Origin of the sequence: Mycobacterium hainanense (assembly GCF_041890355.1) — a bacterium.
Lineage (GTDB): Bacteria > Actinomycetota > Actinomycetes > Mycobacteriales > Mycobacteriaceae > Mycobacterium > Mycobacterium hainanense.
Genome location: NZ_CP169059.1, coordinates 57672 through 170554 on the forward strand (window position 1 = coordinate 57672; position 112883 = coordinate 170554).

At 65.4% G+C, this 112883-nt stretch carries 113 protein-coding genes and 1 pseudogene (1 of these 114 only partly in view); 62 read left to right on the forward strand and 52 right to left on the reverse strand.

The window, feature by feature from the left end; all coding sequences use genetic code 11:
* Nucleotides 1–780, reverse strand: the 5' portion of a protein-coding gene (locus tag ACEL92_RS00240; protein ID WP_374023686.1) for an MFS transporter. Its footprint begins 540 nt before the window's first position; the window shows 780 of its 1320 coding nt (coding positions 1–780); it begins with the start codon at nt 778–780; its stop codon lies off the left edge, out of view.
* A 139-nt stretch (nt 781–919) separates the two neighbouring features.
* Between ACEL92_RS00240 and ACEL92_RS00245 the strand changes: the two genes are divergently transcribed.
* The gene (locus ACEL92_RS00245) at nt 920–1525 is read left to right on the forward strand and encodes a YqgE/AlgH family protein (RefSeq protein ID WP_374023687.1); all 606 of its coding nucleotides are present in this window, start codon (nt 920–922) and stop codon (nt 1523–1525) included.
* A 37-nt stretch (nt 1526–1562) separates the two neighbouring features.
* Here the strand turns inward: ACEL92_RS00245 and ACEL92_RS00250 are convergent, their stop codons facing one another.
* Together ACEL92_RS00250 and ACEL92_RS00255 are read right to left on the reverse strand one after the other, a co-directional pair.
* Entirely contained in the window at nt 1563–1904 is a 342-nt protein-coding gene (locus ACEL92_RS00250) for a hypothetical protein (RefSeq protein WP_374023688.1), read from the reverse strand.
* A 65-nt stretch (nt 1905–1969) separates the two neighbouring features.
* The gene (locus ACEL92_RS00255) at nt 1970–3094 is read right to left on the reverse strand and encodes an LpqN/LpqT family lipoprotein (RefSeq protein ID WP_374023689.1); all 1125 of its coding nucleotides are present in this window, start codon (nt 3092–3094) and stop codon (nt 1970–1972) included.
* A 183-nt stretch (nt 3095–3277) separates the two neighbouring features.
* On the opposite strand from ACEL92_RS00255, the gene leuS reads away from it, so the two are divergent.
* Entirely contained in the window at nt 3278–6190 is a 2913-nt protein-coding gene (leuS, locus tag ACEL92_RS00260; RefSeq protein ID WP_374023690.1) for a leucine--tRNA ligase, read from the forward strand.
* A 9-nt stretch (nt 6191–6199) separates the two neighbouring features.
* On the opposite strand, the gene ACEL92_RS00265 is transcribed toward leuS, so the two are convergent.
* From ACEL92_RS00265 to ACEL92_RS00330, 14 genes are all read right to left on the reverse strand, one after another.
* Nucleotides 6200–6871 carry an SDR family oxidoreductase gene (locus tag ACEL92_RS00265; protein WP_374023691.1) on the reverse strand — a complete coding sequence of 224 codons (672 nt, stop codon included), beginning with the start codon at nt 6869–6871 and terminating at the stop codon, nt 6200–6202.
* Nucleotides 6872–6919: 48 nt separating this feature from the next.
* Nucleotides 6920–7423, reverse strand: coding sequence for a MarR family winged helix-turn-helix transcriptional regulator (locus tag ACEL92_RS00270; RefSeq protein ID WP_374023692.1), 504 nt, complete (start codon nt 7421–7423; stop codon nt 6920–6922).
* A gap of 72 nt (nt 7424–7495) precedes the next feature.
* Entirely contained in the window at nt 7496–8236 is a 741-nt protein-coding gene (locus ACEL92_RS00275) for an amino acid ABC transporter ATP-binding protein (RefSeq protein WP_374023693.1), read from the reverse strand.
* A complete protein-coding gene (locus tag ACEL92_RS00280; protein ID WP_374023694.1) occupies nt 8233–10038 on the reverse strand; it encodes an ABC transporter substrate-binding protein/permease in 1806 nt (601 codons plus the stop codon). Before ACEL92_RS00280 ends, ACEL92_RS00275 begins: the two co-directional genes overlap by 4 nt.
* Nucleotides 10039–10086: 48 nt before the next feature.
* A complete protein-coding gene (locus ACEL92_RS00285) occupies nt 10087–10827 on the reverse strand; it encodes a GntR family transcriptional regulator (RefSeq protein ID WP_374023695.1) in 741 nt (246 codons plus the stop codon).
* Between the two features lie 110 nt (nt 10828–10937).
* Complete coding sequence (locus tag ACEL92_RS00290; protein ID WP_374023696.1) at nt 10938–11723, reverse strand: LLM class F420-dependent oxidoreductase; 786 nt, start codon at nt 11721–11723, stop codon at nt 10938–10940.
* Between the two features lie 15 nt (nt 11724–11738).
* On the reverse strand, nt 11739–12653 hold the full coding sequence (locus tag ACEL92_RS00295) for an alpha/beta fold hydrolase (protein WP_374023697.1): 915 nt from the start codon (nt 12651–12653) through the stop codon (nt 11739–11741).
* Between the two features lie 30 nt (nt 12654–12683).
* Nucleotides 12684–13892, reverse strand: a complete 1209-nt coding sequence (locus ACEL92_RS00300; protein WP_374026413.1) for a DUF1214 domain-containing protein — start codon at nt 13890–13892, stop codon at nt 12684–12686.
* A gap of 2 nt (nt 13893–13894) precedes the next feature.
* A complete protein-coding gene (locus ACEL92_RS00305) occupies nt 13895–14698 on the reverse strand; it encodes a sugar phosphate isomerase/epimerase family protein (RefSeq protein WP_374023698.1) in 804 nt (267 codons plus the stop codon).
* A gap of 1 nt (nt 14699) precedes the next feature.
* Nucleotides 14700–15869: a sulfotransferase gene (locus ACEL92_RS00310; protein WP_374023699.1), complete on the reverse strand. Its 1170-nt coding sequence runs from the start codon at nt 15867–15869 to the stop codon at nt 14700–14702.
* On the reverse strand, nt 15866–16993 hold the full coding sequence (locus ACEL92_RS00315) for an LLM class flavin-dependent oxidoreductase (RefSeq protein ID WP_374023700.1): 1128 nt from the start codon (nt 16991–16993) through the stop codon (nt 15866–15868). The genes ACEL92_RS00310 and ACEL92_RS00315 overlap by 4 nt, the downstream gene beginning before the upstream one ends.
* Before the next feature lie 189 nt (nt 16994–17182).
* On the reverse strand, nt 17183–18280 hold the full coding sequence (locus ACEL92_RS00320) for an inositol-3-phosphate synthase (protein ID WP_374023701.1): 1098 nt from the start codon (nt 18278–18280) through the stop codon (nt 17183–17185).
* Nucleotides 18281–18341: 61 nt separating this feature from the next.
* Nucleotides 18342–18884 (reverse strand): PadR family transcriptional regulator, encoded by a 543-nt coding sequence (locus ACEL92_RS00325; protein WP_003874738.1) that lies wholly within the window; start codon nt 18882–18884, stop codon nt 18342–18344.
* Nucleotides 18885–19040: 156 nt separating this feature from the next.
* A complete protein-coding gene (locus ACEL92_RS00330) occupies nt 19041–19922 on the reverse strand; it encodes a DUF1707 domain-containing protein (protein WP_374023702.1) in 882 nt (293 codons plus the stop codon).
* Nucleotides 19923–20042: 120 nt separating this feature from the next.
* Between ACEL92_RS00330 and ACEL92_RS00335 the strand changes: the two genes are divergently transcribed.
* From ACEL92_RS00335 to dnaB, 9 genes are all read left to right on the forward strand, one after another.
* Complete coding sequence (locus tag ACEL92_RS00335; RefSeq protein ID WP_067761414.1) at nt 20043–20468, forward strand: DUF5318 domain-containing protein; 426 nt, start codon at nt 20043–20045, stop codon at nt 20466–20468.
* Complete coding sequence (locus ACEL92_RS00340) at nt 20461–23046, forward strand: transglycosylase domain-containing protein (RefSeq protein WP_374023703.1); 2586 nt, start codon at nt 20461–20463, stop codon at nt 23044–23046. The genes ACEL92_RS00335 and ACEL92_RS00340 overlap by 8 nt, the downstream gene beginning before the upstream one ends.
* A complete protein-coding gene (locus tag ACEL92_RS00345) occupies nt 23043–24692 on the forward strand; it encodes a glycosyltransferase family 87 protein (RefSeq protein WP_374023704.1) in 1650 nt (549 codons plus the stop codon). Before ACEL92_RS00340 ends, ACEL92_RS00345 begins: the two co-directional genes overlap by 4 nt.
* Nucleotides 24693–24744: 52 nt before the next feature.
* The gene (locus tag ACEL92_RS00350) at nt 24745–25386 is read left to right on the forward strand and encodes a DJ-1/PfpI family protein (protein ID WP_374026414.1); all 642 of its coding nucleotides are present in this window, start codon (nt 24745–24747) and stop codon (nt 25384–25386) included.
* 143 nt (nt 25387–25529) lie between these two features.
* The gene (rpsF, locus tag ACEL92_RS00355) at nt 25530–25820 is read left to right on the forward strand and encodes a 30S ribosomal protein S6 (protein ID WP_067928342.1); all 291 of its coding nucleotides are present in this window, start codon (nt 25530–25532) and stop codon (nt 25818–25820) included.
* A 112-nt stretch (nt 25821–25932) separates the two neighbouring features.
* Nucleotides 25933–26448 (forward strand): single-stranded DNA-binding protein, encoded by a 516-nt coding sequence (locus ACEL92_RS00360; protein WP_067271716.1) that lies wholly within the window; start codon nt 25933–25935, stop codon nt 26446–26448.
* A 38-nt stretch (nt 26449–26486) separates the two neighbouring features.
* Nucleotides 26487–26741 (forward strand): 30S ribosomal protein S18, encoded by a 255-nt coding sequence (gene rpsR, locus ACEL92_RS00365; RefSeq protein WP_374023705.1) that lies wholly within the window; start codon nt 26487–26489, stop codon nt 26739–26741.
* A gap of 33 nt (nt 26742–26774) precedes the next feature.
* Nucleotides 26775–27233 carry a 50S ribosomal protein L9 gene (gene rplI / locus ACEL92_RS00370; RefSeq protein WP_067761381.1) on the forward strand — a complete coding sequence of 153 codons (459 nt, stop codon included), beginning with the start codon at nt 26775–26777 and terminating at the stop codon, nt 27231–27233.
* A 529-nt stretch (nt 27234–27762) separates the two neighbouring features.
* Nucleotides 27763–29139 (forward strand): replicative DNA helicase, encoded by a 1377-nt coding sequence (dnaB, locus tag ACEL92_RS00375; RefSeq protein ID WP_374023706.1) that lies wholly within the window; start codon nt 27763–27765, stop codon nt 29137–29139.
* A 256-nt stretch (nt 29140–29395) separates the two neighbouring features.
* Here the strand turns inward: dnaB and ACEL92_RS00380 are convergent, their stop codons facing one another.
* Nucleotides 29396–30235 carry a helix-turn-helix transcriptional regulator gene (locus tag ACEL92_RS00380; protein ID WP_374023707.1) on the reverse strand — a complete coding sequence of 280 codons (840 nt, stop codon included), beginning with the start codon at nt 30233–30235 and terminating at the stop codon, nt 29396–29398.
* A 156-nt stretch (nt 30236–30391) separates the two neighbouring features.
* On the opposite strand from ACEL92_RS00380, the gene ACEL92_RS00385 reads away from it, so the two are divergent.
* From ACEL92_RS00385 to ACEL92_RS00400, 4 genes are all read left to right on the forward strand, one after another.
* Entirely contained in the window at nt 30392–30790 is a 399-nt protein-coding gene (locus ACEL92_RS00385) for a PPOX class F420-dependent oxidoreductase (protein WP_374023708.1), read from the forward strand.
* Between the two features lie 66 nt (nt 30791–30856).
* Nucleotides 30857–31765 (forward strand): SDR family oxidoreductase, encoded by a 909-nt coding sequence (locus tag ACEL92_RS00390; RefSeq protein ID WP_374023709.1) that lies wholly within the window; start codon nt 30857–30859, stop codon nt 31763–31765.
* A gap of 97 nt (nt 31766–31862) precedes the next feature.
* Nucleotides 31863–32261: a YciI family protein gene (locus tag ACEL92_RS00395; protein ID WP_374023710.1), complete on the forward strand. Its 399-nt coding sequence runs from the start codon at nt 31863–31865 to the stop codon at nt 32259–32261.
* Between the two features lie 789 nt (nt 32262–33050).
* Nucleotides 33051–33353 (forward strand): MarR family winged helix-turn-helix transcriptional regulator, encoded by a 303-nt coding sequence (locus tag ACEL92_RS00400; RefSeq protein WP_374023711.1) that lies wholly within the window; start codon nt 33051–33053, stop codon nt 33351–33353.
* Nucleotides 33354–33880: 527 nt separating this feature from the next.
* Here the strand turns inward: ACEL92_RS00400 and ACEL92_RS00405 are convergent.
* Nucleotides 33881–34708, reverse strand: coding sequence for a mycofactocin-coupled SDR family oxidoreductase (locus tag ACEL92_RS00405; RefSeq protein WP_374023712.1), 828 nt, complete (start codon nt 34706–34708; stop codon nt 33881–33883).
* Nucleotides 34709–34798: 90 nt separating this feature from the next.
* Nucleotides 34799–35710, reverse strand: coding sequence for an LLM class flavin-dependent oxidoreductase (locus ACEL92_RS00410; protein ID WP_374023713.1), 912 nt, complete (start codon nt 35708–35710; stop codon nt 34799–34801).
* A gap of 283 nt (nt 35711–35993) precedes the next feature.
* On the opposite strand from ACEL92_RS00410, the gene ACEL92_RS00415 reads away from it, so the two are divergent.
* A complete protein-coding gene (locus tag ACEL92_RS00415; protein ID WP_374023714.1) occupies nt 35994–36653 on the forward strand; it encodes a TetR/AcrR family transcriptional regulator in 660 nt (219 codons plus the stop codon).
* A gap of 64 nt (nt 36654–36717) precedes the next feature.
* On the opposite strand, the gene ACEL92_RS00420 is transcribed toward ACEL92_RS00415, so the two are convergent.
* The 8 genes from ACEL92_RS00420 to ACEL92_RS00455 all read right to left on the reverse strand — a co-directional run bounded on the left by ACEL92_RS00420 (nt 36718) and on the right by ACEL92_RS00455 (nt 43443).
* Nucleotides 36718–37566, reverse strand: a complete 849-nt coding sequence (locus ACEL92_RS00420) for an amidohydrolase (protein WP_374023715.1) — start codon at nt 37564–37566, stop codon at nt 36718–36720.
* 72 nt (nt 37567–37638) lie between these two features.
* The gene (locus ACEL92_RS00425; protein WP_374023716.1) at nt 37639–38490 is read right to left on the reverse strand and encodes an LLM class F420-dependent oxidoreductase; all 852 of its coding nucleotides are present in this window, start codon (nt 38488–38490) and stop codon (nt 37639–37641) included.
* 8 nt (nt 38491–38498) lie between these two features.
* Entirely contained in the window at nt 38499–38939 is a 441-nt protein-coding gene (locus ACEL92_RS00430) for a hypothetical protein (RefSeq protein WP_374023717.1), read from the reverse strand.
* A 15-nt stretch (nt 38940–38954) separates the two neighbouring features.
* On the reverse strand, nt 38955–39998 hold the full coding sequence (locus tag ACEL92_RS00435) for an aldo/keto reductase (RefSeq protein ID WP_374023718.1): 1044 nt from the start codon (nt 39996–39998) through the stop codon (nt 38955–38957).
* A 53-nt stretch (nt 39999–40051) separates the two neighbouring features.
* Nucleotides 40052–40927 (reverse strand): LLM class F420-dependent oxidoreductase, encoded by an 876-nt coding sequence (locus ACEL92_RS00440; protein WP_374023720.1) that lies wholly within the window; start codon nt 40925–40927, stop codon nt 40052–40054.
* Nucleotides 40928–40985: 58 nt separating this feature from the next.
* Complete coding sequence (locus ACEL92_RS00445; RefSeq protein ID WP_374023721.1) at nt 40986–41549, reverse strand: sigma-70 family RNA polymerase sigma factor; 564 nt, start codon at nt 41547–41549, stop codon at nt 40986–40988.
* The gene (locus tag ACEL92_RS00450; protein ID WP_374023722.1) at nt 41546–43006 is read right to left on the reverse strand and encodes an MFS transporter; all 1461 of its coding nucleotides are present in this window, start codon (nt 43004–43006) and stop codon (nt 41546–41548) included. Before ACEL92_RS00450 ends, ACEL92_RS00445 begins: the two co-directional genes overlap by 4 nt.
* Nucleotides 43006–43443 (reverse strand): MarR family winged helix-turn-helix transcriptional regulator, encoded by a 438-nt coding sequence (locus ACEL92_RS00455; protein ID WP_374023723.1) that lies wholly within the window; start codon nt 43441–43443, stop codon nt 43006–43008. Before ACEL92_RS00455 ends, ACEL92_RS00450 begins: the two co-directional genes overlap by 1 nt.
* 676 nt (nt 43444–44119) lie before the next feature.
* On the opposite strand from ACEL92_RS00455, the gene ACEL92_RS00460 reads away from it, so the two are divergent.
* Both ACEL92_RS00460 and ACEL92_RS00465 read left to right on the forward strand, forming a co-directional pair.
* Complete coding sequence (locus tag ACEL92_RS00460) at nt 44120–44554, forward strand: MmpS family transport accessory protein (RefSeq protein WP_374023724.1); 435 nt, start codon at nt 44120–44122, stop codon at nt 44552–44554.
* Nucleotides 44551–47463 carry an RND family transporter gene (locus ACEL92_RS00465; protein WP_374023725.1) on the forward strand — a complete coding sequence of 971 codons (2913 nt, stop codon included), beginning with the start codon at nt 44551–44553 and terminating at the stop codon, nt 47461–47463. Before ACEL92_RS00460 ends, ACEL92_RS00465 begins: the two co-directional genes overlap by 4 nt.
* Nucleotides 47464–47636: 173 nt before the next feature.
* Here ACEL92_RS00465 and ACEL92_RS00470 read toward each other — a convergent pair whose 3' ends face one another.
* Nucleotides 47637–48350 carry a TetR/AcrR family transcriptional regulator gene (locus tag ACEL92_RS00470; protein WP_374023726.1) on the reverse strand — a complete coding sequence of 238 codons (714 nt, stop codon included), beginning with the start codon at nt 48348–48350 and terminating at the stop codon, nt 47637–47639.
* A gap of 36 nt (nt 48351–48386) precedes the next feature.
* On the opposite strand from ACEL92_RS00470, the gene ACEL92_RS00475 reads away from it, so the two are divergent.
* The 3 genes from ACEL92_RS00475 to ACEL92_RS00485 all read left to right on the forward strand — a co-directional run bounded on the left by ACEL92_RS00475 (nt 48387) and on the right by ACEL92_RS00485 (nt 51432).
* Nucleotides 48387–49514, forward strand: a complete 1128-nt coding sequence (locus ACEL92_RS00475) for an FAD-dependent oxidoreductase (RefSeq protein WP_374023727.1) — start codon at nt 48387–48389, stop codon at nt 49512–49514.
* Nucleotides 49515–49525: 11 nt separating this feature from the next.
* On the forward strand, nt 49526–50743 hold the full coding sequence (locus ACEL92_RS00480; protein WP_374023728.1) for a GDSL-type esterase/lipase family protein: 1218 nt from the start codon (nt 49526–49528) through the stop codon (nt 50741–50743).
* Between the two features lie 167 nt (nt 50744–50910).
* Nucleotides 50911–51432 (forward strand): DUF4262 domain-containing protein, encoded by a 522-nt coding sequence (locus ACEL92_RS00485; RefSeq protein WP_374023729.1) that lies wholly within the window; start codon nt 50911–50913, stop codon nt 51430–51432.
* A 142-nt stretch (nt 51433–51574) separates the two neighbouring features.
* On the opposite strand, the gene ACEL92_RS00490 is transcribed toward ACEL92_RS00485, so the two are convergent.
* The 3 genes from ACEL92_RS00490 to ACEL92_RS00500 are packed head-to-tail and all read right to left on the reverse strand — an operon-like array spanning nt 51575 to nt 55401.
* Complete coding sequence (locus tag ACEL92_RS00490) at nt 51575–52039, reverse strand: hypothetical protein (protein WP_374023730.1); 465 nt, start codon at nt 52037–52039, stop codon at nt 51575–51577.
* A 9-nt stretch (nt 52040–52048) separates the two neighbouring features.
* Entirely contained in the window at nt 52049–54961 is a 2913-nt protein-coding gene (locus ACEL92_RS00495; RefSeq protein WP_374023731.1) for an RND family transporter, read from the reverse strand.
* Nucleotides 54958–55401: an MmpS family transport accessory protein gene (locus ACEL92_RS00500; RefSeq protein WP_374023732.1), complete on the reverse strand. Its 444-nt coding sequence runs from the start codon at nt 55399–55401 to the stop codon at nt 54958–54960. Before ACEL92_RS00500 ends, ACEL92_RS00495 begins: the two co-directional genes overlap by 4 nt.
* A 120-nt stretch (nt 55402–55521) precedes the next feature.
* Here ACEL92_RS00500 and ACEL92_RS00505 point away from each other — a divergent pair, with 120 nt between their 5' ends.
* The 10 genes from ACEL92_RS00505 to ACEL92_RS00550 all read left to right on the forward strand — a co-directional run bounded on the left by ACEL92_RS00505 (nt 55522) and on the right by ACEL92_RS00550 (nt 65649).
* Nucleotides 55522–56355: a TetR/AcrR family transcriptional regulator gene (locus tag ACEL92_RS00505; RefSeq protein WP_374023733.1), complete on the forward strand. Its 834-nt coding sequence runs from the start codon at nt 55522–55524 to the stop codon at nt 56353–56355.
* A 312-nt stretch (nt 56356–56667) separates the two neighbouring features.
* Entirely contained in the window at nt 56668–57153 is a 486-nt protein-coding gene (locus ACEL92_RS00510) for a hypothetical protein (RefSeq protein WP_374023734.1), read from the forward strand.
* Nucleotides 57154–57238: 85 nt separating this feature from the next.
* Nucleotides 57239–58249 (forward strand): amidohydrolase family protein, encoded by a 1011-nt coding sequence (locus ACEL92_RS00515; RefSeq protein WP_374023735.1) that lies wholly within the window; start codon nt 57239–57241, stop codon nt 58247–58249.
* A gap of 303 nt (nt 58250–58552) precedes the next feature.
* Nucleotides 58553–59182 (forward strand): TetR/AcrR family transcriptional regulator, encoded by a 630-nt coding sequence (locus tag ACEL92_RS00520; RefSeq protein WP_374023736.1) that lies wholly within the window; start codon nt 58553–58555, stop codon nt 59180–59182.
* A 130-nt stretch (nt 59183–59312) separates the two neighbouring features.
* Nucleotides 59313–60503: a lipid-transfer protein gene (locus tag ACEL92_RS00525; RefSeq protein WP_374023737.1), complete on the forward strand. Its 1191-nt coding sequence runs from the start codon at nt 59313–59315 to the stop codon at nt 60501–60503.
* A gap of 37 nt (nt 60504–60540) precedes the next feature.
* Nucleotides 60541–60981 carry an SRPBCC family protein gene (locus tag ACEL92_RS00530; protein WP_374023738.1) on the forward strand — a complete coding sequence of 147 codons (441 nt, stop codon included), beginning with the start codon at nt 60541–60543 and terminating at the stop codon, nt 60979–60981.
* Nucleotides 60978–61862 carry a MaoC/PaaZ C-terminal domain-containing protein gene (locus ACEL92_RS00535; protein WP_374023739.1) on the forward strand — a complete coding sequence of 295 codons (885 nt, stop codon included), beginning with the start codon at nt 60978–60980 and terminating at the stop codon, nt 61860–61862. The genes ACEL92_RS00530 and ACEL92_RS00535 overlap by 4 nt, the downstream gene beginning before the upstream one ends.
* 1 nt (nt 61863) lies before the next feature.
* Nucleotides 61864–62733, forward strand: coding sequence for an SDR family oxidoreductase (locus tag ACEL92_RS00540; RefSeq protein WP_374023740.1), 870 nt, complete (start codon nt 61864–61866; stop codon nt 62731–62733).
* Nucleotides 62734–62764: 31 nt separating this feature from the next.
* Nucleotides 62765–64027: an acyl-CoA dehydrogenase family protein gene (locus ACEL92_RS00545; RefSeq protein ID WP_374023741.1), complete on the forward strand. Its 1263-nt coding sequence runs from the start codon at nt 62765–62767 to the stop codon at nt 64025–64027.
* A 2-nt stretch (nt 64028–64029) separates the two neighbouring features.
* Complete coding sequence (locus ACEL92_RS00550; RefSeq protein WP_374023742.1) at nt 64030–65649, forward strand: AMP-binding protein; 1620 nt, start codon at nt 64030–64032, stop codon at nt 65647–65649.
* Nucleotides 65650–65983: 334 nt separating this feature from the next.
* Here ACEL92_RS00550 and ACEL92_RS00555 read toward each other — a convergent pair whose 3' ends face one another.
* Nucleotides 65984–66880, reverse strand: coding sequence for an aldo/keto reductase (locus tag ACEL92_RS00555; RefSeq protein ID WP_374023743.1), 897 nt, complete (start codon nt 66878–66880; stop codon nt 65984–65986).
* A 71-nt stretch (nt 66881–66951) separates the two neighbouring features.
* Complete coding sequence (locus tag ACEL92_RS00560; protein ID WP_374023744.1) at nt 66952–67650, reverse strand: TetR/AcrR family transcriptional regulator; 699 nt, start codon at nt 67648–67650, stop codon at nt 66952–66954.
* Between ACEL92_RS00560 and ACEL92_RS00565 the strand changes: the two genes are divergently transcribed.
* Nucleotides 67644–68012, forward strand: a complete 369-nt coding sequence (locus ACEL92_RS00565; protein WP_374023745.1) for a hypothetical protein — start codon at nt 67644–67646, stop codon at nt 68010–68012. The two genes, ACEL92_RS00560 and ACEL92_RS00565, sit on opposite strands and share 7 nt — an antisense overlap.
* A 24-nt stretch (nt 68013–68036) precedes the next feature.
* Here ACEL92_RS00565 and ACEL92_RS00570 read toward each other — a convergent pair whose 3' ends face one another.
* Nucleotides 68037–68681, reverse strand: a complete 645-nt coding sequence (locus tag ACEL92_RS00570; protein WP_374023746.1) for a winged helix-turn-helix transcriptional regulator — start codon at nt 68679–68681, stop codon at nt 68037–68039.
* A gap of 92 nt (nt 68682–68773) precedes the next feature.
* Here ACEL92_RS00570 and ACEL92_RS00575 point away from each other — a divergent pair, with 92 nt between their 5' ends.
* Genes ACEL92_RS00575 through ACEL92_RS00585 form a run of 3 tightly spaced genes read left to right on the forward strand, consistent with a single transcriptional unit; the run spans nt 68774 to nt 71433 of the window.
* Nucleotides 68774–69649 carry a PIG-L deacetylase family protein gene (locus ACEL92_RS00575; RefSeq protein WP_374023747.1) on the forward strand — a complete coding sequence of 292 codons (876 nt, stop codon included), beginning with the start codon at nt 68774–68776 and terminating at the stop codon, nt 69647–69649.
* Between the two features lie 32 nt (nt 69650–69681).
* Nucleotides 69682–71247: an MFS transporter gene (locus ACEL92_RS00580; protein WP_374023749.1), complete on the forward strand. Its 1566-nt coding sequence runs from the start codon at nt 69682–69684 to the stop codon at nt 71245–71247.
* 36 nt (nt 71248–71283) lie between these two features.
* Nucleotides 71284–71433 carry a hypothetical protein gene (locus ACEL92_RS00585; RefSeq protein WP_374023750.1) on the forward strand — a complete coding sequence of 50 codons (150 nt, stop codon included), beginning with the start codon at nt 71284–71286 and terminating at the stop codon, nt 71431–71433.
* A 38-nt stretch (nt 71434–71471) separates the two neighbouring features.
* Here ACEL92_RS00585 and ACEL92_RS00590 read toward each other — a convergent pair whose 3' ends face one another.
* Entirely contained in the window at nt 71472–72173 is a 702-nt protein-coding gene (locus tag ACEL92_RS00590) for an HD domain-containing protein (RefSeq protein ID WP_374023751.1), read from the reverse strand.
* A 164-nt stretch (nt 72174–72337) separates the two neighbouring features.
* Between ACEL92_RS00590 and ACEL92_RS00595 the strand changes: the two genes are divergently transcribed.
* Nucleotides 72338–72991 (forward strand): DJ-1/PfpI family protein, encoded by a 654-nt coding sequence (locus ACEL92_RS00595; RefSeq protein WP_374023752.1) that lies wholly within the window; start codon nt 72338–72340, stop codon nt 72989–72991.
* Between the two features lies 1 nt (nt 72992).
* Nucleotides 72993–73301 (forward strand): hypothetical protein, encoded by a 309-nt coding sequence (locus ACEL92_RS00600; protein WP_374023753.1) that lies wholly within the window; start codon nt 72993–72995, stop codon nt 73299–73301.
* Nucleotides 73302–73333: 32 nt separating this feature from the next.
* Here the strand turns inward: ACEL92_RS00600 and ACEL92_RS00605 are convergent, their stop codons facing one another.
* On the reverse strand, nt 73334–74335 hold the full coding sequence (locus tag ACEL92_RS00605; RefSeq protein ID WP_374023754.1) for a GlxA family transcriptional regulator: 1002 nt from the start codon (nt 74333–74335) through the stop codon (nt 73334–73336).
* A gap of 387 nt (nt 74336–74722) precedes the next feature.
* Between ACEL92_RS00605 and ACEL92_RS00610 the strand changes: the two genes are divergently transcribed.
* Nucleotides 74723–75292: a DJ-1/PfpI family protein gene (locus ACEL92_RS00610; RefSeq protein WP_374023755.1), complete on the forward strand. Its 570-nt coding sequence runs from the start codon at nt 74723–74725 to the stop codon at nt 75290–75292.
* Nucleotides 75293–75387: 95 nt separating this feature from the next.
* A complete protein-coding gene (locus ACEL92_RS00615) occupies nt 75388–76299 on the forward strand; it encodes a haloalkane dehalogenase (RefSeq protein WP_374023756.1) in 912 nt (303 codons plus the stop codon).
* 24 nt (nt 76300–76323) lie between these two features.
* On the opposite strand, the gene ACEL92_RS00620 is transcribed toward ACEL92_RS00615, so the two are convergent.
* Nucleotides 76324–76968: a TetR family transcriptional regulator gene (locus ACEL92_RS00620; protein ID WP_374023757.1), complete on the reverse strand. Its 645-nt coding sequence runs from the start codon at nt 76966–76968 to the stop codon at nt 76324–76326.
* Nucleotides 76969–77232: 264 nt separating this feature from the next.
* Between ACEL92_RS00620 and ACEL92_RS00625 the strand changes: the two genes are divergently transcribed.
* Nucleotides 77233–77703 carry a cupin domain-containing protein gene (locus ACEL92_RS00625; RefSeq protein WP_374023758.1) on the forward strand — a complete coding sequence of 157 codons (471 nt, stop codon included), beginning with the start codon at nt 77233–77235 and terminating at the stop codon, nt 77701–77703.
* 195 nt (nt 77704–77898) lie between these two features.
* The gene (locus tag ACEL92_RS00630; protein ID WP_374023759.1) at nt 77899–78843 is read left to right on the forward strand and encodes an NADP-dependent oxidoreductase; all 945 of its coding nucleotides are present in this window, start codon (nt 77899–77901) and stop codon (nt 78841–78843) included.
* Nucleotides 78844–78973: 130 nt separating this feature from the next.
* On the opposite strand, the gene ACEL92_RS00635 is transcribed toward ACEL92_RS00630, so the two are convergent.
* Complete coding sequence (locus tag ACEL92_RS00635; RefSeq protein ID WP_374023760.1) at nt 78974–79654, reverse strand: TetR/AcrR family transcriptional regulator; 681 nt, start codon at nt 79652–79654, stop codon at nt 78974–78976.
* Nucleotides 79655–79696: 42 nt separating this feature from the next.
* Here ACEL92_RS00635 and ACEL92_RS00640 point away from each other — a divergent pair, with 42 nt between their 5' ends.
* A complete protein-coding gene (locus ACEL92_RS00640) occupies nt 79697–80335 on the forward strand; it encodes an O-methyltransferase (RefSeq protein WP_374023761.1) in 639 nt (212 codons plus the stop codon).
* Nucleotides 80336–80374: 39 nt separating this feature from the next.
* Here the strand turns inward: ACEL92_RS00640 and ACEL92_RS00645 are convergent, their stop codons facing one another.
* Complete coding sequence (locus tag ACEL92_RS00645; protein ID WP_374023762.1) at nt 80375–81310, reverse strand: alpha/beta hydrolase family protein; 936 nt, start codon at nt 81308–81310, stop codon at nt 80375–80377.
* 199 nt (nt 81311–81509) lie between these two features.
* Here ACEL92_RS00645 and ACEL92_RS00650 point away from each other — a divergent pair, with 199 nt between their 5' ends.
* Nucleotides 81510–82025, forward strand: a complete 516-nt coding sequence (locus ACEL92_RS00650) for a TetR/AcrR family transcriptional regulator (protein ID WP_374023763.1) — start codon at nt 81510–81512, stop codon at nt 82023–82025.
* 236 nt (nt 82026–82261) lie between these two features.
* The gene (locus tag ACEL92_RS00655) at nt 82262–83275 is read left to right on the forward strand and encodes an NAD(P)-dependent alcohol dehydrogenase (RefSeq protein WP_374023764.1); all 1014 of its coding nucleotides are present in this window, start codon (nt 82262–82264) and stop codon (nt 83273–83275) included.
* 236 nt (nt 83276–83511) lie between these two features.
* Here ACEL92_RS00655 and ACEL92_RS00660 read toward each other — a convergent pair whose 3' ends face one another.
* A complete protein-coding gene (locus tag ACEL92_RS00660) occupies nt 83512–84156 on the reverse strand; it encodes an NUDIX hydrolase N-terminal domain-containing protein (protein WP_374023765.1) in 645 nt (214 codons plus the stop codon).
* A 283-nt stretch (nt 84157–84439) separates the two neighbouring features.
* Here ACEL92_RS00660 and ACEL92_RS00665 point away from each other — a divergent pair, with 283 nt between their 5' ends.
* A complete protein-coding gene (locus tag ACEL92_RS00665; RefSeq protein WP_374023766.1) occupies nt 84440–85027 on the forward strand; it encodes a TetR/AcrR family transcriptional regulator in 588 nt (195 codons plus the stop codon).
* A gap of 11 nt (nt 85028–85038) precedes the next feature.
* Nucleotides 85039–85533 (forward strand): nuclear transport factor 2 family protein, encoded by a 495-nt coding sequence (locus ACEL92_RS00670; protein WP_374023767.1) that lies wholly within the window; start codon nt 85039–85041, stop codon nt 85531–85533.
* 46 nt (nt 85534–85579) lie between these two features.
* On the opposite strand, the gene ACEL92_RS00675 is transcribed toward ACEL92_RS00670, so the two are convergent.
* Entirely contained in the window at nt 85580–86263 is a 684-nt protein-coding gene (locus ACEL92_RS00675; RefSeq protein WP_374023768.1) for a class I SAM-dependent methyltransferase, read from the reverse strand.
* 169 nt (nt 86264–86432) lie between these two features.
* Between ACEL92_RS00675 and ACEL92_RS00680 the strand changes: the two genes are divergently transcribed.
* The 7 genes from ACEL92_RS00680 (at nt 86433) to ACEL92_RS00710 (ending at nt 94109) form a co-directional block, all read left to right on the forward strand.
* The gene (locus tag ACEL92_RS00680) at nt 86433–87356 is read left to right on the forward strand and encodes an alpha/beta hydrolase fold domain-containing protein (RefSeq protein ID WP_374023769.1); all 924 of its coding nucleotides are present in this window, start codon (nt 86433–86435) and stop codon (nt 87354–87356) included.
* A gap of 4 nt (nt 87357–87360) precedes the next feature.
* Entirely contained in the window at nt 87361–88806 is a 1446-nt protein-coding gene (locus ACEL92_RS00685; RefSeq protein ID WP_374023770.1) for an amidase, read from the forward strand.
* Nucleotides 88807–88881: 75 nt separating this feature from the next.
* On the forward strand, nt 88882–90435 hold the full coding sequence (locus ACEL92_RS00690; RefSeq protein ID WP_374023771.1) for a GMC family oxidoreductase: 1554 nt from the start codon (nt 88882–88884) through the stop codon (nt 90433–90435).
* A 51-nt stretch (nt 90436–90486) separates the two neighbouring features.
* Nucleotides 90487–91560: an aldo/keto reductase gene (locus ACEL92_RS00695; RefSeq protein ID WP_374023772.1), complete on the forward strand. Its 1074-nt coding sequence runs from the start codon at nt 90487–90489 to the stop codon at nt 91558–91560.
* A 157-nt stretch (nt 91561–91717) separates the two neighbouring features.
* Nucleotides 91718–92014 (forward strand): hypothetical protein, encoded by a 297-nt coding sequence (locus ACEL92_RS00700; protein WP_374026415.1) that lies wholly within the window; start codon nt 91718–91720, stop codon nt 92012–92014.
* Between the two features lie 125 nt (nt 92015–92139).
* Nucleotides 92140–93141: a glycoside hydrolase family 6 protein gene (locus ACEL92_RS00705; RefSeq protein ID WP_374023773.1), complete on the forward strand. Its 1002-nt coding sequence runs from the start codon at nt 92140–92142 to the stop codon at nt 93139–93141.
* Nucleotides 93142–93254: 113 nt separating this feature from the next.
* Nucleotides 93255–94109 (forward strand): transglutaminase family protein, encoded by an 855-nt coding sequence (locus ACEL92_RS00710; protein WP_374023774.1) that lies wholly within the window; start codon nt 93255–93257, stop codon nt 94107–94109.
* A 20-nt stretch (nt 94110–94129) separates the two neighbouring features.
* On the opposite strand, the gene ACEL92_RS00715 is transcribed toward ACEL92_RS00710, so the two are convergent.
* Nucleotides 94130–95161 (reverse strand): fused (3R)-hydroxyacyl-ACP dehydratase subunits HadA/HadB, encoded by a 1032-nt coding sequence (locus ACEL92_RS00715; protein WP_374023775.1) that lies wholly within the window; start codon nt 95159–95161, stop codon nt 94130–94132.
* A gap of 159 nt (nt 95162–95320) precedes the next feature.
* On the opposite strand from ACEL92_RS00715, the gene ACEL92_RS00720 reads away from it, so the two are divergent.
* Nucleotides 95321–95641 (forward strand): DUF1330 domain-containing protein, encoded by a 321-nt coding sequence (locus ACEL92_RS00720; protein WP_374023776.1) that lies wholly within the window; start codon nt 95321–95323, stop codon nt 95639–95641.
* Nucleotides 95642–95673: 32 nt separating this feature from the next.
* Here ACEL92_RS00720 and ACEL92_RS00725 read toward each other — a convergent pair whose 3' ends face one another.
* Nucleotides 95674–96501 carry a mycofactocin-coupled SDR family oxidoreductase gene (locus ACEL92_RS00725; protein ID WP_374023777.1) on the reverse strand — a complete coding sequence of 276 codons (828 nt, stop codon included), beginning with the start codon at nt 96499–96501 and terminating at the stop codon, nt 95674–95676.
* Nucleotides 96502–96650: 149 nt separating this feature from the next.
* Between ACEL92_RS00725 and ACEL92_RS00730 the strand changes: the two genes are divergently transcribed.
* A complete protein-coding gene (locus tag ACEL92_RS00730) occupies nt 96651–98138 on the forward strand; it encodes a flavin-containing monooxygenase (protein WP_374023778.1) in 1488 nt (495 codons plus the stop codon).
* On the opposite strand, the gene ACEL92_RS00735 is transcribed toward ACEL92_RS00730, so the two are convergent.
* Nucleotides 98135–98986 carry a LysR family transcriptional regulator gene (locus tag ACEL92_RS00735; RefSeq protein ID WP_374023779.1) on the reverse strand — a complete coding sequence of 284 codons (852 nt, stop codon included), beginning with the start codon at nt 98984–98986 and terminating at the stop codon, nt 98135–98137. The two genes, ACEL92_RS00730 and ACEL92_RS00735, sit on opposite strands and share 4 nt — an antisense overlap.
* Nucleotides 98987–99157: 171 nt before the next feature.
* Between ACEL92_RS00735 and ACEL92_RS00740 the strand changes: the two genes are divergently transcribed.
* The gene (locus ACEL92_RS00740; RefSeq protein WP_374026416.1) at nt 99158–100120 is read left to right on the forward strand and encodes a DMT family transporter; all 963 of its coding nucleotides are present in this window, start codon (nt 99158–99160) and stop codon (nt 100118–100120) included.
* Nucleotides 100121–100177: 57 nt separating this feature from the next.
* Nucleotides 100178–100405, forward strand: a pseudogene (locus ACEL92_RS00745) (TetR family transcriptional regulator); the annotation flags it as partial.
* A gap of 153 nt (nt 100406–100558) precedes the next feature.
* Here the strand turns inward: ACEL92_RS00745 and ACEL92_RS00750 are convergent.
* A complete protein-coding gene (locus ACEL92_RS00750; RefSeq protein ID WP_374023780.1) occupies nt 100559–100726 on the reverse strand; it encodes a hypothetical protein in 168 nt (55 codons plus the stop codon).
* Nucleotides 100727–100811: 85 nt separating this feature from the next.
* Nucleotides 100812–101501, reverse strand: coding sequence for a class I SAM-dependent methyltransferase (locus ACEL92_RS00755; protein WP_374023781.1), 690 nt, complete (start codon nt 101499–101501; stop codon nt 100812–100814).
* A gap of 322 nt (nt 101502–101823) precedes the next feature.
* On the opposite strand from ACEL92_RS00755, the gene ACEL92_RS00760 reads away from it, so the two are divergent.
* Both ACEL92_RS00760 and ACEL92_RS00765 read left to right on the forward strand, forming a co-directional pair.
* A complete protein-coding gene (locus ACEL92_RS00760; protein WP_374026417.1) occupies nt 101824–102246 on the forward strand; it encodes a nitroreductase family deazaflavin-dependent oxidoreductase in 423 nt (140 codons plus the stop codon).
* Nucleotides 102247–102535: 289 nt separating this feature from the next.
* Nucleotides 102536–104095 (forward strand): SulP family inorganic anion transporter, encoded by a 1560-nt coding sequence (locus tag ACEL92_RS00765; protein WP_374023782.1) that lies wholly within the window; start codon nt 102536–102538, stop codon nt 104093–104095.
* A gap of 23 nt (nt 104096–104118) precedes the next feature.
* Here ACEL92_RS00765 and ACEL92_RS00770 read toward each other — a convergent pair whose 3' ends face one another.
* Nucleotides 104119–104979: an LLM class F420-dependent oxidoreductase gene (locus ACEL92_RS00770; protein WP_374023783.1), complete on the reverse strand. Its 861-nt coding sequence runs from the start codon at nt 104977–104979 to the stop codon at nt 104119–104121.
* Between the two features lie 129 nt (nt 104980–105108).
* Between ACEL92_RS00770 and ACEL92_RS00775 the strand changes: the two genes are divergently transcribed.
* Together ACEL92_RS00775 and ACEL92_RS00780 are read left to right on the forward strand one after the other, a co-directional pair.
* Nucleotides 105109–106146, forward strand: coding sequence for a 2-hydroxyacid dehydrogenase (locus ACEL92_RS00775; RefSeq protein WP_374023784.1), 1038 nt, complete (start codon nt 105109–105111; stop codon nt 106144–106146).
* A gap of 65 nt (nt 106147–106211) precedes the next feature.
* Nucleotides 106212–107030, forward strand: a complete 819-nt coding sequence (locus tag ACEL92_RS00780) for a formate/nitrite transporter family protein (protein WP_374023785.1) — start codon at nt 106212–106214, stop codon at nt 107028–107030.
* 6 nt (nt 107031–107036) lie between these two features.
* Here ACEL92_RS00780 and ACEL92_RS00785 read toward each other — a convergent pair whose 3' ends face one another.
* The gene (locus ACEL92_RS00785) at nt 107037–107969 is read right to left on the reverse strand and encodes an LLM class F420-dependent oxidoreductase (protein ID WP_374023786.1); all 933 of its coding nucleotides are present in this window, start codon (nt 107967–107969) and stop codon (nt 107037–107039) included.
* Between the two features lie 116 nt (nt 107970–108085).
* On the opposite strand from ACEL92_RS00785, the gene ACEL92_RS00790 reads away from it, so the two are divergent.
* The gene (locus ACEL92_RS00790) at nt 108086–108523 is read left to right on the forward strand and encodes an ATP-binding protein (protein WP_374023787.1); all 438 of its coding nucleotides are present in this window, start codon (nt 108086–108088) and stop codon (nt 108521–108523) included.
* A gap of 7 nt (nt 108524–108530) precedes the next feature.
* On the opposite strand, the gene ACEL92_RS00795 is transcribed toward ACEL92_RS00790, so the two are convergent.
* The 3 genes from ACEL92_RS00795 to phoU form a co-directional block, all read right to left on the reverse strand.
* The gene (locus ACEL92_RS00795) at nt 108531–109889 is read right to left on the reverse strand and encodes a wax ester/triacylglycerol synthase family O-acyltransferase (RefSeq protein ID WP_374023788.1); all 1359 of its coding nucleotides are present in this window, start codon (nt 109887–109889) and stop codon (nt 108531–108533) included.
* A 164-nt stretch (nt 109890–110053) separates the two neighbouring features.
* On the reverse strand, nt 110054–112039 hold the full coding sequence (locus ACEL92_RS00800) for a 4-alpha-glucanotransferase (RefSeq protein ID WP_374023789.1): 1986 nt from the start codon (nt 112037–112039) through the stop codon (nt 110054–110056).
* 120 nt (nt 112040–112159) lie between these two features.
* Nucleotides 112160–112795: a phosphate signaling complex protein PhoU gene (gene phoU / locus ACEL92_RS00805; RefSeq protein ID WP_374023790.1), complete on the reverse strand. Its 636-nt coding sequence runs from the start codon at nt 112793–112795 to the stop codon at nt 112160–112162.
* Nucleotides 112796–112883 lie beyond the last annotated feature (88 nt).

Below are 112883 nucleotides of genomic sequence, written 5' to 3' on the forward strand. Positions count from 1 at the left end.
CGAGTTGATGCCGATCACCATGCGATGGGCGGCCAAGCCGGACAGGGTGGCGGCAACCGTGGGGCGTTGCACCACCGTGCGCGCGCCGTGCAGCCAGCCAGTGGTCACGGCGTAGAAAACCGGTCCGTGGATTGCCCTCTTGGTGTCGTCTGGGCCCAGCGCGCGGGAGCCGAACCGCAAGGTCAGCAACAAGGCGGTGGCAACGGGTACGCCGGTGAGAAAGATGATCGCCGAGGCACCTTTGTCCCCGGCGCCGAACACGAACCTGGGCACGAGCATGAAGTTGGCGCCGATGAACGCGGCGATGGCTCCCGCCGCGTTGGCGACGGCGTTCATCGTCACGACTTGTTCGCGCGGCACGACGTGCGGCAAGGACGCCGACAGCCCTGAGGCGACGAATCGGGCCAAGCCGTTGGCGAACAGCGCGCCCAACAGCAGCGGCAGGTCGCCGGCCCTGACCGCCAGGATTGTGCCGATCGCGGCGATCAAAATGAGGCGGCCGACGTTGGCGCCGACGATCACCAGCCGCCGGTCCCAGCGGTCCATCAGCGCGCCGGCGAACGGACCCAACAGCGAGTAAGGCAGGAACAGCACGGTGAACGCCCGCGCGATGTCCATCGGATCGGCCGCACGGTCCGGATTGAACAACAACGCCCCGGCCAGACCCGCCTGGAACAGCCCGTCGCCGAACTGACTCGCCATGCGCACCTGCAGCAGCCGCCAGAAGTCCGGCAAAGCGCGCACCGACCGCCAGATTTCGACGGGTGCGCTTGAGTGCATCCGGGATTGGATCACAGAACCGACTTCCACGATGGGGGCTAGCAAGCTCGTCACGACCCGAGCCGACCTACCAACAGTACAAATATTTACGTCCCGCGCTTGATTCCCCCGGACGGCAAGTGCTGGATGCGATGATGGAGTGGTGCCGCCCGAGGATCCAGAAGACTATGTCGCGCCGGCCGCGCAGCGGGTGCGCGCGGGTACGTTGCTGCTTGCCAACACCGATCTTTTCGAGCCGACGTTCCGGCGCAGCGTCATCTACATCGTCGAGCACAACGACGGCGGCACCTTGGGGGTCGTGCTCAACCGCGCCAGCGAAACGGCGGTGTACAACGTGCTGCCGCAGTGGACCAAATTGGCGGCCAAGCCCAAGACGATGTTCATCGGCGGCCCCGTGAAGCGTGACGCGGCCCTCTGCTTGGCGACACTGCGGGTTGGCGCCGACCCACAGGGTGTGGCCGGCCTGCGGCACGTGGCCGGGCGAGTGGTGATGGTCGACCTGGACGCCGACCCCGACACGATCGCGCCCGTAGTGGAGGGGGTGCGAATCTTCGCAGGCTACTCCGGCTGGACGATCGGTCAGCTGGAAGGCGAGATCGAACGCGACGACTGGATTGTCTTGTCCGCGTTGCCATCTGACGTTCTCGTGGGTGCACGGTCCGACCTGTGGGGCCAGGTGCTGCGACGCCAGCCGCTGCCGCTGTCGTTGCTGGCGACCCATCCGATCGACCTCAGCCGCAACTAACGCCCCTCCCCCACACCCGGGGCCGCATCCCGCGAGCTCAGTGGCAGGACTGCGTGCAGCCGGCGCAGGTACCGGTGCAGGCCGGCGCCGCCGCTTCCCGCTGCAGCGCGAAGCGCGCGCTCTGCCACGACCCGGCGGCCAATGTTCCGAAGGCACCGGCGACGCAAACGATCAACACCACCAGCGCGGTGTGCGGCGGGGCTGCCAGCGCCACCACCCCACCGGCCGCCAGCATGATCGCCGCGGCCAGTTGCGCCGGGGCCACCGACCGCAGCGCCAACGCGGTGGGATCGACATTCTGGCCGCGCGCCAGCGACCACGTTCCGAACCCGGCCGAAGCCACCGCCGCGCACATGCACAGCACCCCCGCAATCAGCATGGCCTCACAATACGAGTCCGGCCATCGGTTCGCTCAGTGGGCTCCAGCGGAGCCGTGGCACTGCCCTAGTGCTGCAGAAACGAGAAATTGGGCAGCGGGGGCAGGCCGGGAACCAAACTCAGCAGGTTCGGCGTGGGCTGGCGGCTGGGCAGGGGCGCCTGTACCGGCAGGCCGGTCGGAGCCGTCGCCGAGGTCTGCCGCAGCGGAGCCGCGGCGGGCGGCTGCCCCAGCGGAGCGGGGGCCGGAACTTGCCCGACCGGAGCGGTCGCGGGAACTTGCCCGACCGGGGGAACTTGTGCGACCGGGGGCACCTGCGCGACGGGGGCTGGGGCCAGCCCGACCGGCGACGCTGCGGGGGTCTGAACCGGCGCGGGGACCGGGGCACCGGGAACGGTCACCCGGAAGCCGTTGACGATGGCGTCGGTGGCGGGGGCGTCGGCGACGGCCACCGCACGATCGGTGGTCACCGCGAGTGACACCAGGTACTTGTCGTGGCCGGAGGTGGCGATGATGTGGCGCCGCGAGGTGTTCAGCGTCATGTCGCCGTCGCGGTATGTGCCTTCCGCAATCGACGACGGGAAGCCGCCGAAGTCGGCCATCGAGGCGTTGGTGGGCTGCCAGGCCAGGAGCTTCTGGCTGTCGACGTAGCCATGGCTGATCGCCTCGCGGGGGTCGAAGTCGCCGACCAGCTTGTACACCACCACCTGGGCGTTCGAGCTGTAGATGCTGCTGCCTTGCCGGTCGGCGATCACCGCGAACGCGTCGGGCACGTTGGGGTCGGGCACCTGGGTCCAGCGGGCCGGCACCGGCAGGGTGATGTCGAGCGCCTTGAGCCCCTCGGGTTTCTGCGCCTCGAGCTTGACCCCCTTCGACTGCAAATATTCGCGGATCGTCCCGGAGGCGGCGGGTGGCACCGGCGCGGTGGGGGCGGCGGCAGCCGCAACGGGTGCGCCCGGGGCCGTCGGCGAGGCAACGGGGTTCGACGCCGGCGGCGCCGCGACGAACCGGTTGGTGGGCACCTGCCCGGGTGTGACGGCGGCGTTCTGCGGAGCAGGGACGGTGGGGCCGGGCGATGGCGGGGGAAGTACCGGGTCAGCCGACGCGTTGGCGCCCGTGGCAACCGCCACGGCGATCAGTCCGGCGACCATACCCCCGAGGAGCGCACTGCGGGCGGGGACGATCTCAATCATCTGCCTCGGTCCTTCCAATGGCGCACTGCCAGCAGGTCTGTCAGAGGCCGACTGTAACTACAGGTCAAAGCCCGTGAATAGGCTCGAAATCGACCTGGGATGAACCTCTGATCGGTGCGCAACGGAACCGAGACCGTCCTGTGGCCCGGCGGGCGGGTTGGGGTTGCCTTATACCCTGTTCAGGTGACCGAATCCCCGACCACCGCCGCCGACAGCAACCCCGGTGCCGTTCAGACGGACGCCGACGCGCCGACGTTTCGTTACACCGCGGCGCTGGCGGGCCGTATCGAGAGCACGTGGCAGGAGAACTGGGCGAAGCTGGGCACGTTCAACGTGCCCAACCCGGTCGGGTCCCTGGCCCCGCCGGATGGCAGCCCCATTCCCGCCGACAAGTTGTTTGTGCAGGACATGTTTCCCTACCCCTCCGGGGAGGGGCTGCACGTCGGCCACCCGTTGGGTTACATCGCCACCGATGTCTACGCCCGCTACTTCCGAATGACCGGCCATAACGTTTTGCACGCGTTGGGGTTCGACGCCTTCGGGCTGCCCGCCGAGCAGTACGCCGTGCAGACAGGCACCCACCCGCGCATCCGAACCGAGGCCAACGTCGTCAACTTCCGCCGGCAACTCGGCCGGCTGGGTCTCGGCCACGACAGCCGACGCAGCTTTTCGACCACCGACGTCGAGTTCTACAAGTGGACGCAGTGGATCTTCCTGCAGATCTACAACGCCTGGTTCGACACTGCCGCCAATCATGCCCGGCCGATCGCAGAGCTGGTCGCGGAATTCGACTCTGGCGCAAGGCGGCTCGAAGACGGACGCGAATGGTCTGCGTTGTCGGCAGGGGAGCGGGCCGACGTGATCGACGGCTATCGGTTGGTCTACCGCGCCGACTCGATGGTCAACTGGTGTCCAGGCCTGGGCACGGTGCTGGCCAATGAAGAGGTTACCGCCGACGGTCGCAGCGACCGGGGCAACTTCCCGGTGTTTCGGAAACGATTGCGGCAGTGGATGATGCGGATCACCGCCTATGCCGACCGGCTGCTCGACGACCTGGAACTGCTGGACTGGCCGGACCCGGTCAAGACTATGCAGCGCAATTGGATTGGGCGCTCCACCGGGACCCGGGCGCTGTTCGCGGCGCGCAACACCAGCGGCGAGACGGTCGACATCGAAGTCTTCACCACCCGGCCCGACACGATGTTCGGCGCCACCTACCTGGTGCTAGCTCCCGAGCACGACCTGGTCGACGGACTGGTTGCCGGCAGCTGGCCGGAGGGGACCGACCCGCGGTGGACCTACGGGGCCGCGACGCCGGGGGAGGCCGTCGCCGGCTACCGGCAGGCGATCGCGGTGAAGTCGGATCTCGAGCGGCAGGAGAGCAAGGAGAAAACCGGCGTCTTCGTGGGGAGCTACGCGACCAACCCGGCCAACGGCGAGCCGGTGCCGATTTTCATCGCTGACTACGTGTTGGCCGGATATGGGACGGGCGCAATCATGGCGGTTCCCGGCCACGATCAGCGCGACTGGGACTTCGCCCACCAGTTCGGGCTTCCCATCGTGGAAGTCATTGCCGGGGGCGATGTTTCGGAAGCCGCCTACCCGGGCGACGGTGTGCTGGTCAATTCCGGCTACCTCGACGGGATGGACGTGGCGACGGCGAAGGAAGCGATCACCGCTCGCCTGCAGGCGGATGGCCGCGGCTGGGCCCGAATCGAATTCAAGCTGCGGGATTGGCTTTTCGCCCGGCAGCGGTACTGGGGTGAGCCGTTCCCGATCGTCTACGACACTGACGGGCGTGCCCACGCCCTCGACGAGGCCGCGCTGCCGGTGGAGCTGCCCGACGTGCCGGACTACTCGCCGGTGCTGTTCGACCCCGACGACGCCGACAGCGAGCCGTCACCACCACTGGCCAAGGCCACCGAGTGGGTGCATGTCGAACTGGACCTCGGCGACGGTCTCAAGCCCTACACCCGCGACACCAACGTGATGCCGCAGTGGGCCGGCAGCTCCTGGTACGAACTGCGCTACACCGATCCGTACAACTCGGAGCGGTTTTGCGCCAAGGAGAACGAAGCTTATTGGATGGGCCCGCGGCCCGAGGAGCACGGGCCCCAGGACCCAGGCGGTGTCGACCTCTACGTCGGAGGCGCCGAACACGCGGTGCTGCACCTGCTGTACGCACGGTTCTGGCACAAGGTCTTGTACGACCTCGGACACGTCAGCTCCAAGGAGCCCTACCGTCGCCTGGTCAACCAAGGCTACATCCAAGCCTTCGCCTACACCGACTCGCGCGGGTCGTATGTCCCGGCCGACGAGGTGGTCGAACGCGGTGGCCGCTTCTTCTATCCGGCTCCCGGCGGCGAAATCGAGGTCTTTCAGGAATTCGGCAAAATTGGTAAGAGCCTGAAGAATTCGATATCACCCGACGAGATCTGCGACGAGTACGGCGCCGACACCTTGCGGGTGTACGAGATGTCGATGGGCCCCTTGGAAGCCTCCCGCCCGTGGGCTACCAAGGACGTCGTCGGGGCGCACCGCTTCCTGCAGCGTGTGTGGCGGCTGGTGGTGGACGAGCAGACCGGCGCCACACGGGTGGTCGATGTGGCCGGTCAGCAAGAGCTTGACACCGATACACTGCGAGTGCTGCATCGCACCATCGCAGGAGTGTCGGAAGACTATGCGGCACTACGGAATAACACCGCGGCTGCCAAGCTGATCGAGTACACGAACCACTTGACCAAGGAGCACCGCGATGCGGTGCCGCGCGCGGCGGTCGAGCCGCTGGTACTGATGCTGGCGCCGCTGGCCCCGCATATGGCCGAGGAACTGTGGTTGCGGCTGGGCCACACCACGTCGCTGGCACATGGCCCGTTCCCGCAAGCCGACCCGGCCTACCTGGTAGACGACAGTGTCGAATACCCAGTCCAGGTCAACGGCAAGGTTCGGGGGCGCGTGGTGGTTGCCGCCGACGCCGACCAAGACACGCTGAAAGCCGCGGCGTTGTCGGACGAGAAGGTCCGGGCCTTCCTGGCGGGCGCCAATCCGCGCAAGGTGATCGTCGTCCCAGGCCGGCTGGTCAACCTGGTCGTCTGAGTAACCGAGTCAGCGACCTGCGGGCCGCAGCACCACCTCGTGGACGTGGCCGTCTGGGGGAGTGGCCACCACGTTGGCTACCGTGGCCGCGACCGTTTCTGGCTTGAGGAACTTCGCGGGGTCGTACGCACCGCCCTCGAATGCGACGAGTTCGCGCTGCATTTCGGTGTCGGTGCGGCCGGGATAGACCGTTGTCACCCGCAGCTGCGGTTCGTCGGCGCGCAGCGAGTCGGCGAAGGCGCGCAACGCAAACTTGCTCGCGGAGTAAGACGCCATCCCGGGTGATACGTTGCGCCCGGCACCGGAGTTGATGAAGACCACTTGCCCGCGGGCGCTCCGCAGGGCTGGCAGCAACACCAGTGTAAGTTCCACCGGCCCAAGCACATTGACGGCGAATGTGGCGCGCCACTCGTCCACGGTGGACTCGGCCATGTGACCGGGGAAGGACACACCGGCGTTGTGTACCAGCACGTCGAGTTCGTCCACGATCTCGCAGGTGGCCTCGATTTCGGCAGGGTCGGTCAGGTCCAGCGGGAAGGTCGTCGCGTCGAGGCGCTCCGCGACAGCATCGAGCCGGTCGGAAGGCCGGCCGGCAAGCAGCAGGGTGTGGGTGGGGGCCAGCGCGGCGGCGATCGCGGCACCGATGCCGCCGCCCGCGCCGGTGATGAGTGCAGTGGGCATGTAACGCAGTCTACGGCTGCCGGGAAAACCCTTGTCGGACAGGTACTTTCAAGCCTCTTTAGCTGCAGCGGGTTCACCCGCGGGCGCCGAGGCCGGCTCGCCGGACGCCAGCCGCTCCAGCGGAGCCAGCGCCTGCATCAGCGTGTCCAGATCGGCCGGGGGGAGCTGACTGAGCATCGCCGCCAGGGAAGCGCGCCGGTTGGCCAGGGATTCGCCATGCACCGCCCGCCCGCGCGGGGTGATGTCGACCAGCACCGCCCGCAGGTCGGACGGGTCGCGAGAGCGCTTCACCAGACCGAGCTTTTCTAGCCGGCGGATCGCCACCGTGGTGGTGGGTGTCCGCACCCGCTCGTGGGCCGCCAGGTCGGTCATCCGAATCGGCCCCTGGTCCAGCAATGTCACCAGGATCGACAGTTGCGCCAGCGTCAGTTCTCCCGCGGCCGCGCCGCTCGGGTCGCCACGACGCAGAATCGAAAACAATTTGGACAGCGCACGGTGCAAACCTTCCGCAAGCTCGGTCACATCGGCCGCGGTGGATTCGCTGTCCGCCATAACCGGGGAGTCTAACGCTATATCAGGCGGGTACAAGGTAGCTAAGCCTACTAATTAGCGCCGATGGGACGGTCAAAGTACTTGGGACAAGAATCGCTGTAACCGTTCGGTCTGCGCGGCCTCGAATATTTGCTCCGGGGGACCGGATTCCACGACCTTGCCCCGATCCATGAAGACGACCGTGTCGGATGCCGAGCGCGCGAACCCCATTTCGTGCGTGACCACGATCATCGTCATGCCGTCTGCTCCGAGATCGGCGATGAGTTGCAGAATCCCTTTCACCATTTCGGGATCCAGCGCGGAAGTAGCCTCGTCGAAGAACATCACTTGCGGCGCCATGGCCAGCGCGCGTGCGATGGCGACCCGTTGCTGCTGGCCACCGGACAACATGCCGGGCCGCGCATCCGCCTTGTGCTTCAAGCCAACTCGCTCCAGTTGGGCAAGGGCCAGGTCGCGGGCTTCGTCGGCCGCCAAGCGGCGCAACTTGCGCGGCGCCATCGCAACGTTTTTCAGCACACTCAGGTGCGGGAACAGGTTGAAATGCTGAAACACCATGCCGATGCGCTGGCGGAGCTCGTTGGGATCGTCGCGCAACACCGATCGGCCGTCCAGCAGGATGTCGCCGCTGTCGGGCTCATGCAGCCGGTTCAAGGTGCGCAGCAGCGTCGACTTGCCAGATCCGGACGGGCCGATGACGGCGACGGTCGTGCCGGCGGGGGCCTCGAAATCGACGCCGCGCAGCACCTTGTTGCCACCGAGGGTCTGATGAATGTCTTTGGCGGCCAGAGAGACTGGCGCCCGCCCCGCGTTCACGTGATCTCCTGGCCGAACGTCGTGAGCGTGTCGTCCGGGTCGCGGGTGCCCCGGCCGCGGCGCAGACGCCCGTCGATGTAATTCACCAGATGCGTCAACGGAATGGTCAGTATCAAGTAGAAGAGGCCCGCTGCCACCAACGGCGACAGGCTCCCCGTCTGGGCATTCAAATCCCGGCCCACCTGGAAAAGCTCGCGCTGATCGGCGATCAGGCCGAGGAAGTACACCAAAGCCGATCCCTTCAACAGCCCGATGAATTGATTGACCAGAGCCGGCAGCACACGCCGTATTCCCTGTGGCACCACCACGAGCCGCATCGCGGTCGTATAGCTGAAGCCCAGCGCGCGGGCCGCCTCCAACTGGCCGGGGTCCACACTTTGGATTCCGGAGCGCAGGATTTCGCCGATGTAGGCGGCGGCCATCAATCCCAACGCCGCAATCCCGAGGGGATAGGGATCCTTGTTGGTCAGCCCGCCGACCAACGGCCCGACACCCATTCCGATCAGCAGGATGATCACCACTTCGGGCAGGCCGCGGAAAATATCGGTGTACACCCGTCCCGGCCAGCGCAGCCAGCGCCGGTGCGAGATGCCCGCCATGGCCAGCACCATCCCGAGCGCGAGGCCGATGACGATGGCGCTGTTGGTCAGGATCAGCGTGTTGGGCAGCCCGGTTGTGAGCAGAACCGGGATGGCGCGTCGATACATCTCCCAGTCGAAGAAGGAATCACGCAACTGCGCCAGCGTCGATTTGGGTGCGGGCGGTCCCGTCGCGGTGCGGTGCTGACTCGCGGCTATCGCGGCGAAGTCGGGCAGGTTCGGGGCGGGCGCGGCTTTCGATCCGGGCTTCCAGCCGGGCGGCAGCGTGCGCGGCACCCACTGGCAGTAGAGGCTGGCCCAGGTGCCGTCGGCGATCACCGCGTCCAGCCCGGAGTTCAGCGCATCGATCAGCGGCTTGTTCTCCTTGGCCACCGCATAGGCGACGAAATTGCCTGGGCTGAAAGTGTTTGCGACCGTGACGGCGGGATCGCCCGGGCGAATGACGGTCGAGGCGAGGGTTCCGGGCGCCACCCACGCATCGATCTGGCGCGTCTTGAGGCTCGCATACAGGGTGGCGAAGCCCGGGTACTTCACCGGTTGCAGGTGCAGGGTGTCAACCACATAGGACTCCTCTACGGTGCCCTGCACCACACCGATGCGCTGTCCGGCCGCCAGGTCGCTGAACTTGTGGATCGGCGAACCGGGCGGCACCACGAGGGAGTAGAAGCCGAAGTCGTAGCCGTTGGTGAACGCGACGGTGCGGCGGCGCTGGGCGGTCGCTTTCACCGATGCCGAGCCGACGTCGAAACGCCGCGACGCGACCTGAGCCAGCAAGGCGGAGAAGTCGGTGCTGCTGAAGCGGAGCTGCAGATGCAGCTTGTCGGCGATGGCGCGCAGCAGGAGGTTGTCGAAGCCGCTGAATTCTCCGGTCGGGTTGATGCAGATGTTGGGCGGGGCGTCCGACAGGGTGCCCACCGTCAGCACGCCCGGTGTGCTGAGCCCGAGCGCGCCGACGTCGACGGAGCTGAGCGGCTCGACGGAGTTGGTCGTGTCCCGGTCTTCCTGGGGCGTGGGCTGGCTTTCGGTCAGGTCCTTGGGCAAGGCCCTTGCGCTCTCCACGCCCGAGGGCGCGCATTGGTTCCAGTCGGCGCCCGCGGGTGCGGCCGGGCCGCCTAACGCCACGCCGCACACCAGCACCGTTGTTGCGGCTAATCCGAACAGCCTGCCGCGGCGCTGGGTACGTCGGAACGCGGGCGCATTCATCCCTGACACCGTATCGACCGGACGGCGGCGTCGTCGGGTGAGCGTGCCCTAGATCGCCAGCGACGGCTCGACGCCCACGGCTTCGGGGTCGGCGAGTACGTCGAGCGGTTCCGGCACCACCGGACCCACGTCGTCGGGTGCGGTGAACACCCCGCGCCGGGAGAGCTCGGCCAGCATGGTCTGCGCCATCAGGTAGGAGCGGCCGACGCATGCGGCCCGCGCGGCCTCGGGGTCGCGCCCGTTGATGGCGGACGTCTCCTCTTCGTAAAGCGGGAGGATCTCTTCGCGGCTGCCTTGATAGATCAGCCAGAACACCCGGGGCACCAGGTTCTGCGAGGCGCGGATCGTGGCGTGCAATCGCGGTCCGGCGTATTCGTCGTTGATCGTGCGCCGGTATTCGGCAGCGATGTCGCAGAAGGCCCGCGAGTCCTTCGCGGCGCGCAGCGATCGCATCAAGGCGTCGAGCTGACCCAGGATCCGTGGGGTCGGACTGGTCGCTGCGCGTGCGGAGGCGATGCCGTTGAGCAGGCCCTCGAGTTCGTGATGTTCGAGGACGGTCGCTTCGTCGAATCGCTCCACGAATGCCCCGCGGTGATAGCGGGTGGAGACAATGCCGTCGTGTTCGAGTTGCACCAACGCCTCTTGAATGGGAACGCGGCTTACGCCCAGCCCCAGCGCGATCTCATTGCGATCGACGCGGTCGCCGCTTCGCAGCTTTCCCGTCAGCAAAAGGTGCAGGATGTGCGAAACAACCAGGTCCTTTTCTTTGACCCCGTATTTCTTCGGCATTCGTTGTTGAGTCTCTTTCAAACCCGGTGCGGCCAACTAGCGCGAGAAGTTTCTCACGAGTTGGCTCGTATTTTCCGGGGTTTGACGGAGGAATCTTGCGGTGGAGGTCCTTAACGGCTATCGCGCCACCGGCACAGCGCTTCCGCGGCGTTCAGGTCGTAATCCGGACCGTCACACCCCACCGTCAACAGCGTCACACCGAGGCCGACGAGCCTTTCGGCGTTCTCGACCAGGCCGCCGCGGTCCTGCACGGCGGCGGAGCGTTCGATGCTCGCCGGGTCGCGGCCGACGTCGGCGCAGTGCCGGGCCAAGACCTCCGACTTCGCAGGGAACTCGTCGGCCGAGGTGAAGCTGTGCCACATGTCGGCGTATTCGGCCACCAGCCGCAGCGTCTTACGTTCCCCGCCGCCGCCGATCAGGATCGGGATGTCGCGGGTGGGCGGTGGATTCAGCTTGGCCAGGCGCGCCTGGATCCGGGGGAGCGCACCCGCGAGGTCGTCCAGGCGGCTGCCCGCGGTGCCGAAGTCATAACCGTATTCGTCGTAGTCCTTCTGTTTCCAGCCCGAGCCGATCCCCAGTATGAGCCGGCCGTCGCAGATGTGGTCGACGGTCCGGGCCATGTCTGCCAGCAGTTCAGGATTTCGGTAGGAGTTGCAGGTGACGAGCGCGCCGATTTGAATGCGCGACGTCTGCTCGGCCCAGGCCCCGAGCATGGTCCAACATTCGAAGTGCGCGCCGTCGGGATCGCCGTACAGGGGGAAGAAGTGGTCCCAGTTGAAGGCGATGTCGACGCCGATGTCTTCGCAGCGGCGCACGGCGTCACGGATTTGGTGGTACTGCGGCGCGTGCTGAGGTTGGAGTTGCACACCAATGCGGATGGGTGGGTCAGCAGTCATATGGCCACCGTAGGCTCACCGCGCGTCGAGCACCCCGCGCAGCAGCTCGATCAGAGCCTGCGGTTGGTCGCTTTGCACCGAGTGCCCGGAATTCTCCACGAGGTGCGAGGCCCGAAAATGCCTTGCGCGGCGGCTCAATTCGGCGGCATCGTCGTCGCTGACGAATCCCGAGTTGCCGCCGCGGATCAGGGTGATGGGTGCGGACAGCGTGTCCACGTCCTCCCATAGGCCGTCGAAGTCGGGAAACTTGCGAATGGCGTCGTAGCGCCATGTCCAATTGCCGTTTTCCAGCCGGCGCGAGTTGTGAAAGACGCCGCGGCGCAGCGCCTTCACCTCCCGATGCGGGGCCGCGGCGATCGTCAAATCCAGCATGGCCTGGAAGTTGGGGAACTCCCGTTCGCTGTGCATGAGCGCCACGGTGCCTTGCTGTTCCTTGGTCATCTCCGAGTGGCGCTGCAGCGCCGACGGGGTGACGTCGATCAGGACGAGTTCGTTCACCAGTTCGGGTGCCACGGCCGCCAGCCGTATCGCGGTCAACCCACCCAGCGACATGCCGACGACAAGATCGGCGCTGGGCGCGTGCTCGCGCATTGCGGGTAACAAGGCGTCGGCGTTCAGCTGCGGCGAGTAGTCGCCGTCCTCGCGCCATGCCGAATGGCCGTGCCCCGGCAGGTCCACGGCCAGCGCGGGTTCGTCGAGGCCGACGATGACGGTGTCCCAGGTGTGGGCGTTCTGGCCGCCGCCGTGCAGGAACACGATCCGCGGGGGAGTGCGACCCCACCGCAGGGCGCTGATTTTGTTCTCACCGGTGCCCGCCTCCACGCGTTGCACGTCCGGCAGTGGGCCGGTGACGCCGGCTTGCTCGGCATTCTCGGATAACAGCGAGAACTCGTCGAGCCCGTCGAGTTGGTCTTCGGAGATATCGGCCACGGTCTAGACACTAGCGTCGTAGCCGTCGAACTAGAGGACGTAACGACGGCGAATGCCGTGGAAGCGCTCCCACATCGCCGCGGTGCGCTCGGCGGGGCTCACCATGGTGGTGTCCGCCGGTAGGGCGGCGAGCAGTTCGTCGTGCTTGACGACCTGGGTGTTCAGCACGGCGGGCTCGCCCTCGAGCATGTGCCGGTAGGTCAGGTTGCCGCACGCAAAGCCCTGGGTGTCGAGCCAGTTGTGGACGCCCGGATCACGATGAGCCATGACGAGACGAATGTGGCCGTCGGCATCGGTCGTCGTGCGACTCGGCGTGTAGCTCACCGGCCGGTAGAGGTAATCCATGCTGTTGAAGAAGACACCCATATTGGTCAGCATCCACAACCCGTCGTGGGCGCCGAATTCGACGATCAGCGCCTCGTCGTCCGCGAGTTCCCAATACATGTTGGCGGCGGCCCGGCCGCGCCTGGCGTCGGCGTCGGTCGCGTCGACTTGCGGGAAGGCGTTGGGGCGGTTGGCGTCAACGCCGCCATAGGTGAAGGGGAACTCGGGCCAGTCGGCCATCAGGCCCGTGACGAAGTCGCCGGCCCAGCGCATCGCCTCGACCATCTCGGGCGGCGATGGCAACGGTTTCGGGGAGTCCATGTCGATTCGTTCGATGCGAAGCTGCGCCGGCACCTCGTCCCAGCGGTCGAAACCCTGACGGATGAACAGTTTTCGCGACCCGGTGGTGGTGGGCAGCCAGTTCGGCCCGCGCTCGGGCCCGCCGATGTAGAGCTCGAACTGCCCGTCATCGCCGGCCTGGAGCTGGTGACCGAGCAGGTTGGCCTCCGGTGTGTCACCGAACGGTTCGTGCAACACACCCGGGCCTGGTGAACGCGGTCCCTGCACCGTGACGTTGAAGAACCTTGCGGTGCCGAGGGTTCCGGCGAGGCGGTACGTCGACCTCCCGTCGATCCACGCCTGCTGGTAGGTGAAGTCGGCGCAGTCGCCGCCCAGCTTGCGGGTCGGGCCGCAGAAGGTGTGCAGCACCGGGTAGCGGGTGTCGCGGGTCTCGAGCGCCAGATCGAAGGCCTGACCGAGGTTTTGGGTGAGGAACCGGTAGGCGTCGACCCGATGGGTTCCCGACCCCGGGTTGGCCTGCTTGAAGGCCTGTTCGCCCGCTTGCTGCAGCCGGGCGCAGAAATCCGCCCAGGCCGCCCGCAGCGCCGCGTCGTCGGGCCCGTCGCCGAAGGCCATGCTCACGCACCGAGCCTGTCGAGCATCGCGCTGACGACATCACATGCGCGCTGGGCGGCCTCCAGGTGCCCCTCCCGGTCGATGCGGGGACCGATGAGTTCCAGGTCGAAACCGTGGCGGTAGCCGCCGGCCAGCGCTTGGGCGACGAAGCCTTCGAGCGGGATCGTGCCGTCGCCGGGCACCGCCCTGGCCGGCAGCCCCCGGTCGCCGAGCACATAGTCGCTCAACTGGATCAGCGCCGTCCGCGGCAGCGCCCGCTGCACCATCGCCTCCAAATCCCCTTCCGCCCAGCAGTGAAACACGTCGATGCACACACTGAGGTCACCCATCTCGGCCAGCGTGACGGTATCGCGCAGCGTATGGGCGAGGTGGATGTCGGCGTACAGACTGGACGCATTCTCGATGGCCAGCGCCACTCCGGCCGCCTCGGCCTGCGCCGCGCAGGGAGCGACCATCGTGCAGAATCGGTCCGCTGCCTGCGCCCACGTGAGGTCTCCACGCCCGCCGGTCAGCAAGTAGACGGTGCGGGCACCGACGGCGGCCGCGGCGTCGATCACGGTGGACAGCGCGTCGCGGGCGGCGTGCGGGTCGCTGGACAGCTTGCCGCCGGCGAACAGGTGGTATACAGCCTCCACGGCATATGCGTTGCCGTGCAACAGCATTGGGAAGGGCGGCTCCAGCAGCTGGGTGTCCAGGATGCTCAGCCGGGTCACGCCCAGCGCCGCCCAATGAGCTTCCAGCTCGGCCAGCGAGTCACCATGGAAGGTGACGTTGTGCACCGACAGGCGGTGGTGTGGGCCGGCCATGTCAGGCGCGGTTCTCGATGGCGACGCCGAATCGCTCTCGGAACGCCTGGAATTCCGCGTGCAACGCCTCGAGGTCTTCGCCGATGTCGGTCAGTAGTCGGGTGGAGTAGGTGAATTTGCCGTAGCGGTCGCCACGATTGTTGGCCAGGTAGGTGCGCATCGCCGATTCGGCATCGCCCGTGAGTTCGCGCCCGCAGAATTCGTAGTAGCGCCGAACGGTGCCGATGTGGTCGGCGACGAAGTCGGCGTAGCGCACGTGCAGGATGCGGGGATCGTCGACTAACGGATTGCTCATCGTGTTGGCGATGCTGGCGCGGGTCATCTCCAGGTGCTTCTTCGCTTCGGCGTGCAGGTCGACCGGACCGACGATGCCCTCGGCGATGTCGGCCATCATCATGGTGCGCGACGCGGCGACTTGGACTGGGTCGCGGTGCAGCCAGACCAGGTGCGCGTCGGGGTAGGTGTCGAAGAGCTCCTTGAGGCGGAAGCCGTGAAAGCCTTTCAGTACCCAATACTTTCGGGGCCGACCGTATTGCAGTTGTTGGAGCATGGCCTTGTGCAGCCGGTATTGCGCCGCCGGATCGGTGGCCAGGCCGCCGACCAGCGACTGCATCGGCACGCGCCACCAGGCGGTGGGCGTCATCACCCGAAAGTCGAACGCCCAGGTGCGCTCGTCCTCGGGCAGGCCGTCACCCAGCATGTCGTTGTACGGGTGGCTGTGCAGCCACTTGGGCATCTTGGCGTTGATCTCGCGCCAGTCCGCGTCGGCCCGCGCCCTGCGCCCGTCGTCGGGGCCGGCCAGGCCCGGCGGCGGTGAGGGATACATCACCTCCCAGAAGCGCAGCGCCCGAGCGCGCGGGTCGACGGACATCAGGGCGTGCATGAGCGTTGTGCCCGAACGGGGTTCGCCCGTGACGAACATCGGCCCGTCGATCGCCTCCTCGGCGATCGGGTAGCGATTGCGGTCTTCGATGAATTCCAGTCGTGACGTCAGCAGCCACCGACACACCTGCGCCGCCTGCCGGTTTCCCTCGGGGTCCATGCCCAGGCCGTTGAGATGGTCGACCGCGACGGTGAAGCGTTGCGGCAAGGTGGGATCCCCGTAGTCGCGCAGTCCGGTCTCGGCCTCCGCGTCGGCGAGGAGCCGGGCGGCATCCAGGGGCGCCGTCACGACCGCTCCCCGCACAGCCGCATCAGTTCGTCTTCGGCGGAGCGCACGTTGGCGGCCGAAGCCTCGGCGTAGCTCAGGCCGGCCATTGCGCCGTAGTCCAGGATCTTGGGTACGCGCAATCCTGCGTCGACGTATGTCTTGACGATCTTGGCCACCTCCGTCGGCGTCCCGTGCGGGACGGCGGCCAGCACCATCTCCGGCCGCGCCCTATCGAGGAAGTCCAGGATCCGGTCGCGGGTGAGCACCGCCGGGTCGATGTCTTGGAATCCGCGCCAGCGATCGCCCATCGGGTGCTCAAATCCCAAGCCGTGCAACGTTTCCGCCGAGACCTGCAGCAGGAACGCCTTGACCAGCGGTGCTTGCACAATCTCGGCGAGGGCGTCCTCGTCCTCGCCGATGAGACACACCTGGATGAAGCACGGTGTGATCGCCTGCGGATCGCGGCCGGCGCGTCCGGCGGATGCCCTTACCGCTGTGAGCATTTCGGCGTAGTGTTCCGGCGTCCAGGCGCCGGCGGGCCACCATCCGTCCGCGTGCCGGCCGGCGATGTCCAGCATCCGCGGGCCGCTGGCGCCGATCCAGATCTGCGGGGGCCGGCCCGCGTAGGGGTCGGTGTCCAGCCGGGCATGGTGCAGCGAATAGAACCGCCCGTCGAAATCGACGGGGCCGTCGCTTTCCCAGAGCAGTCGGATCACCGTGAGGGCTTCCTCGAAGCGGCTTACGGGTCGGGAGAAGTCGAAACCGTAGGGCAGGGTGTTCTCGCTCTCGCCGCTGCCCAGGCCCAGGATGAAACGTCCCTTGGCGAGGTGGTCGATCGTTAACGCCGTCTGGGCCAGCATGCTGGGATGGCGGCGCACCGTGTCGACGACGGCGCTCACGAGCGGGACGTTCTCCGTCAGGACGGCGGCCGCGGCCGCCACCGCCAGCCCGTCCAGGTGGCGGTGTGGCGACGGGGAGGCGGTGGCCAGGTCGGTGAACTCGGGGGTCCAGATGGAGTCTGGCCAGAAGCTGACCATGTGGTCGGGCAGCCAGATCGAGTGGTACCGGCCGCTGTCCAGCTCCTCCAGGCGGGTCAGGTCCAGCGGGAGGGTCGTGCGCAGGAATGCGGCGGGTTGTACGGGCATCGAAAGATGATGCTAAGCACTCGCACAGCGCCGTGGGGACGAAATGGCTCCAGCGGTCGCGGCGCCGTGCGTCACGCCAGCGTGGCTGCGGTCACCGAGCGTCACGCTGGCGTGACGCAGAGACCCTTGAGAACGAAAGTGCGGTGAGGTCACCGAAGCGACCTCACCGCACCATCGGTGGAGAAGGGTTCAGCCCTCGATGATGAACTCTTCGAGCTGCGCGCGCGCGACATCGTCGGGCAGCTGCTGCGGCGGGCTCTTCATGAGGTACGCCGACGCCGGAACAACGGGTCCGCCGATGCCGCGATCCTTGGCGATCTTGGCGGCGCGAACCGCGTCGATGATGACGCCGGCCGAGTTCGGCGAGTCCCACACCTCGAGCTTGTATTCCAGGTTCAGCGGCACGTCGCCGAACGCGCGGCCCTCGAGGCGGACGTAGGCCCACTTGCGGTCGTCGAGCCAGCCAACGTGGTCGGACGGGCCGATGTGGACGTCCTTGGTCTTGAACTCGCGCTGCACGTTCGACGTGACGGCCTGAGTCTTGGAGATCTTCTTGGACTCCAGCCGCTCGCGCTCGAGCATGTTGAGGAAGTCCATGTTGCCGCCGACGTTGAGCTGCATGGTGCGATCCAGCTGCACCCCGCGGTCCTCGAACAGCTTGGCCATCACCCGGTGCGTGATGGTGGCGCCGACCTGGCTCTTGATGTCGTCGCCGACGATCGGCACGCCCGCGTCGGCGAACTTCTTGGCCCACATGGGGTCCGAGGCGATGAATACCGGCAGCGCGTTGACGAACGCCACACCGGCGTCGATGGCGCACTGGGCGTAGAACTTGTCGGCCTCTTCCGAGCCCACGGGCAGGTAGGACACCAGCACGTCGACCTCGGCGTCCTTGAGCGCCTTGACCACGTCGACCGGCTCTACGTCCGACAGCTCGATGGTGTCCGCGTAGTACTTGCCGATGCCGTCCAGCGTCGGGCCGCGTTGCACCACGACGTTGGTGGGCGGCACGTCGGCGATCTTGATCGTGTTGTTCTCCGAAGCGAAGATCGCGTCGGAGAGGTCGAAGCCGACCTTCTTGGCGTCCACGTCGAAGGCGGCGACGAACTTGACGTCGCGCACGTGGTACTGGCCGAACTTGACGTGCATCAGACCGGGCACGGTGCTGTTCTCGTCGGCGTTCTGGTAGTACTCGACGCCCTGTACCAGCGAAGACGCGCAGTTACCGACGCCGACAATGGCGACTCGTACCTCCGTCGACGCGATCGGCGCGTTCTGGTCACTCATAAGGGCGTTCTCCTAACTCCATAACTCTGTGTCGCGGCTGATGAATTTTCGTGCTGGGGTTTTACGTCTGCTCGGAGAGACCGGGCATCGCCCGCTCCGCAGCAATGAGCTCGTTGAGCCACTTCACTTCCCGCTCGCTGGACTCGAGCCCCAGCTGGTGAAGCTGACGGGTGTAACGATCGAACGAGCTGCTGGCCCGCGCTACGGCTTCACGCAGGCCTTCGCGCCGCTCCTCAACCTGACGGCGGCGACCTTCCAGAATGCGCATGCGCGCCTCCGCCGGAGTCCGGTTGAAGAACGCCAGGTGCACCCCGAAGCCGTCGTCGGTGTAGTTGTGCGGACCGGTGTCGGCCACCAGCTCACCGAAGCGCCGACGGCCCTCGTCGGTTAGCTGGTAGACGCGCCGCGCCCGCCGGACCGGCGTGCCGGCCGGGGCGGCGTCTTCGGCGATCAGCCCTTCGGCCTGCATCCGCCGGAGGGCGGGGTACAGGGAACCGTACGAGAACGCACGGAACGCGCCGAGGAGACCGGTCAGCCTTTTGCGCAACTCGTACCCATGCATCGGTGATTCGATCAGCAGGCCCAGGATGGCGAGTTCAAGCACGAATCACCTCCTTTGCACGGCTGGTTACGACGGCTCGACGCCTCGCGTCATCGTATCGTCTCGATATATTCGCCACAACACCACCGGATGTTCGTCAGCTATTAGTCCGGGTGCGCGGAATCGAATCGCGCCGGGCGCCGGCCGGCCCGGCCGTGGTCAAGACGGCAGGCTCAGTTGCTTCACGGTGCCGTCACCTGCGAAGACGATGTAGCCACCACCGTAGTCGCTGGAGACATACAGCGACAACGACAGGGCGCCGGGCGTGGTCGGGTCGCTCGCCGGCTCGATGTTGAGGTATTCGGTCTTGACGTCCGACGGCTTCATGTGGAGGGTCTGCGGGGCGCCGCGCATGATGCCCACCGTCGCGGTGACGTCGAACTTGCTCAGGTCCACCGGAAAGGGCCCGTCCGCGGAACTCTTGGCGGAGCTGGTCGGGTCGCCCCAGCCGCCGCGGTAGGTGTAGGCCAGCACCCGGCGATCGTCGGAGGGATCCGGGCGGTCGAGCACCGCGTACGTCGGGTAGATCACCAAGCGGTAGCCCATCGCGTCGCCGAACCGCTTGCGTGTTTGCTCGACCAGGCCCGTGAGCCCGCCGACCGAATGCAGTTGGGTGGGCGGGGTCAGCACAACCGGGGCCACTCCGTCGGGCTTGGCCCCGGGGTCCGTGGTGAAGTCCAGCGGCGACTTGGTGTTGCCGTACATGCCCCATCCGATGCCGATCCCGAGCAACACCGACACCACGAACGCGGCCGCGAGAACCCCCCAGCCCCCGAGTCGCGGCGGCACCGGCCGGCGGTTGACGGCGGTCGTCGGCAGGGCGCTGCTGTCGGTCTGCAGGTCGCTTACCAGATCCTGCAGGTCGCCGAGCGTGACGGCCTTGGTGGCCGCGCTCACCCGTTCCCGATGCTCTTCCATGGAGAGTTCGCCGTCGTTGAGGGCGTTGTCGAGGATCTTGCAGGCGTCCTGCCGATTGACGTCTTTGGCGCGAGTGCTCGCCGCTGCGCCACCGCCAAGCGATGTCCCGAGCCATTTCGCCACGGGGATGATCGTAGAGTCCCACCCCAGTTCGGCACGGGAACGACCGAACGATCACCGGGCTGAGGCCGCCACAGTTTGGTTGCGTATCGGCCGTCCGGATGGAGACGTACTCTGGTGGGCGTGCGACTGCAGCGACAAGTGGTGGACTACGCGCTCCGGCGGCGAGCACTGCTGGCCGAAGTGTATTCGGGCCGCACCGGCGTGTCCGAGGTGTGTGACGCGAACCCTTATCTGCTGCGCGCCGCTAAGTTTCACGGGAAACCGAGCCAGGTCATGTGCCCGATCTGCCGTAAGGAACAGCTGACGCTGGTGTCGTGGGTGTTCGGCGAACACCTGGGTCCGGTGTCGGGGTCGGCCCGCACGGCCGAGGAGTTGGTCCTGCTGGCGACTCGCTTCGAGGAGTTCGCTGTCCACGTGGTGGAGGTGTGCCGGACCTGCAGTTGGAATCATCTGGTCAAGTCGTACGTACTCGGCGCGGCGCGCCCACCAAAGGGCACCCGGACCACGCGGACGGCGCGAAACGGCGCGCGCACGGCCATTGAGTAACGACGGACGCCACGACCAGTCGTCCAACAACGCGGATGGGCCGGCGACTGAACGCGTGGGCAAACATGGAAACGGCGAGCGCGCGCGTGGCGCGCCGCCGGCGCACGGTCAACGGCGTGGGGTTCCCCCCGACGACCGGATGACCACGATCCTGCCGCCGGTCATCGACGACCGGTCGCCCCGACGGCCCGATCCCAGCATCGAAGAAGTCAAAGCCGCGCTGGAGGGTCCGCCGTCCACGCCGTTGCAGCGGGATGCGCTCGAGGAGGTCAAGGCGGCGCTGGAAAGCCGGACGCCGCCGCGACGCGAGCGGCAGAGGCGGGAGCGGCCGAGCGCGGGAGGGCCACCGGAGGGGCCACCGCCGCCATCCGGCCCGCGGCGACCCGGGGGCCCCGACGGGTTCGGACGCCGGCCGCGCGGTGACGTCCACTGGACGCAACAGATCAATTGGCTGTGGGTGCGGCGAGCGGCCTACCTGTCGGCGGCGGTGCTGGTGCTGCTGCCGATCGTCACGTTCGCGATGGCGTACTTCATCGTCGACATCCCCAAGCCGGGCGACCTGCGCACCAACCAGGTCTCCACCATCCTGGCCAGCGACGGATCCGAGATCGCCAAGATCATTCCGCCCGAAGGCAATCGGGTCGACGTCAACATCAGCCAGGTGCCGGTGCACGTGCGGCAGGCGGTGATCGCCGCCGAGGATCGCAATTTCTATTCGAACCCGGGTTTCGACTTCACCGGTTTCGCCCGGGCGGTGAACAACAACCTCTTCGGCAACGGCGACCTGCAGGGCGGGTCGACGATCACCCAGCAATACGTGAAGAACGCGCTGGTGGGTTCGGCCCAGCACGGCCTCAGCGGTCTGATGCGTAAGGCCAAGGAACTCGTGATCGCCACCAAGATGTCGGGGGAGTGGTCGAAAGACGATGTGCTGCAGGCCTACCTGAACATCATCTACTTCGGCCGCGGCGCCTACGGCATCTCCGCCGCCGCCAAGGCTTACTTCAACAAGCCCGTCGAGCAGCTCACCGTCTCGGAGGGGGCGCTGCTGGCCGCACTGATCCGGCGGCCGTCGTCACTGGATCCGGCCGTCGACCCGCAGGGCGCCCGGGCGCGGTGGAACTGGGTCCTGGACGGCATGGTGGAGACCAAGGCGCTGTCGCCCAGTGACCGCGCGGCGCAGGAGTTTCCGCAGACGGTGCCGCCGGACCAGGCGCGCGCGGAGAACCAGACGACCGGGCCCAACGGCCTGATCGAGCGTCAGGTGACCAAAGAGTTGATGGAGCTGTTCAACATCGACGAGCGGACCCTGAACACCCAGGGCCTGCAGGTCACCACCACCATCGACCCGAAAGCCCAGCAGGCCGCGGAAAAGGCGGTGTCGAAATACCTTGACGGGCAAGACCCCGACATGCGGTCGGCCGTGGTGTCGATCGACCCGCACGACGGGGCGATACGCGCCTATTACGGCGGCACGGACGCCCAGGGTTTCGACTTCGCGCAGGCCGGGCTGCAAACCGGTTCGTCATTCAAGGTTTTCGCGCTCGTCGCCGCGCTCGAGCAGGGGATCGGGCTGGGCTACCAAGTCGACAGCTCGCCGCTGACGGTCGACGGCATCAAGATCACCAACGTCGACGGTGAGGGCTGCGGCACGTGCAACATCGCCCAGGCCCTCAAGCAATCGCTGAACACCTCCTACTACCGGCTGATGCTCAAGCTCAAGGGCGGCCCGCAGGCCGTTGCGGACGCCGCGCACCAGGCCGGCGTCGCCGCCAGCTTCCCGGGTGTGGATCACACGCTCTCCGAGGACGGCAAGGGCGGCCCGCCCAACAACGGAGTTGTCTTGGGGCAGTACCAGACTCGGGTGATCGACATGGCCTCGGCGTACGCCACGCTGGCGGCCTCGGGTGTCTACCACCGGCCGCACTTCGTGCAGAAGGTCGTCAGCTCCGACGGGCAGGTGCTCTTCGACGCGAGCAAGTCCGACAACAATGGCGAGCAGCGGATCCCCAAGGCCGTCGCCGACAACGTCACCGCGGCCATGGAGCCGATCGCCAGCTACTCGCGGGGTCATGCCCTGGCCGGCGGCAGGCCGTCGGCGGCCAAGACGGGAACCACGCAGCTCGGTGACACCACCGCCGACAAGGACGCCTGGATGGTCGGATACACGCCGTCGCTCTCGACGGCCGTGTGGGTCGGCACCGCGAAGGGCGACGTGCCCCTTGTAACCGCCTCGGGCGCACCGGTTTATGGTTCGGGGCTGCCTTCGGACATCTGGAAGTCCACGATGGACGGGGCGTTGAAGGGCACGTCGAACGAGTCGTTCCCCAAGCCGACCGAGATCGGCGGTTATGCGGGTGTTCCGGCGCCGCCGCCTCCGCCGCCGGCGCCGTCGGTGACCGTAATCCAGCCCACCATCGAGGTGGCGCCGGGCATCACGATCCCGGTCGGCCCGCCCACCACGGTCACGAACGCGCCGCCGGGCCCGGGCGGTGGCGGCCCAGGCGGGCCGGGCGGGCCCGAGCCGGGTGTCCCGCCGGGCGGTCCCCAAGCTCCCGGGCCGCAACCGCCGCCGTGACCGACGCCCAGCAGCGCAGCGCCACCATCTCTCCGGCGCGCTTGGCCGGCGACCTGCGCAGCGTCGACAACCGCGATTGCCCCAGCCGCACCGACTCGCTGGGCGCCGCACTGGCCGAAGTCGTCGGGGGGCCGGTGGGCGCGCATGCGCTGATCGGCCGGACGCGGGTGATGACGCCGCTGCGGGTGATGTTCTTGATCGGGCTGGTGTTCATGGCGCTCGGCTGGTCGACGAAGGCGGCGTGCCTGCAGAGCACCGGAACCGGGACGGGCGATCAGCGGGTCGCCAACTGGGAGAACCAACGCGCCTACTACGAGCTGTGTTACTCCGATACCGTGCCGCTCTACGGGGCGGAGTTGTTGAGCCAGGGCAAGTTTCCGTACAAGTCCAGCTGGATCGAGACCGACGGCAGCGGCACCCCGCAGACCCGCTACGACGGCCGGCCCGCCGTGCGCTACATGGAGTATCCGGTACTGACCGGGATGTATCAGTACGTGTCGATGGCGCTGGCGAAGACCTACACCGCGGTGAGCAAGCTGGCCCCGCTCCCAGTGGTGGCCGAGGTGGTGATGTTCTTCAACTTCGCGGCGTTCGGGTTGGCGCTGGCGTGGCTGGCCACCGTCTGGGCGACCGCTGGCCTGGCGGGCCGCCGAATATGGGATGCGGCTCTGGTGGCCGCGTCGCCGCTGTTGATCTTCCAGATCTTCACCAATTTCGACGCGCTGGCGACGGGATTGGCCATGGCCGGGCTGCTGGCATGGGCCCGGCGTAAGCCGGTGCTGGCGGGCGTGCTGATCGGGTTGGGCGCCGCGGCCAAGCTGTATCCGCTGCTGTTCCTCGGCCCGATGGTGGTCCTGGCGCTTCGAACCGGACGCTTCCGCGCGGTGGCGCGCACGGCGGTGACGGCGGCAATGACGTGGTTGCTGGTGAATCTCCCCATCCTCGCGCTGTTTCCCCGCGGGTGGTCGGAATTCTTCCGGCTCAACGCCCGCCGCGGTGACGACATGGATTCGCTGTACAACGTCGTCAAATCGTTTACCGGCTGGCATGGATTCGACCCCAAGCTCGGGCTGTGGCAGCCGCCCTCGGTGCTGAACGCGGTCGTCACGGTGCTGTTCGTAATCGGTTGCGCCACAATCGCATACGTGGCTCTCACTGCGCCTCAGCGGCCCCGGCTGGCGCAGCTGCTGTTCTTGGTGGTGGCGGTGTTCCTGTTGACCAATAAGGTGTGGAGCCCCCAGTTCTCGCTGTGGTTGGTGCCGCTGGCGGTGCTGGCCTTGCCGCACCGCCGGGTCCTGCTGGCGTGGATGACTATCGACGCGGTGGTGTGGGTGCCGCGGATGTACTACTTATATGGCAATCCGAACCGCTCGCTGCCCGAGCAGTTCTTCACCACGACGGTGCTGTTGCGTGATATCGCCGTCTTCGTGCTGTGCGCATTGGTGATTCGCCAGATCTACCGGCCCGGCGAGGACTTGGTGCGCTGGGGCGGCCGGGTGGACGACCCGTCGGGTGGTCCCTTCGACCGCGCCCCCGACGCCCCGCCTCGATGGCTGCCGGACTGGCTGCGGCCGGCCGGCCTGCGGCGCGCGCCGGCACCGGACCCCGAGGCCGAATCGGCGGTGCCGGCCGGGGTGGCGCCATGACTCGCGCCGACGACGATGATGCCGGCGTAGCCGGGATCGAAGGAGTGGCGCCCTGACTCTCGTCGCAATCCCGTTGTTCCCCCGGGTGACCGCGCTCGACGCGGTCGGCCCCTACGAGGTGTTGCAACGCGTCCCGTCGGTCGATGTGGTGTTCATCGGTCACCGCCGGGGCGAGGTGCGGACCGAGAACGGGATGCTCGGCCTCTGCTGCGATGCGCGGTTCGACGAGGTCGCCTCGCCGGATGTGGTGTTGGTTCCCGGCGGGATCGGCACCCGGTGGCTGATTCACGACGAGACCATTCGGGCCTGGCTGCAAGCGGTACACCCGAGCACCACGTTCACCACGTCGGTGTGCACCGGTGCGCTGCTGTTGGCCGCGGCGGGACTGCTCGACGGGCTCACCGCTACGACGCACTGGCGGGCCGGCGACCTGCTCGACGAGCTGGGCGCCCACTACGTCCCGGACCGCGTCGTCGAGCACCTTCCGCAGCGGATCATCACCGCCGCCGGGGTGTCCAGCGGCATCGACATGGCCCTGAGGCTCGTCGAGCTCCTGGTCGATCGGCGGGCCGCGCAGGCCGCACAGCTGCTCATCGAATACGACCCGCAGCCGCCCTTCGACGCGGGCTCGCTCGCCAAGGCCGATCAGGCGACAGTCGCGCGGGCCACCGAGTATTTGGACGCCCGGCAGTAATCGGATTGCTCGGCGTCCGGACCGGCAGCGATTTTGGAGGCCAGCCCGCCCATCCGGTAGCCTGGTGCGGTTGCCGACGCAGGCGACCCTCCTGCCACGGAACGACCGTGGCCGTCCAGACCAGAGGAGGTGGTGAGGTTTCCATGCGTCCATACGAAATCATGGTCATTCTTGACCCCACGCTCGACGAGCGCACTGTTGCTCCGTCCCTGGAGACGTTCCTGAACGTCGTCCGTAAAGACGGCGGAACCGTCGATAAGGTTGACATCTGGGGCCGGCGCCGGCTGGCCTACGAGATCGCCAAGCACGCCGAAGGCATCTATGTCGTGGTCGACCTGAAGGCGGAGCCGGCGACGGTCTCCGAGCTCGACCGCCAGCTGAGCCTCAATGAGTCGGTATTGCGCACCAAGGTGATGCGCACCGACAAGCACTAACACCCGTGGCTGAGTCCGGGGCCCACCGTCAGTGGACCTGCGTAGGCTCAGCGGGGATACGTGCCATCCACCGTCTAAAAAGCGAGTAGCAGGGCGGACCTAGGAGGAAATTGTGGCTGGTGACACCACCATCACCGTCGTCGGAAATTTGACCGCCGACCCCGAACTGCGGTTCACCCCGTCCGGTGCCGCCGTCGCGAATTTCACCGTGGCGTCGACACCGCGGATCTATGACCGCCAGAGCGGGGAATGGAAAGACGGCGAGGCCCTCTTCCTGCGCTGCAACATCTGGCGGGAAGCCGCCGAGAACGTCGCCGAGAGCCTCACCCGGGGCGCCCGCGTGATCGTCACCGGCCGGCTCAAGCAGCGGTCCTTCGAGACGCGCGAAGGCGAGAAGCGCACCGTCGTCGAGGTCGAGGTCGACGAGATCGGGCCCTCGCTGCGCTACGCCACCGCCAAGGTGAACAAGGCCAGTCGCAGCGGCGGCGGCGGTGGCGGCTTCGGCGGCGGGGGCGGATCCCGGCAGGGGTCGGCGCCACCGGCGAGCAGCGCACCGGCCGACGACCCGTGGGGCAGCGCCCCGGCGTCCGGGTCCTTCGGTGGCGGCGACGACGAACCGCCGTTCTAAAAAACTTCAACACCTAAGAAACAGAAAGAAAGACAGTCATGGCGAAGTCCAACAAGCGACGTCCGGCTCCGGAAAAGCCGGTCAAGACGCGGAAGTGTGTCTTCTGCGCCAAGAAGGGCCAATCAATCGATTATAAGGACACCGCGCTGCTGCGCACCTACATCAGTGAGCGCGGCAAGATCCGGGCGCGTCGGGTCACCGGCAACTGTGTGCAGCACCAGCGTGACATCGCCATCGCGGTGAAGAATGCCCGCGAGGTGGCTCTGCTGCCCTTCACCTCCTCGGCGCGATAACCGCCGAAGCTCGAGCGAAAGTTACGAACAACGATGAAGCTGATATTGACGGCTGACGTCGACCACCTCGGTACGGTCGGCGACACGGTCGAGGTCAAGGACGGCTACGGCCGCAACTTCCTGCTCCCGCGCGGCCTGGCGATCGTCGCGTCGCGCGGTGCGCAGAAGCAGGCCGATGAGATCCGTCGGTCCCGCGAGAGCAAGGCGGTGCGCGACCTCGGGCACGCCAACGAACTCAAGACGGCGATCGAGGCGCTGGGCCCGGTTCAGCTGCCGGTGCGCACCGCGGCCGATTCCGGAAAGCTGTTCGGCTCGGTGACATCCGGGGACGTGGTCGCGGCCATCAAGAAGGCCGGTGGCCCCAACCTGGACAAACGAATCGTTCGGCTGCCCAAGTCGCACATCAAGGCCGTGGGCACCCACCCGGTGTCCGTACATCTGCACCCCGAGGTCGACGTCGAGGTCGCTCTCGAGGTTGTCGCTGAGAGCTAATTCGGCAACCTTTGCCCGTACCTGGCGGCGGCCACCTTCGGCCGCCGCCAGGGTCATTTGTGCAGCCGACTCAGTCCGCGGCAATACGCGCGGTCGTCGCGGACGCGCGCACTAGCGAACGATTGCTGCGGTGTACGCCGCGGGTCCTCTTTACCCTGCCGTAACGCTGCCAAAATGTGGCTGAAAGCCAACACGCCCGGCGCAGTAACCTGCGGCGACACGCCGTAGAGATTCTTGTCCACACAAAAATCGTCGCGTTACATGGCTCTTATCAGCAGCGATGCCATAGCCCCTTGAATTCATACACAGGTTCTCCACACCCCACTCAACACAGGTGTCGACGGATATGCACACACGATGCACAGGTTCATGAACAGCGGCCCTTTCACCTATTAGCCAGCAACGTCTAACGTCGTCCCGACGCGAGGCGTGCGAGTGCTGTGGGACGAAAGTGTCGGCTCCTTGACTTACGCTGAAGAAACCGGTTTTCGAATGTACGTTCGGGCGCGTGGCAGGGGAGGAGGGGTCCATGGCGGTAGTCGATGACTTGTCGGCGGGCATGGATTCATCGGCGCCCAGCGAGGACTTCGGCCGCCAGCCACCGCAGGACCTGGCCGCGGAGCAGGCGGTTCTCGGCGGCATGCTGCTGAGCAAGGACGCCATCGCCGACGTGCTGGAGAGGCTGCGGCCCGGCGACTTCTACCGCCCCGCGCATCAGAACGTCTACGACGCGATCCTGGACTTGTATGGGCGCGGTGAGCCGGCCGACGCCGTGACGGTGGCAGCGGAGCTGGACCGCCGCGGGATGCTGCGCCGGATCGGCGGCGCCCCCTATCTGCACACGCTGATCTCGACCGTGCCCACGGCCGCCAATGCGGGCTACTACGCGACCATCGTCGCGGAGAAGGCGCTGCTGCGCCGGTTGGTGGAGGCGGGCACGCGGGTCGTGCAGTACGGCTACGCGGGGGCCGAGGGCGCCGACGTGGCCGAGGTGGTGGATCGGGCGCAGGCGGAGATCTACGAGGTTGCCGACCGGCGGACGACGGAGGATTTCGTTCCGCTGGAAGATCTGCTGCAGCCGACGATGGACGAGATCGACGCCATCGCTTCCAACGGCGGCGTGGCGCGCGGCGTGCCGACCGGCTTCACCGAACTCGACGAGGTGACCAACGGCCTGCACGCCGGGCAGATGATCATCGTGGCGGCCAGGCCTGGAGTCGGGAAATCGACGCTTGGGCTGGATTTTCTGCGGTCCTGCTCGATCAAGCACCGGCTGGCCAGCGTCATCTTCTCACTGGAGATGAGCAAGTCCGAGATCGTCATGCGACTGCTCTCCGCGGAGGCGAAGATCAAACTCGCCGACATGCGTTCCGGGCGCATGAGCGACGACGACTGGACGCGGCTGGCGCGGCGGATGAGCGAAATCAGTGAGGCGCCACTGTATATCGACGACTCGCCGAACCTGACGATGATGGAGATCCGCGCCAAGGCGCGCCGGCTCAAGCAAAAGGCCGACCTGCGTCTGGTCGTGGTCGACTATCTGCAGCTGATGTCGTCGGGAAAGAAGGTCGAGTCGCGGCAGTTGGAGGTTTCTGAATTCTCGCGCCAACTCAAACTTTTGGCCAAGGAACTCGAGGTGCCCGTGGTGGCGATCAGCCAGCTCAACCGTGGTCCTGAGCAGCGCACCGACAAGAAGCCGATGTTGTCAGACCTTCGCGAGTCGGGATCACTGGAGCAGGATGCCGACATGGTCATCCTGCTGAACCGGCCGGACGCGTTCGAGCGGGACGATCCGCGCGGGGGAGAGGCGGATTTCATTCTCGCCAAGCACCGTAACGGCCCGACCAAGACCGTTACCGTGGCGCACCAGCTGCACTTGTCGCGGTTCGCCAACATGGCGCGGTGATTGTAGGTTCTTGTGGCTTCTCGAATTTGATGCCCATCTCTCAAGTGAACTGTCCAGAAGATGTCCAAATGGACTTAAAAGTGAGAATCGGTGAAGCGGCGGTTCCTTCCGAGAGCGCAGCACCAGTTCGCGGCGTCGAAGGCTCGCGACACGTGCGAGACAAGAGATGTACCCACGAACTGGGAGAACGTGCTGCGGAATGGCGCCGGGCTGCTGTCTCGCTTCTCTACAAATGAGACGCTGAGCAGCGAGACATTCAGCTGTGTTGGAGAACCTGTCGCACCTTGGCGTCGTCCTCGGTGTCGGGCGGGGCGGTGAGGATGACTATTTTGTGCTCGGCGTCGCCGGTGGTGAGGATGTCGCAGTCGACGGAGATCTCGCCGGCTGCGGGGTGATCGATGATCTTGTGGTCCTCGACGTGTACGCCCACGATGCCTGATTCCCACAGAGCGGCGAAGCGTGGATTGCCCGCGGTGAGATGTCGGATCAGACTGGTCAATCGCGAACTGTGGGGGAAGCGTCCGGTGGCGCGCCGCAGATCGGACACGACGGCGATCTCGAGTGCTTCACGACCGGGCGTGCTGGCGGACCGGCACAGGCCTGGTCGGCTGCCATTGGTGGGAAAGGTGTCGCGGGCGAAGTTGCGCAATGGGGGCGGAGTCTCGGCCGGATCACCGACCAACGATGACCAGCTGTGGTTCCACCAAATCATCTGCCAGTCGGCGGCAAACACCCCGACCGCCACCTCGCTGAGTCGGCTCAGTACGCGCTTTACGCCGTTGGGTATCTCATCGGAGACTTCCTCGGGCCCCGGCGGGATGAGGTGGGCCAGTCGGTAGAGGTGGTCGCGTTCGGGTCCGTTGAGCTGCAACGCCCGTCCCAACGCGGCTACCACGGCTGGTGACGGGTGATCGGCGCGGCCCTGTTCGAGCCGGACGAGGTAGTCCACGGAGATGCCGGTCAGGCTGGCCAGTTCCTCGCGTCGCAGGCCCAACGCTCGGCGGGCACCGTCAGGGCTCAATCCCACCGCCGTGGGATCGAGGCGATCGCGCCATGCGCGCACGGTAGCGCCGAGTCCCAAATCGTTGCGCACCATCCCGCCATTGTGACGGGGAGCCACCCCCGACCGGGTGGTACTGCCGTTCCTACGGTCGATCCGGTCTCTGGTCAACGGCCTCGTTGGGGGGCAACGTTTCCTTCCGACGACACCGTCACTGACGATCACGACTCACCAAAAAGGGTAGGCACTGCCGTGACATTCACCCCCGACGAGGTCGCTTACATCAACTCCCAACACCTCGCGCGCATTGCCACCGTTTCCGGTGATGGGCAACCTGACGTCACCGCCGTGGTGTTCGACTTCGACGGCTTTAAATTCCACATTGGTGGGTTCAACCCGACCAACACCCGCCGGGCGCGCAATGTGCGCGACGGTAACGACAAGGTCGCCTTGATAATCGACGACCTCAAGACCGTCCAGCCGTGGACACCGCGGTACATCCGCATCTACGGCACCGCCGAACTCGTCGACCGTGATGGTCAGCAGATCCTCCAGATCACGCCCACGACCTCTTGGAGCATGAACCTGGCTGGTGAATGGTCCCCCGGCGGCACCGCTGGTCACCCCACCACCCATAAAACCGAGCACTAGGCAACTGCTGACCGTTCAACTCCTCGGGTGTTCTCACAACGTCTTCGATGAAAGGTAGATCGTCAGGTGAACAACGGAATCGCCCGTCCATCCGGACCGGTACTCGTCGTCGGCGCCACCGGACGGCTGGGCGGTCACGTGGTCACCAATCTTCTGGCACGCGGCAAGGAAGTGCGTGCCCTGGTGCGCCCCGGCAAGGACGTCACGAACCTGCAGCGGCGCGGAGTGCAGATCGCTCGCGGTGACATGCTCGATCCCGCATCGTTGCGCACGGCCATGGCCGACGTCAGCGCCGTGGTGTCCACTGCTGCGGGGTTTCCGCAGAGCGGCCGCAGCGCCCGGCGCATCGATGGCGAAGGCAACATCAACCTCGTCGACGCAGCCCGTGAGGTCGGGGTGCCGAAGTTCGTGCTCACCAGCATTCTGTCGTGCGACCGCACCCCCGGGGTCCCGCACTTCTGGGCCAAGAAACTCGCTGAAGACCGATTGGAGGAACTGGGTGTCCCGTTCGTGGCGCTGCGACCGGGTGCTCTCGTCGACAGTGTGATGACCAACGGCGGCAACGCCTTTGAATCCGGTCGCATCATGTGGCTGGGTAAGACTCATGTGCCGCTGACCTTCGTGCTGACCACCGACCTGGCGATCTACCTCGCCGAAGCTGTCGACGCCGACACGGCCGACGCCGAGCGCGTCGACATTGGCTGGGATCGGCCTGTTGACATAACAGAGATTGCGACGCTCCTCAGCAGCGCCATGACTAGGTCGATGCGCGTCATGGCCATTCCGTCACCCATCACCCGCGTCGCCGGCCGGCTCCTGGGCCCGTTCTCACCGACCATTGAGGACATGGCGGCAATGTTCGCCTGGATGGACACCGGTAACTACGTGGCCGATACCACCCGCCAACACGACCTGTTCGGCGAACCGCCCACCGCCGAAGACGCCATCCAACGTTTGGCCAGCGACAGCAGTTAATTCCAGCCGACCAAACACCCTGGGCCATATGCGCCTGAACCGACAACGGCGTCATCAGAGCGGCCTACTAAGTCCCACCCAAGTCAGGATGAACGCGATGGCATCGGACTCAACACCCCAACCGCAATCCCCAGGGCAAGAGCATTCCTCGCCACCAACACAGGACTACTGGGTTGCGGTGTGCACCCCGGAGCACACCGCCAGCGACGACGACATTGCCGAGATGCTGCCCACCCACCTGCAATGGGTTCGATCCGTGGAGGACAGTAATCAACTCTTCCTGGCCGGGCCTCTGCTGAGTGGCCCCGGAGTACGACGCGGCTCGGGAATCATGATCTTCCGCGCCGACGACGAATCCGCGGCCCTCGACATCGCCAACCAAGACCCCTTCAAGACGTCCGGGCTCCGCACCTTCGTGCTCTATCACTGGCAACCCAACGAAGGCAGCCTTTCCCTACGCCTCACGCTGAGCAACCACCGCTACGACTGGCGCTGACAACCACCGCCTTCGTGCATTTCAACTGCGCCGAAGTGTCGTGGTTCCATCACTGTGAACGCGTTCGCAATCATTTTCGGCGACCGATTCCCGGCAGCCGAAACTTACTAATGGAAACCGCCGGAAACACCGATAACGAGACGGTCCCCCTTCGCGATCGCGCCGGCGTCCAGGGAGCGTTTGGTCGCAGATTTGCTTCATGGTGGTGTCGGAGAGCGCCTGCTTGCCGGTGAACCGTTGCCCAGCGTCCGCCGCGCCACTGAGCGACTCCGCGCGATCTCGTCGGGGCATTGTTTGTAGCCGTCAGCGTAAGGAATACCTAGGCAGCTGTGCGGGAATCGCGTCGCACGTCGACTCCAGCTGCGGCTGGGCCGCCGATTTCGAGGCGTTCCCGCGGTCGGTTACCCGCGGTACTTGATGAGTTCGTCGGGCCGCCCCCTGCCATCGGTCCAGCTGATGTACTCGCTCTGGTCGTGGGTGCAGAACATCTGCATTTCTTCCGAATGTGCCAACCGCAGTTCGCGTAGTTTGCCTAGCGTGCTGACCCGTTCAGCGAAGTCGGTTTGAAACGCGATCTCCAACGGCAGTCCGGGGCGTGGGCCAGGAAGTTCATCCTGTGGTCGAAGTAGGCGTCGCCGGCGTGCAGTGACCATTTGCCATACTCGCGGTAGGCGACTCCGCAGCGTCCCGGCGGTGTGCCCGTGCAGCGGAACGAGTTTCGCGTCGAACCCCACCGCAAGGTCCAGGGTGCGGGCGGGCAGGCTGCGCCGACCACTTCTGCACGCCACCGTGAACGGTGACCTGAGTCCGGCCCAGATCACTGCGATGGCACGCATCTCAAAGCACGGACCGACCACCACTGCTGAGCTGGCCGCCGCTGAGCGTGTGCGGCCGCAGGCCATCACCTCAATCGTCACCACCTTGGTCGAGCGAGGGCTTGTCGAACGGCATGCCGACACCAGTGACGGGCGCCGAAAACTGTTGGTGTTAACACCTGCTGGGAGAGACCGGGTCGGGGGCGATGGCGCGCCGGCATGCAGTGGCTGGTCGACGGGCTGCAGCAGAGCTGCACCGAATTCGAACGCCAAATGATCATCCAGTCAACGGGCGTACTGGACAAGCTGATGGCTAACAGTGATCAACAGGACGGTTAATGATGGACCTGGCAGTTCACTGCATCAACTGCACGACCCAGGAAATGGGGCCTTCCGACCGCGACGCCGACGTGCACCGGCTGTAAGGCTCAACCAACGTGGCTTGGCGCCTTGGTTTCGCCGGGCATTCACCATCGTTGGCAGGCCGCAGGGTGACCGTCGTGGCTTGCAGAGCGGACTTACCTGTCCGTGGTTCCGCGCGCGGTAATGCACTTGCCTTGCGTGATCGCTTGCGTAGTCGCCGCAGCCTGCTTGGTGAACTTGGTCTTGTCAGTGACCGCCACCGGTGTTTGCGCGAAATGCCCTGCAGCGAACAGTATTCGCCCTTAAATTGTTTTGCGCTGCCATAGTCGTGGCAGATGCCGGCACCATGCACTCGGCTGCGACGTCAAATCGGCGCGCCGTCGGTCCGCCTGCCTGATCAAGTCCCGGCAGGCGGAACGACGGACCGGCGTTGGTCGCGTCCTAGAGCCGCTTGAGATTGGCGCCGGCGTCTACGGGCAGGGTGACGCCGGTGATGAAGCGCCCTTCGTCGGAGGCCAGAAAAATTGCTGCGTTGGCGATGTCCTCGGGTTGGACGTATGGCACGGGCAGTAGATGGACGCGCTTGGCTGCCTGCTCGAAGTCTTCGAGGGTCGGGTTTTCTAGGTCGGGCCGGAAATGTTTGAAGGCTTCGTCATTGATGAGCATTGGCGTCACCACATTGGACGGGTGGATCGTGTTGACGCGGATGTTGTGCTTGCCGTGTTCAATAGCCAGCACGCGCATGAGCCCGATCAGGCCGGTTTTGGCGGAGCAGTAGCTCGCGCCGGTCGGCATGCCGTTGAGGCCGGCGAAGGAACTGATGATGGAGATTGAGCCGCCGCCTGAGGCGATGAGATGCGGTATCGCTGCTTTGCAGGTTTTCCACTGGCCCGTCAGGTTGATGTCGATCATATCTTGCCAGTACTGCTCGCTCAATTCGGTCGCCGGGCCGCCGCTGGAAATGCCGGCATTGCAGACGACCACATCGAGACGGCCAAATCTGTCGACGCCGTCGTTCAGTGCTGCAGATATGCCTTCGTAGTCACGAATATCGACTTGACTCCAGCAGATCCGTCGGCCGAGTGTCTCGACTCTTTTCACTGTTTCGTCAAAGTCGGTGAGTGTCGCACCGACGTTGGGGCCGACGGTCGTGCACGCGTCGATCGCGATGATCTCGGCACCTTCTTGGGCCATCCGTACGGCATGGGCGCGACCTTGTCCGCGCGCTGCCCCGGTGATGAAGGCGACTTTTCCTTCGAGTCGTTGCATGGCTGTACCTCTAGTTCTTCCTTGGCGGTGCCGTGTTCGGTCGCAGACGCCGGGGATTCGGCGTCTGGGTGTTGTTATCGATTCAGGCGATCAGTGACGCGAAATTGCTTCCCGCACAGCCGGAACAACGTCGTCGGTCCATCGCTGCAGAGTCGTGTCGTCGAGTTCTGTGCCACCTGGTGGAACCAGATAGTTGAACCCTCTGGCGCCGCACTCGAGCGCAGCGAAGGTAAGTTCTTCGACCCATTGGCTCACTCCGCCTCCACTCCAGCGGCCACCTTCGCGGCGAGTGTGGGGCGGCGGGACTGGCAGGCGAGTGATGTGTCCTGCCACGTTGTAGATGGTGCCCACGTCGCTGGGGTTTCTGCCGACAGAGGCAGCGGCCTGATCGATCAGGGGCCGGGACTCGGTGACCAATGTGCTTCGCCAGTCGGCGGCGTGGGGCGGAATCCACCCGTCAGCGTGGCGGCCGGTGACCTCCAGCCCTCGGCGACCGCCTGACCCTACCCAGATGGGTGGCGTCGGTCCGGTGGTCGGTGCGAGGTCGTAGACCTGGTAGAACTCACCGTCGAAGGTCACGGGGTCGCCTCCGCCGGTGAGGGCTTTGGTCAGGGTTATCGCCTCTTCGAGGGCTCTGATTCGGGCACCGGGCGGTAACCGTGGTAGACCGAGAGCGACGATTTCGTCCCAATTTCCGCCCGCACCCACGACCAGCACCGCACGTTGTCCAGAAAGCAAAGATAGGCCGGCGATGGTACGAGCGAGGATGGGCGCCGGTCGGCTGAGCAGGTTAGTGCAAATCACGGCTCCGCCAATGGTTCTGGTAGCACCTAAAACGAATCCTATTGTGGCGTAGGCGTCTACACGGTCGGCGAAATACGGGTGATCACCGATGCTGACAAAGTCCAGACCGGCGTCGTCAGCGGCGTGCGCATGACGAAGCATGCTGGCGACCTGTTGGTCGCCGCTTTCGAGGCCCAATCCGAAGAGCACTTTCCTCATTAACGAACACTGTACGTTACAAACAGCGTTCGTCAAGATATGGTCTTGTCGGTTGTCTGCATTGGAGCGGCGTGTGGTGGCGCACGTCAGGAGGGGTGCCGCACCGATCCTCTCAGTGAGGCGCGCGTAGTGGTTGCGCCCGCATTAAGCAGGCTTTAACGACCGTCGGGCCGGTAAGCTGTGTGCTCTCATGTGTGCACTCGAGCCCCCGCCAGCCAGGCGTCCCAGGGCTCGTCGCCGCTCGGTTCGCGATCGGCCGGCGAAGGCTCTGCTGGGCGTTGATGTGGTCGTCGACGCCGCGCTGTCGATCTTGCGATCAGAGGGGCCCGAGGCGATCACGATGCGGCGGGTGGCAACGGCACTCGAGACCGGTGCCGCTTCGCTGTACGTCTATGTCTCTGGGCGTGAGGACCTGTTGGAGCTGATGTTGGATCGCGTCATTTCCACGGTTGAACTCGAAGTCCCGGATCCTGGTCGTTGGCGCGAGCAACTCGTAGCACTGCTCGAACGCCTGCATCGAGCACTTAAGGCCCATCGTGGTATTGCGGCAATGACTTTGGCTGATTCACCGACGACCGCAGCGGTCCTGGACTTGATCGAAAACTTGATGGGAATCCTTCTCGCTGGCGGACTCCAGCCTCAAGACGCCGCATGGGGGTGCGACCTATTGATCTCGCTGGTGACCGCCACCGCCCGCGAAGACGACGTACGACATCCCCATGATGCGACCGCCGTCGGTAGCCGCGGCGACGATTTGTTCGCGACTTTTCAAGGCCTGCCCGAGAGCCGATTTCCCCTTCTTGTCGCCCATGCTGCACAGATGGTGGCCGGTGACGGACAGGAGCGGTTTCGCTTCGCGATCGACGTGGCAATCGATGGCATGCTTGCCCGTGCGCGGCCAGGCCCGTCCCGAGCAGGCCGGCAGCGAACGCGGCACAACTGAGATTCGCGATTGGCGCGAACTCCACAACGCGAGCGACGTCGTCGCAGAAGCCGCAGCCGCCACACTAGGAATTAATGGATAGCGTCGATTCAAATGGGTGCCATTTCAACAGGCTTCGAGCTGTGCGGCCAAGGATCCATGTTTTTTCTTCCGCCGACAGTAATGGGCAATGACGAATGGCGAATAGGCTTTCGCCCCAGTTGGCTCGTCGACGGCTCGCGGTGTAGTCGCTGGCCCACATGACGCGCTCGGGTCCGAAAGCATCGACCGCTCGACGCAGTTTGTGGTCTAGATCGGGGAAAGGGTAGGGCGTATTTGAGAGGAAGGACGGAGCGTGCGCCCATTTGTAGGCGACATTGGGATAGCGCGCCATCGCCATCGCGTCGTCGATGGTGGCCTCCCCAGGTGGTGCGTCGAATGCCGCTCCGCAGTGGTCGATGACGAACTGGATGTCGGGAAAGCGTGCGGCGTATTGCGCTAGATGCGACACCCGGTTTGGGCAGGTGACGAAGATCGGAATGTTATGCGGGCGTGCGGCTTCGAGGAGCCGGTCGTGGCCGCCGGACTCGAACAGCGCGCCTTGGGCCGGGTTGATGACGAGAGTGCGCAGTGCCTTGAAGCCAGGCGCGGCGCTCAGAGTGTCGATCCAGCACTCGATGCCGGGGTCTAATGGGTCGACTCGCATGAGAAACGCGAAACGCTCGGGATAGCGCAGCGCGGCCGCCTCGGCGTTGGGTCCGACATTGCGAAAGGCACGGTTGGCCAGCCGATAGCCAGGGTGCAGTGCCCCGTCCTCGGTCGCCTCCGCGCATTCGTCGTACAGCAGCCCCTGGATGCCCAGCGCATCCATGATCGCGAGCGTGGGCTCGGTGCCCAGCAGATTGGCGTGCACCTGGGTGTCGACGATGTCCATAATTTCTTCCGGTTCCCGCCCGGGCGGGCGGTGGGCTAATTTTGCTTGCGTGCAGCGCTTTTCACGCTCGGCCTATTCGAGCAATCCAGATTCTCGGATCGCCTCGGCGAGGGGCTCTAAGACGGCTGGATCATGCGGCGGCAACAGGTACACGACCGCGAGCTCGAGCCCTTCGGCCGCCATGGCCACCACCTGGTCGAGGACCTGCCCGTAGTTGCGGTCGCTATCGAGCAGAAAGTGTGCGCATAGTGTGATCTCTTTCGGGTCGCGTCCGATGTCTGCGCAGTGGGCGGCCAGCACGTCGCGCTTGTGCGCAAAATCCGCCGGTGTCCCGTTGCCGAAGTCCCAGCGCTGTGCGTAGCGGGCGGTGAGGCGCAGCGTACGTTTCTCCCCCTTACCGCCGATCAAAATCGGCGGATGCGGCAGCTGCGGCCCCTTGGGCTCGTTGCGGGCGGCTGCGAGCTGGTAGTAGCGGCCGGCAAAGTTCGTGGTATCGCGGCTCAAGAGACTGATCAGAACCTGGCAGGCCTCGTCGAATCGGTCCAAACGTTGCTTGATGCTGCCCAATTCGATGCCGTAGGCATTGGACTCCTCCTCGTTCCAACCCGCGCCGATCCCAAGCTCTAGCCGTCCGCCCGAAATGATGTCGAGAGCGGCGGCCATGTTGGCCAGGACCGCGGGGTGGCGGTAGTGCATGCCGGTCACCATCGTGCCCAACCGCAGCCGGTTAGTGGCCTGGGCCAGTGCGGTCAGGGTGGTCCATCCCTCCAGGCATGGGCCGCTGGAGTCACCGCCGAAGATGGGGTAGAAGTGGTCGAAGGTGAATCCGGATTCGAAGACGTCGATGTCGTCGGCCGCTTTCCACACGGCCAGCATCTGTGGCCAGGTGGTGTTTTGCGGTGATGTTTTGAACGCAAATCGCATGGCTGACCTCAGCTCTTCGCTTGGCGAGATGATTGTTGGTGAACGTCTTGATACCTGGCGGCGCGTTGTGGCGTGTGAATACGCAGGTTGACCCATCCGAGCAGGCCGATCCACAGCAGGGGCAGCGCGGCGCCGGGCAGGAAGTGTCGGGTTGGGAGGATTCCGTTGGCCGCGTAGATCAGGCTGGCGACTAGATCCACACATTGAATACCCAGCATGGTGGTGAGCCAAAGGCGGTAGCGCGGTGGATTTTTGGCGGCAGCGAACATCCCGATTCCGTATCCGATGAATCGGGCACCGGCCGTAGCTAGCACGAAGCCCACCCAGGGAGGGGCGGCGGCCGTTACACCCAGCATTGCGCCGACGGCACTCGGGACGGCTAAATATATCGCCCCGCAAATGATTTGGATGACCCCGATGACGATGAGTAGAGAGCGTTCGATCCGCATGTGGTCCGCCTTGACCTAAGCGGCGCTGTTGGGCGTTAGGGCCCGTACCCGTTGCAATTCGGGCGCATCGACCGGCAGGCCTTGGTTGTCGTAACGGGGGGTATACGGCCGCTCCAATTGATCGATTTCATCGCCGGTCAGCGTGATGTCAAGGGAGGCGATGGCGTCGTCAATGTGCGCGGTGGTGTTCGCGCCGACGATGGGGGCGGCGACCACCGGGTTGTGCCGCAGCCAGGCCAAGGCGATGCTCGCGCGGGACACGCCATGGGCGGTGGCCACGTCACCGACGGCGTCGATGATGGCCCGGTCGGCTTCGGCGGTCTGATCGCTGTAGAAGAGGTCGAGCCCCGGATCAGACTCCGAACGCGTGGTCACCGTCTTCTCCCACGGGCGGGCAAGCCGGCCGCGTGCTAATGGGCTCCACACCATGGTGCCCACGCCCTCGTCGGCGCACAAGGGCAGCATCTCGCGTTCCTCCTCGCGGGCGAGCAAGTTGTACTGGTCTTGCATGGTGATGAACGGGGCCCAACCGTGGTGCCGTTGTAAGTGCAGGGCTTTGGCGAATTCGAAGGCACGCATCGAAGACGCCCCGAGGTAGCGTGCTTTGCCGGCCTTCACTACGTCATGGAGCGCTTCGAGCGTCTCTTCGATCGGAGTGTGAACGTCGAGGCGGTGGATCATGTAGATGTCGACGTAGTCGGTGCCCAGCCGGCGCAGGCTGTGGTCGATCTCGGTCAGGATTGCCTTTCGAGACAGTCCGTGTCCGTTCGGCCCGGGACGCATCGGTGAGCACACCTTGGTGCAGATGACGATATCGTCGCGGTCGGCGAAGTCGTTGAGGGCCCGACCTAAGATCTCCTCGCTGCTGCCCAGCGAGTACCCATTGGCGGTGTCAAAAAAGTTGACGCCTGCGTCGATCGCGTGCTTGATGAGCGGCCTGCTGGTTTCCTCGTCCAGTGACCAGACGGGATACCCGCGGTCGGGCTGGCCGTAGGTCATTGCGCCGATGGCGATCGGGGATACGTCTAAGCCGGTGGTTCCAAGCTTTATGTAGCGCATGGGGATTCCTGTTCGCGGGGTTCGGGTCGTAGGATGCGCGAGTCCGCGCCTGATCAGCCCAGCAACGCCAGTTTGGGGATGACCTCGTCGCCGAGGCGGGCGACGAACCCGATCGGGTCGGGATTACCAGGCAGCGCAGCAATATTGATCAATTCAATGCCCGCCTCGGCGAAGCCCTGCATGGCGCTCATAAACGAGGTGGGTTCGCCGAACGGATCGAACTGTGGACCGATCATCAGGGTCTTGCGGATCTCGCCGGGGTCTCGTCCGACCTCGACGCAATGCCGTTGCAGGACTTCGACTTTGTGTTTCACTTCATCAGGTGTCGCGGCGTTGCTGTTCCACACGTCGGCGTGCTGGGCGACCAGGCGCAGTGTCTTTTTCTCGCCGTCGCCGCCGATCAAGATCGGCGGTCGCCGAATTGGCTGCGGCTGACAGATCGTTTCGGCCAACTGGTAGTGCTGGCCCACATAGGGGCCGTCAATGTCACTCCACATCTGGGTGCAGATCTGAAGTGTCTCTTCGAGCATTTCGAATCGTCGGTGTAGCGGCGGGTAGGGGACACCGAGTGCCAGGTGCTCGCGTTCGTACCACGCTGCGCCGAGGCCGAGCATGGATCGTCCTTGAGACAACACATCCAGGGTGCTGACGATCTTGGCGAGAAGACCCGGATAGCGGTAGGTCACGCCCGTCACCAGTAAGCCCAAGGTGATCTTTTCGGTCTGTCCGGCAAGGAAACCCAACGACGTGTACCCCTCCAAGAAAGGATCCTGCGCCTGCCCGATGGCCTCCATCTGAAAGAAGTGGTCGGCCAGCGTGAACATCTTCGCGCCGGCTTGTTCGGCAAGCTTGGCCGAGGCTGCCATCGTGGGCCCAAGCTTGTCGGGAGCACCCGGCAAGAAGTCGATGAAGTGAACGCCCAGTTCCATGAATTCGTTGTCCTTTCGTACGTGGTTGTCAAATGCCGCGGAACCGCACCGACGTGCGTTAACTCGGTAGGCCCTGTGGCAATAGCGTCCGCAGGCGGCGTCGCCCCCGATGTAGTCTCGACATCACCGTTCCCGCCGGGCTTTTGGTCAGCTCCGCGATCTGCTTGAGGGGTAGGCCCTCCACGTCGGCGTAGTAGACGACGGTGCGAAACGTCTGCGGCAACGCGCGCATCGCGCACGCGAGATCGGCATTGGCCAGCGCGTCAAGGGCTTCGTCCTCGGCTGCCCGCACGTGGCATGACCCCGGCCGGGCATCCATGTTCTGTTCGGTGAGCGGCACCGCGGGCTTACGCAGCTGGCGTCGGTAGCTGGAGATGTAGCTGTTGGTTTGGATCCGGTACAGCCAGGCCCGGATGTTCGTTGCCGGCTGAAACGTGTGAAAGCTGTTGAACGCTTTGAGCATCGTGTCCTGCAACAGGTCCTCGGCATCGGCGGGGTTGCGCGTCAACCGCATGGCGTGTGAATGCAAGGCGGGCATCAGCGCGACCACGTCGCTCTCGAATCGACGCGCCGTTACCGCGGGGTCGGCGGTACCCGGGGGACAAGGATCCGCAGGCGTCATCGCTCACCCACCTCGCCGGTAGTTTGGCTAGGCGCCAAGGGTGTTTGCGGCTGGCTATCCGGCCGGAACACTTGTCGCAGGCGGAGTCCGGTGATCATGGGGTCGGTAGCCACAACGCTCAGGCCGAGCAGGCTGGCTCCGACCAGGACCCAGGCAATCACGTGCAGGCCCTGGTCGCCGACGCCGGCGTGGAAAGCCACCGAGATGAGTGCTGCTGACGCGATCGAGCCGACGTAGCCACACGATCGCAACAGACCCGACGCCGTCGCGATCTGATCAGCGCTTACCTGCGTGTACAGGGCGGTCTGATTGGCACTCGCCATCGCGCCCATGGCCACCCCAAAAACAAGGGTGATCAACACGATCCACGACGTCCTAGTTGCGGCGGTCAACAACAACACCCCGATCGATCCGGCCAAACAGCAGACGGCGACGGCGATCAGCGGTGCGCGGACGAGGTTGCGTGCCGCGACCGGCTGCGCAACGACCGCGGCCAGGGCCGTCATCGGCAACAGAAGCAAACCCGACGTGCTGGCAGAAAAGCCGCGGCCGGCCTCCAGCCATTGAGTCAATCCGTAGAACACGGCGTAGATACACATCGTGGTGATCGCCAACCGCAAGTAGGTGCGGGCCAATCCGTTGTGGGCGGCCAACATACGAAGGTCGATAAACGGAGTGCGCACCCGCAACTCCCAGAAGACCAGAGCTGCGCCGACCACTACGGACAGAACCAATGCGGTCCACCGTGGATGCGGCAACGAGAGAAGGAACATGAGAAGCGCTCCCAACGCGCCGCCGAAGCCGACGATCCCGACCAGGTCGAGTTCGGCAAGTGTTCGCCGAAATGTTCTGCGCTCTCGGCTATTCGGGTCGGCGGGAAGCCAGATCAGTGCCATCATCAGGGCCACCAAACCGACGGGAAGATTAATCACGAAGGTAGCCCGCCACCCTAACGCGTCGACCAGTACGCCGCCGATCGGAAGCCCCGCAGCCGCGGTCACCGACCCGGCAATCACCAAGCCGCCCAGCACGGGCCCCGGCGGCGCCTCCAAACGGGCCTGCACGGCACGTCGACGGATGAGAAGCATCGCCGAGGGATAGGCACACGAGGTCCCGACACCGATCAACACCCGACCCACCACCAGCGCAGGCAGGCTGGCGGCCACACCGCCCACCAGACCACCCGCTAGCAGCGCGACAACGCCGATCACAAGTACCCGGCGCGGCCCGAACTCCTCGGCCAGTGCACCCGCGGTCGGCTGCCCAATCGCTGTCGCCAGGTACAGCACCGAAATCAACACCGAGGCTTGACCCGCCGAGCAGCCGACCGCGGCAGCGATCGGGACGATTGCAGTCGCGATTACCGAGCTGTTGATGGGATTCAGAGCTGCGCACACAAACAGCGGCGCGCAAAAACGCCACCCGAATCGACCGGGATCCATGTCGGCATCTGCCATCAGACGCGGTCACCGAATCGTTCGAGTAACGGCGCCGCCTGTGCAAGGGTCTGCAACTCTTCGGCGGTGAACTCCTCGGCGAGGACCTTTGCAAACTGACGAGTCCGCGCGTCGCGTCTGTGGCGCACCATGTCGACACCCGATGCCGTCAGCGACATGATCACGCGCCGACCGTCGCCCGGGTCGGATTGCCGCTGCACCAAACCGCGCGACTCCAGGCCGGCCAGCGTGACCCCCATGGCCTGCGGGCTGATCTGTTCGGCCCGCGCCAACTCCGCCGCCGAAGCAGGACCGCCACGATTCAGCCTCGCCAGGGCCGCGCGTTCAGGCAACGTCAACTCACCGGGCGCCTGCGGTTGCCTAGTCCGGCGAGCGATCAGAGCGATCCCGCGAAGTAAGGCCGCGCCCAGCTCGTCCACGTCGAGGCTCTCATCCATATCGCCAACCTAGGTTGCCAACTTGGGTTTGTCAATTTAGGTTGTTTAGTTGCTGCCGGGTGAAGCCGATGCCAGCGAAACGGAGCGCGGTCAGTGGCCGTGTTTGTCCGCGCTGGAGTCGAGCTCCCGTGCGTGAGATTGCCGCCGAGGCAGGCGTGGGAATGGGCAACTGACGAGCGCTTAGCACTCGGCCTAATATTGCGGCGCCGCAATGGATCCCGCCGAGGCCGTGCTAGGCGTCGGCTAGGACGAGAAGGTCACTTGCGCCTGGGCTGAGTCCGCAGCCATGCTGTTTTGTCAGATCCGCGAAAGGGAAAGTGCTCGGCGGACAAGGGCGTGAGATCGTCACCTCCAGTGCCGGGCAGGCAGGAAAGTGGAGCCGCTGTCACACCTTAATCTCGGGTCGGCTGGGTTGCCGTCGGATCCTCCATACGAATACGATTGGCTCACAACATCTTCGGACGCACTGTTCGAATCTGTCATTCGATGGGATTTGGGTCGTAGCAGCGCATCCCGTGCGGGTGCGGCGCTTGCACTCTCGGTGACGACGAGCATCCGGCGCTCTGTAGCTAGGCGGACTCATTGTTGATGCGGTACAGTTCCCCCGTGGTGCAAGCGGAACTCGAGTTCTGTCTGTCGGTAGCGCCGGCACGACAAGGGGAGGGTGTGCGCGGGAATGTTGCGATTGATGAAGAGGGCGTGGATTCCGCTCCTGTTGGTCGTCGTTGTGGCACTCGGCGCTTACGCGGTGGTCCGGATTCGCGACACGATCGGTTCGCACACGACGGCGAGTAACGCCGATGCCAATTCAGCACTGACCAAGCCCTTCAATCCCAAGCACATCGTGTACGAGGTCACCGGCGCCGGCGGGACGGTCAACGTGGACTACCTCGACGAAAACGGTCAACCGCACCGCGTCGACGCGGTGCCGTTGCCATGGTCCTTCGAGATCGTCACGACCCTGCCGTCGATGTCGGCCAACATCGTCGCGCAGGCGGATTCGGGCCGGTCGGATCTGCGCTGCCGCGTCGTCGTCGACGGCCAAACCCGTGATGACCGCAGCACGCACGATTACAACCCCTTCGTCTACTGCTTGGTGAAATCCGTATGAGCGATTCACATATCGCGCCGTCAAACATGCACCGTCCGCGCTTCGCCCATCTGGTGCGAATCTTCGCGGTGCCTATCATCCTGGGTTGGGTGTTCGTCGCGGTAGCGCTGACAGTGGTGACTCCGTCGCTGGACGACGTCGCGGACAAGCATTCGGTGTCCTTGGCGCCACATGACTCGCTGGCCTTCCAGGGCATGATGAAAATCGGGTCCAAATTCCAGCAGTTTGACTCGGACTCGAGTGCGATGGTTGTGCTCGTCGGCAACGACAAGCTGGGCGACAGCGCCCATGATTACTACAACAAGATCGTCGCTAAACTGGTCGCCGACAAGTCCCACGTCGAGAATGTCCAGGACTTCTGGAGCGATCCGCTTACGGCGGCAGGCTCGCAGAGCGCCGATGGCAAGGCGGCTTATGTGCAGCTGTTCCTCCGGGGCGCCCAAGGCACCACGCCCAGCCACGAGTCGGTGCAGGCGGTCCGTGACATCGTCGCCTCGGTTCCTGCCCCGCAGGGCGTTCAGGCCTACGTGGCGGGCAACACCGTGCTCAACGCTGACACGAGCGTGGCCGGACACAAGAGCATGGCCTTGATGGCACTGGTGTCAATCGGCGTGATCCTGGTGATGCTGCTGGTCATCTACAGGTCAATCCTCACGACCATCCTGGCCCTTCTGATCGTGGGTATTGAACTCTTTGCCGCACAGGGTATTACAGGAACGGCGGGCAACCTGAACATCATTGGTTTGACGCCGTACGCGGTCAGTATGGTGACCATGCTGTCGATCGCGGCGGGCACCGATTACGTCATCTTCTTCGTGGGTCGATATCAGGAGGCGCGTTCGTTCGGGGAAGACAGGGTGAATGCCTTTTATACGGCTTACCACAGTGTCTCTCACGTCATCCTCGGGTCGGGCCTGACGATTGCCGGTGCGTGTCTGTGCCTTCGGTTTACCACGCTGCCGTACTTCCAGAGCATGGCTTTGCCCTGCGCGATCTCATTGGTCGTAATCGTGGCAGCGGCACTGACTTTGGCGCCCGCCGTGGTGGTGGTCGCGTCCAAGATCGGTCTGATGGATTCCAAGCGTGCGCTCTCGACCCGCAGTTGGCGCAAGGTGGGTACCGCCGTCACACGCTGGCCCGTGCCGATAATCGTGGCCACGTCGATGATTGCGATCATCGGATTCGTCAGCCTGTTGACCTACGTGCCGCGTTATAACGACGAGAATTTCACGCCAAAGAACATGCCGGCCAATGTCGCCATGGCGCAGGCTGAACGCCACTTCTCCCAGGCTCGCATGAACCCCGAGCTGCTCATGCTCGAGGCTGACCATGACCTGCGCAACCCCGCCGACATGCTCGTCATCGACCGCGTCGCCAAGAGCGTTTTTCATCTGCACGGCATCGAACGGGTACAGACCATTACCCGCCCGCTCGGTGCGCCCATCGAACACAGCTCCATCCCGTTCCAGATCGCGATGCAGAACTCAGGCACGTTGCAGACAGCCAAGATCCAGAACGACAACACCGCGCAGATGCTCGAGCAAGCCGACGAAATGGGCAAGACGATCGCCAACATGGAGCGCATGTACGGCTACATGCAGCAACTGGACTCGGTGACCCACGACATGACCCGTCAGACCCACGAGATCCAAGAGACCACCGACGAACTGCGCAACGAAATCGCTGACTTCGACGACTTCTTCCGTCCGCTGCGCAGCTATTTCTACTGGGAACGGCACTGCTATGACATTCCGATCTGCTGGTCGTTGCGGTCGATTTTCGACGCACTCGATGGCATCGACAAGCTGGCCGACCAATTCCAAACGCTGACGGGCAGCCTCGATCGACTCGACGCGCTGATGCCCAAGCTGCTGTCGACACTGCCGCCCACCATCGACTCGATGAAGCGCATGCGCGACTTCATGCTCTCCACCCACAGCACGATGTCCGGCATCCAGGCCCATCAGCAAGAACTGGCCGAAGGCTCGACGATGATGGGCAACTATTTCGACGAGGCCAAAAACGACGACTCGTTCTACCTGCCACCTGAGGTCTTCAAAAACCCGGATTTCATCCGTGGTCTCAAGATGTTCGTCTCGCCGGACGGTAAGGCGGTGCGCATCATCATCACCCATCAGGGCGACCCCGCCTCCGTCGAGGGCATCGACCACGTCACCGGTATCCGGGATACGGTCGCCGACGCCGTCAAGGGCACTCCGCTGGAGAACGCCACGGTGTCGCTCGCAGGAACCGCCTCGCTGTATGCCGACATGCAGAACGGCGTCAAGGTCGACCTCACAATCGCGTGCATCGCGTCGATGATCCTGATTTTCGGCATCATGTTGCTCATCACGCGCAGCGTTATCGCCGCCTTGGTAATCGTCGGCACGGTCGCCGCATCGCTAGGTACCGCGTGCGGCTTATCGGTGCTGCTGTGGCAGGACGTGCTCGGACTCGGTGTGCAGTGGATCGTGATCCCGCTATCGGTCGTCATCCTCTTGGCAGTCGGGTCCGACTACAACCTGCTGGTGGTGTCGCGGCTTCGCGAAGAGATCCACGCGGGGTTGAACACCGGCATCATCCGCGGCATGGGGGCAACCGGGCGCGTTGTCACCGCGGCTGGCCTGGTGTTCGCGTTCACTATGATGTCGATGATCGTGTCGGACCTTCGAGTGGTAGGCCAGCTGGGCATGACCATCGGGATCGGCTTGCTGGTGGACACGTTGATCGTGCGATCGTTCATGACACCGTCCATTGCCGCGGCGCTGGGCCGCTGGTTCTGGTGGCCGCTCAACGTCTACCAGATCGTTGACCGGACCGCCGGTCGACGAAGTGGCACAGACACGGTCGAGCCCGAGGCGAACACCGCGCCTATCCCGCAAGGCCAGAGGCTGGGAAGTCCGACATAACGACTTAGCGGGTACGGCATCACCGTGCGAAAACTATTGACCGAAAACGGTTCCTGCTACCGGGCACATACATTCACCGAGGCCCGGGGCACCATCGAACATCGCCGGACCAGGCGACGCTCGGTCGACGAGTGTGCCCGACGTAGCCGATCGGTAGCGGTCGTCACCTCCGCCTACTGGAGTGTTTCGATGCCGGTGAGGATCAAGTCGATGCCGGCGAGGTATAGCTTGCGGTCATCGTGCTCGGCGAGCTGCATTGCCTGCTGATGCACGAACGGGTAGTCCGCTGCGTCATGCTCCCGCGTCCATTGGGTGGCGACGCTCGCGAGGAATGCCGACCGGTCGGTCTCGCGTAGGTGCAGCCGGGCGCCCGCGGCGTATTGTGCGGCAAGGCCGACGATGTAGCTCATGAGCGTGGTCGCGGAGTTGAACTGCGCATGTTCGGGCGTCCCGAGTGCCTGCAGCTGTCGGCCGATGCCTTCGAAGAGGTGCAGCATTGCCGACTGCCACGGCTCGCGGGCGAGCTGGGTGCCCACCCAGGGGTGGGCATTGAGTGCGTCGAACACACCGAGGGCGATGGCGCGGATAGCCTCCCGCGGTTCCGTGTGGTCGAGTCCCGCGGTCACTGCGTGGGCAATGACCAGGTCGGCGGCCGCGGCGAGTAGATCATCTTTATTGGCGACGTGCCAGTAGATGGCGCCGGCGCCGGTTCCCAGGCGGGCCGTGAGCGCGCGGAAGGTCAGAGCGTTCTCACCTTCGGTGTCGAGGATCTCGATCGCGACCGTGACAATCCGCTCTTTGGAGAGCGCGTCGGTCCGTTGTCCACGTCGCCGGCCCCTAGGCACCATGGGTATCAGTTTGACACAACTGGAACCGTGTTCCACCATGCAATGGAACATAGTTCCGGTTGGGGAGGTATGAAGATGACGGCGCCCGTTACGATCGTCGGCGCGGGCCTCGGCGGTCTCACCCTGGCTCGCGTCCTGCATGTGCACGGTATCCCTGCCACGGTCTATGAGGCGGAGCCCTCAGCGGACGCCCGCACGCAGGGCGGCCACCTCGACATCCACGAGCACGACGGGCAGGTCGCGCTCGAAGCGGCGGACCTCACCGATGAGTTCCGCGCGATCATCCATCAGGGCGCCCAGGCGTCGCGGGTGCTCGATCAGCACGGCACGGTCCTACTCGAGGAGCCTGATGACGGCACCGGTGGGCGCCCCGAAGTGTTCCGGGGTGACCTGCGACGGATCTTGCTCGACTCGCTGCCCGATGGGACGGTCCGGTGGGGACACAAAGTCATCGACATCGGTCCCGTTGGCGACGGCCGATATGCCCTGACCTTCGCGGACGGATCTACCGCCGCCGCCGCCGTCCTCGTCGGCGCCGACGGCACCTGGTCGAAGGTTCGGCCCCTGCTGTCGGCTGCCGAGCCGCAGTACGTCGGCACCACCTATATCGAGACTTATCTGCACGACCCCGACACCCGGCACTCCGCGACCGCTTCATTGGTCGGTGACGGCGCGATGTATGCGCTCGCCCCAGGGCGCGCGATCGTTGCACATCGAGAACCCGACGCCCTTCACACCTACGCGCAAGTGCGCTGTCCGGCGGAGTGGACCGGCAGCATCGACTTCACCGACACCAGCACCGCAATGGCGCGGGTCGTCTCGGAGTTCGACGGATGGGTGCCGGAGCTCACGGCGCTGATCACCGACGCGGACACCCCGCTGGTTCCCCGCGCGATCTTCGCACTCCCTCAAGGGCACCGCTGGGACCGCGTACCCGGAGTGACCCTGATCGGTGATGCCGCGCACGTGATGGTGCCCTCTGGCGATGGCGCGAACATGGCGATGGTCGACGGCGCCCAACTCGGGCAGGCGATGGCGGCGCACCCCAATGATGTCGAAGCGGCGTTCACCGCATACGAGCAAGCACTGTTCCCGCGCTGCGCTCAGGCCGCCAAGGCCGCGGAAGAAATCGTGGACCTCATGCTCGGCGATCGCGCACCCTTCGGCCTCGCCGAGTTCTTCACCAATGCGGGGCGGGAATGAGGCAAGCCCCCGTGAGTACGCATGAGACCGACGACAGCGTGACTTGGCAGCCGACGTGGACCCAGGCCATGACGGATTTCCGCGGTGAAGAGGACGAGCCGCCCTTTGCCTGTGTCACCGTCCGCATGACGGTGCCCGCGAGCATCGGCGGCAGCTGTGTTCGGTTCGAGTTGAGCAATCGCTTTGGGGACGAGTCGGTTCGGATCGGACGGGCCGGGATCGGGGTTGGCGGCCAGTTCTTCGAGACCACCTTCGACGGACAGCACTGGACGGAGATTCCAGCCGGCGACGCGCGGTGGACCGATCCGATCGAGCTGACCGTCAGCCACGGAGACGACGTTGTTGTCGATTTGTACCTGCCCGAGCCGACGCCCTACACCTCAGCGAACGGATTCGCATTCGACCGATCACTGCCGGGCGACTTTGTCGGATCACCCAACTTTCCGCTGGAAGGATCAACGCCGCCGGAGGCCGATGAATCGGGGCAGTCATCCGAGCTCGATCGGACCGGCTGGTCTCTGCCTGCCGGAGGCCCGTTCCTGCGCACCATCGAGGTTGCCGCAGCCAAGGGGAAGGCGGTGGTCGTCTGCCTCGGAGCCTCCAGCACCGCCATGGGGTGGCCGCAGTACACCGCAGCCCTTCTTCCCGCCGATGCCAGGGTCGCCGTCGTCAACCGCGGCATCGCCGGCAATCGGATCCTCCTCGACGCACCGCCGCACACCCCGTCGTGGGGCCGATCCGGGTTGTCCCGATTCGACGACGACGTGCTCGCAACCCACGGCGTCACCCACGTGGTCATCGCCTACAACAGCAATGACTGGGGCCTTCCCGGCAGAACCACGTCGCTGGACGAGATGCCGACACTTGATCAACTGATCGCCGGTTACCGGGAGCTCATCAATCGCGCCCAGATGGCAGGGCTCACCGTAATTCTCGCCACCGTCACACCATTGGACCCGGAGCTCGCAATAGACCCACGCCGAGAAGGCTTCCGCCTCGCAGTCAACGACTGGATCCGAACCGCGGGCCATGAGTTCGTGGACTTCGACGCAGCAATCCGTTCCGAAACCGAGCCGTCACGCCTCGACCACAAGTATGCGGCCCCCGACCGCGCGCACCCCAACCTCAACGGACAGAAACGCCTCGCTCAAACGATGGTCGATGCTTTCGCCCGCATGCAACTCGAGGAGCAATCAGCGAGGTGGGCTGAGTGGCCATCGAACCGCTAGAGATCGTGGGAAGCGTACCCTCCCCGCGGCCACTCCCAGACCACGCCAGCCGGTCAGCGATAAACCGTCATGGTGACGAAATACCCTGCGCCGGGTGGGCTCCCAGGTCCAGTGTCAAGGCGCGTCTCGATAATGAGCGGATCGTTCGGGGACTTGTCGGAGGGTGCGTGCATGCTGATAAGCAACCACTACGAAAGGCAGCTGCGATGTGCTGGCAATGCGACAATCCAAGCGGCACAACCGAGGATTACCTGGACGTACTGCGCGCAACGATCCGCGATCACGGTTGGGCGGTTCAGTACGTCGAGAGCGAAAAACGACCCTTCGCCTACACCGTCGGGTTACACAGTCGGGGCCTACCCGAACTGTTGATAACGGGGCTGCCCGCTGAAACGAGCTGTCGCGTGCTCAATTCCATTGCTCACTCGATCGTCGAAGACGATACGGTGCTCGCACCGGCGATGCATATCGACTATCAGGGCAGATTTCTTGTCGAAGTGATCGAGGTCGAGCATCCGGATGTCCACTTGAAGTTCGCGGTCGGGCTCTTGGGCCCACGTGTCCGTGCCCTGCAATTGGTGTGGTCTGACAACAGGGGCCGTTGGCCTTGGGATGCGGGGTGGGGGCATGGCCGTCGTCGGCAGCCGGTCCTCGGCGTCCGTGCGGACCGCCCAGGCGCGGCCGCCTAAACTCTTCCCCGCTTTGGCCCGCTGGCGACGGCATCCGATTCGAGTCGGTTATGCCGGCCGGATCTGCTGGCCGAGCGGGAGGTCGCGGAACTCAGAATCGAAGTCTGACCGAGTTCGGATCGATCTGGATCAGTTCTGTCAGCTACGGCGTGGTCAACACGTCGGGAGACTCATGCGCGGCTGTATCTGCCTGTCGTAGACGCCCTTTCAGCTGCACGACCCTGACCAGCTGCGCGGTCATATTGGTGGCTCCGATCGCGGGCAGCCCCCCGATGAACGTTCGAATCGATGGTGTGCCGCCGTGCAGCTGCTGCAAACAGCCGAACACATAAAAGCATGCCATCGCGAAAAGGGTCGCGGGTATCGCATAGGCGAGCGGGGAGCTGCAATCGGCGACAATTTCGCGCGCGTAATCGATTTCGTCCTGCGACATGGGTTCGCGCTTCCGGAGTTTAGCCAGCACCCTCTTGTGGGCGCCAACTGTCTCACCCAACGCAGCGGGGTGTCGATCCTCCAGCCGCCTGATGAACAGGTACGCGCAACCGGCAAACGTAAGTCCGAGCGCAGCAGCGATTATCGTGAGCAGGGTATACAAACCGAAAACCATTGTCAGCTCCTATGCCTTGCGAGCGACGGTGCGGTCGGGGGTTACCGCCGGGTCGCCGTCTTCCCACAGCAGCAGCTGGCGCACCGCGGGCCGCGGTCCGTAGGGCCGAAGCATCGTGCTGGCCGGGCGGGGCCGCAACCGCAACGGCCACCAGAACCAGCGCCCGAGCAGCGCGGCGATAGATGGTGTCATGAACGCGCGCACGATCAAGGTGTCGAACAGCAGACCGAGTGCGATGGTGGTTCCGATCTGGCCGAGCACCCGTAGGTCGGCGAACACGAAGGACGCCATGGTCGCCGCGAACACGAGACCCGCGGAAGTGACCACTGACCCGCTGCCGGCGATGGCGCGAACGATCCCGGTATTGATACCCGCGTGGACTTCTTCTTTGAACCTGGAGATGAGCAACAGGTTGTAGTCCGATCCCACCGCTAGCAGCAGAATAACGGCCAGCGCCAACACGATCCAGTACAGCTGGATGCCGAGGATGTCCTGCCAGAGCAGCACCGACAGGCCGAACGAGGCGCCCAGCGACAGTGCGACCGTGCCCACGATGACGATCGCGGCGACCAGGCTTCGGGTGATGAACAGCATGATCAAGAAGATCAGGCTCAACGCCGCCATTGCCGCGATCATCAGGTCGTAGGTGGCGCCTTCTTGGATGTCCTTGTAGGTCGCGGCGGTGCCGGACAGGTAGATGTGGGAGCCGGCCAAGATGGTGCCCTTTACCGCGTCCTTGGCCGCATTTTTAATCGGCTCGATGCTGGCGATGCCCCGCGGGGTGGCGGGATCGTCTTCGTGGGTGATGATCATCTGGGTGGCTTTGCCGTCCGGCGAGAAGAACAGTTTAAGACCCCGTTGGAACTCGGGGTTGCTGAAGGCCTCGGGCGGTAGGTAGAAGGAATCGTCGATCTTGGCGGCGTCGTAAGCCTGGCCGAGCGCGGTCGCGTTGTCGGTGTTGGCCCGTGTCTGTGCGTTGATACCCGCGTTGGTGGCATAGTTGGACAGCGTCAGCCCGAGATTCTTTTCCTGGTCGGCGATTTGGGGTGGCAGCAGTGTCACGAGTTTTTGTTGGCCCGCATCCAGCTTGTCCAGACTGGCTGTGAGCGTGGTGAATTGCTCGCTGAGCTGGTCGATGCCGTCGATGGCGTCGAAGATGTTCCTGAACGCCGAGCAGGCTGGGATGTCGTAGCAGTGCTTTTCCCAGTAGAAGTAGCTGCGAATGGGCCGCAAGAAGTCGTCGAGATTGGCGATCTCGTCGCGCAGCTCGTTGATGGTGCCGATGGTCGCATGGAAGCTTTGGGTCTCGGCGTTGGTCGAGGCAGCGAGGTCCTTCTGAAGCGCGTACTGCTGATTCAAAATGCTGACGGTGTGGCGTATCTGCTCAGCCTGCTTCAGCAGGTCGTCTGCCCTCTCTTTCTGGTACTGCAGGTTCTCGACGCTGCCGACGTTTCCGGCGCTGATCTGAAACGGTATGGAGGTGTGGACGATTGGCACTCCCTGCGGTCTGGTGAGTCCCTGCACTTTCTGAATGCCAGGCAGATGGAAGATGGCTCTGGCGATCCTTTCGACGACAAGCATGTCGGCGGGATTGCGCATATCGTGGTCGGCCTCGACCATGAGCAATTCGGGGTTGAGTCGGGCCTCCCCAAAGTGTCGCTCGGCGGCGGCGTAGCCCAGATTGGCCGGCGAGTCGGCGGGCATGTACGTGCGGGCGTCGTAGCTCGTTGTGTAACCCGGCAGCGCCAAAAGACCAATGAGCGCCACCGCGACGGTCGCGGTGAGGATGGGCCCGGGCCAGCGAACGATGGCGGTACCGATGCGTCGCCAGCCGCGGGTCCGCATCGCGCGCTTGGGGTCGAAAAGACCGAAATGGCGACCGACGGCCAGTACGGCGGGGGCGAGCGTCAGCGCGGCTGCCAGCGCGACCAGGACGCCGGTCGCTGCGGGAATGGCCATGGTTTGGAAGTAGGGGAGCCTGGTGAAATGCAGACAGAACACCGCGCCGACGACGGTTAGGCCCGAGCCCAGGATGATGTGCGCGGTGCCGCGGTACATCGTGTAGAAGGCTTGCCGCCGGTCTTGGCCGATATGACGAGCTTCGTGGTAGCGGCCGAGGATGAAGATCGCATAGTCCGTCCCGGCAGCGATCACCAGCAACGTCAGCAGATTCGTCGAGTACGTCGACAGCCCGATGATTCCCGAATTGGCGAGCAGGGCAACGACTCCGCGCGACGCGGTCAGCTCGATCATCACCGTGAACAGCACGAGGATCGCGGTGACCAGGGAACGGTAGACCCAGAACAGCATGACCACGATCACCGCGATGGTGATCAGCGTGACCATCAAGGTCCCTTTGCTGCCGACTTCGAACTGATCGGTGACCAGCGGGGCGGCACCGGTGACGTAGACCTTGACCCCCGGCGGCGGCGACGAGTGGTTCACGATGTCGCGCACCGAATCCACGGACTCATTGGACAGCGACTGGCCCTGGTTACCGGCGAGGTTGACCTGCACTAGGGCGGCCTTGCCGTCGTCGCTCTGGGAGCCCGAGGCGGTCAGCGGATCTCCCCAGAAATCTTGGATGTGCTGGACGTGCTTGGTGTCCTGGGCGAGTTTCTTGATCAGACCGTCGTAGTAGTGGTGCGCGGCGGCGCCCAGTGGCTGATCGCCTTCCAACACGATCATGGCTGCGCTGTCGGAATCGAACTGCTTGAACACCTTGCCGATGCGTTTACTCGCCAGCAGCGCCGGCGCGTCCTGGGGACTCTGCGATACGTTGTGGGCCTGGGCGACCTTTTCCAGTTGCGGGACATACACATTCGTGACAACAGCCACGGCGAGCCAGAAAGCCGCGATCGGCACCGAGAACCGTAGGAGCATCCCCGGCACCGAACGCCGCGGCTCGTCATGATCGGTCATGCGGACTTCACCAGGCAGAACGTATAGGCGTTCACGGTGTTGACGATCCTTTCGTCTTTGACTTCGCCGTCGACGATGATGCGACAGCCCAGCGAATCGCTGTTGCCCTGCGCCACAAGGTTGGTGAAGGCCCCCGGCTGGGTGGTCACCATCTGCATCGACCACGGCAGCGGCGCATCCATCACCTTCTGAGGCTGCACATTGATGTCAAGGTAGTTGATGGTGGCCACCGTTCCGGGGTCGCCGAACACCTGCAGGGTGATGTGCTTCGGGTTGTAGTTGACGTCATTGCCGATGGGGCCAGGGGTCGATGTGTTGTTATTCGAGCCAAAGATGCGATGCAGTCGATAGACGCCCGAACCCGCGGCGGCGATCACGACGAGCGCCACGAGAAACACCCACCCCCGCATGAGGCGCCGGCCGATCGAAAGCCTCTTCATGGTGTTCCGTCGCGGTTAGCCGCGCCGCGGCGGTATAGCGGTGGAGCAGCATCCCATCGTGCTAACCTAACTGATACAGACAGTAATTGCGAGTTGTATCTAGTGTCAGGAATTTTTAGCATGACGGCGCCGCCCTCCGCCCTCGACAGCCGGCTGGACGCCGACGCGATTGTGGTCCCCGATGAGCTGGTCCAGGCCGCGGTGCGGGTCGCCGAGCGGCGGGGCAAGGATGTCGCCGACGTGCCGGTGCTGGCGATCGCACGTGAAGCCGGAATCTCGCGGAGCACTCTGCTGCGTCGCCTTGGCGGCACCCGGGCGGCGTTGGACGAGGCTGTCCGCGCTGCCGGGGTGGATCCGGGTGGTCAGTTGCCGGTCCGCTCGCGGGCGTTGGATGCGGCGGCCGCGCTCATCAGCGAGTCCGGTTTAGCTGCAGCCACATTGGAGGCGATCGCCATCCGGGCCGATTGCGCGGTCCACAGTCTGTACATGGCCTTCGGCGGCCGCGACGAACTGCTGCGGATCGTATTCGAACACTACAGCCCCATCCCCGATCTCGAGGATGTCCTCGACACCGCCACTGCCGACCTGACCGCTACGGTGCAGCGCCTGTATCACGCGCTGGCGACAGCACTGGACCGCGAGCCCCGGGTCGCCCCGGCGATCCTCGCCGAGGTGTTCGCCCGTCCCACCAGCCCGACCGTCCAGACACTTGCACACCACGTCATTCCTCGCATGCTGGAAGTGCTTGGCACATGGCTGGATACACAAGTGCAGCGAGGACGGATACGCGATTCGCCCACGCCGTTGCTCATCCAACAATTGATAGGCCCGATGCTGCTGCATATGCTCGGCCGGTCGGCCCTGGCTACCACCGGTGTGATCGAGCTGCCTGAGATCGACACCACGTGTACGGAATTCACTGCAAACTTTGTGCGAGCCGTGGCTGTCGACTGACGTATCAAGATGCCGTCGGTGACGTCATGGGGAAGCCGCCGTCGAGCCCGGGACCGCAGGGTGGGACACGACCGCAAGCTCCGGCAGCGTGCTTAACGGGCCGCGTCTCGATCGTTTACAGTTGTCTTATTATTGTCATGTGTAAACTATCGGTCTATGGGGCCTGGCTCAGCAATACACAGTCCGGATCAGACGGCAAAGTCGTCTGACAGCGCCGGCGGTTCCGATCCGCGGATCCGCCGGACTCGGAGCGCACTGCAGGACGCGTTAACCGTCCTGGCCGAGGAGGCGTCGCCGGTGACGATGAGCGCTGTGGCGCAGCGCGCGGGGCTGAGTCGTCAAGTGCTGCATAAGCATTACGACTCGATCGGCCAGTTGGCGACGGAGGTGCTTGTCCGCCGCATGCTCGAAGGCACTGGGCACGAGGCACCCTCCGAACCGGAGTCGGCGGCCCAGGCGCTCGTCGACTCAGTCCAGCGCGAAGGGTTGACCCCGTTCCTGGCGTTCATGCAGCGTGACCGAGACGTGGTCATTGCGCTGCGCGCACTCGCTCATCGACAAACCACCGCGATCCTTGCGCGGGTGTTCTCCGGGTTGTTCAGCGGGCTCCGCGGCATCGACGAAATAACGACCGTTGACCGGCAAGCAGCGCTTTTTGCCGTCGGAGGTATCACGACTCTGGTCGACACCTGGCTGCACATGGATGGTCCACCGGACGCCGCACAGCAGGCGTCGGTCCTCGAGCGCTACGCGCGAGCGGTTTTCGCAGCACGACAGCAAGGGAGCGCCGCGAAGTAGTTACCACACCGACTCACCCGGTATCGGACAGCGACAGAACGGATCGGACCGTCCGACCCGATCATGAGAGAAAGGCAGCACCTGCATGAAGATCATCGCGTTAGAAGAACACTTCGTCCTTCCCGAGTTCATGGACGTGTGGGAGGACGCTGCGGATGGACATGACGAGGCGGACAGCGTGCTCGTGCGGACGCGCCGCGTGCAGCAGGCGGCGCTCGACCTCGGCGACCAGCGGATCGCCGCGATGGACGATCAAGGCGTCAACGTGCAAGTCTTGTCGCTCAACTCGCCCGGCGTGCAGAATCTTCCGGCACCGGATGCGGTAAGCATGGCCCGGCACGCCAACGACGCGCTCGCCGACGCCGTTGCCGCGCATCCCGACCGGTTCCAAGGCTTCGCAGCGGTCCCCACTCCGGACCCGGCGGCGGCCGCCGCCGAATTGGAACGCGCCGTAAGCACACTCGGGTTCCCCGGGGCGCTGATCAACGGACGCACCGGCGACCTGAGCATGGAAAACCGCGTCTTCGATGACCTGTACGGGGTTGCTGAACGACTCGGGGCACCGATCTACATACACCCGCAAGTGCCCACTGCGGCGGTCCGCGACGCCTACTACTCGGGCTTAGGCGATTTGGACTTCGTGCTGTCCTCACCGGCGATCGGCTGGCATTACGAAACCGGAATTCAGTTCCTGCGCATGGCAATCGGTGGTGTCTTCGACAGGTTTCCCGATTTGCAAGTGGTCCTTGGTCATTGGGGCGAGCTTGTGCTGTTCTACCACGAACGGTGGCAGCCGACCCTCGAACAGACCGGCTTGCACCTGCAGCGCCCCCTGTCGGAAGTGTTGCGCCAGAACGTCTGGGTGACCGGCAGCGGTATCCTCAGCGAACGCTACTTCCGCTGGGCGGCCGAAGTCGTCGGCACGGACCGGATCATGACCGCGACGGACTATCCCTACATCGACAACTCCGGCGGCGCAGCAAGAACGTTCATCGAAAACCTCCCGGCAACCGAAGCCAAGCGGACCGCCATCGCGTCCGGGAACTGGGAACGACTCACCGCACGCAAAACAGCGCCGAGCACCCCGAACGCGTGACCAGGGGCCGCCCCGGCCGAGCGGGTTCGTCGAGGCTTTGGAGACGTACGGCGCCGGTATGCGACATAACGTGTGCGCGCGAGTAGTCGCTCCCGCTCGGCTAATTCGGCGTGTCGAGCGCGGGTTCGACAGCGGTTGCGCCCACTCGGCCAGAAATTGCAAGACCGTGCCGGATGAGAAGGTTCGATCGACGCACCCAAGGCCGCCGAATCCATCGGCGCCAGCTCTGCCAATACTTAAGTACATTCCTGGCCGTATGTTTATGGGCCAACCCGCGGAATGTGCGCCCGGTATATTTGGTCCATGACGAATACCGGTGTCCGGCGAACCCAGGCCGAGCGCAGCACGGCGATGCGGAACCGGCTCCTGGACGCCACCGTGGAATGTCTGATCTCCTACGGCTACTCGGGCACGACGACCCAACGTGTCGCGGAGAGGGCAGGCGTCACCCGGGGCGCGCAGGTCCACCACTTCGGCTCCAAAGAGGATCTCGTGGTGGCCGCCATCGAGCACCTCGCGCAGCAGCGCGCCCAGTCAGCCATACGGGAAGCGGGGCGGGTGCATGGTAGTGCCGATCCGGCGGCGATGATCCTGGATTACATTTGGGAGGCCCACCAAGGGCCGATATTCGTTGCCACGATGGAACTTTGGGTAGCTGCGCGCACCGATCCGGTGCTGGCGAGCCAGATCGTTCGCGTCGAGCCGATCGTCAACAGCACGCTCGTCGCCGCCATCAGTCAGCTGGTACCGGATCGCCCCGCTCCCAAGGAGTTGCGCGACATCGCCTATACGGCGATGGACGCACTGCGGGGGATCTTGGTCGCCAGCTTCGTAGATCAGGACTCGGCGCGGACCAGGCGCCGCTGGGACCGCGTCTGCGCCCAACTCCGAGGGCCCCTCCTGCAGACCCTGCGGGCCGAAGCGGCCGACTAGCTCCCAGTTGGGTGACCCCTCGGCCCCCGGTGGGCGAGAGGCAAGAGACGCCGTTTGACAGATACATTCCGTTTGGTATGTTCTGTGTCGGAACGTCACGCATGTCGGGCGATGTGGCAGGAGAAGCGGAATGCCGAACAAGGTCTACGTCATCGGTGTCGGAATGACGAAGTTCGAGAAGCCTGGGCGTCGGGAGGGCTGGGACTATCCCGACATGGCCCGCGAGTCGGGCACGAAGGCTTTAGAGGACGCCGGCATCGACTACCGGGAGGTCGAGGAGGCTTACGTCGGTTATGTGTACGGCGAGTCGACCTCGGGCCAGCGGGCAGTCTATGAGCTGGGGTTGACCGGCATCCCGGTCGTCAACGTCAACAACAACTGCTCGACGGGGTCCACCGCGCTGTACCTCGCAGCCAGGGCGATTCGCGGTGGCCTTGCGCAGTGCGCGCTGGCCCTCGGATTCGAGAAGATGCAGCCGGGATCGCTCGGGTCGACCTACGACGACCGCGCCCAGCCGATGGAGAGGCACATGCTCGCCATGGCCGAGATTTCGGAGGTCCGATTCCCGCCCGCGCCCTGGATGTTCGGCGCCGCGGGGCGCGAGCACATGCAGCAATACGGAAGCACCGCTGAGCATTTCGCGAAGATCGGCTACAAGAACCACAAGCACTCGGTGAACAATCCGTATGCCCAGTTCCAGGAACAGTACAGCCTCGACGACATCCTGGCCGCCAGGATGATCTACGACCCGCTGACCAAGCTGCAATGCTCGCCGACCTCGGATGGCTCCGGTGCGGCAATCCTGGCCAGCGAGGCGTTCGTTGACAAGCACGGGCTGGCGGCTCAAGCGGTCGAGATCGTCGGGCAGGCCATGACCACCGACTTCGAGAACAGCTTCGACGGCACCTGCAAGGCGCTCATCGGCTACCACATGAATGTCGAAGCCGCGCAAAAGGTTTACGACCAGTCTGGGCTGGGGCCGTCGGACTTCCAGGTCATCGAGCTGCACGACTGCTTCTCGGCCAACGAGCTGCTCCTCTACGAGGCACTGGGACTGTGCGGTGAAGGCGAAGCGCACAAGCTCATCGACAACGGCGACACCACTTACGGCGGACGCTGGGTGGTCAACCCGTCGGGTGGACTGATCTCTAAGGGTCATCCGCTCGGCGCGACCGGGTTGGCGCAGTGCGCAGAGTTGACCTGGCAGCTGCGCGGCACCGCCGACAAGCGTCAGGTCGACAACGTGACGGCTGCCCTGCAGCACAACATCGGCCTCGGTGGCGCCGCCGTCGTCACCGCCTACCAGCGCGCCGAACGCTGACCACCTCACCCGAACGCCTCACCGAAGGAGAAGAAACATGGGACACATCGAAGCAACCAAGGACCTCGCGGCCAGTCCCGATGCGGTGTGGGCTACCGTCGTCGACCCGCGCACCTGGGACAAGTGGTTCACCGTGCACGAGAAGTGGATGGAGGAACCCGGCGAGCAGCTGACCCAGGGGACGAGGGTGGCCGCCAAGATCGTCATGCTCGGCATGGCCAACAAGATCGAATGGACCGTCGAGACCGTCGACGCGCCAAATACCCTGGCGCTCAGCGGAACCGGCATGGCAGGGGCCAAGGCGCGGTTCGTCTTCACCGTCACTCCGCAGGGGGCGGGTTCGACGTTCACCGTCGAAGGTGACTTCGAGGGCGCGATGATCAAGGGAGCGCTCGGCAAGGCCGTCGAAAAGGATGGTCGCAAGCAACTCGACGAGAGCCTCGCCAAGCTCGACGCCCTAGCCTCGGCGCACGCATGAGCGCATCGTTGAACGCGGACCTGGAATTCGACGACAGCGGCCTGGACACCTGGACCGACGAGGACCGCTTCGAGGTCACCGTCGAACGGCTCGCCGAATACGCCGCGGCGACCAACGACCCGATCGCGGCCCATCGCGCCGGCGAGGTCGCACCGCCGGTTTTCGCGATCGTTCCGGTGTTCGAGTCGCTGATGATGCCCGCCGTGGATGTATTGCCGGTCGAGTTGATTCCTCGGGTCGTGCACGGGGAGCAGGATTTCCACTTTCGCCGGCCGATCAGGCCGGGCGACAAATTGGTGTCGCGCGGCAAGATGATCGGCTACGAGGGATTGCCGAACGGAACCCGCGCGGCCATCAAGCTCGAATGCCGCACGGAGGACGGTGAACTGGTCAACGAGCAGTACGTGACGACGTTCATCCGGGGCTTCGACGCGGGCAAGGCCATCGGTGTGCTGAGTCCCGAGCACAAGTTCGACGAGAGTCTGCACGCGCAGACCCCTGTCGCCACCGTGGTCCAACACATCGACGACGATCAAACGTTCCGGTACTCGTCGGCGTCCGGTGATCCGATGCCGATTCACCTCGACGAGGACGTCGCGAAGGACGCGGGGCTGCCCGGCATCATCGTCCACGGCCTCTGCACGATGGCGTTCACGTCGTGGGCAGTGCTGACCGAGGTGGCCGATTCAGACGTCAGCCGCCTCAAGCGATTCGCTGTCCGGTTCTCCAAGATGGTGCTTCCCGGCGACGACCTCGAAACACGGATCTGGAAGAAGAGCGCCGCCGAAGGTGTGACGACCTACGCGTTCGAAACCGTCCGATTGGCGCACGGCGACGAGAAGGCAATCACTGACGGCCTGGCCGAGATCAGAGAGGCATGACATGGGAGCGCTCGAAGGCAGGGTGGCGGTCATCACCGGTGCGGGGCGCGGCATCGGCCGCGAGCACGCGCTGTTGTTCGCGCGCGAAGGCGCCAGCGTCGTCGTCAACGATTTGGGCGGCAGTAACTCCGGCGAGGGCATCGACGACGGCCCGGCGCAGGAGGTCGTCGCCGAGATCACCGCGGCGGGGGGGCACGCGGTGTGGAACACCGAGAACGTCGCCACCTGGGATGGCGCGAGGAGCCTCGTCCGACAGGCGATCGACGACTTCGGCAGGCTCGACGTGGTGGTGAACAACGCGGGCATCCTGCGCGACGGTTTCATCGCCACACTGTCCGAGGCGGATTGGGACGCGGTGATCGCGGTTCACTTGAAAGGGCACTTCTGCGTTCTTCGCCACGCTGCGGAGTACTGGAAGGCGCAGTCCAAGGCGGGCAATCAACCACACGCGTCGGTCATCAACACCGCATCGGCGTCGGGGACGACGCTGCCGAACGCCGGACAGGTCAACTACGGCTCCGCCAAGGCCGCAATCGCGGCGATGACCTTGGTCGCCGCCGACGAACTCGAACGCTACGGAGTCCGGGTGAACGCCATTGCGCCGATCGCCAGAACCAGACTGACCCTGGCCACCCCGGGGATGGGCGCGCTGATGGGCGAACCGGAAGAGGGCAAGGCCGACCTCTTCGGTCCCGCGAACATCTCACCGCTGGTTGCCTACCTCGCGACGGAGAAATGCCCGATCACCGGGCGGATGTATGCCGTTCAGGGCGGGGCGATCTCGCGGCTTGCCGGCTGGCACGACGTCGAGACCATCGAAACCGACGCGGTCTGGGAGATCGACGACATCGCTGCCCGGCTACCCCACTGATCCATCTGCCCGGCGCACAGAGGAGCCACCGATGTTCGAATGGTCTGACACCGACATCATCATGCGCGACACGATGCGCGCGTTCATCGCCAAGGAGATCCGTCCGCACTTGGACGAGCTCGAGAGCGGCGAACTGTCGCCGTATCCGATAGCGCGCAAGTTGTTCAGCGAATTCGGCCTCGACGCGATGGCTGCCGACGCCGTCAAGACGATGCTCGAGAAGGAGCGTGACAAGGCAGCCGCAGCGCCGCAGGAGAGCGCGAAAAGCGCAAAGTCCGGCGGTTTCGGCGCCATTGGTGCCCAGGCATCGATGGGCGCTGCTCTGGTGTCGGAACTGGCCGGGGTCAGCATCGGTCTGCTCAGCACGGTGGGCGTCAGCCTGGGACTGGGCGCGGCCACCATCGCGAGCCGGGGCACGTTGGCGCAGAAGGAACGCTGGCTGCCCGAATTGATGACACTGGAAAAGATTGCGGCGTGGGCGATTACCGAGCCGGATGCCGGTTCAGATGCGTTCGGCGGCATGAAGACCTACGTCCGACGAGATGGAGCCGATTACCTCCTAAACGGGCAGAAGACGTTCATCACGAACGGTCCGGATGCGCATGTAATCATCGTCTACGCAAAGTTGGACGAGGGCGACCAGGCGGTGGACAAGCGCAACCGCAAGGTCCTGACCTTCGTCCTCGACGCGGGGATGCCCGGCCTGACCCAGGGCAAGGCGTTCAAGAAGATGGGAATGATGTCCTCTCCGACCGGTGAACTGTTCTTCGACAACGTACGGCTTGGCCCAGATCGATTGCTCGGGGAGACCGAGAACCACGAGGGCGGCGACGGCCGGGACAGCGCACGCGCGAACTTCGTCGCCGAGCGCATGGGCATCGCGGCGATGTCGCTGGGGATCATCAACGAGTGCCACCGCCTGTGCGTCGACTATGCGAAGTCTCGAACGCTGTGGGGCAAGGAGATCGGGCAGTTCCAGCTAATCCAGCTCAAGCTGGCGAAGATGGAGGTGGCTCGGATGAACGTCCAGAACATGGTCTTTCAGACACTCGAACGTCTGCAGGCGGGCAAGCTGCCGTCCATCGGGGAGGCATCTGCGATGAAGTGGTATTCGTCGGAGACCGCGACCGAGGTGGCCATGGACGCGGTTCAGCTCTTCGGTGGCAACGGCTATATGGCCGAGTATCGCGTCGAGCAGCTGGCACGTGACGCCAAGTCACTCATGATCTACGCAGGCAGCAACGAAGTGCAGATCACCCACGTGGCCAAGGGTCTGTTGAGCAAGGACCGGTAGCGATGACTGCCGTGTTCGATCGGGCCAGAGCCCTGCTGGACAACGGCCGGTCGGCCATGGTGCTGGGGCGGTCGGGCCTGATCGAGTACCGACGACCAGATCGGATCATCAAGGCAGTCAGCGACATTCGGTCTTTAGGCCCCATCGCGGGTCCCCTTCGGATCGCCACCCGCAGGTGCCCGGACCGCCTCGCCGTCGTCGACGAGACCCGGTTGATGACGTTCGCCCAACTCGACCAGCGAAGTGACGCTCTGGCCCTGGGCTTGCTGGAGCGAGGGTACGGACCCTCGACGACGGTGGGGACCCTGTGTCGCGATCGTTGCGGACTGATCGAAGCCATGATGGGCGCGAGCAAGATCGGTGCGCGGCTGGTCCTGCTCAACACCGGTCTCAGCGCCCGCGAACTGGGCGAGGTGACCGTGCGGGAAGGGGTGACCGTCGTCATCCACGACACCGAGTTCGCGGGCGCGCTGGCGCATCTCCCCGACTCGGTCTTGCCTATCGCCGCAGATGCCGAATCCGGCACGGGGACAAGCGGTACGGCCCTTGCCGATTTGATCGACCGACACGCTGGTGCCGGCCGCCCGCCCCGGCCAGCGCGGCCAGGGGCGCTGATCGCGCTGACCGGCGGCACCACCGGTACCCCCAAGGGAGCCGAGCGCACCGTCCGTTCTCCGCTGGCGGCGGTGCAGTTCCTCGACCGGATACCGCTTCCGTTCGAGGGCACGACGTTTTTGGCCGCGCCGCTGTTTCATGGCACGGCACTGAGCCAGTTTCTGCTGTCATTAACGCTGGGTACCACGACAATAATGCGGCGCCGGTTCGATCCCGAGCAGACCATGCAGGCGATCGACGCCCATGGGTGCACCACCTTGGTGTTGGTGCCTACCATGCTGCGTCGGATCCTGGGACTCGGCGCCGACATATTGGACAAGTACGACACCTCAACGCTATCGGTGATCTTCTGCGCCGGCTCGACGCTGCCGATCGAGACCGGCAATCGGGCGATCGCCCAGTTCGGCCCGGTGCTCTACAACCTCTACGGAGCCAGCGAGGTCGGGGTGGCCGCCGTGGCCACTCCCTGGGATTGGATTGCCGCCCCGGGAACGGTGGGCAAACCGCCGCGCTCGACCCGGGTCCGGCTCTACGACGATCACGATCAGCCCGTCACCCGGCCGCACGTCCGCGGCACGGTCTATGTGGGCAGCGCGCTGTCGTTCGAGGGGTACTCCGGGGGCGGCGGTAAGAAGGTCATCGACGGTCTGCTGTCCAGTGGCGACGTTGGGCACTGGGACGCCAATGGTCGGCTATTCGTTGACGGTCGCGATGACGACATGATCGTCTCCGGGGGAGAAAACGTCTTCCCCGGCGAGGTCGAAGAATTGCTCTATGCGCACCCCGACATCGACGAGGCCGCGATCGTCGCAGTCCCCGACGACGTTTTCGGGCAGCGCCTAGCCGCGTTCGTCGTAGCTCGGCCCGACACCACGTTGGACGCGGACACAGTCCGCCAGTATGTGAAGGACAACCTGGCGCGGTTCAAGGTTCCCCGCGACGTCACGTTCATCGACAAACTTCCCCGCACCCCGTCGGGAAAACTACTGCGCCGCGAGTTGACGTGACCCGGGGCTCCGGGTCGTCATCACCAACTCGAGAAAAGATCCCGCGAAGATGAATCCGCTCAAGCAGGTCCTCGGCACCACTCTCGTCCGTCCGATCGCGGCCGTGAACCATGCGCTGAGTACCCCTGTCGCACAAGTCAATCCGACCTGTCCCGGTTCACGTCACGACCGCATCGATCAGCAGACGGACCTGGATCGCATCGCGGAGAAGATCAACACCAGGCCCCGACGGGTGCTCGGCTGGGACACCAGCCATGACCATCCTTCACCGGGACGCGGGCCTCGGGCGTCAGCGGCTGGGAGGCGGCGGGGGCACCGTCGCTCGCTCGCCGGCTCAGACCCTGGGTCGTCGCAGCGCGTCGAGCATGCGGGTCGGCATCTGCGCGAGCGCGGCGTCCGATTCGTCTTCCGTCGCGGTCAAGTCATCGACTTCTGAGTCGGTGAGTTCCCGGGCGGTGTCTAGGGCGCGAAGGTTCTCGTCGAGGTGGCCGAGCGATCTGGTTCCCGGGATCGGTACGGCGACCGGTGAGCGTCGGAGCAACCACGCGAGCGCGATGGTCGACTCGGAGACCTGGAGGCGACGCGCGGGCTCTGCCAGGGCTGGGATCTCGGAAAGGCCTCCGGTGGCCAAGGGGAAGTACGGCACGAAAGCGATGCCGTTCTGCTCGCACGCGTCGAGGACCTCGACCCCGGAACGGTCGATGAGGTTGTAGCGGTTCTGTACGGCGGTGATTGGTGTCAGCCGTTGCGCCTGGGCAAGCAGCTCGGAGGTGGCTCCGGAGACGCCGATGCGATCGATCTTGCCCTCGTCGCGGAGCTCGACCAGTACGCCGAGGCTGTCCTCGAGAGGGACGTCCGAGCCGATGGAGCCGGCGCGACCTTCGCTGTCGCCCCAGAGACGGAGGTAGGTGAGCGGGCTTCGCTCGGTCCGGAGGTCGAGCAATGCGTCTTCGACCTGCGAGCGGATCGAGGCGGGGCGGCTGTCTGTGAGCCACTCGCCGCGCGGACCGCGGGTCGCTCCGACCTTGTTGCCGATGATGACGTCGTCACGGAATGGCGCGAGCGCTCGACCGATGAGCTGGTTGACGGTGCGGGGCCCGTAGGCATTGGCGGTGTCGAAGAACCGCACGCCCTGTTCAACAGCGTGTTGTAGGAGCGCAATGGCGGCGTTCGGATCCTCGGGGAGTCCGATGACGCCGGGGCCGGTCAGTTGCATAGCGCCGTAGCCCATCCTGGGGACGGTGACACCACCGAGGGCGAGGTTGGGGCTGTACTGCGTGGGACTGGTTGTTCCGCTCATGGTCAGTGCGCTTTCTGTGCCGTGGCGGTAGCGGGGTCTGCAATGTGGCGAAGCCACTGGGTCAATAGCGCAGCCTCGGGAGCCGTGAACTGCACGTTGCGCGCCGCGATGTGGCTGATGAGTAGTCGGGCCGCTTGTTCCGGCGTTGTCGTCGGCTGGCTTGATGTGCTTCCGGTGAGCGCGCTGATGAGCGCAGCCCGCGTCGCCACCGCCGCCGGATCGGTGACGGCGCGGTGCAGACGGTTGAGCTGCGATACGCACCCCACGGCCATCCCCGTCGTCATCACCGCAGCGGTATCGACCTCAACCTGGAGTAGGCCTGCGTCGTCCATCCGTTGCAGGGATGATCGGAGATGTTCATCGGCGGTCACAGCCGCGGTACTCGTCCGCCCCGGCGAATAAATCAACGTGTAAAGGACAGGGTTGACCACACCGAACTCGATGTGGAGATCCCAGCCAGCACCGAAATCGGCGATCAGATCCCCAGATCGAGGCATGCTCTGCTTGCGCTTCAGGTACTCGCCGAACGCCTGCTCGGCCACCGCGTCCAGAAGGCCTTCCTTCGTCCCGAAGTGGTGGTACAGAGTCGGAGCGGCAACGCCTGCCGCCTCATACAAGTCACGCGTACTCGGCTCGTGCCGCGGCTGCGCCATCAGCAGTTCGCGTGCTGCGTCGAGCAGCAGTGTTCGTCCCGATGTCATGTACCAACGGTACACAGGATGCGAATACGGTCGTACCGTCGGTACACGGCATCCGTTCTGACCTCGCCTCTGACGTGGAACACGGCCGACATCGCTATCTGACGCCGCTGTCAGCCGATGACGTGGCCCGCGCCGTGGTCACCGCCGTTCGTCGCGGCAAGCGCCGCCTGGTGCTCCCACCGATCGTCACAGTGCTGCTCGTCACCGAGGCGGTGTCCTCGAGCCTGGGCGACCTCATCATCACCTTGCTGGCCCGCAATCGCTGGTTCGGCCAGGCGATGGGACTGAGCCGCGGAAGGACTTATCACCAAGCCATTTCCAGCATCTCTACCGAGGGAGACCGCCGTGCCATCGTCGCCTGAGGTCACCCACTCGAGGTGATCGTGCTAGCCGTGCAGGGCGAAGGCGTCGCGCATGGCGTCCACGGCTTCGGCGGTGCCTTCGAAATGGATGCGGCGCAGCGCCGCTTTGCGGGCGGCGGCGTCATCGCCGAGGCGGGTATCGATGAGGTCGGCCGCGGCGGCGGTGACGGTGACATCGGGTTCGCGGTGCGCGCTGGTCAGATGCCCGTTGGCGACGGCGAAGTCGAACCGGCGGCCGTCGATGTCGATGCGATAGGTGGCGTCGAGTTGGGCGGCCGCGACCGGATCAAAGGCCAGCAGCAGCCCTGCCAGGAACCCGTTGAGCGGCGTGATAGCGCTGCTGTCGGTGGGATCGAGCTTGTCCAGGCCGAACCGGGCGACGGCCCGCACGATGGGCAGCACGCGCTCCCAGGCCGTGTCGGTGAGGGTGTACACGGTGCGCCCGATCGGGGCGGGTAGGTCGGTGCGATCGATCAGGCCGGCTTCTTGAAGTTCCTTGAGTCGTTGCGCCAGCAGATTGGTGGCGATACCGGGAAGTTCGGCTCGCAAGTCGCTGTAGCGGCGGGGACCACCGACGAGTTCGCGCACGATGAGCAGGGTCCACCGCTCGCCGATGACGTCGAGGCCGCGCGCGATGGGGCAGTTTTGGTTGTAGACCCTGGTCTTCACCACACCAGCCTACCGAGCGCAGACATGATATTCCATCGCTCCGTTGATTTGTTTGTTCATATGGTTTGCGGCTCTGAAAGGTGGCTGACGAGATGAACGAGCACGCCTCGCCGCGGCGCACTCCGGTGCTGATGGCCGTCCACGCCCATCCCGACGACGAATCCAGCCAAACCGGGGGCACGCTGGCCCGCTACGCCGCAACCGGATGGCGCACCGTCCTGATCACCTGCACCGACGGCAGCCAAGGCGACGACGCGAAGGGGGCCAAACCCGGTCATCCCGGCCACGACCCACGCCGCGTCGCCGCGCACCGCTCACGCGAACTGGACGCCGCTGCGGCCACCCTGGGCATTGGCGATCTCATCATGCTCGGCTACCCCGACTCCGGAATCCCCGGCGAGGCCGACCCTCTGCCGCCACCGGAGGCGTTCAGCCGCCGCCCACTGCCGACCATGGTGCGCGAACTCGCCGGGCTGCTCCGCGCGCACCGACCGGACGTCCTGCTCACCTACCCGCCCAACGGATTTTCCGGACACCCCGACCACATCCGCACCCACGACCTGGTCAGCGCCGCCCTACGGACACTGTCAGCCACTCCGGCGTTCCCGGCCCCCCAGCTGCATTACATCGCGCTGTCCCGGAGTCGACTGGCCTCGCTGACCCGCGCCGCGCGCGCCGCGCTGGGCCCCGACGTCTGGCTGCCACCCGAGGAGATGGCCGTCGACGACGCGGACATCACCACCGCCATCGACATCACCGCCTATTGGGAGACCAAACTCGCCGCCCTCGCCGCCCACGCCAGCCAATCCGACGCCGCCGCCCTCCTGCGGTCGTTCACCGCCGCCGGCCAGCACGACAGCGCAACGCACGTCGAGGAGTACGTCCGCGCCGGGCGCCCGACCGGTCCCGGCAGTACCCCCGAACCGGGATTCCGCATTCGCAACCATGGCCGCCCGATCGATGGTTGAGTTATTTGTCTTCACACTTTACTATCACGTTCATGAAGACACGCAGCCCCCTTTTCCCGAATCACCGCCTCGCCGCGCTGGCGGTGATTTGTCTGAGCGTCTTCGTGATCAACGTCGATGCCACCATCGTCAACGTCGCGCTGCCCACGTTGTCGAGCCAGCTGCACGCCACCACCGCGCAGCTGCAATGGATCGTTGACGCCTACACCCTGGTCATGGCCGGGCTGCTGCTGTCGGTGGGCAGCCTCAGCGACCGCTACGGCCGGTTGGGCTGGCTCAACGCCGGGCTCGTGCTGTTCGCGATCACTTCGGCTGTTGCCGCGCAGGCCAATTCGGCGGATCAACTAATCGCCGCCCGCGCCGCGATGGGCGTCGGCGCGGCGGTGATCTTTCCCACCACGCTGGGTTTGATCACCAACATTTTCACCGACCCGGTGGCGCGGGCCAAGGCGATCGGGCTGTGGGCGGCCATGGTGGGCGTCGGTGTCGCGGTCGGACCAATCACCGGCGGTTGGCTGCTCGAACACTTCTGGCGCGGGTCGATCTTCATCGTCAACATTCCGATCGCCGTACTGGCCATCGTCGGTGGCATCCTGTTCGTGCCCGCCTCCCGCGACCCGAACGCCCCACGCGTTGACGTCCCCGGATTGCTGCTGTCCGCGATCGGCATCACCGCCCTGGTCTACACCGTCATCGAAGCCCCCAGCTGGGGCTGGACCAACATCCGCACCATCAGCGGTTTCGCGATCGCCGCCGCCGTCCTGGCCGTATTCGCCCTCTGGGAACGCCGCAGCACTCACCCCATGCTCGATGTCTCGGTGTTCTACAACCGCCGCTTCTCCGGGGGCAGCCTGGCCGTGACGGCGAGTTTCCTCGCCCTGTTCGGCTTCATCTTCGTCGTCACCCAGTACTTTCAATTCGTCAAGGGCTACACCGCATTTCAGAGCGGCGCCCGCCTCATTCCGGTGGCCATCTCGATCGCGCTGGCCAGCATCGTGGGACCCCGACTCGTCGAGAAAATCGGCACCACCGCCCTGGCCGCAGGCGGACTCGCGATATTCGCCGCCGGACTGGCATGGGCGTCGACGGTCAACGCCTCGACCGACTATCCCGTCATGGCCATGCAGATGCTGCTCCTGGGCGGCGGTCTGGGCTTGACGATCGCCCCAGCCACCGAGGCCATCATGGGGTCACTGTCGATCGAGAAGGCCAGCATCGGCTCCGCGATCAACGACACCACCCGCGAGTTCGGCGGCACCCTCGGCGTGGCCATCTCAGGCAGCGTCTTCGCCTCGATCTACAGCGCCCGCGTCGGCTCTGCGGCGAGCCTGGCCGCACTCCCGGCCGACCTGCGCACGGCCATCGGGAAGTCGATGGCCGTGGCGCACAGCGTCGTGGGCCAGATGCCGGCGGCACGCATCGCCGAGGTACGCGCGGCGGTCAACGGCGCCTTCCTCGACGGTTACCGCGTAGCCACCCTGGTGTGCGCCGTCATCGCCATCGCGGCCGCCGTCCTCGTCGCCTGGCTGCTGCCGTCCTGGGCCGAGCAGCCCGACCCCGAGGCCGACGCCGCGGAGCCCGCGGGCGTCTCGTCATGAATCGCCAACCCGCGCCACCGCGGCGTCGATCCCCGCGTGCGGGGCCGCGTCTTCAACGAGAAGCTCGCCGCGATCATCGAGATTGCGGTGGCGGACCACGACGGGACCGCCCCGCTCGTCGGTTTGGATGATCGCGTCACCGATACGGTGCAGAGACTCACCGGCTCGCCTCCCCGTTTTCGCTGAGTTTGGCGCGAACCCTGGTCCACCAACCAACCGGCCGCTTACAGCTGGGCTGGTTTGTCCGGGTGCGCAATAGAGTGTGCGGGTGAATCACCCCAGCCGGAGCCGGCCACCAAGTCCGTGAATTTGGTAGCGGGGGCGTTGTTGACCACCTCGTGAACATGCGCGGGGAATGAAAAGGCCGGAGCCTTCAGCGGGTTGGCTCGGATGTCGCGACCGATCGCTTCGGCGATGGCGTAACCCAGATTGTGGCGTGGCCATGCGGCGTGGACGCGGTCAGCGAAACCGGCAGGCAGCAGTTCTTTCTGCGCACCAACGACGTCCAGGTCGATTCCGCTGTGGCAGACGGCGTGTTCGGTGCCGAACCGGTGTCCTAAGCCGACGCTGGTGTGCAGCGAAATTGCTTGCCACACAACCGTTACACGGTCGTCGGGGAAGCCGTGCTCCCGCAGGAAACGTGCCGCCGCATCTGCGCCGTCGACTTCGAATCGCTGATCTCCCTGTCCGTAGGGAGTGATGCCGAGGTCGTGCAAGATCGAGGCGAGGAACACCGCCTCCTCGTCGTAGTCGATCCCGCCACGCAGCCCCCGAGCGGCCGCGAGTTCGCGTCCGAACAGATAGCCTCGGACGCAGTGATTGTGCAGGAAGGCCGGCGAGACGTCCTCGGCGAGCGCGAAAGCTGCTGCGCAGATTGTGGAGTCGGGAAGGCTCCACTGAGCGACGGCCGGGTTCTGGATACCCATGTCACCACAGTGCCTAGCCGCTCTGTCTTCCGCCAGTGGCTCGATGGACAAGCACCGCCGGGATCTCGACAGCTGTCGGCATTCGTCACCGGATGGCGATATTCCAGCGATAAGTGCCCATCTGGCTACTGGGACAGACACCGTGATCGATCCAAGATGGCCATGTGCACGCCCAAATTCTGTTGTTCGACGGCTTCGATCCGCTCGATGTGATAGCGCCCTTTGAAGTGTTGGCATTCGGCGGCCGCCTCCTCGGTGGAGAACTGACCGTCGAGTTGGTTTCTGCTGAAGGTCCACGCGAGGTCGTCAGCGGCAACCTCGGCCTTACGCTCAAGGCCACCGGCCAACTCGATCCTGCCAAGCCGGGCTACATCGTGGTCCCGGGTGCCGTGGGACCCCTGGAGGGCGATCCCGACGAGGTGGACACCATCCCGGTTCTGTTGGCCAGGTTCGGGGAGACCGCCGCGGTCCCGTTGATCCGAAAGGCGTTGGCCACTCCTGACATCACCATCGCGACGGTCTGCGGTGGATCGTTGGCGTTGGCGATGGCCGGCTTGATCGACGGTCGCCGCGCCAACACCCACCATCTCGGAGTGGACGTGCTCGAGGCCACCGGGGCCGTGCCGATCGCGGCCCGCGTGGTGGACGACGGGAACCTGGTCTCGGCCGGAGGGGTGACCTCGGGTCTGGATCTGGCGCTGTACCTCCTGCGGCGCAGTTACGGGCCGCAGGTCACTTTGGCGGTGGAAGCCATGTTCGCCTTCGAGAGCCGCGGCACCGTGTGGGCCAACACCGGCCGGGTCCCTCAGGCGGTATGAGATGAGCATCGTCGGTGATTGGGATGTCAGCATCAAGACACCGGTCGGGACACTGCAGATCGTCTACAGCTTCGACCTCGACGACGGTGTCCTGACCGGTCGCGCCGCCGGCAAGCATGAAACGGTGCCCTGCATTGACATTGACGTGAGCGAGGAGGCAACCGGTCAGCGCGTTCGGTGGCGACAGAGCGTCACTAAGCCGATGAAACTCAAACTGGACTTCGATGTCCTCGTCGAGGGTGATCGCCTCACTGGTAATTCTCGTGCGGGCCGCTTACCGCGGTCGACTGTCATCGGCACCCGCCGATGACCGGCAGTGTCGTCTAGCTCCGCGTCGGCCAACTAGGCCGTCGCCAGAGCACGCCTCGGCATGCGGCGTTCCTCTTCAAAGGCCCGCTCGCGGAACGAGTTTCGGTAGGTCTGGGGCGCGACGCCGCTCAACCTGCGGAATTGCTCACGGAAGTTGGCCGCCGAGGTGAACCCTACGTCGCGGCCGATCCGCTCGACGCTGTGCGACGTCCGTTCGAGTAGTTCTTGGGCATGACGGATGCGCACTCCGGTGACCCATTGCATCGGTGTCTGGCCCGTCTCCGTTTGAAAGCGACGGTTGAGTGTGCGGATACTAATCGCGGCGTACGCCGCGATATCGGCCAAGGTCAACTGTTGGTGGGCGTTCTGCTCGATCCAGGCGAGCACCCCGTTCAAGTAGGTCTTCTCGCCAATCACACTGGCAGGAAGCTGATTTCGCACGATGAACTGCGCCTGACCACCGCTGCGGTGTAGTGGCGCCACCGCGAGTTTGGCGGCGTTCGCGGCAGTAGTCGCCCCGTAGTCGCGCTGCACCATGTGAAGGCAGAGGTCCATCCCGGCCGACGCCCCCGCCGAAGTCAGTATTCGCCCTTGATCGACGTAGAGGACGTCGGGATCGAGTTCGACGGCGGGAAACGCGGTGCGGAAGAGATCCGCCGCCGCCCAGTGTGTGGTTGCGCGTTTACCGTCGAGCAGGCCCGCGTCGGCCAGAATGAACGCGCCCGTGCAGATCGAGGCGATGGTGGTGCCGGCAGCGTATGCGGCGCGCAACGCAGCGACGACCGTCGCTGGAGTTTCCGTCTCGACACTCTGGCGGCCGGGCACGATGATGGTGTCGGCGTCTGCCAGTGCCTCAAGCCCATGGTCAGTGGCGATGCGCAGAAGGCCGGCCGACACCACCGGTTCGGTGCCACATACCTGGACGCGGTAGCCGTTCGCACCGTCGGCCAGTCGAACCCTTGCGAAAATCTCGACGGGAATGCTCAAGTCGAACGCGACGACGTCGGGAACGGCCAAGACCGCAACTCTGCGCATGGGGACATCGTAACCGCGGAGGTGGCAAGATTTACCTGCACCGCTTGTATGGTGCCAGAAGGGGCTCGCCGCGTCTGTGATGCTGCGTCGCCTGGGGTACACGCCCGTGACCAGCGTCATGGCGTCACCCTAGGCTGCCACCGGTCCGGCGGTGAGTGGCGTCATGGACGCATTCCGCCGGGTTTTTGCCATGCAGCAATCACTGTCGTTCGGGGGCAATATCTCGGCGGGCATTGGCCATTGAGCCGCTGTCGTCCACTGCGAGCGGCCATTACTGTCAAGTTGCTTCCACTCTGAAGGGATTTCGATGCCCGCCACTCCACACTCATTCGGTTGCACCGCATGACTGCGGTTACGCCCCAGACAAATTGGCGGCCAAGCGTAGCGATGATCCCGTTTCCAGGTCTCACGATGTTGGACCTCATCGGACCCTACGAAACCCTCCGCCAACACACTGATGTGCATCTGCTCGGGTCCACCACCGACGAGTTCCTCTCGGACAGCGGTGCGCCGTTCCGCGCAACTGAAATGCTCTCTGAAGCAGCCGATTACTACGACGTCGTCTTCGTCCCGGGCGGCAACGGAACGGCAGATGCCATGCGCGATCCGCAGATCATCGACTTCCTCGCCACCCAGGGGCCCCGGGCGCGCTACGTCACGTCGGTCTGCACGGGCTCGCTGGTGCTGGGAGCAGCGGGACTGCTGGATGGGTACCGGGCGACGACGCACTGGTCGATGCTGGATGCACTGCCCTTCTTCGGGGCGATACCTGCCGAGGAACGCGTCGTGATAGACCGCAACCGCATAACCGGGGGTGGCGTTACAGCCGGAATCGACTTCGGCTTGCTGCTCCTTGCCGAACTATTCGACGAAGCCACAGCACGCTACGCGCAACTGCTTCTGGAGTACGACCCTGCTCCGCCGTTCGACGGTGGATCGCCGCGGACTGCAACCTAGGACACCATTAACAACATTAAGGAGTACGTCGCAGAGCTGATGGCCTCATGCGAAGAGCTTCTCGCACAGCGCGACAGCCAGAGAGGCATTGCCTGATGCCCGGAGCCACGCCGTACGGCCAGCTGCGGTACAAACAGATCTACGGCAAGCGAATGGCATACATCGACGAGGGTTACGGCGACGCCATCGTATTTCAGCACGGCAACCCGAGTTCGTCATACCTGTGGCGCAACGTGATGCCGCACGTGGAAGGGCTTGGCCGACTTGTCGCGTGCGATCTGATCGGGATGGGTGGCTCGGACAAGCTGGATCGTTCGGGACCCGACAGCTACCACTACCACGAAAACCGCGACTACTTGTTCGCATTATGGGATGCGCTCGATCTCGGTGACCGGATGACACTCGTGCTCCACGACTGGGGTGGCGCTTTGGGGTTCGACTGGGCCAACCAAAATCGCGACCGGGTCGCCGGCATCGTGCACATGGAGACTGTCTCGGTGCCGATGGAGTGGGACGACTTTCCCGAAGAGGTCGCGCACATGTTCAGGGCCTTCCGCTCGCCGCAAGGCGAGGCGATGGTCCTGGAGAACAACGTCTTCATCGAGGGGGTCTTACCGTCCATCGTGATGCGCAATCTCAGCGAGGAGGAGATGGACCACTACCGTCAGCCCTTCCTCAATCCTGGCGAGGATCGACGGCCCACGCTGTCGTGGCCGCGCGATGTCCCGCTCGCCGGTGAACCCGCAGCGGTGGTCGATGTCATCGAGGACTTCAACTCATGGTTGGCCGCAAGCGAGGTCCCGAAGTTGTTCGTCCGCGCTGACCCCGGAGTGATCCAGGGCAAGCAACGCATCCTCGACATCGTGCGCGGCTGGCCGAATCAGACCGAAATCACTGTGCCTGGAACGCATTTCCTCCAGGAAGACAGCGCAGACGAGATCGGCAAGGCCATCGCGTCGTTCGTGCGGACGATCCGACCGGACGACGGCACATCTCGCCATCGGTAGATCAGAACCCCCACCCTGTGCCCGCTAGGACGATGCCACCTTCGCCGAAGTGTTTCCTTCGTTTCGCCGCGTCTTGCTGGACGCCCTCACGCGGCGAGTGGGCATCGCTCTGGCGGGCGCGACGGCGGCGAGCATAGACATGACGGTCTGGGTGACTGCTGATAGATCCGCGGCGTTGTCGGCTAGCCACCGCTTGTAGGCCACTCGGAACACGTCTACTCCCACCCTCGTCACGAGTTCAGCGGTACCAGGGTCGACTTCGCGTTGTTGCAGTGCCTGATTGAGACCGTCTGCTAGCCGTTGCTGCTTGATCAGCTCGCGCTCCAGCAAGCCCGGTGTCGATGCGATCATCGCTTCGCGACGGCGAATGGTTTCACGTGAGCCAAGGGATTCCCAGTCGAACTCCGCTAAGACTTGCGTCACTGCCAGAAGCGGCTCTGTGAGATCCTCCGTCTCGAGGAGGCGTTCAACGAGCGTCGCATGGATCGAATCTGCGTCGACGAACAATACTTCTTGCTTGTCTGAGAAGTACCGAAAGAAGGTTCTGGTTGTCACGCGCGCACGCGCGGCGATCTGCACGGCGCTCGTGTTGTCGAACCCTTGCTCTTCGAAAAGCTCCATGGCCGCTTGCTGCAGCCGCTCTTTGCTGCCCTGCTGCCATCGAGGCATGACGCAATACTAACCGGCCTGATGACGCGGCCTGACAACGCAGAGGCTGGTGCTGAAGTGGTGTCGGGGGAGGATGCGCCACGTCGCTATCGTCCGCTATGTCACGGCGCGACATTACGTGTAGGATGATGTCATGGCGAGACAACACCGGGTACTCAGGCGGCATGTGTGATGGGCGGCGGAACGAAAAGCGGTGAGGCTTTTGAGAACCGGGCTGGCGAGGCGCCGGCGTACTGGTATCGCGGCGGGCTGTGGAATGTGTTGATGTCTGCTGATGCAACGTTGGGTGAGTTCACCCTGCTCGATCAGATCATTCCGTCGGGGTTGGGGCCTCCGGCGCACGTGCACGAACGTCAGGCCGAGGGCTTCTACATCATCTCCGGGGAAATGGAATTGGTGATCGGCGGTGGTGACTACGGGGAGGAACGGGTCATGCGGGCCCAGGCGGGTTCTGCGGTGTGGGTGCCGAAGTCGACCAGGCATGCGTTTCGGGTGGTCTCCGATGAGGACGCTCGGGTGCTGAACTTCTACACTCCGGGCGGGTTTGACGATCATCTGGCCTTCTACGGTCAGGAAGCCACCGCACAAACCCTTCCGCCCGCGCAAGTGGCTAACCAGTTGGACCGTGAGCGTCAGGATACCTCCGCGGAACAGCGTGAGGCTTACCTCCAACGGTTGGCCGACATCGCCGAAGGGACCTGGGACTTCTCCATCGTCGACCCCTACCAGCACTAGCCAACATTCTCGGTGCTGCGCGGTTGACCGACACGCACGCGAGGCGACGGAGCGAACCGGGAGTGCCTACGCTGCTGGGGTTTTCGTAGCGATGGTGAGAAAGGATAATATGAACAACAGCAATGAGTTTCAGCGGACCACTGCACAGGAGCGAGCGAGCAGTCGCTTCGGCTTCAATACGGGGTGGGCATCCCGGTGAAACGCATTCAGTATCACCAGTACGGCGGACCCGAGGTGATGCGGCTGGAGGATTTCCGGCCTGCGCGCCCGGGCCGCGGCGAGGTGCTCGTTCAGGTGCGCGCGGCCGCAGCTAACCCCCTTGACTGGAAAGTCCGCAACGGTGAAATGCGGCTAATAACCGGCCGTACGTTTCCGCGCGGGCTGGGCTACGACTTTGCCGGCGTGGTAGCCGCGGTGGGTGAGCGCGTCAGTCGGCTTCGCGTCGGTGACGAGGTGCTCGGCGGAGCGGCGATGAAGGCCAGCGGCGCGTTCGCCGAGATGGTCGTGGCCGCTGAGAAGGGCCTGGTGAAAAAGCCGGCGGGTTTGTCCTTCGAGCAAGCAGCCGCGATCCCTATGGTCGGCGTCACGGCATTGCAGGCGCTGATGGAGAACGGAAAGATGCAACCCGGGGCGGCTGTGTTCGTGCACGGCTGCCTAGGTGGGGTTGGACGAACCGCTGTCCAGCTCGCCGCCGTACGTGGCGCAAGTGTGGTCGCAGGCAGCTGCCGTACCAGCTCGATGGGCGATGCACGCGCGCTCGGCGTAGACCCTGTCGTCGAGTTCGACTCCGTGCCCAGTTCTTTGAACAAGCGGTTCGACATCGTGTTTGACACCGTGGGCAGTCTGCCGCCGGCTACCGCACGGATGCTCCTCAACCGCGGCGGCCGCGTCATCGACATCGTCCCCAGCCCGATGAAATTCCTCAGGAGCATGGTCCCGCGCAGCCACTATCGAGTGCAGTTCACCCAACCTTCGCTCAGCGACCTCGAAGAAATCGCTGACGCCTGTGCCCAAGGCGCGCTGCGGATTCCGGTGGCCCAAACCGTGCCTCTCGCCGAGGCGATCTCCGCACTCATTCGACTCGAATGCCACCACACACCCAAAGGCGGCAAACTCATCATCACGATGAACGGGCAGTGAACCTTGTCCTGCTCGGATGGGCAAGTCTGCGCGTCCGCAGGGCGAACCACCAACACAACCAGCCGGGCCTGAGTTGAGCGTGCGGACGTGACAAGCCATGGCCGGGTATTAGAAACGGCGGCCGTGGGGATTACCTGCGATTCTTCGCATATGGTGCCGGGGCAGTGTGCTTCTCCGGTGGACATGCTTCTCGCGTTGTTTGAAGATGGCACAGCGCGAGGACGTCTTCGACGACGGCGTCGATGAAGGTGTCATCGACCGGTTCGCCCGTCACGATCACCCGATAGTGAATCGGCCCGACGAGCCTTTCCGCCAGCGAGGCGACATCGGTGTCCGGCGATAGTTCAGCGCGAGAGATCGCGCGTACGAAGGGCTTTCGGTCTCGAACCTGCTGATCGTTGAGGTAGCGGGTCCGAAATGCATCGGCAAGCTGTCGATCGTGTTGCGCTTGACCCACGAGTGCGCGGTACACGGCGCCGGCGTCGTCGACCGTGAGGAATCGCGCCGTGGAACGCAGATGCGCGCGCAGATCGGTCTCCAGACTGCCGGTGTCGGGCGGTTCGAGATCCGCGGCCGCGTCTTCGAGGAAGGCGTCCATCAAGACGTCCGTCTTGGAGTTCCACCAGCGGTAGACGGTCTGCTTTGCGACCCCCGCCGCCCTGGCGATCCCTTCGACGGTCACCCCTGCGAAGCCCTTCTCCACGAGTAAGTCGTCGGCGGCACGAAGAACGGCCTCGCGCGCGGCCTCGCTGCGCCCATGCCGGTTGCCGCGATGCGGTTGCGAATCTGCCACAGTCTCACTTAACACCATCGCGGTCTAGACTAGACGCAACGCACCGTCTACTCTAGAGCTATGACCGCAACCTTGAACCAACCGCAATACTCATCGATCATCAATCGCCTATTCGCTGATGCGCAGCTGGATGGCGAACGGCGACAGGGCATCTCGCCCAGTGACTACGCGATAGACGAACGGGCGGACGCATTCCAAGACTGTTACCTCGCCGTGGCCCCCGACTCGGGCCGACTGCTCTACAGCCTCGTCCGGGCGATCAAGCCGACGACGATCGTCGAATACGGCATGTCGTACGGGATCTCGACGCTGCACCTGGCCGCCGGCGTACGCGACAACGGGACCGGGCACATCATCACCACCGAGATGAGCTCTCACAAATTGGCGGCGGCCCGCGCAACATTCGCCGAGGCCGGTGTTTCCGACCTGATCACCGTCCTCGAAGGCGACGCGCGCCAGACCCTCAAGACCGTGGACTGGCCAGTGCAGTTCGTGCTCCTCGACGGGTGGCCGGACCTCGATTTGGAGGTGGTGAAGATCCTCGAACCCGTGTTGGCGCCTGGCGCGCTCATCGTCGGTGACAACGTCAACCTGGATCCGAATCGGGCCTACCTCAACTACATTCATGCCCCCGAGAACGGCTACGTCAGTACTTCGCTACCCCTTGACAAGGGCCTAGAGCTAGCCGTCCGCGGTTAGGCTGGACGCCGGATGATCGGTCGACGGTGGGAGAATCGTCTACTTTGAGTCGACCCTTGCCAGGTGCTGTTGGGTGCCGGCGAGTCTTTGTCGTTCGGAAGGCCATGCGCTGGCGTCAATGCCGAGTGCGGTGCGCAGCCAGGCCACCGTGGCGTGCTGGACGATTGCGACGCGCTCTGGGCTCTCGTCGGTGGTCCGGGTGTCGTTATAACCCTGGATACCGCCGAGGCCGTGCTCTCCGCCCGCCAGCACAAGCAGGTCGCTTGCGCCTGGGCTGAGCCGGTAGCCGTCGACAAACCAATCCGGACCGCGCGTGCTGAGGGGCGAGTGGTCGTGGTCGCCTGCAACCACCAAGCTCGGGGTCGTCAGATTCGTGAAGTCAGGATTCATAAAAGGGAAGTACTCGGTGGCCAATGGGGTCAGAGCAGTGTCCCCAGTTCCGGGCAAGCAGAGCAGGAGCGCGGCCTTCACCCGTGGGTCGGCCATGCTTTGCCGCGGCGCCCGGTCGCCTTCGACGACGCGCGCGCCGGCCAGCATGCTGGCGGTCTGCGCTCCCCATGAATGTCCGGCGGCTGCCACGAGCCCGGGGTCAATGCGCCCGCTCAGGCCGGGCACTGCCGCTTCGACCCGGTCGAGTTGGTCGAGGATGTGGGTGAGGTCCTGGACCCGGATCCGCCAGATGTCACGGGCGCGCACGTCATCTGGGGCAAGGCCTAGAGAGTCGAGATGGGTTGGCTGTATCACGACGAACCCACGAGAGGCCCAGAATTCGCTCAAAGGGACGTAATCGTCCATCGTCAGGGTCATGCCATGGGAGAAGACGATGACCGGCAGTCCTCGGCCGCGCGCGGGCGCGGATACGCGTACCTGCAGGTCGTGGCCGCGGCCCGGCGCTGCCAGGCTCACCGGCCGAACTGAGACGACCGGCGTCGTTCGATCGATGTCGTTGTCGGCGGTCGAGAGAGTTGCGCTCATGGTCATACCTCTTCTGAGTCACTCGGTGAGGTGGAGGACGGCGATCTAAGATAGAACCGGAACGCCGCTCCGTTAGCGTAGCGGAACAACGCTCCGCTTTCAACGTTGATCGAGGAGGACAAGGGTGACGCCTCCGGTTCGGGGCGCCCAGGCACGCCCAGCCAAGCGCGCCGACGCGCGCCGCAACGAACAGGCGCTTTTGGATGCCGCCGCCGCGGTATTCGTGCGCGCCGGGGTCGACGCTCCCGTGCGTGAGATCGCGGCGGAGGCCGGCGTCGGGATGGGCACCATCTATCGGCACTTTCCCACCCGCGCCGATCTCGTCGTCGCGGTCTTTCGCCATCAACTCGATGCGCTGTCCTCGCTCGAGACGATCGTCCCGGCGCCCGACGAGAACCCGTTTGCAGCGTTGCGGTCGTGGGTTCACAGGTTCGCCGACTTCCTGGTCACCAAACACGGCTTGGCCCGGGCGTTGCGCTCAGACCAAGCCGGCTTCGACACTTTGCATGCCGAATTCCTCGAACGCCTGTTGCCGGTGTGCGATCGATTGCTGAAAGCTGCTGCGGCAAGCGGTCTTCCGCGCGGGGATGTCCGGCCGCTCGACTTCCTTCACGGCGTCGGCAACCTCTGCATCGGCGTTGAAGCCGATCCCGAGTATGACGTTCACGGTATGATCGATCTGTTCGTCGCGGGCCTGGCGCAACCCCCTAACTGACCAGTAGGCGGAGCGCATCGCGTACGGTTCTTAGGGTCTGCCATGAAGCTGAGAAACGCATCCCCATCTTCACGAGAAGCTGGAAAACCTGCTGGTAAAGCAGTTGCCGTGCGGGCGCGAGCCAACCCCGACTTCGTCAACAGATCCGCGGCGGACGCCAGGACGAGCTGGCCGGGTACAACCAGCACCAACACAAACTCGCACTGCGCTGACCCGCGACAGGAAGGAGCGTCACGATGCGCGTTTACCGGTTCGACAACTCACGCGGCCTCGACGGTCTCGAGATACATGATGAGCCCGTACCCTCGCCGCAGCGCGGCGAACTGTTACTCAAGGTTCACGCCGTTTCACTGAACTACCGCGACGTGGCAATTCCGCTGGGCCGCTATGTGCGGCAAAGCAAGTCCGGGCTCGTGCCGTGCAGCGACGCCGCTGCCGAGGTCGTCGAGATTGGTGAAGGCGTCGACGACTACCGCCCGGGGGATCGCGTGATAGGCATCTTTCAGCCGCGGTGGTTCGGCGGCCCCTTACCCGCTACGGCGGACTCTGATAGCTACGGCAGCGGGCAGGATGGCTGGCTCGCGGAATACAAAGTGGTATCACGGGAATCGGTCGTGCCAATTCCGCCCGCGTTGTCCGACGAACAAGCAGCCACGCTGCCATGCGCTGGCGTCACAGCGTGGAATGCGCTGGGCGGCCCTGCGCCAATCCGAGCCGGCCAAACCGTGTTGACACTCGGTTCCGGCGGAGTGTCTGTCTTCGGCCTGCAACTAGCCAAAGCACTCGGCGCTCGTGTGATCGCCACGACATCGAGCAACCAGAAGGCGCAGACGCTGGCAACATTGGGTGCCGACGATGTCATCAACTACCGCGACCACCCGCAGTGGGGTGAGCGGGTGCGGGCCCTGACCGATGGCCGAGGCGTCGATCGAGTCATCGAAGTCGGCGGCCCTGCCACAATCGATCAGTCTCTGCGGGCGGTCGCGATCGGCGGGGAGGTGACGCTGATCGGTTTCCTCAGCGAGGCCAACCCCGGAATCGACTACTTCCTTCTCAAAGGCGCGGGCGCGATCACCCGTTCCATCACTGTCGGGGACCGAACCGACACCCAGGAACTGGTGCGTGCCGTCAGCACCAATCAAATTCAACCGGTGATCGACACCGTCTTCGACTTCGACGATGCCGCAGCGGCGTTCGACCATTTGGCCAAGAGTAAACAGCTCGGCAAGCTTGTCATTCGCGTCAACTGAATGGCGTCGTAAGCCCTTACAGCGATGCGGCGCGACTGCGACGACTCTTTTCACCGCTTCAGCGGGTGCCTCTGTTTCGTCGACACCCGGTGTCCCATTGGACATGAAGATGAGATCGCACGGCGTTCGGGATCTTCCGAGCGGCCGAGTGAACCGAGCGCGAGTCTTGGGAGCAATTTGTGTCGCTCGCTCGATTCAGGTCGTCCGGGCTCGCTTGTGTACGAGCTGGTGCTGGATCAATCAAACAGAGTCGGTAGAGCGGGGTTGAGCCAATGCGTGTGCACGAGGGCGATATCCTCCTCGAGCACCGTCGGCGACAACGGGGGGAGAGCGTCGACCGCAAACCAGCCGATTGCGATCGTCTCGGTGACGTCAGGTGTTACTCGGTATTGTTCACGACAGAGGAAAAACATCTGATGGACGTGGAAGAGCGAAGGATGTTGTTGGCGGTCACGATCGCGGACGGCAACAAGTTTCTCGACACCGACGACCATCCCCGCTTCTTCTCGCACCTCCTTCGCGACAGCTTGCGCCGGACTGTGCAGGACGTCGCACCAACCCCCGGGCAGCGCCCAGCACTCGTCGGCTCTTTCCTGCACGAGTAGCACTTCGCCGCTGGAGTTGAAGATTGCGCCGCGCACGGCAACTTTAGGCGTCATGTGACCGCTGTCCCCTACGGCAAACTGATGCAACTCCCGAAGCCCGCAGTCACTTACCAAACCCAGCAGCTCTTCGGCGCAGCGACGCACCTCCTCGTACCGCTGACGGTCAAATGGGTCGTGGGCGTATGCCAATCCGTTCTGCGCGACCGCAAGGAGGCTCAAAGCGCGACTTCGGATTACAGCGGATTCGTCTGATTGATCCAACGAAGACGGAAACACGGTGGCCAGTCTGCACTATCGGGTTGCGGCGTCAACCTCACAAATCCTGTCGCTCTTGCTTGCCGAAGGTGCGGGACGTGCGCGACACGATCGCGGCAATGGTCAACAGACGACCACCCGATGGCCGACATCCGATCCCGGTGCGCTGTGGATTGAGCTTGCCGGGAGCGGCTGGCGTTGGCTGGTACCGAACGAGATGCCCGTCATCGCCTGGCCCGAAGCCGAGACCAATCGGTCTCCGCGATCGTAAGATATCGGTAGTTATGCTATAAATGTCCTTGTCATGAGATATCCGGCAGACCAAAAAGTGAAGGCGCGCGCCGCGCTGCTGGAGGCGGGCACGCGGTCGATGAAGGTCGCCGGCTTCAACGGGATCGGAGTGGACGGGCTTGCTGCCGCGGCGGACGTAACCTCCGGAGCGTTCTATTCGAACTTCGCCAACAAGGAAGCGATGCTCGAGGCGATCATCGAGGCCGCGGTCGGCGAGCCCTTCGTTTCCGACACGGAGTCCGGCAGCAAGACCGAGCGCCGTTCGAAGCTCAAGAGCTTTCTCGCGGAGTACCTCAGCTCCTACCACGTGGAGAACCCGGGCGACGGATGTGTGATGCCGACCCTGAGCGCCGACGTGGCGCGGGCGGGAGTGTCCACTCGGGAGGCGTACGAACACAAGATCAGCGCGCTGGCGGAGCGGGTGGCTGGGGTGCTCGACGGCGCCGATAGCGAGCGCCGGGCGTGGAGCATCGTCGCGCTGATGGTGGGGGCGGTGTCGATCTCGCGCGCGATGGCTGACCCCGCCACGCAGGCGGAGGTCCTCGACGCCGCGAGCGAGACCGCGGACAGGCTCCTTTCACCCGGCAAGCGACGCCGATGAGTGGAGGCGGCATGCGGACATCGAGCGCTTGGAAAGCCGCCCTTGCGGGCTCGGGTATCGCCATGACCATGGTTTGCGTTGTGCCGGTGCGTTATTCGAACGCCGCGCCGGACGATGAAGCTGCGGCAACACTGCAGCAGCGGGCCATCGTCGGCGCCTTCGCGACCGCAGTCGTGCATGACGACCGTGTGGGGATCGCCGAACACGCCACCCCCGACATCGTGTGGACCATCCCCGGCTCCAGCGTGGTGTCCGGCCGGGCGACCGGAATCGACGACGTCACCAGGCTTGCCGACACGTTCGCCCAGTACGGACTGCACATCTCGCCGCAGGGGCTGGCTTTCGGCCGTGACACGGTCGCGGTCACGTTGCACGACACCGGTGAGCACAATGGCAAGCGGCTCGAACAGGACGTGGTCAACGTGCTAACCATCCGTGGCGACAGGATTTCTGAAGTTACCGCGCATCTAACCGACATCGGGTCGTTCGACGCGTACTTCTCCTAATGGACGTGCGGCGCGAGCTGGCCCCGCGCCGCGGAGCCAGAGGCGATCAAGCTGGTTTATGCGCCGAGAGCAGGTAGGCGGGGAAGACCAACCTCCCCTTTTTGTCGGTGGCCAGCTGCGGCATCGGCACCACCTCATCGTCGCCACGCACCTGTCCGGCCAGCGCGTGAATGGATGCGGGCTCGATCCCGTCGACGGACCAGTACTTCGCCACGGCGGAGCGCAACTCATCCTCGGTGACCGCATTGATCGGCACCGTGAAATCCTCAGGGAAAGCACCGTGTGCGAAGACAAGGACAAAGAAGGACGCTCCGGGACCGGCGGCGCGGTACATCGCTCGGAGATAAGCATCACGGCTCTCGACCGGCAGGGAATGAAACAGTGTGCTATCCAACAGCGTTGAGAAACGGTCGTCGAATCCGGACAGAGACGTGATGTCGGCGCACAGAAACGTTGCGTTGACGATGCCGCGGGATTTCGCCGTTGCCGTGGCCGTGTCGATCGCCGCCCGGCTCAGGTCCACCCCGACCACGGTGTGACCCTTGGCGGCCAGCGTCAACGATAATTCCGCGTGCCCGCAGCCGGCGTCCAGGACATCGCCGTGGAGGCGTCCTTCGTTGATCAGCCGCATGAAAGCAGGTTGCGGCTCGCCGATGTTCCATGGGGGTGGTCCTACGAAGATGCCTTCCTCGCGGTAGGCGCCATCCCAGTCGATCAATTCGATAGCCATACACGGATATACGCGCGCATACGCGCGCATGGTTCAAACCATTCATCGACGTGGCCGCCGTGCTTTCGCGCGGCCCATCACTCCAAGGGCGCAACTGACCAGACTCGACATGGAATAGCGATCGTTATATTGTGGGCGTTATCCTATGGGTCGGATGAAAGGAACATTCATGACAAGCGAGCAGCCGTTCGAGTTGGCCGGGTTCTTCGCGGAGGTCGGCAGGCGGACCTCGAATCCCAACTTCGAGCTGGAGACCATCCGCGACATCGCCGAGAACATCCACCTGGCGACGAAGGAGCCCGAAGGGGTCACCTATGCCGAGGTGGACGCCGGTGGCGTCGAGGCCTTGTGGTGCATTCCCGTCGACAGTGACCCGGAATCGGTTCTGCTGCATACGCATATGGGCGGCAGCGTGCTGATGTCGATGCACTCCGACCGGAAAGCGGCCGCCCACATCGCCAAAGCGGCCGGCGCGCGGTCGCTGGTGTTGAACTTCCGGCGATCCCCGGAGCACAAATACCCTGCTCAGGTCGAGGACGTCGAGACCGCCTACCGCTGGCTGCTCGATCAGGGCTACCGGCCCGACAAGATTGGTAGCGTGGGCCACTCGATCGGTGGCTACCTTGCCGTCGAACTTGCGCTGCGGCTGCGGGACCGCGGCGAGGCGCTGCCCGGCGCCGTGCTGTCCATTTCGCCGTGGACCGACGCCACGCTCTCGGGTGAATCGATCGAAACCAATGCCGAGCGGGACAAGTTGCTCACCCGGGGGTTGCTCGAGCTGTTCCGGTCGTGCTGGCTCGACGGAACGGGCGTGGAATTCACCGACCCGCGGGTGCACCTGCTCGGGGCCGACCTGTCGGGGTTACCCCCCATCGCGGTGTACTACGGCGAGTACGAACTGCTCGCATCGGACGCCGAGGCCTTCTCCCAGAAGGCAAGGCAGGCGGGCAATGACATCGTCGTCCGACGCGTCGACCAGGGACAGCACTCTTTCATCATGGGGGCGGGCCGTGTCGACGAGGTCGACCGCGCGATCGCCGAAATGGGTAACTGGCTGAGCTCTGCGCTCGGAATTCACAGAGCGGTGGCCTAACGCCGTGCAACCGTTCGAACTTACCTTGGCCGCGGCCGCACAGCAGATCAGGGCCAAGGCCCTGTCGCCCGTCGAGCTGACCGGGTCCGTGCTGGCCCGCATAGACACGGTCAATCCATGGATCAATGCGTTCAGCAACGTCACCGCCGAACTGGCGGTCGAGGCGGCGTCGCTGGCGGAGCGCGAGATCGCGGCTGGCCGATACCGCGGGCCCCTGCACGGAATCCCGATCGGGGTGAAGGAAATTTACGACATGGCCGGCGTGCCGAGCACCTCCAGCTCGCGCGTCCGGGCCGACTACATCCCGGAGCATGACAGCGCCGTCGTCGCGAAGCTGCGAGGGGCCGGTGCGGTTGTCGTGGGCCGCACCCACTCTCACGAATTCGCCTACGGCGTCGTCACTCCCCAGACACGCAACCCCTGGCGTACTGATCGCATCGCAGGTGGGTCCAGCGGCGGATCGGCCGCGGCCGTGGCCGTGGGGGCCTGCTTCCTCGGTCTGGGCAGCGACACCGCGGGCTCGATTCGCATTCCCGCCGCGCTGTGCGGGACGGTGGGCTTGAAGCCAACCTATGGGCGGGTGTCTCGCACGGGTGTGACGCCGTTTTCGTGGTCGCTGGATCACGCCGGCCCGCTCACGCGCACCGTCGAGGATGCGGCACTGGCGATGAACGTGATGGCCGGGTACGACCCGGGCGACCGAGGTTCGGTCGACATCCCCGTGCCGGACTTTTCGGCCGGCCTGGGGCGCGACGTGGCCGGGACGACCGCCGGCATCCCGGTGAACTTGTTCACCGAGCGCGTCGACGCCGAGGTGAGGACGGCGGTCGACGCGGCTTGCGCTCGGCTCGCGGACCTGGGGGTGCGGCTGCGAGAAGTCCGGCTGCCCTTGGCCGACGAGATGATGGCCACCGAATTCGCGATCTTGCAGCCCGAGGCCGCCAGTTACCACCGGCAGATGTTGCGCGAACACGGCGACCTCTACACCGACGACGTGCGCCAGGCATTACAGGCCGGCGAGTCGATCCCGGCGACGGAGTACCTTGCCGCGCAGCGCAAACGAGCCCTCATCCGCCGACAGTGGCGCGAGGTCTTTGACGACATCGACGTCCTGATCGCCCCGACGGTGCCAATCGCGGCCATGGACGCCGGCAAGCCGCGGGTGACGTGGCCGGACGGAGTCACCGAGGGGCCGGTGGAGGCCTACATCCGGTTCTGCGCACCGGCGAACCTCACCGGCCTGCCCGCGCTGTCAGTGCCGTGCGGGTTCACCCGCATGGGTCTGCCCGTCGGACTGCAGATCGTCGGCCGTCCCTTCGACGAGGCGACGGTGCTCCGCGTCGGTCATGCCTACCAATCGGCCGTCAATCTGCGTTCTTGGCCGCCGCGCATCGATGCGGAGCAATTGTCCAGCAACGGACAGCCACGCCCTTCTTCGCTCCGAGTGTGATTGAACCGCAGGCCCTTTCCGTCCGTAGAGCTAGGTATAAAGCAATATACCTAGCCGACGAATCAGGAGGCTTCTGTGGCTACAGTATTGGAGCCGAGGTACGACATCATCGTGTGCGGTGCTGGGTCGTCAGGGTCGGTGGTCGCGAGCCGGTTGGCCGAGAACCCCGACATCAGGGTCTTACTCTTGGAGGCCGGCGGCAGTGACGACCTTCCCAGTGTGACCGACGCGAGCCAATGGCCGGCTAACCTTGGCAGCGAACGGGATTGGGGATTCACCTCCGAGCCCGATCCGCGGCTTCATGGCCGCGCGATCGCGTTTTCGATGGGCAAAGTGCTCGGCGGCGGGTCCAGCATCAACCTGATGATCTGGGCGCGAGGTCACCGAAGCGACTGGGACCACTACGCTTCCGAATCCGGCGAGCCGGCCTGGGGATACGAGCCAACCCTCGACCTCTATCAACGCATCGAGGACTGGCACGGCAGCGGCGAGCCACTCCATCGGGGCAGGGGCGGGTCGGTGTTCGTGCAACCGGCACCCGGCGCGCACGCGCTCGCCGCCGCGACGGTGGTGGCGGCGCGGGCCATCGGAATTCCCACCTATCAAAGCCCCAACGGCCGGCTGATGGAGGAGACCCGCGGCGCCGCGATCGCCGATCTGCGCTGGCGCGACGGAAAACGCCTCTCGGTGTTTCGCACCTACGCCGACCCGCATCAGCAGCAGCCGAACCTCACCGTGGTCCCGCACGCACTTGTCACCCGGGTGATCTTCGAAGGCAACCGCGCCGTCGGTGTCGAGGTCGTCCACGGCGGCACGGTGCATCGGGTAGCCGCCGACGCTGAAGTCGTCCTATCGCTTGGCGCCATTCACACACCAAAGGTGTTGATGCAATCAGGCATCGGAGACGAAGCCGAATTGCGTCGGGTAGGCATCACCGTTCGGCAGCACCTGCCCGGGGTCGGATCCAACCTTCAGGACCACTTCGGGTTCGACTGCGTGTGGGAGTTTCCCGAGAACATCCAGGGCAGCACTCAGGTGGGTGCGGCATTGTTCTGGGACTCCGGAGCTGCCGGTGTCGACGGACCCGACTTGTTCGCGTGCTTGGGGCCATTCCCGAAAGCCACTCCGGAGAATGCCGCGAAATACGGACTGCCGCAAAATAGTTGGGTCCTGTTCGGCTCACCCACGCACCCCCGCAGCCGGGGCCGCATTCGGTTGTCGGGCCCCGACCCGGCCGACCCCCTGCTCATCGAAGCCAACGCGCTATCGGACCCCCACGACCTCAAGACCGCCATCTCCTGCGTCGAAACCCTGCGCGAGATCGGCAACTCCGCCGAGCTCCGACCGTTCGTCGCACGCGAGGTCATGCCGGGCAACCTGACCGGCGCCGAGTTGGAGACCTATCTGCGCGACGCCGTCACCACCTATTGGCATGAATGCGGTACCGCGAAGATGGGCCGCGACACCATGTCGGTGGTCGACGGACGACTCAAGGTCTATGGCATCGACGGCCTGCGGGTCGCCGACGCATCCATCATGCCCCGCATCGCCACCGCCAACACCATGGCTCCCTGCGTCGTCATCGGCGAGCGCACCGCCCAATTCATCGCTGCCGACCATGGCATTTAGTCGGCACATGACGGAGACGACAAGTGAAACTAAAGGAGGGGATGACGGCCGATGGCAGAGCCGCCCGACGATACACCGTCCATAGCGGGTTCGGCGCGAGTGCGCCTGGGTCACTCCGAGCTGACGGTGCGGCCTATTGGGCTCGGATGTATGGGCATGTCGCAGTTTTACGGTGCGACCGACGATGCCGAATCAATCGCCACGCTGCGCGCAGCAGTGGACACGGGCGTGGAGTTCTTCGATACATCGGACATCTACGGCGCAGCCGACGTCGGTTCGCGGGCAACCATCCGCGGCTTCGGTCACAACGAATACTTGATTGGCAACGCTATTGGCGGACGCAGGAACAAGGTCGTGCTTGCGACGAAATTTGGTGCTCGATTGAACGAGGACCACTCGCGGGTGATCTTCGATGGCCGTCCCGAGTACGTCAAATCCGCCTGCGAGGGGAGTCTGCGCAGACTCGGCGTCGAGACAATTGACCTTTACTACTACCATCGCCTCGACCCGAAGGTGCCGATCGAAGACACGGTCGGGGCAATGGCCCAGCTGGTGCAGGCTGGAAAGGTACGCAGTGTGGGGCTCAGTGAAGTATCGGCCGAGCTGATCCGCCGAGCCCACGCGGTTCACCCCATCGCGGCACTGCAAAGCGAGTACTCGCTGTGGGAGCGACGGCTTGAATTCGGGATCACCAACACATGCCGCGAACTGGGGATCACGTTGGTGCCTTTTAGTCCCTTGGGCCGGTCCGCGTTGACCGGAGCGCTCACGCCTAATAGCAAGTTCGCGCCGACGGACTTTCGGACGACGAACCCTCGGTTCTCCGCCACCAACCTGGCCACTAATCTCCGACCGGTAGAAGCGCTGAAGCGGCTCTCCATGGAAAAAGGCTGTACACCGGGGCAATTGGCCCTGGCATGGCTTCTGGCGCAACCGCTCGACGTCGTTCCCATCCCGGGCACCAAACGCAAGGACTATGTTCGGGAGAATCTCGCGGCAACCAACATTGCCATCAGCGCTGACGAAGTCGCCTACCTCTCTGAGGTTTTCTCGCCGGGGTCCATTATCGGCGACCGTTACGGCCCAGCACACACAGCTGGTGTCGAGGGACCGCGGGAAGGTTGATCCTGGAGCTTGCTGGCAGTGGCGGCCGGCGGGGACACACCGGTGCTCGTCCGGCGGGGTTGCCGAGGCTGCGTCGTTGCGTCGGACGTCAAACGGCTGCCGAGCCTAATGTGCTGGCGTTACGCTCTGTCAATCGGTGAACAGATTCGAGTTGGTCATGGGACATCTTCAGCGCTCAATCAGTGGGTTCGTTGCGGCCGTCGCATTGCTGACGGCCGTCGGCAGCTTCGCCGGCTTACCGACTGCGGCTGCCGATCCGATCTGCGGGACGCCGGGAACGCCGCCGTGCGCGGGACCCGGCCCATTGACCCCAGAACAGCAGTGCGCTCTGATCGCATGGCGAACCATGACGCCGTGCAACTGGCTGGGGATGCAAGTGCCCGCAGGCACACCGGGGAGTTGGGATAACCCGCCCGCGCCGCCGCCACCCCCTCCTGCGCCGCCGCCGCAGTGATCAAGCGTCAGGGCGGCACCGGAGAGCCGCGCTTTGGCGCGAGAGATAGCCAGTTCCTGGTGAGCGCGTCTACGTGCCCGGACATGGATTCGCGCTCAAAGCCCTGAAGCACTAGTTTTCCTGACGTGATGTCCTCAGCTGCTCATGCCCTCGCGCGGTGGACCATTTCCTTTCTGACCATCGCGGCTGTTGCATGGATAGGTGTGTCCGCCGTCCCTTTGCAAGGCACCGCCCCGGCGGTGCGATTAACCAGCGATGGCAACCCGTTGGCCGGTGCGCCGTTCTACGTCAATCCCAATTCGGCGGCCATGCGCGCCGCGCAGAGCGCTGACCCGCCGAGTGCCGAGCTGACGGCGATCGCCAACACGCCGCAGGCCTACTGGATCGTCCCCGGGGGTTCGGCGGCCACCGTCGGCAAGTACGTCGGCGATGCGAACGCTGCGGGCGCGATCCCGGTGTTGACGATCTACGGCATCCCGCACCGCGACTGTGGCAGCTTCGCCGCGGGCGGCATGGGGTCGGGCGCGGACTACCGAGGCTGGATCGATGGCATCGCATCTGGCATCGGGGCCTCGCGGGTGGCGATCATCGTCGAACCCGACGCGCTTGCCATGGCCGACTGCCTGTCGGGGGACCAGCGCCAGGAGCGCTACGACTTGGTCCGGTATGCCGTCGACACGCTGACCCGGGACCCGGCCGCGGCCGTCTACGTCGACGCGGGGCACTTGCGCTGGCATAGCGCCGAGGACATGGCGGGCAGGCTCAACCAGGCCGGTGTGGGTCATGCGCGCGGTTTCAGCGTCAACACGGCCAACTTCTTCACCACCGAGGACGAAATCGGCTACGGGGAAGCGATTTCGGGCCTCACGAACGGGTCGCACTACGTGGTCGACACTTCCCGCAACGGGGCCGGACCGGCGCCCGACTCCGGACTCAACTGGTGCAACCCGGGCGGCCGCGCGCTGGGCACCCCGCCGACCACGGCGACCGCCGGCGCGCACGCCGACGCCTACCTGTGGATCAAACGGCCCGGTGAATCCGACGGCACATGTGACAAGGGCGATCCGCCTGCGGGCACCTTCGTCAGCCAGTACGCTATCGATCTCGCACATCGGGCGGGCCAGTAGTCGAGGCGTTCTGCCGGCGAGCGCCGAACGCATTCGTGCGGTAAGAACGTGCGTACACGAAAGCCCTGCCAAGCAACGAGCGGGATTCGACCGTTCGACGAGTAGGCTTGAGTATGCCCGCATGGAGACACCGCAGCGCGACAGCCGAGAGCAGGACGACCGAGGCCGGCCGTAGCGTCGGCGTGGAAATCGAAGTCGAGGTCACCGAGCCGGCGATGCTGGACTTCCAGGTCGCGGTCAGCCAGCAGCCGGGCATCGAGGTGAAAGAAGCCCTCACCATCAAGCGAAACGGCAAGGCGCTGGAACCGCGAGAGGTGATCGGCCCGCATCAATCGCGCATCCACGTCGTGGCCGCGGACGAAGGAACGGTCACCCTGTCCTACTCTGCGACAGTCACCGGGCGGGCGGATCCCGCGCCGGTGAACGACATCGACGCCATCACGTATCTACGCCCGAGCAGATACGCCGAAGCCGACAAGTTCTTCGGTTTCGCCGCAACGGAATTCGAGCAGTACGCCACGTCGGCGACGTTGCTGGAAAAGGTCTCGTCTTGGGTCGGCACCCGGCTCAGCTATGTCCCGGGATCCAGCGATCCTATCGACGGGGCCACCGACACATTGCTCGCGGGCGCTGGTGTCTGCCGCGACTATGCCCATCTGGTCATCGCGTTGCTGCGCGCGGTCAATGTCCCGGCGCGACTGGTCGCGGTGTACGCGCCCGGGTGCCATCCGATGGATTTTCACGCCGTGGCCGAGGCATTGATCGATGGGGTGTGGCGCGTCGTCGACGCGACCTGCCTGGCGCCTCGACAGTCGATGGTGCGGATCGCCACGGGCCGGGATGCCGCCGACACAGCGTTTCTCGACAACCATGGGGGCGCCATCACCGTGCAGAACATGACCGTCACCGCGGTCGTTGACGGTGAGCTGCCCAGAGACTCGGTCGAGCAACTCGTCAGTCTCGGGTAGCGGTTGGTAGCCGCCGTCATTCAGCGGAAGCGGATTTCCGCCGTCGCCAGCCCGAAGATCTTCCTACCACCGGACTTGGCGACGACGATGACCACACCGGCGCGGGCAGCCGGATCCAGTGACTTGATCCGGCCGCTGTATTCGATGTCTGCACCGTCGGTGGCCGACACGATCGCGGGTTGGGCCAGTCGCACCGCGTAGCGGCTCACCGCGCCGGGGTCGCCCGACCACGCCGAGACGAACGCGGCGCCCAAACCCATAGTGAGCATTCCGTGGGCTATCACGTCGGGCTGGCCTGCCAGCTTGGCGACGTTCTCGTCCCAGTGCAACGGATTGGCGTCGCCTGCGACACCGGCATAGTTCACCAGGTCGCCGCGCGACAGGCGGGCGTGGTGCACCGGTAACTCGTCGCCGACTTTCAGGTCATCGAAGCATGGAGTACCCGGGATGCGGCCCGTACCGCCTTGGGCGATCCGAACGTCACTCGCCGGGCGCACAGTCTTGAGGTAGGCGGCCTCGGAGGTGTCGATTCCGGCGAGGTTCACGTCGTGCATCACCACGTTCTTCGCGGCCGCCAACATCGCCGGATCGACATCGTCGGCGGTCACGCCGACGACGGTGGTGTGCATGGTGTGCACCCGCTCACCGGCGGAGTCGGTGAACGTGTTGGTCACCGTGATCAGGTCACGGCCCGCGACCCTGCGGACCGATGAGAGCTCGACGTCGGTGTGCAATTCGTCGCCCGCCACGATCGGTCGGTGCTGCTCGAAGACCTCTTCGGTCTGCAAATACATGTCGTAACCGACGACCACCGATTCGAACAGGTGGCGGTTGGCCATCATGCCGGGGATCGAGGTGAACGTCAGCGGCGCCACCAACCCCGAATATCCCAGCTCCGCGGCGGCCGCGACGTCCCAGTGCGCGGGGTGATAGTCCTGTACGGCTCGGGCGTACTCCCGCACTTTCTCCCCGGAGATCCGGTACGGTTCGTCGACCTGGTAGAAGTGGCCCACGCGCGATTCGAGCGTCGGCGTTTCGGCTGGTGCGGTCATGTATTGCTCAACATTTCTATCGACCGGTTCGCTGCGGCCGACCAAGGCACCCTAACGCGCATACGCCCGGGATCATCGATGCGGGCGGTCGACGCGCTGCTGCATAGGGATAGCGGCGCCGGCCTCCGGCGCCCCGTCGGCCACGTAATGTCGGTGACCATGACCGTTTATGCCCTCAATCTCTTCGATGTGGCCGACGCCGACGAGTACCGCGCATACTCGCGGCGGTCACCCGCCGAGGTGGCCAAGCATGGTGGTCGCGTTGTGGCGCTCGGTAGCTTCCAGCAGGCGATCCTCGGCGACATCGAGCCCCGTCAGCTGCTGATCCTCGTGGAGTGGGAATCGCGGGACGCCTTCGACAGCTACTGCAACGACCCGGACCTCGCCGACCTACATCCGCATCGCGAGAACGGATCGTCGAAATACATCTGGCACCTGTTCGACCGTCTCGACGATCTGAGGCCAGTGCTCAGTCGATGAGCGTCGACAGGACCCCTGGAGTGCCGGCCGGCTCAGATCTTGAGGTAGCCCTTGTCGGCGGGGATCTGGGCCGCGGTCACTAACGACGACGCGTCGCCGGCAAGCCACACCACGATGTCGGAGATCGTGTCAGGCGATGCCAGGGAATCGGTCGGGAGCGCGCCCGGCGAGAAGCTGTGGATGTAATGCGGATGGTCCTGGAAGGTTTGGTACATCGACAGGTCGTTGCCCATCGGGGTGTCGGTGCCGTAGGGGTGGACGGAGTTAACCCGGATGCCGAACTCGCCGAGCTCGACCGCCAGCGAGTTGGTGAGCCCGACGACGCCGAATTTACTTGCGCAGTAATGCCCACAGCCTGGGACGGCTTTGATGCCGGCCGCGGAGCTGATGTTGATGATCGACCCGCCGTTGCCGGCGGCGATCATCGTGGGCACCACAGCTTTCATGGTGTTCCACAGCCCGGTGAGGTTGACATCGATTGTCTCCTGCCACTGCTGGGGCGAAATCTCCCATATGCGGCCCCAATTCAGCACACCGGCGTTGGCGACGACGATGTCGAGCCGGCCGAACTGTTCGATGGCGTTCGCCACCACCCGCTGTTGGCCGGAAAGGTCTCGGACGTCGACCTCGTCGGTGAGGATCTTGCGGCCCTCGCCCTCCACCAGGTTGACGGTCTCGGCAAGGTCTTCGGGCAGGGCGGGCGGATAGCCGTTGTGTTCGGCGACGGGCGCGCAGGCATCGATAGCGACGACGTCGGCGCCGGCCCGGGCCAACCGGACGCAATGGGAGCGGCCCTGGCCGCGGGCGGCGCCGGTCACGTAGGCGACTTTCCCGGCTAGCGGGGCGGCGGGATCGGTCATACCGACGACTCCTCTGCGTGCGGCGCTGGCTCGGAGTGTTTCGCCGATGATAAGCATCGCCGTTCCGGCGTTTGACGAAATGGCAGAAAATCGCCGATTGCACGTCAGGGACTCAACGCGTCCCGGCGGCTGCGTGCGACAGTTACCGGATGACACACGTCGCCGTGATCGGCGCCGGACCGGGCGGCTTGGTGGCGGCGCGCTGGCTGTTGTCGCAAGGGCTTGAGCCCACGATCTTCGAGCAAGGTTCGACGCTAGGCGGGCAGTGGGCGACGTCGGAGGAATGCAGCGGCGTTTGGCCGGGCATGTACACCAACAGCAGCCGCACCATGACGGCCTTCAGCGACCTCGAGCATGACAGCGAACTTGTCTACCAACCGAACCGTGACATTCTCGACTATCTGCATCGCTACGCCGCGAAATTCGGTCTGACGTCCCGCATTCGGCTCCACAACCGAGTCGAACTGGTCAGCCGGGACGACAAGGCCGGCTGGCTCCTGCGCCACGCCGAGGGTGTCGACAGATTCGAGCGAGTGGTGGTGGCCAGCGGCAGGTTCAATGCGCCGGCGGTCCCCGCGGTCACGGGGTTGGCGACTTTTTCCGGGTGCGCGGGCGCCGCGACGACGTTCAGCTACCGGGACGGCACGGCATATCGCGGCAAGCGGATCTTGGTGGCCGGCTGCGCGATCAGTGCGCTCGAGGTCGCTTCGGAGATAGCGCAACTGGGAGCGGCGCACGTGGTTGTGACGCAGCGGCGGCAACGGTACGTCGTCCCCAAGTTCGTTTCCGGCGTCCCCACCGACCATCTGCTCTACACGCGCTACGGCACCCTGGCGGAAGAGAGCGTCCCGGCTGAGGACGTCGAGGGCCAGTTGAAGGAGATTGTGCTCCGGGCCGCGGGAAGCCCCGAGCAGTACGGTGCCCCGGCGCCCGACCCTTCGGTTTTCACGGCTGGCGTGACCCTCGGTCAGCACTATCTCCCGCTGGTCGCCGAGGGCCGAATCTCGGTGCGGCCGTGGATGAAAGCGGTGTCGGGCAGGAGGGTGGTTTTCGCCGACGATCATGCGGAGGAGTTTGACGGAATCTTCTTCGGGACCGGTTTCAATCTGCGTCTGCCGTTCCTGAGCGAAGAAATTCAGAAGATTCTGGACCTGGACGCGGTGCACCTGGACGCGGACCGGTACACCTTCCATCCGGGGCTCCCCGGCCTGGCCTTCATGGGGATGTGGGACCAGGCGGGCGGGTACTTCGTGCCGCTCGAGCTCCAGGCCAGGTGGATCGCCTACGTCTGGGGCGGTGTCATTCCGGCCGTGGGCGATCGCGACGAGCAGCTGGCAATCAACGCCTACCGCGCCCGCCGGGGTGCGTCGCAGAAGTCGAAATTGAACCTCGTCGCCATCGCCTTCGCCCGCGCCGCGGGCGTGGAGCCGAGACTGGACAACTGGCCGAACCTGCGCCGCGCGTTGTTATTCGGCCCACTAGCGCCGAGTTGCTTTCGGCTGGAGGGACCTGACGCGCTTCCGGACGCGCCGGAACGATTTGTCCGAGAGGCTGCCCGGTTCGGGGCCATCACTTCGAATGACATGACAGAGCGCGAACAACGCTATTTGGCGGCGCTCCCGGACGGCCGCCCCTAGTCCGCGGCGGCCAGCACGTCACGCACCGCGTCGTCGACCGTCGCCAGCAAGTCCGGGTCGATCCCGGCGCGTCCGCGAACCAGAACCGATGCGTTGTTCGCGGGCGGCATGCCCTCGGCCGGACACAGGCCGTCGGGCAGTTTGCCGATCAGCGGCAACAACGCCACTCCGAGCCCCGACCGGACCGCCGCGTAGAGGCCGGACAGATCCCCGCACTCGGCGGCGATCTCGTAGGCGATGCCGTGGTTTTCGAGGATCGCAAAGGCCGGTTCGCGCAAGGTGCACGGTTCAGAGAAGACCACCAGCGGCAGGGGATCCCGCGTAAGCAGCGACAGGGCCCGTGCCGAAATCCATTGCAGCCGAACGAGTCCCGATGCGTTGGTGCGATCCAGACCCGCGCCGTCAAGCATGATCGCCAAGTCGACCAGTCCGCGTTCGATCGAGTCGGCCAGCGACACGTTGCGGTCAAGCCGGAAGCGCACCCGCCGGTCGGGAAGCCGGTCCCGCAGGATGCCTGTCAGTCCGGCCAGCATCACGTCCGCGCCGTGCTCGGTGGCGCCGATCGTCAGGAGTTTGGGCTCCGTGGCGCCCAGGTCGTCGAGCGCCCTGTCGTGTGCGGCCAGGATCGTCCGGGCGTGCCGCAGAGTCTTCAGTCCGATTTCGGTGAACACGATGCCGCGGCCGGAGCGTTGGATCAGCGGCTCGCCGACGACGGCTTCGACTCGGCGCAGATGCTGGCTGACCGCGGACTGACTCAGGTGCAGCGCGGCGGCGGCGCGGTGAAACCCGCCACAGTCGGCGACTGCGACGAGGCTGCGCAACGGCGCGATGTCCAGTACCTGGGCCATGACCGCACCATAGTCTGATCAGCGAATCTGATCAATAGTTGCGTTGTGAACGCCAAATTCGGCCCAGGTGGGCGGCAATCGATAAGGGGACGCGATCACTCCCGATCAGCAATATTCGTTGGACTGTGGGAGGCGGTCTAAGCAAGCATGGGTCGCATGGACTTGCCGCGCATGCCGCTGACCACCGCGTCGGCGGTGACGTTCTTGTACGCGCTCGGTTACCCCATCGGGGTGCTGGCGGTGACCGCCATGACGCCGATGGCCGCCCTAGTGCTGCGATTTGGTTTGGCCGCAACCATTTTGGCCATCTGGGCGGCGCTCGCCAAGGCGCCCTGGCCCCGTGGGGCGCAATTAGGCCACGTCGTGGTGGTCGGTCTGCTGATCCAAGCGGTGCAATTCTGCTGCCTCTACGAGGCCGTTCAGCTCGGGTCACCGGCGGTGCTGTGTGCGGTGGTGGTCGCGATGAACCCGGTCGCCACGGCCATCCTCGCCGCGGTGTTCCTGGGTGAGCCGCTCGGCCGGCAACGGGTGGCCGCGCTGGCCCTCGGTGTCGTCGCCGTGCTCGCGGCATGTGCCAAAAGGCTGACGAGCGCCCAGGGCCTGGACCCCGTCATCGTGCTGCTTGGCGTTGCCCTGCTTGGGCTTTCGGCCGGCGGCGTTTACCAACAGCGCTTCTGCGCGGGCGTCGACTTCCGCACGATGAGCGCGATGCATAATGCGGTCGCGCTGATCCCAGCGACGATGCTTGCGTTGCTGACGCCGTTCACCGTGCACGACGTCAGGCAGGCGGCGGTCGCGGTCGCCGGCATGGTGCTGTTGAACGCGACCCTCGCGGTGAGCCTTTATGTCCGCGCCATCAACATGCACGGCGCGGCGGCGGTGGCGATGCTGTTCGCCGTCATTCCCGCCGTCGCAGGGCTGCTGTCCTGGCTCATGCTGGGCCAGCGTCCCGACTTCGGTGTCGGGATCGGCCTGGTACTGGGCGGCTTGGCCTGCTGGCTGAACAGCCGGGGAGCCCGGCCGCCCCGCGCGACGACCGACAACGCTGGATACGTGCCGGAGCCGAAGATGGCGGCGGTGGTTGACCAGCGGACCCAGGTGTCATGCGGGTCGCCGTCGGGTGCGCGGGGGTAACGTCCGATCAGGTTCGCATCCCGCCCTCGGGCCGCCGCAAAAGGACCGGTCAGACGCGAATCATGGGCACGGCTGGCGGTATCGGCGCGGCCGGGGCTGACGCTCGGCCGCGCGCGATACGCCGTACACGCCGCCTTCGCGCTGGCCGTCGACATTGGCCAGCTCGTCATCGCCGGCCCCAGGCACCCCGCCCGCCTGACGCTGCGCCGGATGATGGGGATTACATTGCTCGGCGGATCCGCCAGACCGGTGGGCGCACACCACGGCGGCGGCCATCGCCGTTGATTCGGGGCCCCCGGGTCCGCGCTGCGAATGGCGCTGCACTTGCTGAGGCGCTAGCGTGCGTTGGGCGGCTTCAACGCGGCTAACGACCAGGTGGGCATTAATAAGTCGATTTGGCGCACGGCCGCTTTCAGTGCGTCAGGCGCGGAATGCCGCCTAGCGTGTGCTCTCGTCGGGGAGGTCACGCCGGGACTGGTGCAGTCCCGGCGCCTCCGGGTCCTCGTTCTGCTGTTCCAATCGCTCCTGCAACTTGCGCTGTTCCTCGGTCGCCTGGCGGGCGTCCTCGGGCGCCGGTGGCGGGTCGACATTTACCTGCTGGTCCACGTGGATCTCCTCTGACCGTCTGCAATCTTCCAGTCAGGATCTCCCGAATGCCAGGCATTGAAACCTGGCCGGCCGTCCGCGCCGGCTAGCCCAGATGCGCGGACAGCAGCCAGGCCCCGATCGACTTGCGGCCGTTATCCTCGTCACGAATGTCGGCACCCGCGAAGGCCTGAATGCCTTGTGCGACGGTGGCGGGCACGTTGGCGTGAATGCGTGCCGGACGGATCTCGTCGACCACCCAGTACTTGGAGACCACGTCCCGCAGCTCGTCGGCGGTGACCGCATTGACCGGGCTGTCGGCCGGCATGCCCGCGCGGTCGAATACCAGCACAAAGTACGAGGCGCCGGGGGCGGCAGCCCGCACGATGGATTGCTGGTAGCCCTCGCGCAGCTCGACAGGCATCGAGTGGAAAAGCGTGGAGTCCACGATCGTCCCGAAGCGGCCGTCGTAGCCGCCGAAGGAGCTGATGTCGGCGACGTCGAAGGTCGCATTGGCCAGACCGCGCCGGGCGGCCTTTTCGCGCGCCAACTTGATGGCGGTTGGCGACTGGTCGAGGCCCACCGTGGTGAAACCACGCTCGGCGAGGAACAACGACACCGCCGCCTCCCCGCAACCGGCGTCCAGCACGTCACCGTGGAACTTCCCGGCCTTGATGAGGGCCGCGATCTCGGGCTGCGGCTCCCCGATGCTCCACGGCGGCCGATTACCCTCGCCCATCTCGGGCGCCTCGCCCCGGTAGGCGGATTCGAACATTTCCTGAGTTGGCTGAGACATGCTTAGGTTATATCAACCATGCTGATATATGTCAACGGCCCTGATACCGGTGGTGGCCCGCTTGCGCCGACGGCGGCCGTGCGGTGGCCGGAACCGTCACCGAAGGAAGCGAGCTCGCCATCGGGTACCTCGACCTCCCGGCGAATGCCTGCCCGGTTGTTCGGCTGTCCGCCCGCCGGCCGGAGGCGGCCAGGCATTTTGCGGCCGTGTTGCGGACCGGTGCCAGGCTCCCCCCGTTAGTTAGAGCAGTTAAGCGATATGGCCACTGTGCGCCCGGGGAGGTGAGGGATGACGAAGGCGCGACGACGTGTTGAGATCGGGTATGGCCGACGACATCGAACTGAGCCCGCGGGACTGGGTGCGCGAGCAGACCGAACAGATCCTCAAACAAGGCAGCACCGACGGGGTCGAGATCTTCGACCGTCCCGTCGTCCTGCTGACCGTGACCGGAGCGAAATCCGGAAAGAAGCGGTATGTACCGCTGATGCGCGTCGAAAACGACGGCCGTTACGCCATAGTCGCGTCGAAGGGCGGCGCACCCGAGCATCCGTCGTGGTACTTCAACCTGCGGGCCCACCCCGAGGTGACGCTGCAGGACGGCGATAGCGTCGTCACGCTGAGGGCTCGCGAGCTCGAGGGCGCCGAGCGCGAACTATGGTGGCAGCGGGCGGTCGAAGCGTATCCGCCCTATGCCGAATACCAGACGAAGACCACGAGGCAGATACCGGTCTTCGTGTTGGAGTAAATCGGCCGCCGCCCAGTCATTCTCGCTCGCTCGCGGCGCCAGCCATTCGTGTGGCCCCAAACGAATATGCGCGACACAAGATTTGCATTCGATATGCGCCCGGCCCGTCCGGTTGCGACCTGCCCGGGCGCCCCATACCTTCGGTACGCATAAGCCATAGCAGGCTGAGCAGAACAAAGTTGTTCCCGGCGAATGTGATCGCCTGTGCTGCAGGGTTTTACACCGCACAATTCGGCGCGGTGCGGGAGGATGTCCGAACGCGTCCGCACGCGTAACCCAGGGAGGGCCCATGCAACGCGTCGAGCAGCCGAGGGAACACGATGGCGCGACAGGCACTTGCGGCGGCCGGTTTCGCGCGGTCATCCAGCACGACTTTCCGGCGTCGTTGGTGGTGTTCCTGGTGGCGCTTCCGTTGTCGTTGGGAATCGCGCTCGCCTCCGACGCCCCGGTGCTCTCCGGTTTGATCGCGGCGATCGTCGGCGGAATCGTCGCCGGATGCCTGGGTGGGTCACCGTTGCAGGTCAGCGGACCGGCGGCCGGGCTGACGGTGATCGTCGCGGATCTGGTTTCCCAGTTTGGCTGGGCTGTAACGTGTTTCATCACTGTCATTGCCGGAGCATTGCAGGTTGTGCTGGGTATCAGCCGGATCGCGCGCGCCGCCCTGGCGATCTCGCCGGTTGTGGTGCACGCCATGCTGGCCGGCATTGGGATCACCATCGCCTTGCAGCAGGTGCACGTGTTGCTGGGCGGCGAATCGGAGAGCTCCGCCTGGACGAACGTCGTCGGGCTGCCCGCGCAGATTGTCGGCGCGCACCGGCCCGGGCTCGTGCTGGGGCTGCTCGTCATCGCCATCCTGATCGCGTGGCGCCGGGTGCCGGCTCGGGTGGCCAAGATTCCCGGTCCGTTGGTGGCCGTCGTGGCGGTCACGGTCATCTCGGTCGTGTTGCCGTTCAACGTGTCCCGCATCCGATTGGACGGCTCGGTGCTGGAGGCGCTGCAGCTGCCCCAGCGCCCGGAAGGCAACTGGGGGGCGGTCGTCATCGCGGTGATCACGGTCACTCTCATCACCAGCGTGCAAAGCCTGCTGACGGCCGTCGCGATCGACCGGATGCACACTGGGGCGCGGACCGACTTCAACCGTGAGCTGATCGGACAGGGCGCGGCGAACATGGCGTCGGGTGCGATCGGCGGGCTTCCCATCGCCGGGGTCATCGTGCGCAGCGCGGCCAATGTCAACGCAGGGGCCAAAACCCGGGCATCGACGATCATGCACGGCGTCTGGATCCTGGTGTTCGCCGTGCCCTTCGCGGGTTTGGTCGAACAGATCCCGACCGCGGCGCTTGCCGGCTTGCTCATCGTCATCGGTATCGAGCTGCTGAAGCCCGCGCACATCGAGACCGCGCTGCGCAACGGTGATCTCGCCGTCTATGTGGTGACCATAGTGTCCGTCGTATTTCTGAATCTGCTGCACGGCGTGCTGATCGGACTCGCTGTGGCGGTCGTCGTGACGGGGTGGCGGGTGGTCCGGGCCAGGGTGGAAGCGAAGCCCGTGGGCGATGAATGGCATCTCATCATCGAGGGTGCATGCACCTTCCTGGCGCTGCCCCGCCTCACCGGGGTACTCGCCACCATCCCCGAGCGCACCACGGTCACCATCCACCTGATGGCGAATTACCTCGATCATGCTGCGCACCAAGCCATCAGCGACTGGCAGCGCCGGCACTGCGCGACAGGCGGCGACGTCAAGGTGCACAACCGACGGCTGGAACCGTATGGGCGGGAAAACAAGTCATCGAAATCCGAGCGCCGCGCCGCTCACCTGAGCTTGGTGGAAGCGGATACCGGCTAGCCCTGCACGCCGGTGTCAGGGTGTCATTGCTTGAGGTCCGCGGCGACTTGCCCGAGCGCGGCGAGGTGGTCGTCGACGGTCACCAGCCCGGCGTTCATGGTATTGACCGACAGGTGGGTGGCGCCGGCCTCTCGCCAGGCCGCTATCTCCCGGGCGGTCCGGTCTCGGTCGCCGGTCCAGCTGACCCGGCCCTCCATGCCGAGGCTGTCCGCGTCGCGGCCGGCGGCAGCGGCCGCGCGCTGCACCTGCTCGCGGGCGTGGTCCAAACCGGGCCCGGGGGCGGTCATCGGGAACCAGCCGTCCGCGAGCCGCCCCGCGCGCTCCAACCCGCGGTCGGAGGCCGCGCCGATCCACACCGGGATCGGGCGTTGGACGGGCAATGGGGCCAGCCCCGCCGCGGTCACGGTGTGATACTTGCCGTCGAAGGTGACCGACCGTTCGGTCCACAGCCGGCGCAACAGCTCGACCTGCTCCTCGGAGCGCTTGCCGCGATTGGTGAAACTCTCGCCCAACGCCTCGTATTCGACCGCGTTCCAGCCCAGTCCGACACCGAGCCGGAAGCGGCCGCCCGTCAGCAGATCCACTTCGGCGGCCTGTTTGGCTACCAGCGCCGTCTGTCGCTGCGGCAGAATTATGACGCCGCTGACCAGCTCGAGCGAGGTGATCGCGGCCAGGAAGCCGAACATGACGAACGGCTCATGAAACGTCGAGTCGATGTCGTAGGGGCCGTCCCAGCCCTGGTGCACGCGGGGGTCCGCGCCCACGACGTGGTCGTAGGCCAGGACGTGGGTGAATCCCAGTCCCTGCACGCCCTCCCCGTACGCACGGACGACCCCTGGGTCGCCGCCAAGTTCGGTTTGCGGGAACACAACTCCGATGCGCATTCGCGGTGCAACCAGGCCGCAGGGCGATTGCTTCCCGCGCAACGGAAGAAAGTTTGGGGACGGTGCCGTATTCGCGCCTCTCGGCAAGTGGTCGCTCGAAGCGACGGTTCTGAGGTGGTACCCGGGGGAATGCCCGACACCGTCGCGCGTCACAACGACGGCCGCCGCCCGAATATTTCAGCGACGCCCGATGATGGACGGGTGACGACAAAAAAGATTGGAAACGCGCTACGGATCGGTCGCTTCGAGCGGACGTTCGAAGCCGAGCTGGCCGCGCGGTACGACATCCCCGAGCTCCCCGACGGTCCGGGGCGCGCCGACTTCTTCGCCGAGCACGCGGCCGACATTCGCATCGTGATCACCTCGGGCACGGCCGGTGTCGACGGCGACACCATCGCCGCGTTGCCCAACCTGGAGGTGATCGTCAACAACGGCGCGGGGGTGGACCTGATCGATCTGCCGGCGGCGCGGCGGCGCGGTATCGGCGTCAGCAACACGCCCGACGTGCTCTCGGACACGGTGGCCGACACCGCGCTGGGCCTCATCTTGATGACCCTGCGCCGTTTCGGCGCCGCCGACCGTTACGTCCGGGCGGGCCGATGGGGGCGCGACGGCCAGTTCCCGTACGCCCGGGACGTCAGTGGCCTGCAGGTGGGGATCCTGGGTCTGGGCCGTATCGGCTCGGCGATAGCGACCAGACTGCTCGGATTCGATTGCGCCATCGCATATCACAACCGCCACCGCATCGACGGATCGCCGTACCGCTATGCGCCGTCGCCGCTGGAGCTGGCCGAGTCGGTCGACGTCCTCGTCGTGGCCACCACGGGCGATCCCCACGCTCGCCACCTCGTCGACCGCTCAGTGCTCGAGGCGCTGGGCCCCGAGGGTTATCTCGTTAACATCGCCCGCGGCAGCGTCGTCGACCAGGACGCGTTGGTGGAGCTGCTGGTGGGCGGCGGCCTGGCCGGGGCGGGGCTGGACGTCTTCGTCGACGAGCCCCACGTGCCGACCGAGCTGATCGAGCTCGACAATGTCGTCTTGTTCCCGCACATCGGCAGCGCCACGGCGCGGACCCGCAGGGCAATGGCGCTGCTGGCCATCCGAAACCTGGAGAGTTACCTCGACACCGGTGAGCTGGTGACACCGGTGTTGCGCCCTCGCAGGTGACGGCCTGTCAGATCCCTCACACCGAATGGTCCAACCGGCGAATAACGGGTATCAGGCCATCCACCATGAGTGACACCACCCAGCGCCAGCTCGGACAGACCGACAGCCCGATCGAAGACGAGCTCGAGGACGCGTTCAGCAGGATGCTGAGCGAGGGAACCCAGCGCCTGCACCGCACCTGGCGTGGCGTGCTGGTGACCGGCTTCTTCGGCGGCACCGAGGTGGGAATCGGTGTGCTCGCCTACCTGTCCGTGCTGGACGCCACCCACCGACCGCTGCTGGCCGGGCTGGCGTTCTCGATCGGCTTCCTGGCCCTGCTGCTGGGCCGCAGCGAGCTGTTCACCGAGGGTTTCATCATTCCCGTCGTGACCGTTGTCGCCAAGCGCGCCAGCCTGCGCCAGTTGGCCAAGCTGTGGGGCGGCACCCTGTTCGCGAATCTGGTTGGCGGGTGGGTGATCATGTGGCTGATCATGATCGGCTTCCCCGAGCTGCACGCGCAGACCATCGAGTCCGGCACCCACTTCGCCACCGCACCGCTGTCCGGCCAGAGCATGGTGCTGGCGATCCTCGGCGGCATGGTCATCACCCTGATGACCCGGATGCAACACGGCACCGATTCGGTGCCTGCCAAGATCGCCGCTGCGGTGGCCGCCGCGTTCCTGCTTGCCGGCCTGCGGTTGTTCCATTCGATCCTGGATTCGCTGCTGATCTTCGGCGCGCTCGTCACCGGGAATGCCCCGTTCGGTTATCTGACCTGGCTGGGCTGGTTCGGCTATACCGTTGTCGGCAACATGATCGGCGGGCTGCTGTTCGTGACGCTGCTGCGGCTTCTCCGCAGCAAGGACCGGCTCGAAGAGGAACGCGCGGACGCCGAATCCCCCTGACGGTCGTCAGAGCAGTTGGGGCATAACCTCGCTCGCCAACAACTCCAGGTGGGCCAGGTCGGCCAGGTCCAGAAGCTGGGTGTACACACGCTGCACGCCGACCTGCCGCCAGGCGCCCAACTTGTCGACGATCTCCGCGGGGGAGCCGACCAGTGCGCTGTTCGAACGCATTTCATCGAGGTCGCGACCAATCGCCGCGGCGCGGCGGGTCAGTTCGCGATTGTTGCGGCCGGCGCAGAGTACGAATGCGCTCGAGTAGACCATCGAGTCGTCGGGCCTGCCCGCCGCGGCGACGGCCTGCGCCACCCGCTGGTATTGCTTTTCGGCAACGTCGATCGGCGCGAACGGAATGTTGAACTCGGCCGCGTACTTCGCCGCCAACCGCGGGGTGCGGTTGGCGCCGAGGCCGCCGACGATGATCGGCGGGTGTGGGGTCTGCGTCGGTTTGGGCAGCGCCGGCGACCCGGTGATGGTGTAGTGCGCGCCGGCGTAGTCGAAGGTCTCGCCAGGCCCCGACGTCCACAGCCCGGTGATGATGGCCAGCTGTTCATCGAGCCGGTCGAACCGCTCCCGCAGCGCCGGGAAGGGGATCCCGTACGCCTGGTGCTCCTTTTCGAACCAGCCGCTGCCCAGCCCGAATTCGACGCGTCCGCCACTCATGTCGTCCACCTGTGCCACGGCGATGGCCAGCGGACCGGGGTGGCGGAATGTTGCGGAGGTCACCAGGGTGCCCAGCCGGATGGTCGACGTCTCCCGCGCGATCGCGCCCAGCGTCACCCACGAGTCGGTGGGGCCCGGCAGTCCGTCGCCGCTCATCGCCAGGTAGTGGTCGGATCGGAAGAACGCCCCAAAACCCAGCTGCTCGGCGGTCTGGGCGACGGCCACCTGGTCGGCGTAGCGGGCGCCCTGCTGCGGCTCGATGAATGCGCGAAAGTCCATAGGATCCCTCTGTATCTCGTTGTACGGCAACTCGATTCCGAACCTGTACCCGCCCGTGGCCAAAGCGAGACGGGCGGCGGGTTAGCAGGTCGGCCGCAACTGGGTATGCCTTCTGCATGACTTCACTGCTGCCACCAATCGTTGTCACGCCCGGTCGATTGACCTGCGCCGGTGCCGCGGACGCGGTGACCGCGGCGGAATTGCGCCGCGCCCTGCGGCGGTGGCTCGAGGAGGTGACCGAGGCTCCGGCGGAGGTTCGCGACGACATCATTCTGGGGGCCAACGAGGCGCTGGCCAACTGTGTGGAACACGCGTACCGCGGCCACCGCACGCCCGGAACGATGAAACTGCAGGCAAGCCACGACCCCGCCACCCAATCGATCAGCGTCTGCGTCAGCGACCGTGGGTCGTGGCTCCATCCGTCGCCGCAACGCCTCAGCGACCCGCGCCGGTCCCGCGGCATCGCGCTGATGCACGCGCTCGCGGATCACTGCACCATCAACGCCCATCCCAACGGCACGACCGTGTGCCTGGACTACACCACCAGGCCGTAGCCGCCGCTCACACGCCGACGGCGCGTTCCAGGTCCTTCAGCGACGTCTCCAGGTGGCCGAGCAGCCGCTGTAGGTGCGGCACGCTGCGGCGACAGCCCACCAGACCGAAGTCGAGGTTGTCGGCGTTGTTGGTCACTGTGATGTTGACCGCCTGGCCGTCGAGCGGGATGGACAGCGGGTAGTTGCCATCCAGCCGGGCGCCGCGCCAGTACAGCGGCTCGGAGGGGCCGGCCGAGACGTTGGAAATGACGATGTTGAACGGCGGTGATGCCGCCGACAGGTAGCCGGGGATCAGGCCGAAGAACAGGCCGCCGATGTTGAAAGCCGACAGGGCCAGCTGCTGAACCGAAGGCAACTGTTGGAAGATCTCCTTGGTGTCGCGGATCGAGGTGCTGACGATTTCGAGCCGCTTCGCCGGGTCGTCCAGGTCGGTCGCCAGGTTGCACAGGAACGTTCCGACCAGGTTGCCTCCCCGGTCGTCGTCGGCCTTGCGGAGGTTGACCGGCACCATCGCGGTCAGCGGGGCGTCGGGCAGCGCGTTCTGCTCCTGCAGGTAGGCCCGCAGGGCGCCGGAGCACATGGCGAGCACGACGTCGTTGACGGTCACTCCGGCCGCCGACTTGACCGCTTTGATCCGGTCCAGCGACCACGACTGCGCGGCCACGCGCCGGGCACCGCCGATCCGGACGTTGAACATGCTGCGCGGCGCCTGGAAGGGCAGCGTCAGTTGTTGTTCGAGCAGGGCGGCCCGGGCCAGCTTCAGCGACGACGGCGCCAATGCGAGCGCCGACCCGGCGGTGCGGCCCGCCCGCTGCAGCAGTGACTGCCGTTTCCGCCCGCCGCCGCGCGTGCGCGGCCCGAGACTCCACGGCACGCGCACCTCGTCATCCTCGGGGTCGGGGGTGAAGGCGCGCTGCAACAGCCGCATTGCGGACACGCCGTCCATGAGCGAGTGGTGGTACTTCGTGTAGACGGCGTACCGGCCGTCCTGCAGTCCCTCGACGAGGTGGGCCTCCCACATCGGGCGGTGTCGGTCGAGCAGGCTGCCATGCAGTCGGGAGGCCAGCTCGAGCAGGTCGCGGACCCGGCCCGGCTCGGGCAGGGCCGAGCGGCGCAGGTGGTAGTCGAGCTCGACGTCCTTGTCGAACGACCACGCGAGGTTGGTCAGTCCGCCGAAGAAGGCCGGGTGCTTGCGGAACGTCGGCTGCACGTCCGTGCATTCGAGCATGGCCTGATAGGACTCCCGGACGAAGTGGGGCCCGGCGTCCTTGGGCGGCTCGAACAGTTGCAGCGACCCCACATGCATCGGGTGTTCGCGGGACTCGCCGATGAGGAACAGCGCATCCGTCGGAGATATCGGTTCCATGCTCGTACCCCGTTCCTGTCGTTGCGCCGTCGGCGCGCCACACGCCCTCTCCTAATAGCCGCGGCGACCGATTGCTAATCGTGGTTCCGCTGCGAATCGGCGGTAGCGCTGCAGCGCTTACGCCCGCGCGACCGTCTGGGTGACGGATGCCGTCTGGCCCGGTGCTACGGCGCGCCGCGGAAGGCGGCGGTGATTTCGGCGACCCTCGGGTCGGCGCGCAGTTCCTCCAGCGTCTCCGGCAGGGGCAACCGCCAGTTCGGGTACTCGTCGACGGTGCCCGGCAGGTTCGGCTGCCGGGGTTCGGCCAGCACGTCGTACGGCGAGATCAGCTTCAGGCGGCTCGGGGTCGCCGCGAGGAACCGGTGCATCGCGGTGATGATCGCCGGCTCGTCCGCGTCGGGGCCCGGAAGCAGCCCCTCGGACCGCAGGAGCTCCACCCACTCGGCTCGTTCCTTGTCGGCCACCGACTGCTCGCCCGGCACGTCGTCGAGCAGACCAAGGGCCGCGCGGGCCCGCACGTGCTCGCCGCGCAGGAAGCCCGCCGCCGTGGGCAGGTCATGGGTGGACAGGCTGGCGGCGGCCCGCGACGGCCACTTCGCCGGCGGCAGCAGCGGCTCGCCCGGCGCCGACTCGTCGCGGGTGAACCAGGACACCGCGCAACCCAGCATCTCGTTGTCGGCCAGCGCCTGGGTCACCTCCGGTTCGACGGTGCCCAGGTCTTCACCGACGACGGTGGCTCCCGCCCGGTGCGCCTCCAGCGCGAGGACCGCGAGCATCACGTCGGCGTCGTAGTGCACGTAGGTGCCCCGGTCCGGGCCGTCGCCCGGCGGAATCCACCACAACCGCCACAACCCTGCGACGTGGTCGATGCGCAGCCCGTCGGCGTGGGCGAGCACCGCGCGCAGCATGTCCCGCAATGCGGCGTAACCGGTGGCGGCGAGGCGGTCCGGCCGCCACGGCGGCAGCCCCCAATCCTGCCCGCGCGGGGTGAAGTTGTCTGGCGGCGCCCCGATGCTCACCCCGGTGGCGAGCACGTCGGCCAGGGCCCACGCGTCCGCGCCGTTCGCGTCCACCCCGACCGGGAGGTCGTGCAAGACGCCGAGGGCCATGCCCGCCTGGCGGGCCGCGTCGCGCACCGCGGTCAGCTGCTCGTTGCAGCGTTGCTGCACCCAGGCATGGAAGGCCACCCGGGGCGCCAGCTCCAGGCGGGCCGCCGTCACGCCCGGGCCGGCGACGTCATGTAGCGGTGCGGGCCACTGGGTCCACCGGCCGCCGTGCCGCTCGGCCAGTGCGCAGTAGGTGGCCCAGTCGCGCAAACCGCCGCCGGCCGCCGACGGATCCAGCGGGTGCGGCCGCCCTTCGGCGCGCCACAGCAGCTCCAGCGCCGAACGCTTCGCCGCCCACACCAGGTCGTAATCGATCCGCTCGGTGGTCGGTGAGACCCGCAACGCGTCGACCTCCGCGCGGGTGTCCGCGTCGGCCCGGCGGTAGGCGTCGAGGTCCTCGATGCGCAGGGCCAGCGGGTTGGCGAATCGTCGGCTGGACGGGGTGTAGGGCGACGGCTGCACCGGGTGCGTCGGCCCGGGCGCGTGCAGCGGGTTGAGCAGCACGGCGCCGGCCCCGTGTTCGGCGGCGGTCCAATTCAGGAACTCGCGCAGGTCGCCCAGGTCGCCGATGCCCCAGGACCGACCCGACCGCAGCGCGTAGAGCTGCAACATCCAGCCCCAGGTCGCCGGTGTGGGCGGCACCCGTGGCGGCGCGGCCACCACGGTGGCCTCCTGACCGTCGCGCAGGTGGAGTCGATACCAGCCCGCGCTCAGGTCGCCGGGCAGCTCGTCGCGCACGTCGGCCTGGTCTCCGTCCTCGGACACCAGGAGGGCGGCGCCGGGCACGGGCCGGGGTCGGCCATCCAACCGCACCGCGATGGTGGGTGGCAGCGCGCCGGCCCGGTCGCGCTCCGCGAGCCGGGCCAGCTCTTGTCGCCGGGCGGCTTCGCTCGAGGCGTCGACGTCGAGAAGGCCGAGCACACGGATCACGACGTCGGCGTCGACCTCCACGGGCTCGCGCCGCTCATTTCGGTAGGAGGTGGCCACCCCGTGTGCCGCGGCCACCTGACGCAGGTCGTCGGGAACCGGCTTGGGTTTCGCCATCAAGCCGCCGGCCCGGGTGCGGCGATGGGACGACGGAGATGTAACAGCACAAGCTCTATATACCCAAGCGGCGGGGTCTCACACGGGCCGCCGAAACTCGTTCGCCGGCACGCATTTTCGCTAACGTCCCGTCGCCTGGAAGATGACCCGCCGGGCGATCTGCACGGCGTGGTCGGCGAAGCGCTCGTAGAAGCGACCCAGCAGCGTGACATCCACCGCGGCGGCAACGCCGTGCGTCCAGCCGGGGTCCATCAGAGCTGTCAGCAACTGATGGTGCAATTCGTCCATCGCATCATCGTCGCGGTGAATCTGCGCCGCCCGACCGGGATCCTGAGCCAGCAACACTTCCCGGGCGCCACAGGCCAACTGCTTGGCGACCCTACCCATTTCGGCGACGTGGTGGCGCACGTCGTCCGGCACGGCGTTGCGGGGATGGCGCATGCGGGCGATCTCGGCTACGTGCACAGCCAGGCCGCCCATCCGTTGCGCGTCCCCGGCGATACGGATGGCACTGACCACCGCACGCAGGTCGGTGGCGACCGGCGCCTGTAATGCGAGCAATGCGAAGGCGGTCTCCTCGACGCCGGTGTTGACGGCGACGACGTCCGCCTGGCCGGTGATGACGCGTTCCGCCAGCACCAGGTCGGCTTTGAGCAGCGCCTCGGTGGCCAGCCCGATGGCATCACCGGCCATCGCGCACATCGCCCCGAGTTGTTGGGTGAGCGTGCCCAACTGGTGGTGAAAGGCGCTCCGCATCCCTTAGAGATAGGCAGGGAAACGGAAATTAAACGTCGTCGGCCATGCCGGGCAAGCGGCCACGTAAAACGGTTCGCCCAATGTGATT

Bases quoted from the DNA above. Each gene is read 5' to 3' on its own strand.
- ACEL92_RS00250 (WP_374023688.1), bottom strand. From the start codon at position 1,904: ATGCTGATTGCGGGGGTGCTGTGCATGTGCGCGGCGGTGGCTTCGGCC.
- ACEL92_RS00255 (WP_374023689.1), bottom strand. From the start codon at position 3,094: ATGATTGAGATCGTCCCCGCCCGCAGTGCGCTCCTCGGGGGTATGGTC.
- ACEL92_RS00265 (WP_374023691.1), bottom strand. From the start codon at position 6,871: ATGCCCACTGCACTCATCACCGGCGCGGGCGGCGGCATCGGTGCCGCG.
- ACEL92_RS00270 (WP_374023692.1), bottom strand. From the start codon at position 7,423: ATGGCGGACAGCGAATCCACCGCGGCCGATGTGACCGAGCTTGCGGAA.
- ACEL92_RS00280 (WP_374023694.1), bottom strand. From the start codon at position 10,038: ATGAATGCGCCCGCGTTCCGACGTACCCAGCGCCGCGGCAGGCTGTTC.
- ACEL92_RS00285 (WP_374023695.1), bottom strand. From the start codon at position 10,827: ATGCCGAAGAAATACGGGGTCAAAGAAAAGGACCTGGTTGTTTCGCAC.
- ACEL92_RS00290 (WP_374023696.1), bottom strand. From the start codon at position 11,723: ATGACTGCTGACCCACCCATCCGCATTGGTGTGCAACTCCAACCTCAG.
- ACEL92_RS00300 (WP_374026413.1), bottom strand. From the start codon at position 13,892: ATGGCCTTCGGCGACGGGCCCGACGACGCGGCGCTGCGGGCGGCCTGG.
- ACEL92_RS00305 (WP_374023698.1), bottom strand. From the start codon at position 14,698: ATGGCCGGCCCACACCACCGCCTGTCGGTGCACAACGTCACCTTCCAT.
- ACEL92_RS00315 (WP_374023700.1), bottom strand. From the start codon at position 16,993: ATGCCCGTACAACCCGCCGCATTCCTGCGCACGACCCTCCCGCTGGAC.
- ACEL92_RS00320 (WP_374023701.1), bottom strand. From the start codon at position 18,280: ATGAGTGACCAGAACGCGCCGATCGCGTCGACGGAGGTACGAGTCGCC.
- rpsF (WP_067928342.1), top strand. From the start codon at position 25,530: ATGCGTCCATACGAAATCATGGTCATTCTTGACCCCACGCTCGACGAG.
- rpsR (WP_374023705.1), top strand. From the start codon at position 26,487: ATGGCGAAGTCCAACAAGCGACGTCCGGCTCCGGAAAAGCCGGTCAAG.
- rplI (WP_067761381.1), top strand. From the start codon at position 26,775: ATGAAGCTGATATTGACGGCTGACGTCGACCACCTCGGTACGGTCGGC.
- dnaB (WP_374023706.1), top strand. From the start codon at position 27,763: ATGGCGGTAGTCGATGACTTGTCGGCGGGCATGGATTCATCGGCGCCC.
- ACEL92_RS00380 (WP_374023707.1), bottom strand. From the start codon at position 30,235: ATGGTGCGCAACGATTTGGGACTCGGCGCTACCGTGCGCGCATGGCGC.
- ACEL92_RS00395 (WP_374023710.1), top strand. From the start codon at position 31,863: ATGGCATCGGACTCAACACCCCAACCGCAATCCCCAGGGCAAGAGCAT.
- ACEL92_RS00405 (WP_374023712.1), bottom strand. From the start codon at position 34,708: ATGCAACGACTCGAAGGAAAAGTCGCCTTCATCACCGGGGCAGCGCGC.
- ACEL92_RS00410 (WP_374023713.1), bottom strand. From the start codon at position 35,710: ATGAGGAAAGTGCTCTTCGGATTGGGCCTCGAAAGCGGCGACCAACAG.
- ACEL92_RS00420 (WP_374023715.1), bottom strand. From the start codon at position 37,566: ATGGACATCGTCGACACCCAGGTGCACGCCAATCTGCTGGGCACCGAG.
- ACEL92_RS00425 (WP_374023716.1), bottom strand. From the start codon at position 38,490: ATGCGATTTGCGTTCAAAACATCACCGCAAAACACCACCTGGCCACAG.
- ACEL92_RS00430 (WP_374023717.1), bottom strand. From the start codon at position 38,939: ATGCGGATCGAACGCTCTCTACTCATCGTCATCGGGGTCATCCAAATC.
- ACEL92_RS00435 (WP_374023718.1), bottom strand. From the start codon at position 39,998: ATGCGCTACATAAAGCTTGGAACCACCGGCTTAGACGTATCCCCGATC.
- ACEL92_RS00440 (WP_374023720.1), bottom strand. From the start codon at position 40,927: ATGGAACTGGGCGTTCACTTCATCGACTTCTTGCCGGGTGCTCCCGAC.
- ACEL92_RS00445 (WP_374023721.1), bottom strand. From the start codon at position 41,549: ATGACGCCTGCGGATCCTTGTCCCCCGGGTACCGCCGACCCCGCGGTA.
- ACEL92_RS00450 (WP_374023722.1), bottom strand. From the start codon at position 43,006: ATGGCAGATGCCGACATGGATCCCGGTCGATTCGGGTGGCGTTTTTGC.
- ACEL92_RS00455 (WP_374023723.1), bottom strand. From the start codon at position 43,443: ATGGATGAGAGCCTCGACGTGGACGAGCTGGGCGCGGCCTTACTTCGC.
- ACEL92_RS00460 (WP_374023724.1), top strand. From the start codon at position 44,120: ATGTTGCGATTGATGAAGAGGGCGTGGATTCCGCTCCTGTTGGTCGTC.
- ACEL92_RS00465 (WP_374023725.1), top strand. From the start codon at position 44,551: ATGAGCGATTCACATATCGCGCCGTCAAACATGCACCGTCCGCGCTTC.
- ACEL92_RS00470 (WP_374023726.1), bottom strand. From the start codon at position 48,350: ATGGTGGAACACGGTTCCAGTTGTGTCAAACTGATACCCATGGTGCCT.
- ACEL92_RS00475 (WP_374023727.1), top strand. From the start codon at position 48,387: ATGACGGCGCCCGTTACGATCGTCGGCGCGGGCCTCGGCGGTCTCACC.
- ACEL92_RS00490 (WP_374023730.1), bottom strand. From the start codon at position 52,039: ATGGTTTTCGGTTTGTATACCCTGCTCACGATAATCGCTGCTGCGCTC.
- ACEL92_RS00495 (WP_374023731.1), bottom strand. From the start codon at position 54,961: ATGACCGATCATGACGAGCCGCGGCGTTCGGTGCCGGGGATGCTCCTA.
- ACEL92_RS00500 (WP_374023732.1), bottom strand. From the start codon at position 55,401: ATGAAGAGGCTTTCGATCGGCCGGCGCCTCATGCGGGGGTGGGTGTTT.
- ACEL92_RS00505 (WP_374023733.1), top strand. From the start codon at position 55,522: ATGACGGCGCCGCCCTCCGCCCTCGACAGCCGGCTGGACGCCGACGCG.
- ACEL92_RS00515 (WP_374023735.1), top strand. From the start codon at position 57,239: ATGAAGATCATCGCGTTAGAAGAACACTTCGTCCTTCCCGAGTTCATG.
- ACEL92_RS00520 (WP_374023736.1), top strand. From the start codon at position 58,553: ATGACGAATACCGGTGTCCGGCGAACCCAGGCCGAGCGCAGCACGGCG.
- ACEL92_RS00525 (WP_374023737.1), top strand. From the start codon at position 59,313: ATGCCGAACAAGGTCTACGTCATCGGTGTCGGAATGACGAAGTTCGAG.
- ACEL92_RS00530 (WP_374023738.1), top strand. From the start codon at position 60,541: ATGGGACACATCGAAGCAACCAAGGACCTCGCGGCCAGTCCCGATGCG.
- ACEL92_RS00535 (WP_374023739.1), top strand. From the start codon at position 60,978: ATGAGCGCATCGTTGAACGCGGACCTGGAATTCGACGACAGCGGCCTG.
- ACEL92_RS00540 (WP_374023740.1), top strand. From the start codon at position 61,864: ATGGGAGCGCTCGAAGGCAGGGTGGCGGTCATCACCGGTGCGGGGCGC.
- ACEL92_RS00545 (WP_374023741.1), top strand. From the start codon at position 62,765: ATGTTCGAATGGTCTGACACCGACATCATCATGCGCGACACGATGCGC.
- ACEL92_RS00550 (WP_374023742.1), top strand. From the start codon at position 64,030: ATGACTGCCGTGTTCGATCGGGCCAGAGCCCTGCTGGACAACGGCCGG.
- ACEL92_RS00555 (WP_374023743.1), bottom strand. From the start codon at position 66,880: ATGGGCTACGGCGCTATGCAACTGACCGGCCCCGGCGTCATCGGACTC.
- ACEL92_RS00565 (WP_374023745.1), top strand. From the start codon at position 67,644: ATGTCATGTACCAACGGTACACAGGATGCGAATACGGTCGTACCGTCG.
- ACEL92_RS00560 (WP_374023744.1), bottom strand. From the start codon at position 67,650: ATGACATCGGGACGAACACTGCTGCTCGACGCAGCACGCGAACTGCTG.
- ACEL92_RS00575 (WP_374023747.1), top strand. From the start codon at position 68,774: ATGAACGAGCACGCCTCGCCGCGGCGCACTCCGGTGCTGATGGCCGTC.
- ACEL92_RS00580 (WP_374023749.1), top strand. From the start codon at position 69,682: ATGAAGACACGCAGCCCCCTTTTCCCGAATCACCGCCTCGCCGCGCTG.
- ACEL92_RS00590 (WP_374023751.1), bottom strand. From the start codon at position 72,173: ATGGGTATCCAGAACCCGGCCGTCGCTCAGTGGAGCCTTCCCGACTCC.
- ACEL92_RS00600 (WP_374023753.1), top strand. From the start codon at position 72,993: ATGAGCATCGTCGGTGATTGGGATGTCAGCATCAAGACACCGGTCGGG.
- ACEL92_RS00605 (WP_374023754.1), bottom strand. From the start codon at position 74,335: ATGCGCAGAGTTGCGGTCTTGGCCGTTCCCGACGTCGTCGCGTTCGAC.
- ACEL92_RS00610 (WP_374023755.1), top strand. From the start codon at position 74,723: ATGATCCCGTTTCCAGGTCTCACGATGTTGGACCTCATCGGACCCTAC.
- ACEL92_RS00615 (WP_374023756.1), top strand. From the start codon at position 75,388: ATGCCCGGAGCCACGCCGTACGGCCAGCTGCGGTACAAACAGATCTAC.
- ACEL92_RS00620 (WP_374023757.1), bottom strand. From the start codon at position 76,968: ATGCCTCGATGGCAGCAGGGCAGCAAAGAGCGGCTGCAGCAAGCGGCC.
- ACEL92_RS00625 (WP_374023758.1), top strand. From the start codon at position 77,233: ATGTCTGCTGATGCAACGTTGGGTGAGTTCACCCTGCTCGATCAGATC.
- ACEL92_RS00635 (WP_374023760.1), bottom strand. From the start codon at position 79,654: ATGGTGTTAAGTGAGACTGTGGCAGATTCGCAACCGCATCGCGGCAAC.
- ACEL92_RS00640 (WP_374023761.1), top strand. From the start codon at position 79,697: ATGACCGCAACCTTGAACCAACCGCAATACTCATCGATCATCAATCGC.
- ACEL92_RS00645 (WP_374023762.1), bottom strand. From the start codon at position 81,310: ATGAGCGCAACTCTCTCGACCGCCGACAACGACATCGATCGAACGACG.
- ACEL92_RS00655 (WP_374023764.1), top strand. From the start codon at position 82,262: ATGCGCGTTTACCGGTTCGACAACTCACGCGGCCTCGACGGTCTCGAG.
- ACEL92_RS00665 (WP_374023766.1), top strand. From the start codon at position 84,440: ATGAGATATCCGGCAGACCAAAAAGTGAAGGCGCGCGCCGCGCTGCTG.
- ACEL92_RS00670 (WP_374023767.1), top strand. From the start codon at position 85,039: ATGCGGACATCGAGCGCTTGGAAAGCCGCCCTTGCGGGCTCGGGTATC.
- ACEL92_RS00675 (WP_374023768.1), bottom strand. From the start codon at position 86,263: ATGGCTATCGAATTGATCGACTGGGATGGCGCCTACCGCGAGGAAGGC.
- ACEL92_RS00680 (WP_374023769.1), top strand. From the start codon at position 86,433: ATGACAAGCGAGCAGCCGTTCGAGTTGGCCGGGTTCTTCGCGGAGGTC.
- ACEL92_RS00695 (WP_374023772.1), top strand. From the start codon at position 90,487: ATGGCAGAGCCGCCCGACGATACACCGTCCATAGCGGGTTCGGCGCGA.
- ACEL92_RS00700 (WP_374026415.1), top strand. From the start codon at position 91,718: ATGGGACATCTTCAGCGCTCAATCAGTGGGTTCGTTGCGGCCGTCGCA.
- ACEL92_RS00710 (WP_374023774.1), top strand. From the start codon at position 93,255: ATGCCCGCATGGAGACACCGCAGCGCGACAGCCGAGAGCAGGACGACC.
- ACEL92_RS00715 (WP_374023775.1), bottom strand. From the start codon at position 95,161: ATGACCGCACCAGCCGAAACGCCGACGCTCGAATCGCGCGTGGGCCAC.
- ACEL92_RS00720 (WP_374023776.1), top strand. From the start codon at position 95,321: ATGACCGTTTATGCCCTCAATCTCTTCGATGTGGCCGACGCCGACGAG.
- ACEL92_RS00725 (WP_374023777.1), bottom strand. From the start codon at position 96,501: ATGACCGATCCCGCCGCCCCGCTAGCCGGGAAAGTCGCCTACGTGACC.
- ACEL92_RS00730 (WP_374023778.1), top strand. From the start codon at position 96,651: ATGACACACGTCGCCGTGATCGGCGCCGGACCGGGCGGCTTGGTGGCG.
- ACEL92_RS00735 (WP_374023779.1), bottom strand. From the start codon at position 98,986: ATGGCCCAGGTACTGGACATCGCGCCGTTGCGCAGCCTCGTCGCAGTC.
- ACEL92_RS00740 (WP_374026416.1), top strand. From the start codon at position 99,158: ATGCCGCTGACCACCGCGTCGGCGGTGACGTTCTTGTACGCGCTCGGT.
- ACEL92_RS00755 (WP_374023781.1), bottom strand. From the start codon at position 101,501: ATGTCTCAGCCAACTCAGGAAATGTTCGAATCCGCCTACCGGGGCGAG.
- ACEL92_RS00760 (WP_374026417.1), top strand. From the start codon at position 101,824: ATGGCCGACGACATCGAACTGAGCCCGCGGGACTGGGTGCGCGAGCAG.
- ACEL92_RS00765 (WP_374023782.1), top strand. From the start codon at position 102,536: ATGCAACGCGTCGAGCAGCCGAGGGAACACGATGGCGCGACAGGCACT.
- ACEL92_RS00770 (WP_374023783.1), bottom strand. From the start codon at position 104,979: ATGCGCATCGGAGTTGTGTTCCCGCAAACCGAACTTGGCGGCGACCCA.
- ACEL92_RS00775 (WP_374023784.1), top strand. From the start codon at position 105,109: ATGCCCGACACCGTCGCGCGTCACAACGACGGCCGCCGCCCGAATATT.
- ACEL92_RS00780 (WP_374023785.1), top strand. From the start codon at position 106,212: ATGAGTGACACCACCCAGCGCCAGCTCGGACAGACCGACAGCCCGATC.
- ACEL92_RS00785 (WP_374023786.1), bottom strand. From the start codon at position 107,969: ATGGACTTTCGCGCATTCATCGAGCCGCAGCAGGGCGCCCGCTACGCC.
- ACEL92_RS00790 (WP_374023787.1), top strand. From the start codon at position 108,086: ATGACTTCACTGCTGCCACCAATCGTTGTCACGCCCGGTCGATTGACC.
- ACEL92_RS00795 (WP_374023788.1), bottom strand. From the start codon at position 109,889: ATGGAACCGATATCTCCGACGGATGCGCTGTTCCTCATCGGCGAGTCC.
- ACEL92_RS00800 (WP_374023789.1), bottom strand. From the start codon at position 112,039: ATGGCGAAACCCAAGCCGGTTCCCGACGACCTGCGTCAGGTGGCCGCG.
- phoU (WP_374023790.1), bottom strand. From the start codon at position 112,795: ATGCGGAGCGCCTTTCACCACCAGTTGGGCACGCTCACCCAACAACTC.